Raw genomic sequence first — 115,343 nt, 5'->3', positions numbered from 1 at the left:
CATCCGTGGGTGGTTTCACATTCTTATTTTATGCTCAGGAAAACGATGTTGGTGGGTTGGTTGGTGGGGGCGCTTTTTCTGCCTATGGGTGGTTTCGCGGCGGGGGATGTGACCTTCGCATCCGGGGTGAACATCCACTTTACGGATGCGAAGCCGGGCGAGCTGGAGATGCTGAAGGCCGCCGGGTTCCGCCACATCCGCATGGACCTGACGTGGCAGTCCACGGAGCGCGAGCGGGGCGTCCATGACTTCTCCGCATACGACCGGCTGACGGCGGCACTGGAGAAGCACGGGCTGAAGGCCTACTACATCCTCGACTACTCGAACACGCTCTATGAGAAAGAACGCTCCGTACGCACGCCGGAGGGGCGGGCCGCTTTCACGAAATGGGCGCTCGCCGCGGTGTCCCATTTCAAGGGCAGGGGCGTCTGCTGGGAAATTTGGAACGAGCCGAACGGCGGGTTCTGGAAGCCTACGGCGAACGTGCATGAGTATGTGGAAATGGCCCTCGATACCTCGAAGGCCATCAAGGCGGCGTTTCCCGGCGAGTATCTCAGCGGACCCGCGACGGCGGGGATGGACTTCGCTTTCCTGGAGGAATGCTTCAAGGCGGGCCTGCTGGAGTGGTGGGACGGAGTGACCGTCCATCCATACCGCCATGGCGGGCCGGAGACGGTCGAGATCGAATACCACGAGGCCCGCAGGCTGATCGGCAGATACGCTCCGCAGGGGAAGAAGATCGACCTGATCTCCGGCGAGTGGGGTTACTCCTCGGTCTGGTCCGGGCATGACGCGGACACGCAGGGGATGATGCTGCCGCGGCAGTGGCTCATCAATGCGGCCAATGGCATACCCGTCTCCATCTGGTATGACTGGCATGATGACGGCGCGGATCCGAAGGAGCCGGAGCATCACTTCGGCACGGTGCGGCACACGTATCACAAGGACCGTGATCCGGTCTATGACCCGAAGCCATCCTACCACGCCGCGCGGACCTTCAACCGCGTGCTTTCCGGGCACCGCTTCGTGAAGCGCATGACGCTGGGGGATTCCGATCTCCACGCGCTGCTGTTCGGGAAGGAAGGGGAGACGGTCGTCGCCGCGTGGTCATCCCGCCCCGGCTCCCGGAAGGTGGCCCTGCCCGCGGATGATGGGACCTTCAGGGTGGTGGATCACCTCGGGGCACCGGGGCCGGACGTGGTTGCGGCGGATGGGCGGCTGGAGTTCCAGATCAGTGACAAGCCGGTGTATTTCATTCTTCCCGGAAAGAACCCGAAGCTGGAAGCGACCCCGGAGGCGCTGCGGGTGAAGCTTTCCGTCGTCCCCAGCTCGGGGAAGGAGATCATCCTGAAGATCGAGAATCTGTCAGGACGTGAGCTGGACTCCGTGGTCGCGCTGAAGGGCCTGAAGGGTGTTTCGGTTAAGGAGATCTCGCGGGCGGTGAAGGTTCCCGCCGACCAGGCGGCGGTCGATGTGAGCTTCCCGCTGACGGAGGCACCGCAGGAGATCTATGAAATGGGTGCCTCCCTGACCGTGGGGGATGCCGTGGTCTCCAATGTCCAGCCGCTCGCCTTCCATCCCGTGGACGAGTCACCGCTGGACGGCGCGAAGGCGGGAGGCGAAGGGGATGAAAAGGTCGAGGGTGTCTTCACGCTCAAGGAAGAAGCCGCGCCCGAACCCTCCCCCGGCGGTGCGGGCAGGGTCATGCGGCTGGACTACCGCTTTGGCGACGGGTGGAAATACGCCACCGTCTATCCCGGAGCGAAAGGCCCCCTTCTGAAAAGCCGCGATGGCTCCGACCGTGGCCGCGCCCGGTTCGGCATGTGGATTTACGGCAACGGCAGTGGACTGCATCCCCGCCTGCGCATCCAGGACGCGCTGGACCGGGTGTGGCAGCCGTCGGGCAAGCCGGTGACATGGAAGGGCTGGAACTACGTCCAGTTCCAGCTCGACGAGGGAACCGCCCACTGGGGAGGCAAGGACGACAAGAGTTTCCGCGGACCGAAGTTCCCGCTGCGCTACCAGACCGTGTTCCTTTTCGACAACGGCCCCCGCCTCGCCACGGAAGGGACGGTGTGGTTCACCATGCCCGTGCTGATCCTCGAATGATGCGCTCACGCTCCGGCACGGCGCACGTGCCGCCGCAGGAGAAGCTGGTGTCACCGGGCGGGTTGTAAGCGATGCTGAAATACGAGCCATGCGTCACCGCCTGCTCCAGCGTGATCGGGCGCGCATGGAGGAGATTGTCCTCCGCGCTGTGATTTCAAGGCCCGAGAGGGGGGCGGCATCTGGAAAACCTAAGTCATAGGTTTTCAAAAATGGTGCGCGATACTGGGTTCGAACCAGTGACCCCTACCGTGTCAAGGTAGTGCTCTACCACTGAGCTAACCGCGCTTCCTTTGTGTCGCCCGTCGGGCGGGCGCGAAGCTAGGATGGTGGCGACTCTCCGTGCAACCCTTTTTTTGTGTTTGTTGGCGGTCGGGGAACGGGAGGCCTGAAATGAAAAAGAAAAGGGCGGGAAGTCCGGAGACTTCCCGCCTTTCATGAAACATCTGGAACTACGCGAACAGCAGTTTCGCTGGTTGGTTGGGGCGAGCTGTTTGCGGGGTCAAAGGATCAGGCTTTCTTTGCAGCCGCCTTCTTCGCCGGTGCCTTTTTAGCGGGGGCCGCTTTTTTGGCTGGGGCTTTCTTTGCGGCGGCTTTTTTGGCCGGTGCCTTCTTGGCTACCTTTTTGGCGGCGGCTTTTTTGGCCGGAGCTTTCTTGGCGGGAGCCGCTTTCTTGGCGACGGTCTTCTTCGCTGCCTTCTTCACGGTTTTCTTGGCGCTTTTCGCTGCCACCTTTTTCGCCGCTTTCTTGGCTACCTTTTTGGCAGGAGCCTTTTTGGCGGGTGCTTTCTTAGCCGGTGCTTTTTTGGCAGGAGCCTTTTTGGCGGCGGCTTTTTTGGCCGGAGCTTTCTTGGCAACTTTCTTTACGGCTTTCTTCGCGGTTTTGGCCGCGGCCTTCTTCGCTGTTTTTTTTGCAGCCATGGCTTTGTGTCTTTGGAGTTCGCGTTCGATGTTGGTTTTCTCTTCCGGAGTTAACTGACCGGCGGAGAGGATAGCGAGGATCGCCTCATCGAGCCGTCCTCCAAAAGCGTTGAGGAAGTCATGGGTCGCGCTCCTGACGATGACTTCCTGGTTGTAGGTCGCGTCATAGACATGGGCGCGGCCTTCGGTGGTGATGCGCTTTACGAGCTTCTTGCGCTCGAGGCTCTGCATCACGGAGAGCACGGTGGTGTAGGCGCGTTCCTTTCCATCGGGAAGGGCGGCATGCACCGAGGAGACGGTCGAGGGTCCATCGTGCCAGATGACGGAGAGCGCCTGGAGTTCGAGGTTGGATGGATGGGATGGCCTGGCCATTGGATTCACCTCAAGTGGTTTCAACGATGAAACTAGTAGTTTGGTTAAACGTCAAGTTGAAACACGTGGAAAATAAAGATTTGTGAAATATTTTTGATCGTGCCGCGGAAGCCGTTTTTTACTATATATCTAGTATTAATCATTGGCGTCGTTCCCGCGTGTGGAATCCAGCTTCGGAGGGCTGATGGATGGGTTGATCCGGGCGAGCCCGGCCCATAACTCCGCCTCACCCGCGGAGCCGAATGATATGATGCCGCCGTCCTCCGAGACGAGCACGAAGGTGGGCAGCTTCTGGATGCCCATGCGCGGGCTGAGCGGATCACGCACGTCATCGATAAGCCATGCGCCGGCGGGTTCCGCGCCGATCATCGAGCGTGTGTCCGTGAGGGCGGATGGGGAATGGTCCATGACCATGGTGGCGACGGCGACTCCCTTCGGTGTGACTTCATCCACGATCCTGGCGAAGTCGGGGAGCAGGGCTTCGCACTCCGCGCTGAGAGGTGACCAGAACTGGAGGAGGAGCGCCTTCTTGTCTCCGATGGTTTTTGAAAGCGTCACCGGATCTCCGGTGGCGACGGGGAGGAAGGTTTCCGAGAAGTCCACCTTCATCCCTGCCAACCTATCCTCGAGCCGGATGCGTTCGATGTGCGGCGCGAAGGCGTTGCCTTGCTTCGGGCTGAGCCAGAAGGCTTCGGTGATGTGGGTTTTGAAGGCGGCCTTGTCCTTCTTCTCCAGGGCGTCGAGCGCGCTGACATACTCGATCACCGCCAGCCATTCGTCGCGGGTGGCGAAGATCTCGGAGTCCCCGAGCCTGAACGTGTCCTTCCGTTCGAGGAACCGCGGGAGCAATGCGGCGATCCGCGCATTCTCGTTGCGGTCCACGTGGAAGACGAAGCGCGCCTCCAGCACGGCCTGGTCCGTTACTCCGTGCTTCTTCGCTTCGGTGATGGCCGCTTCCAGTGCTTCCGGCGAGGAGCGTTCGCCCAGCAGGCGTTCGATGGCGGCTTCCTTCGGTGACGCTTCCGGTGTCCCCGGACCGGCTTGCTTCGGCTCGGCGGCCGCCGCAAGCGCGGTGAGGATCAAAAGCAGGGAGGAAGGAGGAAAGCGCATGGAGGAAAGGTTGCCGGAGCGGTGCGGCTCCGCTGGAACCCGCGGATCAGTTGGCGGGGATTTTGAGTGTCTTGCCCAGCACGACGATGTCGCTGGTCATGCCATTGGCGGCCTTGATGGAGGCGATGGAGACTTTGTATTTCCTCGCGATGCCGCCGAGCGTGTCGCCTTTGACGACGGTGTGCGTGGCAGCCACGCCTCCGCCGGTGGATGGAACGTGTGCCGGTGCGGATGGAGTGGAAGGCGCCGCCGGGATGTTAGGGGTGTAGGCGGAGCCAGCGTCCTCATACGCGGCGGGCGTGTCGTAGGTCTGGTTGGACGGTGCGGGAGCATCGTATCCGGCATCAGCGGGAGCGTAGCTGGTGTCGTACTCGTCGTTCTTCGTCGCGCAGGAAGAGAGTGCGATGGCAATGGCCGATGGAATGATCAGCTTGATCGGGTTCATTGGTATGTGTTGTTAGCGGATGGATTGAATTTTGGAAAGAACGGAAGATGAAAATCTCACGTGATTCGCATCGCATGATGAAACGATGCGGAGCGTGGGGTTCATTCAAAATGATTCACGCGCGGAAGCGGAAGAAAGAAGACGCCACATCGTTGGTGTGCGACTCGAGAGCGTTGATGTGCTCTCCGCGCAGCGAAGCGATGAACGAAGCGGTGTGCGAGACGAAGGCAGGCTCGTTGCGCTTTCCGCGATGCGGCTCCGGAGCGAGGTAAGGCGCGTCCGTCTCCAGCATGAAAGTCCCCGCCGCGCATGAGAGGATGGTCTCCCTCACTTCACGCGCGCTTTTGAACGTGGCGACGCCACCGAAGGAAATGATGCCTCCGAGATCGAACACCCGGCGCGCGTTGGCGGCGGTGCTGATGAAGCAGTGGAAGACCGCGCGGACATCCTTGTGATACTCCGCGTAGATGGACAGCGCGTCATCGAGCGATGACTGGCCTTCCTTGTCACGGGTGTGGATGACGATGTTGAGGCCGGCTTCCGCGGCGAGACGGAAATGCTGGTGGAGGAACGTCCTTTGCCGTGAGCGGAAGCTTTCCTTATCCCAGCCATCCGGCGCGGGGTGGTAGTAGTCCAGCCCCGTCTCACCGATGGCGCACACGCGGGGATCCGCCACGTATGCGGCGAGTTTTTCCATCGCATCGTCAGGCGCGTTGTGGACATCACACGGATGGATGCCGATGCAGGCGTGCACGGATGGATGCCGTGCGATGGAAAGGTTCGGCTCCACATCCTCCAGGCACGTCGCCAGGGTGACCAGCCGGTTCACACCCGCGTCATGCGCGTGCTGGATGAGGGACGGAGCTTCCTCCGGAGAGAAGCGGTGGGAGGCGAGGTGGCAGTGGGAATCCGTCAGCATGAATCAGTGTTGGAGCGCGGAGAGGAGTTGGGAGATCTTGTCGAAGTCCTTCACACCGGGGGCGATCTCCGCGCCGGATGCGACATCGAGCGCGGCGGGGCGCACCGTGGAGGCGGCGAGCGCGGCATTTCCGGGGATGATGCCTCCGGCGAGAATGATGGGGAGCGTGGGATGGTCTTTCTTGAATGCGTTGGCGACGTTCCAGTCGAACGCCTCCCCCGTGCCGCCATAGACGCCGGGTGCATGGGCATCCAGCAGGATGGCGGATGCGCCGAACCCGGCGGCGAGGGACAGGTCGGAAAGGGTCTTCACACCGATGGCCTTGATGAAGGGGATGCCCGCCGTCACGTAGGGCGCGGCATCGGACGGCCGTTCATCGCCATGAAGCTGCACGACATCGATCAGCCCTTCGTTGAAAAGACGGATGGGCAGTTCCGGATCCTGGTTCACGAACACACCCACGCGCAGGATTTTTCCGGCGAGTTCCTTGAGGAAGGATGCGTCCTCCGGACGGAGGTGGCGTTTCGACTGCGGCCAGAAGTTCGCGCCCAGCGCGGGCACATCGTGGTCCACCAACCGCTGTGCGTCGCCGGGGGTGGTCACACCGCAGATCTTCAGCGAAACATGATCGGTATCCAGGAAGCGTTCGAGCGTCACGCGGGGAAGCTAGCGTGGAATCCGTCTTTGTGAATGGGGAAGTTTCGGTGGACGGGTGTGCGCCGGAAAGGGTAGGGAATGGGGTGTGTCCATGAGGTTCATTCTGATATTCCTGGGGTTGGCAGGCATCGTCCATGCGGAGCCGTTTGATGTGTTGGTGTATGGCGGGACCCCGGCCGGCATCGCGGCTGGGGTGACGGCGGCGAGGGAGGGGGCGTCCGTGGTGGTGATCGAGCCGACACCATGGATCGGTGGGATGGTGACCGGCGGGCTGGCGCGGAGTGACATCGGGAAGAAGGAAACCATCGGCGGATTTCCGAAGGAGTTTTTCACGAAGGCGGCGGAAGGGCTGGAGGAAAAGTGGATGTGGTATGCGGAGCCGAAGGCGAACCTGCGTGCGTTCGAGGCGCTGCTGTCGGAGGCGAAGGTGCGGGTGGTGAAAGGACAGACGCTGAAATCCGTGAGGAAGGAGGCGGGGAAAATCATGGCGATCACCACCGCGGACGGGACGGAGTATCCAGCGCTCCAGTTCATCGACGCTTCCTATGAAGGTGACCTCATGGCGATGTCCGGCGTGGGTTACCGGGTGGGGCGTGAGAGCAGGGCGGAGTATGACGAGCCGCTGGCGGGATTCCACCCGATGCCGGTGAGGCCGCGTCCGAACGAGATCATGGCCAGCGGAAAGATCGGCCCCAGCTACATCCACGGAACACCGGCGAAGATTTCCGCGCTGGACGCGAATGGTGAGCCGATCCACGGGGTGAGGAAGATCAGCGCGGAACGGGGCAGCGCGGACGGTCTCACCCAGGCCTACAACTTCCGGGTGGTGGTGACGCAGCGGGGGGACATCAAGATTCCTTTCCCCAAGCCCGCGAACTACCAGCCGGAGCGGTATGAACTGCTGCTGCGGCTGATCCATGCTTTCCCGAAGGTGGCGTTCAACCGCCTGTTCCATCTGGGTGAGATCGCGAACGGGAAATATGATCTCAATGCACAGGGGCTGTTCTCGACCGACTACCCCGGAGGGAATACCGGCTATCCGGATGGAGACTGGACGGAAAGGAGCAGGATCCGGCAGGACCACATCGACCACATCCAGGGGATGCTGTGGTTTCTGGGGAATGACGGGCGCGTGCCGGAGGAACTGAGGGAGGAAACGAACGGATGGGGGCTGTGCCGGGATGAGTTCACGGACCACGGGAACTGGCCGTACGCATTATATATAAGGGAAGGCCGCCGGATGAAGGGTGCCTATGTGATGGTGCAGGCGGATTGCCAGCGTGCGGTGCGGAAGCCGGACAGCGTGGGCATGGGTTCGTTTGTGATCGACTGCCACATCGTGCAGCGCATCGTGGCGGATGATGGCACTGTGGCGGATGAGGGATCATTCCCGGATGCTCCCTCCCAGCCCTACCAGATTCCTTACCGCAGCCTGACTCCGAAGGAGGAGGAGTGCGTGAACCTGCTGGTGCCTGTCTGTTTCTCCGCCTCCCACATCGCGTATTGTTCGATGAGGATGGAGCCGGTGTATATGGCGATGGGGCAGGCCTCCGGGCTGGCGGCGGTGCGGGCCGCGCAGGGAAAGGTGCCGGTGCAGAAGATCGATGTGGCCGCGCTCCGCGACAAGCTGAAGGAGCAGGGCGCGGTGCTGGAGCTGGACATCCCCGGAGCGGTCATGGCGGAGGAGCTGCCGGGCGTGGTGATGGATGATGCGGAGGCGGAGTTCGTGGGCGACTGGACGCACAGCGGCTACGGCGCGCCGGTGAATCTGAGCAGCAGCCATGACGGCGGGCTGGGGAAAGGGGAAAAGAGCGCGACCTTCCGCCTGACGGTGCCAAAGGCCGGCAACCATGAGTTGAGATTCTACTACAGCGCCGCCTCCAACCGTGCGTCGAACGCGAAGGTCACCATCCTGCGCGGCGACCGCAGCTCCACCATGGAGGTGGACCAGCGGAAGCTGGCGGCCTTTGCCTCGCTGGGAACGTCGAAGTTCGCCGCGGGGGAGGAAGTGGTGGTGAAGGTCAGCAACGCGGATGCGGACGGCATCGTCTCTGTGGATGCGGTGCAGTTGCTGCCGGTGAAGTGAGGGTTGGCCTCTGTCTGCCCGGGTGTTGGCAGGGATCGCATTGCGGCATAGCTACTATGTCCGCTTCGCTCCCATTCCATGCGGTCCGGATGCGTGGACGGCATCGGATCCGGTGATGCGGATAGGATGATGTCTGTTAGGGGCCGGAGCAGCTTGGAGATAGCGGGCTACCCCCGCCGGACGCCATGGAATGGCATCCCTGCCATCATCACCGGATGAAAGCCGCGGAGGTGCGGGCCGCTCACATCTTCACGATTTCCACGCGGCGGTTCTTTGACCGGCCCTTGTCATCCGTGTTCGGGGCGAGCGGGGCGGCCATGCCGACACCCACGGGGATCACGCGGTCCGCAGGGATCTTGTATTCTCCGGTGAGGGCGGCGGTCACGGCGGTGGCGCGCTTCAGGGACAGCGTCTGGTTGTAGTTGAGGTCACCCTGGTTGTCCGTGTGGCCGACGATGAGGTAGGTGCCTTTCCCGGCGCTGATGGCTTTTGCCATCTCGGCGAGGGACTCGGCGGACTCCGGCTTGATGTCCGACTTGTCCGTATCAAAGAACACGCCGTAGATGGCGATCCGGCCCTCGGTGTCGATGGAGCTGGTGATCTCCTCAGCCTTCACCGCGGTCATGCGGGTGTCCATGGCCTTCGTTTCCAGGATGTCCACGCGCGCGACGACGTTGCCTTTCTCCAGCTTGTGTCCCTCCACCAGCTTGTCGAAACCGGTGCCCACGTCATCCAGGCGGAAGGCATAGATGGAAACATAGATGTCGTTGCCGCCCTTGCCCTTTCCCTTGAGGACGGCGTAGCGCTGCTCGTCCTTGTTGAACTCATGGAGATACTGGAGCTGGTCGGTCTTTTTCGCGATGGGGAAGGTCCGCTCCACGAAGCGGCCGTAGCCGTCATCCAGCTTGTCATTCTCCGCGGTGAAGAGTGTTTCGTAGCCAGCGGGTTTCAGCTCCGCTTCGTATTGGCGCACGGCTTCCAGGGTGGTGGAGTCCGCGGGGAGCTTGTAGTAGAGGGTGGTGAGCTGGCCTTCCGCCTTGTCGCTCTTGGTTTTCTTGAATTCCTGGGTGCCGTAGTCGAACTCCACGCGCTCAAGCTGGATGGTGAGTTCATCGAACTTCGACGCCTTGTGCCAGATGATCTCGGAGCCGGTGATGCGTTTGAAGTCCGGATGGTCCTTGGACCCCGCGGCGTCCTTCGCGGATAGGAGCGGAGCGGTGAGGCTGATGAGTGCGGCGGCTAACAGAGATCGTTTCATGGCATGTCGTAGATAAGGTAGGTGCGGACAAAATTCAAGATCCTCCGCAGGTTTGGTGTTGGCAGTTCGTGCGAACAGCGGTGAGGTGGTGGGGTGGACACCATCCGGATCCGGGGAGCGAGGCAGCACAATCTGAGGAACATCGACATTGATCTTCCGAAGGGGAAACTCGTGGTCATCACCGGACCCAGCGGCTGCGGGAAATCCTCGCTCGCCTTCCACACCCTCTATGCGGAGGGACAGCGGAGGTATGTGGAATCCTTGTCCGTTTATGCGCGGCAGTTCCTCGACCAACTGGAGAAGCCGGACGTCGATTCGATCGAGGGTCTCAGTCCGGCGATCGCCATCGAGCAACGTGGCGGCGGGCTGAACCCGCGCTCCACCGTGGCGACGGCGACGGAGATCTATGACTACCTGCGCGTGCTGTGGGCGGCCGCGGGCGTGCCGCATGATCCGCTGACCGGTGTCCGGCTGCAGAAGATGGGGCCGACGGACATCGTGGCGCGGCTGGCCGGACTGCCGGAAGGCACGAAGGTGATCCTGCTGGCACCGCTGCCGAAGGAGGAACTGGGCGAGCCGGTGCGTCTGCTGGGGGATCTGCAGCGGCAGGGTTTCATCCGCGTGAGGGTGGATGGGGAGGTGCTGGAGATGGAGGAAGCGGCGAAGAACTGGCCGGAGCTGCCCTCCGCCGTGGAGATCGTGGTGGACCGCTTCGTGATCCGTGCGGGTGTGGAGTCGCGGTTGGCGGACTCCGTGGAGACCGCGCTGCGTCTTTGCGGGAGCGAGGCGCGGGCAACCGTCCAGGCATCGGACGCGGATGCGTGGAGCGACCTTTCCTTCCAGACCTCCTACCGGAATCCGGAGACGGGCTTCACCGTGGGCGAGCTGTCGCCGAAGCACTTTTCATTCAACTCGCACTTGGGCGCGTGTGACGCCTGCGAGGGGCTGGGCACGGAGATGTTCTGTGATCCGGCATTGCTGCTGGGTGAAAAGGAACTTCCGCTGCTGAAGGGCGGGATGAAGGGATGGTGGAAGGAGAAATCCCAGCGTGACGGACAGTTCAAGCGGGAGACGACCGCGTTGCTCGCCCAGTATGATCTACAGGAGAGTTCGACATTTTCCAGCCTGCCGGAGGAGGTGAGGCGCGTGCTGCTGGACGGCGGGCAGCTCGTCACCGGATGGAAGCTCGGCAAGGAGAAGAAACCGCAGACGAAGCGATTCGAAGGGCTGACCGTCGAGGCGATGCGGAAATACCGCGAGGCTTCCAGCGAGGCGGTGCGCCGGAGGCTGGCGCGGGTGATGGCGCACCGGCCCTGCCGGGTGTGCGGAGGCAGGAGGTTGAAGCGTGAGTGGCTCGCGGTGCGGATCGGGGGGGCGGATGACCGCTGGCTGGGCATCCAGGATTTCTGCGCGCTGGATGTGGCCGGGGCGGTGGAGTGGCTGGAGGGATTCCAGCCGGATCCGTCGAAGGCGGAGGTATGCAGGCGGCTGGCGGATGATGTGCGCTCGCGCCTTTCCTTCCTGTCGGAGGTGGGGCTGGACTATCTCACGCTGGACCGCACCAGCGGCACGCTTTCCGGCGGGGAGGCGCAGCGCATCCGGCTGGCGACCCAGCTCGGCGCGGGCTTGTCGGGAGTCTTGTATGTGCTGGATGAGCCGAGCATCGGCCTGCATGCGGCGGACACCGCGCGGTTGGTCGGCGCGCTCACCCGCCTGCGGGATCTGGGGAACACGGTCATCGTCGTGGAGCATGATGAGGAGATCATCCGCGCCGCGGACTGGGTCATCGACATGGGGCCGGGCGCGGGTGCGGGCGGCGGGCTGGTGCTGGCGGAGGGACTGCCGGATGGCATCGCATCGCCCACCGGTGAGTGGCTGCGCGGGAAAAAGATCTCCGTTCCGCCCGCACCATCCTCGCTCGGTCTGGGGGAGTTGGTCATCCGCGGCGCGCGGGAGCACAACCTGCGGAACATCGATGTGAAGATCCCGCTCGGCAGGCTGGTGTGCCTCACCGGTCCAAGCGGCAGCGGAAAGTCCACCCTCGCGGATGACATCCTCCGGCGGGTGTTGATGCGGCATTTCAACGGCTCCGGTGAGATGCCCGGAGCGCACGATCGCATCGACGGGCTGGACCAGATCGAGAAGTGCGTGGTGGCTGACCAGTCACCCATCGGCCGCAGTCCGCGCTCGAACCCGGCGACGTTCACCGGCGCGTTCGATCTGGTGCGGGATTTGTTCACGAAGCTGGCGCTGTCAAAACAACGCGGCTACGGCCCGGGACGTTTCAGCTTCAACGCCGCGGGTGGCAGGTGTGAGCGCTGCATGGGCAACGGACGCCTCAAGATCGAGATGCATTTCCTGCCGGATGCCTGGGTCGTCTGCCCCGGGTGCTTCGGAAAGCGCTTCAACCGCGAGACGCTGGAGATCACCTACAAGGGCAAGTCCATCGCGGATGTGCTGGAGCTGGCGGTGAGCGATGCGCGCGTGTTCTTCCGGCCCATCCCGAAGCTGCACAAGATTCTGGAGATCCTGGAGGAACTCGGCCTCGGCTACCTGAAGCTTGGCCAGCCCGCGAACACCCTCTCCGGCGGGGAGGCGCAGCGGCTGAAGCTGGCCGTGGAACTGGCGAAGCCCCAGGCACCCCACACGCTCTATCTCTTCGATGAACCGACGACCGGCCTGCACTTCGGCGATGTCGAGAAACTGCTGGCCGCCTTCATACGGTTGCGGGATGCCGGGCACAGCGTGCTGGTGGTGGAGCACCAGCTCGACGTCATCGCCGCGGCGGACTGGGTCATCGAGCTGGGACCCGGCGGCGGCAAGCACGGCGGCAGCCTTGTCAGCGAGGGACCGCCGGAAAAGATCCGCAAGGACAAGGCATCTCCGACCGGGAAAGCCCTCGCCCGGATGTCACGATGACGGGCGTAGCGAAGGTCGTGAGACCTTCGGCTGGATGCGCGTCTTCCCTCTTCCGTAGCGGAATGGCTGCGCCATTACTACGATGACCATTTCCCGAACGGGTCCGGCATCCGCGTCCAATGATCCGGCCCCGCGGCGAATTCCTGATCCGAAAGCAACGCGCCATCGAGCAGGCCTTCGAGGCGTTCCCGGTCGAGACCCTGCCCGATGAGGACGATCTCCTGCCGCCGGTCCCCCCACGGCTCCCTCCACGACCGCCGGAGCGTCTCCCGGGAGCCGGGATCCGACGGCCGTTGCTTCTCAGGCACCGCCGCCCAGAACAGTCCCGCATGCTGGTTGCGGGCGAGCGCTCCGGCCTGCGACCAGAACCCGGCGTGATCCGGCCGGGAAGCCAGCCAGAAAAGTCCCTTCGAGCGGATCACACCGGGCCATTCATGGTTGATCAGGTCATGGAAACGCGCGGGGTGGAACGGACGGCGGCGTTCATAGACGAAGTTGCCGATGCCATACTCCTCCGTCTCCGGCGTGTGGTGCACCAGCGAATCCAGCCAACCGGGGAATGTCTCCGCTTCCGCCTGCGAATAAAGGCCGGTGCCGAGGATCTGGTCCGGGGGGATTTCCCCATGGGAAGTCTGGATCACCTTCGCCCGCGGGTTCAGCGCACGGACCATCCCCTCCACGGTGGAGAGTTCCCCGGTGGTCACGCAATCGGTCTTGTTGATGACAATGAGGTTCGCGAACTCGATCTGATCCGCCAGCAGATCCACCAGCGTGCGCTGGTCCTCCCCGCCGATGGCCTGGCCACGATCCTCCAGACGTTCGCCCGAGCCGTAGTCCCGGAGAAAGTTCGGCGCATCCACCACGGTGACCATGCAGTCGATCTCCGCCACATCGGAAAGCGAGCGGCCCGCTTCATCCGTGAAGGTGAATGTCTCCGCCACGGGCATCGGTTCGGAGACGCCGGTGGATTCGATGAGCAGGGCATCGAAGCGCCCTTCGCGCGCGAGCCGCGAAACCTCCAGCATGAGATCCTCGCGGAGCGTGCAGCAGATGCACCCGTTCGACATTTCCACGAGCTTTTCCTCGGAGCGGGACAGTGCCGCATCCCCCCGCCGCACGGATTCCGCGTCCACATTCACTTCGCTCATGTCATTGACGATCACGGCGACTTTCCTCCCGGCACGGTTGTGGAGGATGTGGTTGAGGACGGTGGTTTTTCCAGCTCCGAGGAATCCGGAGAGGATGGTCACGGGAAGTTTCGGCATGGTCTTCATGGGATCGGTGAAAGCTGTTTCGGGCGGGGCGGGGAACCGGCAAGGGCGAGCGTCCACCACCGGAGGGCGGCTGAAGGGGGGAGCCACGGTTTCCCTTTGGGCAGCCGCCTGATGGTTCTCCATATGCCGTCCCGCCATCCGGGCGGGAATTGCGAGGCGATCCATTCCTCGTAGCGGACCAGCCAGCGCAACAGCGGCTGGAATGCTTCCCAGCGCTGTGACGGGCAAGCGGAGGGAGCGTCATGCCGGCCGGGGACCGGAGGATGGCTGGAGGTCCACAGGGTGATGAGCTTCCGGTCACGGCAGAAGATGCAGCCACATTGACCGGAAGGGGAGGTCCAGGAAGCGACGGTCCCATGAAGCTCGACCAAGCCATCCTCCCACTCCGCGGAATAGCAACTGGTCCCCTGGAGGCCGGGGGATGGACGGCGGACCAGCCCGAAGCGGACCAGCGCGTTGCCATCCGGGTGGCGGACGTCATGCCCCCAGAAGATCATCTGCTGGGCCAGGCCGCGGGCAGCATCGGCCAGGTGGATGCGGGATTGTGATTCGGACATGGGGTGCCGGAATCTCTAATAACGCAAATAAAATGCAATAGTAAAAATGAGACGGAAATTGCGAGGGCATCAACGGTTTGCCGGGGCGGGCGGATTTCCACCGCCACGCCTTCGGAGTGTCACCCTGGCTGGAATGGCGCGATGGGCTGTTCCCCCCTTACCTGGCGGGGGAAGAAAGAATCCTCCGCTCGATGTCCGCGATGACTTTCTCCGACTGGATCATCATCGGGTGGGCGGGGATGTTGAAGGCGACGTTCTCCGCCCTCTCCCAGATGGAGTTTTCCGCAGGCAGGATGATCACATCCAGAGGCGTGCGGTAGGAAATGACGGGCATCTTCCCGAGGCGGTGTTCCGTGCGGGCGAGATCCGCGAGAAACTCGCTGCCGGCGCGCATCTGCACGGCTCCCTCGCTGGGGAAGGCCCATGCGGCGGCGGTGCCGTGGTGGGGGGACGAGATGGTGATGAAGGTGGCGCAGCGTGAGGCGCCACCGAGCTGCTGGAGGTAGTGCCGGGAAACCATCCCTCCCATGCTGAAGCCGATGAGGATGATCTTCTCATCCTTTCCGAAGGCTTCATCGATGTCCTTCTTCAGATGCTCCGCCAGGAAATCAAGGCCGCCGATGCCATCGTGGTGGATGAGCTTCGGGGCGATGCAGCGGATGCCGTGGCTCTCCAGCCGTGCCTTCATTTTCTTGAAACGCCTCCCATCCTCGAAAATGCCGTGGACGAGGACCGCGTGGGTGGCCACGGGTTTTACCAAGCCCGCCTCCCCTGCATGGACGGAGGACATGGAGAAGACGGCGAGGATCAGGGAAAGGAAGCGTTTCATGGGGGATTCAGCCGGGTGGCCACTGGAGCGGACGTCCGCCGAGAAGGTGGACATGGAGATGGGGGACCGTTTCACCACCGTGCGGGCCGTTGTTGATGGCGACGCGGAAGCCGGTGTCCACGATGCCCTCGCTGCGGGCGATGTTTCCGGCGGTGAGGAGGAGGTGGCCCAGCGTGGCGGCGTCCTCCGCCGTCGCGGCCGCGATCCGCGGGATGGGCTTGCGCGGGACGATGAGGATGTGGACCGGAGCCTGCGGGGAAATGTCCCGGAAGGCGACGCAGAGGTCGTCCTCGTGGACGATGTCAGCGGGGATCTCCTTGTCGCAGATTTTCTGGAACAACGTCTTATCAGCCATGCGGTGGAAGATTCTCACGAACCTGCTGGAGCGGCAAGAGGGAAGAAGCCACCCGGGAACCCGCGGGGATAAGTGACATATCTGTTTCTGTGTTTCGTTTCCGAAGTTGGCACGACAGGTGCTATTCCATGTTTGTCGCAAGACACAGGCGGTCCGACTGAGATGCTCAAGGGTTAATGGGTTTTTCCTTCGAGATGATCAGTCGGGCCGCTTTTCTTTTGGTCGCCATGACTGAGTAGCGAATTTCGTGAGAAATTCGGTGGGGTGGACCCACCACTCGCAAACCGGATCCGATCCCCGATGGGCTTCCCCCAGCCGGAAGTCTCACGACTTCCGCCCACCACATCGGCCCTGACGATCACATCCCTGCCGTTTTTGAACCTCACTTTGCCGGTTGCCGAACCTCCTCGACGATGCCACGCTTGCGCTGTGAAACATCGGATCGCGACCATCTTCGCTCTGCTCTGCCTGCCGCTCGTGGCACAGAACGAACCGCCCGCACCCGCACCTGCGGAAAACGCCGCCGCCGGCGGGGTTCCGGCGGATCTGCTGGATGATCCGCACGTGCTGGAGGAACTGGCGGTGAACGAATTCACCGCGCCATCCATTGCGAAACTTTTCGATACCCTCCAGTTCCTGATGCCGCTGCCCGTGGTGGAGACGGAGCGGAAATATCCACCCTCCACCCCGAGGGAACGGGCCGACCTGGCGATGGAGCTGGGATTCCTCATCGCGGATGGTTTCCTGGTCGTGCAGGCCGGCCAGATGGAGAAGGTGGAGGCGCTGGCCGCCGACCTCACCCGCTATGGCAAGGCGCTCGGCGTGGGCGACCGCGTGAACAGCCACGCGGCCAGCTTGCTGGAAAGCTCGAAGAAGCAGGAAGTGGAGCAGCTCAAGAAGGAGCTGGCCTCCACCCAGCGGGATGTCGTGCGGGAACTCATCACCCTGCGTGATGCGGACCTGGCCCATCTCATCTCCCTGGGAGGTTGGATCCGCGCGCTGGAGGTTTCCACCGTCGCCGTGGACAAGCAGTTTTCCCCGGAACGCGCGCGGAAGGTCATGCGTGAGGACATCGCGGACTACTACACGGAGTCCGTCGCCGGTCTGGAACCACGCATTTCGGAGCGGCCCAACTATACCCAGATGCGGGACATCCTTTCCGGCCTGCGCCATGCCATGGTCATCGAGGATGGCAAGGAACCGGCGAAGGAACAGATCTCGGAGATCCGGAAACAGGCGGCGAAGCTGGCGGAACTGGCACTGCAACGGCAGAAATGAGCAGCATGCCCGACATCCAGAGGGCGGCGGTGCTGGGGCTGGGGATCATCGGCTCCCGCGCCTTGGCCAGGCTCCGCGAAGCGGGTTGGCGGGTGAAGGCGTGGAACCGCACGCCGAAAGGCCTGCCGGATGAGGCGGCCACCCCGGAGGAAGCGATCGACGGCGCGCAGGTGATCTCCATCTACCTGAAGGACCGCGCCGCCGTGCGCGGTGTGATGGAGCGCATTTCCCCTTGCCTCAAGGAAGGACAGATCGTGCTGAACCACGCGACGGTGGATCTGGAGACCACCGGATGGCTGGCGGAGCGCTGCGCGGAACGCGGTGCCCGGTTTCTCGATACCCCGTTCACCGGGAGCAAGAATGCGTCAGCAGGCGGCCAGCTCGTCTACTACACCGGCGGGGACCCCGCGCTGGTGGCGGAGGTGGAGCCGTACCTCATGGTCACGGCGAAGTCCCTGCTGCCCTGCGGTGGCATCGGCTCCGCCACCGTGGTGAAGCTGGCGACGAACCTCATCTCCGCCTGCACGGTGCAGGCGCTCGCGGAGGCACTGGCCATCTCCGTGAAACATGGCGTCTTCGCGGAGGACTTCCAGCGGGCCGTGGCGCTCAACGCGCATGCCTCCGGTCTCAGCGCCATGAAGCTGCCGGGCATGGCGACGGGGGATTTCGACACCCACTTCTCCATGGCGAACATGTGGAAGGACAGCAGCTATGCCGTGACGCTGGCGGAGCAGGCCGGGCTGAACGCCCCCGCCATCCGCGCCGTCTCCGGCCGCATGAGGGAGCTTTGTGACGACGGCCTCGCGGATCTGGATTTCTCCGCGCTGGCGAAACCTTATCTTCATCCTGATCCATGAGCCGCTCTTTCCGTGTTGATCTGGGCTATCCCGCCATCCTTGAGTTCCGCGGGCCGGATGCCGTGCGCTTCCTCAACGGCCAGATGACCCAGGATGTGAAGCTGGCGACGCCGGATGTGGCGCTGCCCTCTTGCATCACCGACGCGAAGGGCAGGCTCCAGCACCGCGTCCATATCACGGCGATGAAGGAGGGGGTCATCTGGATCACCGCCCCCGTCGGCACCGCCGAGGAACTGGAGGCCCGCCTGACGAAATACCTCATCGCGGATGATGTGGAGGTCACGGACAACTCGGGGGAATACCAACTCTACCACCTTGTCGGGGCTCCGGCCCCGTCCGCCGGTCACTCGCTCGCCCGCAGGGCGAACCGCTACGGTGTGGAGGGCATCGACCTATGGGTGCCGGTGGACTATCCCATCGAATTCCCGGCCACGCTTCAGGCGATCTCCGCCGATGAACTGGAAACTTTCCGGGTCGCGAATGGTGTGCCCGCCTGGGGCAGTGAACTGGTGGAGGGCATGCTGCCACCGGAAGCCGCCCTCGAAGCCACGGATATTTCCTATCACAAGGGTTGCTACATCGGTCAGGAGGTCATCTCCCGCGTGAAAACCGCCGGAAAGGTGAACCGCAACCTCGTCCGGCTGGCAACCGCCGGGAACGTCCCCGTCGAGCCGGGTGACATCCTGGTTTCGGAGGAAGGCGACGAATGCGGCGCCATCACCAGCGTCGCTCCCATCGCCGATGACGGTCCGCGCAACCTGCTGGGCTATCTCAAGCGCACCGCGGACCGTGACGGGCTGCAAGTGAGGTCGCACGGCGATCTCCATCCCGTCAGCCTGCGGTGATGGATCATGCCCCGTCCGGGGCGGAAAGACAAAGCCCGCCGGGAGCCATGCTCCGGCGGGCTTTCTTCGTTCCGTGGGAGGACCAAAGGGTCCGGCGTGTGCTTATGGCTGGGCGTTCACGTAGAGTTCCGAACCTTTGGCCAGAACGGTGTTCTGCAACAGGTCGAGTCCGTTGAGTTCATTCAACCGGTCGATCTGCGTGCCGTGTTTGGCGGCGAATTCCCCGTAGGTCATCTCACCGTCGATGATGACGGATTTGATGGAGCCTTTCGCTGGTTCCTGACTGACAGGGGCTGGGCTGTCAGGAACTGCAGCGGGAGAGGGGGCAGCCGGGGTGGCGGGGTGGTTGGCCACCGGCATGATGTCAGGCGCCGGCTTGCTGGCGGCGGGTTTCTCCGCCGGGAGCTGGGACGCCTTTGCGACCGGAGCGGCGGCGGGTTTCCCCTGCAGGCGGACGAGCTGGCCTGCCCGCATGGCGGATGGCTTGATGTCCGGGTTCGCGGCGATGAGGGACTCCGCGGAGACCTTGTGCTTGCGGGCGATGCTGTAGAAGGTGTCACCGTCGCGGACCACGTAGGTGTCCCCTCGGTTGGCGGGAGCGGGAGCGGGAGCGGGAGCCGCGGCGGTCGCGCCGGTGTTGGCCGCGTGGGAGCCGGGGAGCTTGAGTTTCTGGCCGATCCTCAGCTTGGAAGGATCCTTGATCCCGTTGAGCCGGGCGAGCGCCTCCGGGGTCGTCCCCGCCTTGCGGCTGATTTTGACCAGCGTGTCACCGGCTTTCACGGTGTGCACGGCGGAGCCTGCAGCGGCCGGGGTGGTGGCGTTTTTCGCGGGAGCCGCGTTGGTGACGGCAGGGTTGACGTTCCCGGCCTTATGGGCACGGAGCTTGATGTTCTCCTCCTCCATGTGACGGAGTTTCGTGTTCTCCTCCTCAAGCTGGCGGATCTGGCGGTCCTGCTCGGTTACCAAGGCGCGGAGCTTCTCCAGTTCCGTGTTGGAAAACCCGAGGGGGGAGGCGGCGAGCATCGTGAAAGTGGTGAGCCACAGCGTGGTTTTCATGATTGGATGTTTTTCAAATTTGAACCCGGTCCGCAAGATTAATTTAATGAAAGTTAACTAAATTTTCAAAATTGACTGATGCGGATAAAAAAAGGCAACCCGGTGAAGGGTTGCCTTTATGGACGGGATGATCCCGGAATTTATTCGGGAAATCAGTTCGCGCGGCCTTGGTAGCTGTTGTCTTCGGTCTTCACGTTGATGCGCTCGCCGACGTTGATGAAGAGGGGTACCTGGACGACCAGGCCGGTTTCCATGGTGGCTGGCTTGTACACGTTGTTGGCGGAGTCGCCCTTCACGCCTTCGGAGGACTCGGCGACGGTCATGACCATGGAAAGCGGTAGTTCGACCGAAACCACGGAGCCGTCAGCGATGAGGAGGGTGTAGGACTGGCCTTCGATGAGGTAGTCCTTCACGCCTTCGATGAGGTCTTCGAAAACGATGGCGTCTTCGTAGGTGTTGGGGTCGAGGAAGTGGTAGCCGCTGCTGTCCTTGTAGGAATATTCGTGCGGGGTGCGCTCCAGGACGACGCCCTCGAGGGAGTCGTTCGAGGTCATGCGGAGGTTGAACACCTTTTTGGTGGCCACGCTGCGGATGGACATCTGCACGTAGGAAGCCATGCGCGGAGGCGTCTTCAGCTCGGTCTCGGTGACGAGGCAGACCTCGTTGTTGTGGCGGACGGCGTGTCCTTTGCGGAGGTTGATGGCGGGTACGCTTGGCATGGTTTCGGGCTGGAGGGATTAGGCGGGGAGGCCCGCCAGCGCAAGCCGAATGTGGCGGCGGCTTCCAACCGCCATGCGGCTTTCCAGTCTTTTTCCGGACCTCCGGGTATCGGTTTGGCGGTTGGAAACCGCCGCCACCTGTCAGCCCTGTGCCTTCACCCAGGCCGCGAGTTTCGCGGGCTCGTCGCCCTCCGCCCAGACATGGCGGAGGAAGTCCGCCGGGTGGATGCCACCGTGTTTCTGGAGGAAGTTGCGGTCACCGCCACAGGAGAACATCAGGTCAGGGTCCAGTTCGCCGCGGAGTTTTGCCTGCGCTTTCGCCAGGATGCGGGGGAAATAGGTCATGCCCTCCAGTTCGTCGCCGAAGCCGGGAACATTGTCGCGGGTGAGCACCTGGTCGCTGGAGCCGCCATTCTGGACGGTCAGGAAATAATCACGGCGGGCCGCGGCGATGAGGAGCGCGTCGGAAGCGCTCGGCTCACCTTCCTCGCAGAAGTCCTCCACGAAGTCGAAGAACTCCCGGGGCTTGTAGCCGAAGGAGGAGAGGAAAGCGAGGTCCTCCGGGGAGTAGTAGGTTCCGAAGTCGGTGTTGCCGCCGCGGTAGGTGGCCACACTGCGGTCGAAGAGGGCGAGAAATTGGTCGTTCCAGGTCATGGTGGAAGAAAGCATGGATTGATGGAGTGGAAACGGAAAGTTCAACCCTCCGCCTGGCGGCCCCGTTCGCAGGGGCTGATGGCGTCGATCTGTTCCAGCGCCGCATCATCGGGCGGCGTGGATTGCAGCGCATCGAGGCAGTCATCGAGCTGGGCGACGGTCCGTGCACCGATGATGGAGGAGGTGACCGCCTTGTTCCGCAGCGTCCACTGGATGGCCAGGTGGTGGAGCGGCGTGCCCTGTGCGGCGGCGAGGTCGCCCAACGCGCGGATTTTTTCCTGCTGGGCCTCCACCTGGGAACTCTGGAGAAAGCCCTCCGCCCGGGCGGCGCGGGAGCCTTCCGGGATGCCGTCGTAATACTTCGGCGTCAGCATGCCCTGGGCGAGCGGGCTGAAGACCACACAGCCGATCCCCTCCTCCAGCAGCCAGTCGAGGATGCCCTCGGATTCCGGCCAGCGGTTGAGGATGGAATACGGCGGCTGATAGACCAAGGTGCGGATGCCCATCTTCTTGAGGATCTTCACGGCCTTCTTCAGCTTCTTGAGCGGGTATTTCGAGATGCCGGCGTAGAGCGCCTTGCCGGAATGCACGGCGGTGGCCAGCGCGGACATCGTTTCCTCCAGCGGGGTGTCCGGGTCCGGACGGTGGGAGTAGAAGATGTCCACGTAGTTCAGCCGCAGGCGCTTGAGCGACTGGTCGAGCGAGGACAGCAGATGCTTGCGTGAACCCCACTCGCCGTAGGGGCCGTGCCACATGTGGTGGCCCGCCTTGGTGGAGATGATGAGTTCATCCCGGTGGGCGATGAAATCCTCCACCAGGATGCGGCCGACGTTTTCTTCCGCGGAGCCGGCGGGCGGGCCGTAGTTGTTGGCCAGATCGAAATGGGTGACGCCCCGGTCGAAGGCGCGGCGCATCATGCGGCGGGCTTCCTCGAAATCATCCACGTGGCCGAAGTTGTGCCAGAAACCGAGCGAAATGGCCGGCAGCAACAGACCGGACTTTCCGCAACGGTTGTAGGGCATGCGGCCATCGTAGCGATTCGGGTCGAACATGGCGCGGAGTCTGGATGGGGACGGAGGGCGTGCCAAGAAATAGATGGTGCCGGGTAGGGTGAGCAATCCTGGGCCTAAACGGCATTGCCGACTGGCGTGGAAGCTGGATCTGTCCCCGCGATGCCTCAGCCATGGGTTCCCATTGCAGCCGGGTAAGGAGGGAGGACACTCTTGTCCTCCGGCGGCATTGGCGAATGAAGTGAAAAGCGGAATGGTCCTGAAATTCCCTTTCCTATGCGTTCCGGTTGCAGCCGGAGGACAAGAGTGTCCTCCCTCCTTACGGTTGCGGCGTTACGCCCTCCGCATCGCGGCCAGGCGGGTGAGCAGCGGTGGATGGGAGTAGTCCAGCCAGACCCGGAGCGGGGCGGGGGTGGGATGGGAAAGATGGTCGGCGGAGAGTTTCTTCAGCGCTTCTTCCAGGGGGTGGTGGTCGCCGGTGACTTTTTTCGCATACGCGTCCGCCTCGAACTCATGCTTCCGTGACCATGCGTTGGCGAAGACGGAGAGGAGCTTCGAGACGGGCTCCAGCAGGATGCCGAACAGGACCAAACCCACATGCGGCGAGATCCGCTCAACCCCGAACGCGTCGAAAAGAAGGCGGGAGAATTTCCCCGTCGGATCCGTGGCGAGGCCCAGCAGGAAAAAAATGACCGCCATCTGGAGGATGCCGACCACCAGCCGCTGCTTGATATGTCCGCAGCGGAAATGGCCGATCTCATGGGCGAGCACGGAAAGCAGTTCCGGCTCGGAATGTTTCTCCATCAAAGTATCGAACAGTGCGATCTTCTTCCGCTTGCCCAGTCCGGTGAAAAAGGCGTTCGCCTTGGTGGAGCGCTTGGAACCGTCCATCACGAAGACGCCGTCCAGTGGGAACCCGCACTTGTCGCCGAGGGCTTCGATGGCCTGCTTCGTTTCACCCTCCGGCATGGGGGTGAACTTGTTGAACAGCGGCATGATGAGGGACGGGGCCAGGTAGGTGAGCAGGAGCTGGAAAGCCGTGACGATGGCCCAGGCCCACAGCCAGGCGTGCGGCACGTTGCCGAAGATCCACAACACCGCCGCGCCGATGGGCAGGCCCAGCACCACGGCGAGCAGCAGCCCTTTCAGCCGGTCCATGAGGAACACGGCGGGGGTGGAACGGTTGAAGCCGAATTTCTGCTCGATCACGAAGGTGCCGTAGATCTGGAAGGGCAGGGAGGCCAGCGACTGGCCGAGCATGAGCAGGGACAGGAAAATGAGTCCGGTGACCACCTCGTTGCCGCCCATGGAGCGGGCCACTTCGTCCAGCCAGTTGAAGCCTCCTGCCAGCCAGAAGACGAGCAGCACGACCAGCGAGGCCATGGATTCGACCAGATGGAAGCGGGAGTTCGCAATCAGGTATGCGCGGGCATTTTCCAGCTTGCCGGAGTCCATCACCCCTTCCAGATCGGCGGGAACCTTTGATGGGAATGATTTCAGGTTCAGGATGGTCGCCGCGAATTCCAACTTCCAGAGGGCGAAGAGGGCGATCATGATCGTGATCGTGAGAAAATTCCAGTCGGTCATTGGCGCGATGATGCACGCGCTGCCGGGTGCCGCAAGGGTGGGAGTGCCGCCAGCGGTGCTTTGGCGCGGGAGGGACGCGGTGATCCCGGTCCCATTTCCTGCACCGGAGGATGGTGAAAAACACCACGGAACCGCCCGGAAATGGGGAGATCCCCGGCTGGGATTGGGCATTGCGGCCCCGCGCGAATTGTTCCATGCTTCCTCACCCGACCATGTTGAAATTCCGCTCATTCCACGGACTGCTGGCCGCCGCCATCACCAGCGGGCCGCTGCTTCCGGCACAGGATCTCGCTTCGAAGGAACTGGCGGGCATCGCACCTCCGGGCGGCAAATCCGCGAGCGAGGGTTCCATCCAGTCGCGGAAGGATGCCAGGACCATCACGCTCAAGATCCCCGCTCCGCGTGGCCAGATCGTGGACCGGGAGGGAAATCCCTTCGCCCAGAACGAGGTGGCCTACCAGGTCGCGCTGCAGTACAAGCAGTTCGAGGTGGCGGACCAGGATTTCGTCGTGAACTGGGGCCGCCAGCGTCTGGACGCCCTCCATGGGCTGGTCAAGAATACCATCACGAAGACCGACGCGGAGCTGTATGACCACTACCGCCACCGCCGCTGGCTGCCGTTGCTGGTTTCCGGCCAGATGAGCGCGAAGGAAGCGAAGGCGCTGGAGCCGAAGCTGACGGCGGGTCTGACGCTGCAGGCGGTGTACCGCCGCCACTATCCCGGCGGGGATTCCGCGGCGCACATCGTCGGCTACACCGGCAGTGTGGGCAAACTGCCGACGGGGCCGATCAATTTCAACGAGCCCCTGTGGGAGGAAAGCGAAGGCCGTGACGGGCTGGAGAAACTTTTCGAAAAGGAACTGACGGGTGAGCCCGCGATGAAGAAGCTGCTCTTTGACGAGAGCGGGGCGAAGCTGCAGGAAGAACAGATCGGGCGGCCGAAGCCGGGCGGCACGGTGGTCACCACGCTGAACCTGAAGTGGCAGAGGCTTGCCGAAGAAGTGCTGCGGAAAGGCTGCCGGCGCGGCGCGCTGGTGGTGCTGGACGTGGTGACGGGGGAGGTGCTGGTGATGGCGTCCCGCCCTTCGTTCGATCTCAACACGTTCATCCCGGGCATCAGCAAAACGGACTACGAGGCGCTGGAGAATGATCCGTCCGCGCCGCTCTATGGCCGTGCGTTCAAGTCCCTCTACCCGCCCGCCTCCACCTTCAAGCCGCTGGTGGCCCTCGCCGCACTCGACAACGGCGTGGTGACGGAGAACTCGACCATCTATTGCCCCGCCTCGATCACCTTCGGCAACCACACGATGTGGAACCACAACCGCAAGGCGGAAGGCTCCATCAACGTGAAACGTGCCATCGCCCGCTCCACCAACCCGTGGTTCTATCAGGTGGGTGTGGATGTGGGACCCACCGCTTTCCTGGACATCGCCAGACGGCTGGGCATGGGATCGAAAACCGGCCTTCCCCTCATCGGTGAGGCGGAGGGAATCGTGCCGAACGACCAATACATGATGCGGGTCCACAAGCGCAGGATCCTGGACGGTGACACGGCGAACATGTCGATCGGCCAGGGAGACCTGCTGGCGTCCCCGCTGCAGGTCGCGCAGGCGATGGCAGGCATCGCCAACGGCGGCGTGCTGCCGAAGCTCCAGTTGGTCAGCCAGGTGCAGGACACCCGGGGCAAAGTGGTGCGCGCCACCCTGCCGGAGCGGCGCAACTGGTTGGGGACGAAACCGGAGGCGGTTGAGATCGTCCGCGAAGGCATGCGGGATGTGGTGAACTCCGGCTACGGCACCGGCCGCAGCGCGGGCCTCAGCTACACCACGCTCTGCGGGAAGACCGGCACCGCCCAGTGGGGTCCGCCTTCCAAGAACCAGCGGCTCGCCTGGTTCGCGGGATTTCTCCCGTTCGACAATCCACGGTATGCGTTCGCGGTCCTCTACGAAGGCCGTCCTAACGAAGTGGTGTCCGGTGGCAGGATGGCCGCCCCGATGGTGAGGAACTTTTTTGAACCCATCAAAGATGACATCAAGGACATCATCGCTCCGCCGAAGAAGGCGCTCCTTGTCATCGAGGAGTCGGACGAAGCCATGGACACCCCGGGGAATACCGAGGGCCAGGAAACTCCGCTGATCAACCCGGACGGCACGCTGGTGGAGGAACCGCGGCGCGCCGTGATCGTGGAGGAAGAGATGGAGGAAGCCCCGGAAGACATGCCCATCCGCGCCCTCCCCGTGGGAGAGGATGAGGAAGTGGATGACGCTGGTGTGATCGAGTGAGCGGCTGGGGCGGTGAACATACCCGCCTCACCTCCGCCTAGCCCGGGCAGATCTCCTTCGCGCGCAGGGCAGCGGCGACGCGGGTCTCGACATTGATCTTCCTGAAAATCTGTTCGAGGTGCTTCGCAACGGTACGGGAGCTGATGCCGAGGATCGTGCCGATTTCATCATTGCTTTTGCCTTCGCTCACCCAGAGCAGGACTTCGGCCTCGCGGCTGCTGAGGCCGAGGGTCTGCAGCCTCCGGGTTTTCCCGTGCGGATCGCTTTCCTGGAAGAGGATGATGAAACGGTCATCTCCCAGGGTGGCGGAGCGGATGGAAAGCCGGGCACCACCGAGTTCCACCTGCATGGGTTCCGCAGGCAGGGGACCAGGGGCCACCTGCCGTCCCCACCAAGTCTTCAGCGACTGGGGCAGCATCGCTTTCCAGGATGAATCCTGTGGGAAAAACCGCCGGAGCAGGTCGCTTGCGGGGGCGTTGATGTGGAGGATGTTCCCGTGCCGGTCCACCAGCGCGACCCCTTGGGAAGATTGCTCGATCGCGCGGGCGGAGAGCAGGGCCAGCGCCTGTGCCTCCGTGAAGGCGACGGCGTTTTCAAAGGCGGCGGTGAGGTGAGGCCGCAGGTAGGCGGCGATCTCGCGGTCATCTTCGGTGAAGGAGCGCTCACCCCGGTTCAACGCGATGAATATCAACTCCTGACGGGAGGTGTGCAGGCAGAAGATGAGGCTGTCCCGGACACCGATGGTCTCCAGCGCGGTGGCGAATGGCGTGATGCGCCACTCCGCCTCACTGGTGAAGTCGGAGACGAAATGCGGGCTGCCGTCGCCGTTGTCATACACGTTGCGATAGACCGGATGGCTGCCGATGTGCGGTGCCATCTGCGGCATGATCGCCTCCATGCGTGGCTGCCAGCCGGTCGGGTGGTAGGCGGCCACCAGCGCCCCGGTGCGGTGGCTGACCTGGTTGTAGGTGCAGAACAGGCAGGGGATCAGGCGGCGGACGGCCTCCAGCATCACGGCGGGCAGGGCGGCGGCGTCGCGCAGCCGGTAGAGTTCCGGGAGTTCCGCGTGAATGGCCCTGTAGTCCTCTGGTTTCAACCGGCGGGATCTTCTCTGGTCCGGGGAAAAAGGAAAGCCCTGAAATAGGTTCCGCTTACCTCCCCGGCAGGCGGTTCCGGGCGGGGGTGGACAAGTCATGTGGGGCGGTTATACCATCATCCGGTCCCGTTCTTTCGGCTGGACGCCGCCGCCTGATCCCTTCAGACAGGTGACCCCTCCAGCGGTTTGCCGCGTGCGGGAATCCCAATTATACAATCAATATGGACATCCAAATCGCCACCCTCTGCGACTTCGCTGCGGATTATAACGGCAAGCTCGTGATCTCGGGAACTTTCGACACCCTCGCGGCCCGTGCCGTGCCGGTCGTGCATCCTTCCTGCGCGCTCGCGCTCCGCTTCTGCTTCACTCCCGAAGATGCGGGCCGCCACAAGCTTTCGATCAACATCATCAATGAGGATGGTGATTCCCTCGACCCGAACAACATGCCGATCGAGCCCGAGTTCGAGGTCCAGCTCCCGAAGAATGTCCCCTTCCTGACCCGCAACATCGTCATGAACCTCCAGGGCCTCCGTTTCCCGGAAGCCGGCATCTACTCCATCGACATCGGCTGCGACGGCGAAGTGCTCGTCCGCCTGCCTCTCCGCGTCCTCCTTGTGAACCAAGGCGCGAACGGCGAAGCCCAGCTTGCCTGATCGTCCGGACAATTCATTGGGTGCCATGTCTGACCATTATTCATGCGCCCTGATCACCGGGGCCTCCGCGGGCCTCGGTGAGGAGTTCGCCTTCCAGCTTGCGCCCCGGGTCCACAAGATGGTCCTGGTGGCGCGGCGGGAGGAGCGGCTCGCCACCATCGCGGATCGTTTGCGGGAGAGTTTCCCTCATGTCGCCGTCGCGGTTTTTTCGGCGGACCTGACGCTGCCATCCCACCGGGAGCAGCTTGTCGATCTGCTGGAACAGCGCGGTTTCATCCCGGACCTGCTGGTCAACAACGCGGGGATGGGGGACTACGGTGAATTCTCAAATGCGGACTGGGGGAAGCTCGATGCGATGCTGCAGCTCAACATCACCGCGCTGACCCACCTGACCCACGCCCTGCTGCCGCAGATGATGAAGCGGGGCTATGGTGCGGTGGTGAACGTCAGTTCGCTGGCCAGCCTGCTGCCCATCCCGGACTTCGCCGTCTATGCCGCGACCAAGGCGTATGTCACCAGCTTTTCCGAAGCCCTCAGGATCGAGGTGCGGGATCACGGGATTTCCGTGCTGGCGGTCTGCCCGGGGCCGGTTCACACCGAGTTCGGTGAGGTCGCCCGCCAGAGTGGCGGAAGTGCGGACATGCCTGGCAGGGAATGGTTCTACGTGGACAAGGAACAGGTGGTCGCGGAGTCGATCGCCGCACTGGATGCGGACAAGGCCAGGGTCTATCCCGGCTGGCAGGTGGCCGCTGCCGCCGTGTTGATTTCCGCTGTTCCTCTGGTCCTGCTCCGGTTGATCCTGGGAACGCGGCCCCGCAGGTCCTGAACGCCGGGTTGAAATTCCGCGGAACCGGAAATTCGGCGGAATTTTCCCCGAATCGGGAAAATGTCGTGATCCCGACCCCTGATCGTGCCAGCTTCGGCCCGTGGAGGCAGCGATGAAAGACGCCAGGGAGTCGATGGACGAGGATCCGCCAAGGGTGGAATCCGCGACCATCGAGGATCTGCCGGCCCTTGTGGAGCTGGTGATGGAGTTGTTTTCAAAGTCGAAGGATTTCGCTCCCGACCATGATGTCCAGGAGAGGGGCCTGCAGTTGATCCTGGAACAACCGAGCCGCGGACGCATCTTCGTCCTGCGGAACAACCACCGCATTTTCGGCATGGTGAACCTGCTGTTCACCATCTCCACCGCACGGGGCGGCTTCGTCATCCTGATGGAGGACGTCATCGTCCATCCGGACCACCGCGGCCAGGGCTACGGCAGGATGCTCCTCCAGCACGTGGTGGAATTCGCCAAGCAGAAGAATTTCAAGCGTATCACGCTGCTGACGGACAAGATCAGCGAGGAGTCCCAGGAGTTCTTCGCGAAGAACGGCTTCGAGTATTCCAACATGATCCCCATGCGGCGGATCATCGACTGATCCGCCATGCCTCCGGGACCGACAGCGGAAGGCGACGCCTTTGCCCTCACCATGCTCGTGATGCTGTTGTCCGCGTTCGCGGTGATCGCTCTGATCCTTTTCACCATCTTCCGGAATGCCGCGAGGAGGAGCCGCGAGGCCGACGAGATCACCGTGGACTCCGCGAAGGAAGAGGGCGGGGGAGAAAGTTGACGGCCGGTGGACCCCGTGCGTCCAACGGATGACCTGCGGCTGGAGATGCGGAAGCGTCCGGCGGGCCGGCCTGTGATGTACCAGCGTTGGTCGGACCTGCTGTTCCTCCACTGGAAGATCGACCCTTCGGAGATCCGGCGGCGTCTGCCGGACGGACTGCATGTCGATACCTATGGCGGGGAGGCATGGATCGGTGTGGTGCCGTTTTTCATGGAGCGCATCCGTCCCGTGGGGCTTCCCGCCGTGCCCTGGCTGTCGTGGTTCCTGGAGCTGAACGTGCGCACCTACGTGCATGATGAGCACGGGCGGCCGGGCGTGTGGTTTTTCTCCCTCGACTGCAACCAACCGCTCGCGGTCGAATTCGCGCGCAAATTCTTCCATCTGCCCTACCAGCACGCGGCGATGCGTGCGGAGAGGGTGGGTGGCGGCGTGCACTACCGGTCAAGGCGCAGGAGAACCACGGGGAAATGCGCGGAGTTCAACTACGCGTCCGGTGGGGACGTCCGTCCTGCGGAGCCGGGCACGCTGGAGTGGTTCCTGGTGGAGCGGTATCTGCTTTTTTCAACGAGCCGTGCCGGACGGATTTTCACCGGGCAGGTGAACCATTCTCCCTACCGGATCGCCCCCGCAAGCTGCCTGGAATGGTCCACGGAGCCGCTGCGCCTGAATGGCTTCGCGGATCCCGGACGCCCGCCGGATTCCATGCTCATCGCGGAAGCGGTGGATGTGGCGGTGTTCCCGCTGCGCGGCGTGGCATAGCGGGCCTCTCAAAAAGGCGACTTCCCGCTTCCGGTGATCCTCACCTCGTCCGCTTGCAGTAGAGGCTGTAAGCCATCGGACGTGCGCAGCAGCAGCTCGCCCTGCGGTGAGATGCCTTCAACCGTTCCGGACAGGGGGCCGGACGCGGCGGTGAGGGATACTTCCTGGCCGGTCAGCACACAGCGGAGGCGGATGGAGTTGATGGCTTCCGGAAATTCCGTGCCGATCTGGTGGCGGCGGAGCGAAAGGCGGCGGATGATGGCGGCAAGGACCTCCGCACGGGACACCTCGCCACCTGCCTCCAGCGCCAGCGAGGTGGCGATCGCGGAAACCTCATCGGGAAACGTGAGGGTGTTCACGTTCAGACCGATGCCCACGACCACAAAGTCCCTGCCTGCTTCCACCAGGATGCCCGCTATTTTCTTTCCCCCGGCCCAGACATCGTTCGGCCACTTGATGCCGACAAGCGGGATGGATTCCTCCAGTGCTTCCGCCACGGCAAGGCCGGTCACCAGCGCGAGCCGCGGCCACAGCGCCTTCGGTGCGTCCGGGCGGAGCAGCACGGAAAACGCCAGCGACTCCCCGGGAGGGGAAAACCATGCGGCACCCCGCCTGCCACGGCCCTGGGTCTGGCGGTCGGTGATGACGACCAGGCCCTCCGGCATGCCCTGTTCCGCAAGGCGGCGGACTTCATCGTTCGTGGAGTCAACGGTCTGCTTGATCAACAGACGGAAAGGCTCCGGTAGATCCGGCGCGATGGCGGAGAACTCGTCCACGTCAGACGGGTGTGAAATCGAGGCCGATGTCGAGCGACGGTGCGGAGTGGGTGATGGCTCCGACAGAGATGAAATCGACGCCCGTTTCCGCGATCTCCCGCAGGGTGGTCAGGGTGACGCCACCGCTTGCTTCCAGGAACGGCTTGTGGCTTTCACCACGTGCCTCCACGGCCTCGCGCAGTTGGGCCAGGGTCATGTTGTCCAGCAGGATGTGGTCCACGCCGTCCATGGAAAGGAAAGTGCGGACCTGCTCCAGGCTGTCCGCCTCCAGTTCCACCTCAACGCCGGGCCGTTCCTTGCGGAGTTTGTAAATGGCGGCCTGGATGACAGCAGGCCCGCCTTCCGCGACGAGGTGGTTGTCCTTCACCATCGCGCGGTCATAAAGGCCGATCCGGTGGTTGGTGCCGCCGCCGTCCGCGACGGCCTTCTTCTCCAGCAGGCGGAAGCCGGGAGTGGTCTTCCGCGTGTCCAGGATGCGGGCATTCGTGCCGCGGACCTCTTCGACATAGCGGGCGGTCATGGTGGCGACACCGCTGAGCCGCTGGAGGAAATTGAGCGCGGTCCTTTCCGCGGTGAGGATGGAGCGGGCGGAGCCTTCCACGCGGATGAGCAGGGCACCGGCGGCGACCTTGCTCCCGTCGTTGATGAGGATCTCCACCTGGAGGGATGGATCCACCGTGGCGAAGACGCGGGCCGCGGTTTCCACCCCGGAGACCACGCCGTCCTTTCTCACGGCGACGAAGGCGCGCGCTTTCCGGTCTTCAGGGATGAAATAGAGGGAGGTGACATCACCCGCGCCGATATCCTCGGCCAGGGCGAGATCAATGAGTGTCTGGGACATGCTGGCGTGGATGCTAGACTGCACCCCGCCGCCGTCCAAGGTGAATGTCCGGAAAAGCTTGGAGCGGGCACTCTTCCGGATTTGGTGGCAGGGACCGCATTCCATGCGGTCAGGCGGGGGAAAGCCGCCGCCATCCCCTGATTCCATCCTGCCACATCGGGCCACCTTATCACCTGCGGAGGGTGCCACCATGCGATCCGGCATGGCGGGTTTCGTCCGCCGCCCCCAGCCGGACCGCATGGAATGCGGTCCCTGCCAGTCCTTACCAGGAAAGCCGGGGCAGGTTGCCGGAAAGGGATTTCCCCCCCACGCTGTCTGTCCGTCCGCCATGGATGATCACGTAGGTGGCGGACCTGCCGTCCGGTGCGGTGAAGACGGTGGCGTTGGAGGTGATTTCGGGGTCCTCGTTGCCGGTCGTCTGGTAGCCGATTTTCCGGCCCAGCAGCGTGAGGGTGCCATGCGGGCCGTAGGCGAACTTCCGCGGGGGGCGGGGCGTGCCGACGATGGTGAAGTAGCGGTCGCCGGGGAGTCGGTGGGTGGCGGCGTAGCTGCCGTCTTTCATGACGATGTACTCCGGTTTCCCATGTTTCGCCTCCAGGTCGGGGGCGTGCAGGATGGGGACGGAAATGCGGGCGGGATCTTTCGATGCGTAGGTGTTCCAGTCCACCAGATCCCCGGCGAGGACACCGGCCACCATGTCCACCCCAGGGACGCCGGGGGAGGTGCGGACCGGAGCGCACGAATACAGGGCGAGCAGGGCGGCGGATGGCAGGAGCGTGCTTTTCATCATCGGTTGGAACGCTTGGGTATCGTGTTTCTTTGCGGAAATCATCACTCACCCACCACGGCGACGGCGATCTCACGGCGGTGGGGCGCGCGGCGGTGCTCAAAGAGAAAGATGCCCTGCCAGGTGCCGAGAACCATCCTGCCATCCATGATGGGGATGACCTCGCTGGTGCGGGTGAGCGCCATCCGGATGTGGCTGGGCATGTCATCCGGTCCCTCCGCGGTGTGGATGAACCAGGGGGTGTTCTCCGGCACCAGATGGTCGAAGAATTTCTCCAGATCCCTGCGGGCGCTGGGGTCGGCGTTCTCCATGATGACCAGACTGGCGCTGGTATGCCTGACGAAGACGGTGACCGTGCCGTTCCGGATGCCGGAAGCCGCGACGATGTCCTCCACCTGCGCGGTGATCTCCACGGTGCCTTTGCCACGCGTGGTGAGGGTGAACCGATCGGTGTGGGCGGCCATGGTTTCAGAAATTTTCGAGCACCCACTTTCCGACGGCGGTCCCGGACTCCATGGCGGCATGGGCCTCACGGAGGGCCTCCGGGGTGATGCGGCCGAAGATCCTGTTGGCGAGGTCCGGAAATCGGCCCGCGTCCGCGAGCGCGGCGATGGTGGCGAGGATTTCGCCCTGCCGTTTCATGTCAGGAGTCTGGAACTTCGGGCGGGAGAACATGTATTCCCATACGATGCGCGGACTCTTGAGGCGGAAAGGATTTCCGATCTGGATCGGGTGCTGGTTTTCCACGATGAGGCCGAGCGCGCCGAGCGGGGCCAGGAGATCGGCGGTGATCTGCCAGTAGCCGTCCGTGTCGAAAAGATTCGCGATGAAGGGATACTCCGTCACACCGGCTTCCTCCGCCTGCGGGCGGAGCGGCTCACGGTGGTTGAGGATGTGGTCGGCACCCAGTTTCAGGCACCACTCATGCGTCTCCGGGCGGGAGGCGGTCGCATGGGCGATGAGGCCCGCACGCTTGGCGAGGGGGATCATCGCGGAACCGACTCCACCCGCTCCGTTGATGATCAGCAGCGCTTTGCCCGCGTCCTTCCCATCCGGGTCGACGCCCATCCGCTCGAACAACAGTTCCCATGCCGTGATGGAGACGAGCGGCAGGGCGGCGGCCTGGGCGAAGCTGAAGGTCGCGGGCTTCTTCGCGGCGATGCGTTGGTCAACGAGCTGATACTCCGCATTTGACCCCGGGCGGGTGACATCCCCCGCGTAGAACACTTCGTCGCCCGGGGAAAAGTCCGTCACCAGCGGCCCCACCGCCTCCACCGTTCCGGCGGCATCCCAGCCGAGGATCTTCGGCGCATCGAGAGGTCCGTCGCCGATGAGTTTGCGCACCTTGGTGTCCACCGGGTTCACGCCCACGGCGGAGATTTTCACCAACAGGTCGAGTGGTCCCGGCATGGGCTTCGCGGTCTCGAACTCGACCAGGGAAAGGGGATCGGATGCGGGCAGGTACTGGCGTGCGCCGATGGCTCTCATGCGCGGATCTTCAAGCCGGAGTCCTCCTATGGCAACAAAGGTTTCAGCCCCACCCACTGGCTGCCCCACGTGATGATCCAAGGGAGCGAACCGATGCTGACGATGGTGGTGGCGATGATGACCTGGACGGCGACCGCAGGCCTGCCGTTGTAGAGGCGCGCCAGCAGGACCGTGCTGAGGGCGGCGGGCATGGCGGCCTGGACCACCAGCACCTGGCGCAGCTCCGGCGGGATGGGCAGGAACTTCGCCGCCGCGAGGATGAGCAGTGGGGAGAGGATGATCCTCACCACCACGGAAGCGGTGATCATTTTCACCGAAGGCCGCTCGCTGGCGATGAGGTCCGCCATGGAAGCTCCCGTGATGAGGATGGCCAGCGGGAAGCTGCCGATGCCCAGCATCGCCATCGCCTCCCGTGCAGGGCCGGTGATCTTCGTATCCAGGCCCAGCGCCACCAGCAGCAGGCCGGTGGCCACGGCGACCACGGGGCCATTGAGCAGCTTCTTCAGCGTGAAGCCGCGGTCGCCGCTCATGATCATCACACAGACCGTCCAGATGGCGATCTCCACGCCGATGTTGTGGATGAACATCACGGCCAGCGCGCCGCCACCCCACAGGATCTGCACGACCGGGATGGCGGTGAAGCCGAAGTTCTGGATGCCGGACGCGATGGCGAAGGTCCGCAGGCCCGTGCCGCGCTGGAGTCCGAAAAGGCGGGCCACACACCAGCCCAGACCCACGCCCAGCAGCGGGATGGTGAAACCCAGGCCCATGCCCCAGGCGATGGTCGGGCCGCTGCGCAGCACCTCATGGCCGAGGATCTTGTCGAGGATGAAGCAGGGATAGAGCACGTTGTAGATCACGCGCATCACGCCGTCGTCATGCTCCGCCTTCAGGATGCCGCCCTTGCGCAGTAGCGCTCCCGTGAAGATGAGGAGATACACCGGCAGCACGGAGATGATGACGGCACCGGGAGAGATCACGCGCGAAGTGTCGGGGAGCCGGGATTCCGCACAAGTCCAGATTCAGAAGAAAAATCAACGTCGTAATTGTCTGATGGCCGGTAACTTGTGATGTGGTGGGTGAATTTCTTTGAATACCCCGGCGATGGATCGGGTCTTACCGGGTGACAAGAAACCATCCTATGAAAACGAATCCGACTCCAAAACAAGGCTTCCTTCACAGGCTCACCAGGCTTCCCAAGATTTTGGTCTTCGCTGGTCTGGCCGCCGTGTTGGCGCTGCCCATGGCTGAAGCACGCCCCGGCGATGGCCGCAGGGGTGGCCACCACCACCATCACGGCCATGGCTACCATGGTGGCCATCACCACCACCGCCATCACTATGACCGCGGCTATCACCGTCCGGTTCCCCGCTACGTCCACCGTCCGGTCCATCGTGGTTGGTCCCGTCCGGGTTGGTACGGCAGCTATCCACCGGCCGGCTATGTGGACTACCGCTACATCAGCCACCTGCCGCGCGGCTACCGCACGGTCTATCGCGGCGGACACCGCTACTACTATGCCAACGGCGGCTACTGGTATCCTGCCACCTACAGGGGCAACGGCGTGTATATCAGCGTGAGATTCTGACAGGAGACAAGGGACATTGGCTGGCGAAGCCCGGGGGAGAGATCCTCCGGGCTTTTCCTCATTCAGGGTCCTTCCATCGGAGCGGTGGACTGCCGCTGCATGGCAGGGACCGCATTCCATGCGGTCAGGCGGTGGAGAGCGCTCCGAATCCTCCGGCTCCATCCTGCCGCAACATCCCACCAACGACCTACGGGAGGTGTAGTGGTCGTCCGGGCATCAGGGGAGTTTTCCGCCGCCCCCCGCCGGACGCCATGGAATGGCGTCCCTGCCATACGGTGGAATCAGTCGGACGGCGGACGCCGCATGGACTTCTTCTGCGAGAGGATCCGCTTGTCCGCGACGGAGCGTTGTTTGGAACGTCTGGAACGCTGGCGTTTCTGACGGCGCATCTTTTCGATGGCCTGGGTCTTCGCCACGGCCTTGCCATCGCGGATCATCTCCAGTTGTTCGCACAGCTCGCGGCGGGCGAGGAAGCGGTTCATTTCGCGGGAGCGGTCGATCTGGCACTTGATGGCCACGCCGGTCGGCAGGTGTTTCAGGAAAACACAGTTGGAGGTCTTGTTGATTTTCTGCCCGCCCGCGCCGGAGCCGCGGACGAATTTTTCAAGGAGGTTGTCCTCCGTGATGCCGAGCGCGGCCATCCGCTGTTCCAGGGCGGTTTGCTTTTCAGGGGAGACGGGTGACTGCACGGAGGCAGGATGGCACGGGGGATGGAAAAAGGAAACGCCGGCGTGGTGCCGGCGTTTCCAGGATTTGGGGGATGGACTTTTCCGATGGGGATCACCAGCGCCACTCGAGGCCGCCGAAGACGCTGCGGCCATCTCCGGGGAGGAAGACGCGGGCGGGTTGCGGCACGACGGTGAGGGCGTTGTCAACGACGTCATGGGTGGCGGCGTAGCGCTCGTCGGTGAGGTTCCGGGCCTCGATGAACCAGGAAAGCCCTTGCTCCTGGCGGCGGCCGAACTTGAAGCCCACCAACGCGTAGGGATCCGCGGACAGCGTGTTGCGGTGATCCACGTAGGACTTCACCGGCACCCACTCGAACGTCGGTCCGGCATACCAACCCTGGTCGTTCTGCCAGAGGAGCTCGCCGCGGATGAGGTGCGGCGGCAGTCCGGCGATCTTGTTGCCGGAGTAGTCGTAGGCCGCGGTGGTGTGCCGGTCGAACTCGAACCGGCCGTAGGTCCATGCGGTGCGGAAGACGAGGCGGTGCGCGGGATCGTCATTCCAGTCGTTGCCGAGCAGGTCGATCTCGGTGCCGATCTCCAGGCCGGAGTGGGTGGTGCGGTCCGCGTTCGTCGTGGTGCTCAGCCCGGTCGACGGATCGATGACGGTCAGGAGTTCGTCCTCGATTTCCGCGTGGTAGGCGGTGGCGTCCCAGCGGAAGAAGCCCCATGAGCCGCGGGTGCCCAGCTCGAAGCTGGTGGCGGTCTGCGCGTCGCGGGCGGTGTTCGCGGTGTAGGTCTCGCTGAAGGATGGCGGCTCATAGCTGCCGCTCACGTTGGCATAGACCTGGTAGTTCTCCGCGTCATAGCGGAGGCCGATCTTCGGGGCGAATTCGTTGTATTCGTAGGTGTAGTCGGGCGGTCCGGCGAACTGGCGCTCGATCTCGCGGCGGTTGTGGGCCGCGCTGGCACCCAGGATGGCGGTGAAACCGTTGCCGATGGTGAACTGGTTCTCCACGAACGCTTCGAGGTTGGTCGCGATCTGGTCGCTGTCGGAAAGCAGGGTGCCGCGCGTGCCGTTGAGGTTCTGGAACTGCGCGGCATGCGTCACCCCGCGGGTGAGGAAGACCCCGGCGCGGACCTGGTTTTCATGGGAGAACAGGTCGGACGTGTTGGTGAAGGTCACGCCGAGCAGCGCGTCATTGGAGCGCTGGTCGATCACCTGGAAGATCGGATGGTTGAGGTCCTTGTAGGTCCATGATGCGGTGAGGTCCCATTGGTTGTCGCCGTTGGTGAAGGTGGTCTTGCTGGCGATGCGGTAGAGTTCGAAGTCGCGGTGGTAGTCGCCGGTCGCGTTGGTGGGGTTCGCGTCGCGCGGGTCGTCCTTGAGCTGGGCCTTGCTGAGGCTGCCGGGGATCTGCGAATCCGTCAGGACGCCGGTGATGTAGAGGCGGGACTCGATGCCATCGGAAATGTTCCAGCCGATGTTGCTGAACAGCCGCTGGTTGTTCTGCTCCGCATGGTCGCGGAAGCCGTCCTGCGACTGCCAGGTGAAGGAGGAGTAGGCATCGGTCGCATCGTTGGAGAAGCCTCCGGCGAGTGTGCCGCGGAAGTAGTTCCATGATCCGGCCTCGAGGCGTGCGAACCCGCCGGGGTCCGTGCGTCCATTACGGGACACATAGTCGATGGCTCCGCCGAGGGTGGAGCCGCCGTAGGCGAGGGCGTTGCCCCCGCGCCAGACGTTGATGTAGCGCGAGGCGGACGGTTCCAGCGACTGCATGTCAAAGCCGCCGTCGGCCAGGTTGACCGGGACGCCGTCCTGGAGGACGCGGATGCCGCGGCCATGGAAGGTCCGCTGGAGGCCGGAGCCACGGATGGAAAGCCGGGCTTCATCCGAGCCGAAGCGCGGTTGGGCGAAAACACCGGGGGAAAGGGCGAAGGTATCCGCCAGCGTGCTGGCCCGGCCGGTGAGATAGCGCTCGGAATCGACGACCTCGGTTCCGCCCGCGGTCTTGGAGAGCTCCACCTTGCTTTCGGCCACGGTGGGGACGGTCTTGGAGGCTCTCTCCCGGGCCGCCTCGACGGTCAGGGTTTCGAGTTCGGTTTGGGCGATGGCCGCCGTGGTGCTGGCGGTGAGCAGATAGGAAATGAGTTTCACGGAGATGATTTTGGGAAAGATGGGAGGGGATTCCTCCCGCCGGAGGCACGTGTTTGGGCGTGATCCGGCGGAAGGTCCGGCCTTTGTCCTTGCGCGACCGGTTTTGAAACGGCGTGCAGACCGGAAAGGTTTGGCGGCGCGCCCAACAGGCATGCCGGTATCTAGGGATCAGTCAGCGGACGGAAATGTCCGCCTCACGCGGCCAGACACGGCGGCGGAACGGGCGGAGACGCCCGGAGGGAATCGGCGGGAACAGCCACGCCGGGGAATGCAACGGGGGGAAGATCGGTCACCGGCGGAGGTGCCAGCGCCATGTCTTTCGACGGCAGCATATCCTGGACGATCTTGCCGGAGGAAACGCTGGGCAGGGGAGCGACAGGATCCTTTTTCTCCGGCTCGGACTTTTTCGCCTCCGCGATCTTGCAGCAGAGGTCGCACGGCTTTTCACCGCTGAAGGTGTCTTTCGCGGCCTGCATGAGACCATCCTGCTGGGAGTAGCTCACAAGCATACCGATCCATGCATAACATTGCATGATCGAATAAGGTCCGCCCGCCAGATGGAGGCAGCCGAGCAGGACAAGCAGGAATTGGAAAGGCTTCTTCAGTGGATTTACCGATTTAGGAAGCGCAAGGACGGGAGGTTTCTACGGACGGGGTGAGAGGTCGGCAAGGGGAAAATCACCCGTTTCCAGCCGGGATTGACGGAAACAGGAAGGTGCGGGACACTCGGCTCCATGAGCGAGCCTTTTCCCGACGACACGATGGCCGGCCGGCCTTGTCTGGAGACACCCGGCGGCCACAAGAAGGTGCTGCTGCATTCCTGCTGCGCACCCTGCTCCGGTGAGGTGATGGAGGCGATGACCGCCTCCGGGATCGACTACACGATTTATTTCTACAATCCGAACATCCATCCGCGCACGGAGTATGAGCTGCGGAAGGCGGAGAACATCCGCTTCGCCGAGACGCACGGGATTCCCTTTGTCGATTGCGACTATGACACGGACAACTGGTTCGCGCGGGCGAAGGGCATGGAGATGGATCCGGAGCGCGGCGCGCGCTGCTCGATGTGTTTCGACATGCGGTTCGAACGGACGGCGCTGTATGCCTATGAGAATGGCTTTCCGCTGATCACGAGCTGCCTGGGCATCTCCCGCTGGAAGAGCATGGAACAGATCAATGAGTCCGGTGAGCGGTCCGCGGCGAAGTACCCCGGGATCACCTACTGGAAGCACAACTGGCGGAAAGGCGGCGGTTCCGCGCGGATGATCGAGATTTCCAAACGCGAGCATTTCTACCAGCAGGAATACTGCGGCTGCATCTACTCCCTGCGGGATACCAACGCCTGGCATGTCTCCAAGGGGCGGCCGAAGATCGTCCGTGGGGTGAAGTTCTACGGAGAAAAGGACTCCGCCGTGGTGGAGGCCGCGTTGAATGAGGTGAATGGGGAAGCTTGAAAGGCAGGGACCGCATTCCATGCGGTCCGGTGGCGGAAGGTCCCCTTCATCCTCCGATGCCGGATCATCTGGATGTGTTGGAACAAGAGCGGCCCCGTGGGATCATGGATTATCCACCCAACCGGGCGCCATGGAATCGCATCCCTGCCGCCAAGAAAGAAAGCCCGCGTCCGGATGGTAACGGAGCATGATGAAAAAACTCCTGCTTCTGTTATGGGCCCTGCCGCTGATGGTTTTCGCACAGACGAAGGTCTGTCTGGTTTCCGCGTCCGCGGAGTATGCCTCGCATGATTCGCTGGCAAAGCTGCAGGAGGATCTGGAGAAGAGCGGGATGATCTGCTTCCGCGCCTTCGGCGAGGACAAGGGGAATGGTGTTCCGGGGCTGGAGAAACTGGCGGAGTCCGACGTGCTGGTGCTTTTCACCCGCCGCATCGTTCTTCCCGCCGACCAGATGGAACTGGTGCGCAAGCATGTGGATGCGGGCAAGCCGGTCGTCGGCATCCGCACGGCCAGCCATGGCATCCAGAACTGGGTGCCGGATGTGAAGGCCTTTGACAAAGAGGTGCTGGGCGGCAGCTATGACGGCCACTACAAGGAGAACGAGGCTGCGGAACTTTCCAGGAACGCCGGGCAGGAAGGCCATCCCGTTTTCAAGGGCGTGCAGCCGTTCGGAACGGATGGAAAACTCTACAAGAACGAGAAGCTCGCGGACGATGTGACGGTGCTGCTGACGGCGAAGAACGCATCCGGTCAGAGCCAGCCGGTGGCGTGGACGCGCAAGCATGCGGGCGGGAAGGTGTTTTACACCTCCCTGGGCGTGCAGTCGGATTTCACGAAGCCGGAGTTCCGGCAATTCCTCGCCAATGCGGTGGCGTGGGCAGCGGAGAAGTGAGAAACGGAGGCATCTTCTCCCATCGGCGGAGCCGATGGGAAAGGAGGCGCTTTCTCCGAAAGGGCCGGGGTGGACGGCGCATTACCGGTTCGGCGGATCGAATGAGTGATGCGGTGAGCCATCATCTAGCAGACCAGCTCCGGTTCCTGGTAGGCTTCCCTCCAGCCGAACCTCTCACGAGGTTCGATACCCCCTTGCAGTCCAGATAGGTGTAACGGGTGTCACCCCAGACCTTCCGGAGAAAGGTCATTCCGTACCGCGCCGCGCGCGGAGCACTGGGTCGGGGATGTTCTCCACACACCCATCGGCGGAGCCGATGGGAAAGGAGGCGCTTTCTCCGAAAGGGCCGGGGTGGACGGCGCATTATCGGTTCGGCGGATCGGATGAGTGATGCGGTGGGCCATCATCTAGCAGACCAGCTCCGGTTCCTGGTAGGCTTCCCTCCAGCCGAACCTCTCACGAGGTTCGCTACCCCGTTGCAGGCCGTATCGGCGGGACGGGCGTCCCCCACAAAAAAAACGCCGGTCGGGTGACCGGCGTTCTTCTCAAAAGATGATGTGAAGGAGGCTCAATGCGCCTTCGGGTCTCCGCCGGAGGCGTCACCGAGGTGCTGCTTGTCTTCCGGCAGGAACTTCTTGAAGCGGGTCTTGTCGATCGCCTTCATGTAGGCTTCTTCCGGTGAGATCATGCCTTCGCGGAGTTTCGTCCAGATGGATTCGTCCATGAACTGCATGCCGTCCGCCTTGCCGCCGGTGATGACGTCATAGAGCTTCTGGGTGGCGCCTTCACGGATGATCGCGCTGACGGCGGGTGTGGCGAACATGATCTCGTGCACGGCGGTCCGGCCCGGCTTGTCCACCCGCTTGCAGAGAAGCTGGGCGACGACGCCGCGGAGGGACGACGCGAGCATGGTCCTCACCTGTGACTGCTGGTCGGCGGGGAACACGTCGATGATCCGGTCAACCGTCTTGCGGGCGTTGTTGGTGTGGAGGGTTCCGAACACCAGCAGGCCGGTTTCCGCGGCGGTGAGCGCCAGCGAGATGGTTTCAAGGTCCCGCATCTCACCGACCAGAACGATGTCCGCATCCTCCCGCAGGGCGGCGCGCAGGCCGTCCGAGAATGAGGGTGTCTGGATGGGAACCTCACGCTGGGTGATGATGGACTTCTTGTTCGAGTGCACGAACTCGATCGGCTCCTCGATGGTGATGATGTGCCGGTTGAAGTTCGAGTTGATGTAGTCGAGCAGCGCGGCGAGCGTGGTGGACTTTCCGGAGCCGGTCGGTCCGGTGACCAGCACCAGGCCGGAGCGCATGTGGCCGAATTCCTTCACCACTTCCGGCACACCGAGGGATTCCAGTGCGGCGATTTCCGTCGGGATGAGGCGGAACACCGCGCCGAGGCCGTTCTGCTGCTTCAGGTAGTTGCAGCGGAAGCGGGAGTCCTCATCCATCTCGTACGCGAAGTCGAGGTCGCCCGTGGCGAGGTAACGTTCGAAGGCCTTCGGATCACAGATCTCCGCCAGCAGGTCGCGGAAGGAGTCACCTTCCAGCGGGGGCTGGTCCGGGATCGCGGTCACCGCGCCGTGCACGCGGATCTTCGGCGGCTGTCCTTCGGAAAGGTGGAGGTCCGAACCTTTGGATTCGATGAGGTATTGGAAATAGGCGTCGATCTGAGCCATGATGGTGGGTTTTGGAAAATTCGGTGGAAAGGAAGGAGGGCTTCAGGATTTGAAGAAGGAATGCATCTGGGCCTTGTCCTCGGAGCGGAAGAGCGCCTCCTCACGGGAGATGACGCCTGCGGTGACCAGCCGGCGGAGGGACTCGTCCATGGTGACCATGCCGACGTGCTTGCCGGTCTGCATGATGCCGGGAAGCATGAAGGTCTTGCCCTCGCGGATGCAGTTCGCGACCGCGGGGGTGTTCACCAGAAGCTCCACGGCCAGGGTCCGGCCGTTTCCGTCCACACGCGGGACGAGCTGCTGGGAAAGGATGCCGCGGAGGGATTCCGACACCATGATGCGGATCTGGTCCCGTTGGTCCGTGGGGAACACGTCCAGCACCCGGTCCAGGGTCCGCGGCGCGTTGCCGGTGTGGAGCGTTCCGAGCACAAGGTGACCGGTTTCCGCGGCGGTGAGGGCGAGCTGGATGGTCTCCAGGTCGCGCATTTCACCGACCATGATGACGTCCGGATCTTCCCGGAGCGCGCCACGGAGAGCTTTGGCGAAGGAGTCCGTATGGGTGTGGACCTCCCGCTGGTTCACCTGGCAGCCTTTCGACTCGAAGACGTACTCGATGGGGTCTTCCAGGGTGAGGATGTGGTCCTCGCGGTCGCGGTTGATGAAATCGACCAGCGCGGCGAGGGTGGTGGACTTTCCGGAACCCACGGCTCCGGTCACCAGGACGATGCCGTTCTGGTAGCGGGTGAGGGGGACCACGCTCTCCAGCGGCAGGCCGATCTCCTCGATCGAGCGGATGCTGGTGTCGATGATCCGGAAGGTCATGTCGTAGCCCAGGCGCTGCTTGACCACGGAGGCGCGGAAGCGGCCCTGGGCATTCGCATAGGCGAAGTCGATGTCCCCATGGCTCTGCAGTCGGTCCCATTTCTCATCCGTGAGGAAGGAGCGGGCGAGGCGCTCGGTATCGGTTGCGGTCAGCGGCGGGTGGTCCGACCAGATCGGCGACAGGTGCCCGAAACGCCGCCATGCGGGCGGGTAGGCGGTCGGCAGATGGAGATCGGAGCACTGGTATTCGCGCCCTAACTGGAGGTATTGGTCAACGTGGTCGAGAACCTGATGGTCGGACATGGGGTGGGGTTTTATTTATAAAAAGGAGTAACACGCCGCTGAGGGCGAGAAGGAATTTCATCTCCGGCGAATTTTGCCGCGATGTAGTTCTTCAACTGGCCCGTGAGCCAGACTTTCAGGAAGGGGCGCAGCGCGGCGATGGCGAGGGTGAACAGGACCCCTAACAGGGTTTTCTTCTTCGCCGGGGCCTTTTCCCGCTTCGCCTTCCGCCGGAAAAGCAGGCTGGTGGCCAGCCCCGCGGCCATGGAGCCGCCGAGCCAGCCGGTGGGGTGGCTGCGCAGGGAGTCCTTCAGCCGGGCGGGGACGTCGAGCTTGTGTTTGAACGCGCGGATCTCCGAGCCGAGCACGCCGCGGGCGGCGTCACTGGTCCGGATCAATCGTTGGATTTGTTCGGGGATTGGAAGTTCGCTAGCCATTCGCGGTCTTTCTTGAATTCGGCACGGGTGACCTCGAACGTGGCGGGTCCCGGCTTTTTGGCGATGAGGATCAGGATCAGGGCGATGAGCAGATGGATGCCACCTGTGGAAAGGGTCACCCAATACCAAGGCCAGCCCGCGGAGGCGGAAATGGCGCCGATCCCCCCGGCCACGAGGATGATCCAGGCGAGGAGGACAAGGATGGCCGCCGTGGCGAACAGGATGCCGCGTTTCACCCCGGATCCGGCGGCTTGCTGGAATTCAAGCTGGATGAGGGCGATGCGGGAGCCGACCAGATCCATCAGGGCCGTGCGCCAGTTGGGCGGCACGGATGGGCCGCCGGACGGGACCGCCGGGGAAGGTGGATTCGTGCCAGAAGGATGATTCATATCAGAAAACCCGCTGCCGCACCCCGTTGGAGGACGACAGCGGGTGGAAATGAGGGACAGACCTCAGCGGCGGAGGATGAGGCCGATGAGGAAACCGACACCAAGGGCACCCAGCACCGATTTGGTGGGGTTCTGGCGGATGTAGTCCTCGGCGGTGACGTGGAGTTCCTTCGCCTTCACGCGGGTGTCTTCCCATTGCTCGGTGGCGGTTTCGCGGAACTGGTGGGCGCGCTCGGAGGCCGCGTGTTTGAGGGCTTCCGCTTTTTCAGCCGCGGTTGCCTTGAACTGGGATGCCTTTTCTCCCGCGACTTCCCGGAACTGGTGGGCGGATTCAACCGCCTTTTCCTTGAGGGCGCTCGCCTGTGCGGAGGCGGTGCTGGCCAGCTCACGGACCTTTTCACCGGCGGCGGCACGGAGATCGTTGGCGGCCTGCGCGACCGATGGGGAACCTTGGGTGAAGCCTGCTTCCGGATCCAGGTTGTTGGTGGTGGCGAATGAGTCGGACATTTGGGTGGTTAGATTGAGTTACCGATGACTTGGTTGAAGCGTCAACTACCGCAAGATTGGCATCGCAATGAGTGGGGTGCAAGGAGTGACTTCGGGAAATCAGATGGAATCTCCGGGAATGCGGGCGGGAGGAAGCGATTGCTTTCCCCCGAAGGGTGGTCACTGAGAAAGGGTTCGCTATCCGGACGGGAGTTGGCATATACGATTTTCCATGCGACTGGATCCCACTCGGTATCTGATCATCGGATGGTCATTCATCTGCTGGCTGGCGGCGGATGTCAGGGCTGCGGAACATCCGGCGGTCGGGGCTCTCCGTCAGACGGCGGAGAAAACCATGGCTGAGCTGGAGACGGGCGAGATTTTCAAAGAGGCGGAGCTTGCGAAGAAATACCTGGCCGCGCTGGACGGGCTTGAGAAGAAGCTGGCGGCGGAGGGGGATCTGGAAGCGATCGTCGGTCTGCGGGAGGAGAAGAAGGCGGTTGCGGAGAACGGCACGACGTCGGGACATTCCGGTGCCGCTCTGGTCGGGATGCGTGGGAAATACCTCCAGTTGCGGGAGGATCTCCGGAGGGAGACCGACGGGGAGCGGGCGAAGCTGGTGGCAGGCGTGAAACAGTCGGTCACGGCGAAGCAGAGCGAGCTGGTGAAAGCCGGTGATGTGGAGGCGGCCCTGGAAGTCCGCCGTGACGGGGAACGTCTGCTGGGGGAGCTTTCCAAGGGCATGGCCGGATCCGGGTCCCCTGGTCCTGTCAACCAGCCGGAGATCCGGACGGCGGAGGATCTCAAATCGTTCCTTGCCGGATCGGTTTGGAAAGTGACCGGTGGCAGCGGTTCCATCCGCAGCAGGATCGAGTTCGGCACGGATGGAAATGCAACCGCCGATGACGGGCGGAAACTGGGCGGATGGTCGTGCGATGACGCGCGGACTTTCCGCATATCCGCCGCCGGCAATACCGGGGTCTTCGGTCCGGGTTGGGATTCATTCGAACTTTCATTCGCGGACGGTGGCAAGGCATCGGCAACCAGGGTGGCGAACCCCCATCATGGCAGGACCGTCCGGTTGAGGTTGGCGGATGACGTGAAGACGGGCCTTTCCTTCAGCAAGGGCAGGCCCGCCCGGACCAGTCCGGATGCGGACACGGTCCGCATGGTCTGCGGGCTGTCGGATCCGGATCACGTTTCCTTCGAGTATCCGCCGGGCAAAGGTTCCTATCTCCGGCACATCAAGTATGTGCTGAACTGCCATGAGCGGCCGGACCAGATGACGCCGCTGTTCCGCCAGGACGCCACTTTCAAAGTGATCCCCCTCGACGACGGAGCCGTGAGGCTGGAAGCGGTCAATTTCCCGGGATTCTTCCTGGCCGTGGATGCGGGCGGGGGGCAGGTGGTTCTCAAAAAGGCCCCTGATCTTCCGGCTTCCCGTTTCCGGTTGGAACCGGGCGGTTGAAACGCGTGGCGCGCTTATCTGACCCGGAGGGCTTTTGGGGCAGGTTCTCCCACGGGGCGCGCCTTCGGCGGATTGAGCAAGGTTTCCTCCTGGTCCTTCGGCGGGGAGGTGAACAGTTCGCTCTTCCAGTCCGCGTCCCTCATCGGCCCTGTCCCATGGAACTGGAACAAACCGTAGAACGGCCGCAGCGGCAGGGTGATGAGTCCCAGGAAGCCGCGGGCGTTCATCCGCACGGTCATGTCGATGTTGCGGGTGGCCAGGTCGATGCTGCCGTCCCCGGTGAACACCAGCGAGGAGGTGCTGGTCCGGAAATCATTGCTGCTCAGGACACCCCTGCGGATCTGGAAGTTGAGGAAGGCATCCTTCGCACGTTCATGGCCCGCCCTGCGGTCACCCAGCGCGGCGGCGACCAGCTTTGACAACGGGCCGAAGACCGGCACGGAGAAGAGTTCCGCCTTCTCCAGTCCAAGTAATCCGGTCCCGTTGAGGGTCTCGATCTTCCCGTCGTTGCAGGTGAACTCGATCCGCCCGGTGGTGGTCCCGCCGCCCTCCATCTGGAAGCCGTAGGTGGATGCCACCTCGGGCAGGCCGACCTTGGTCCAGCTCACTTCCCCGCCCAGTTTGCCCTTGTGGAACTCGAACCTGGAGGCGACCGGCCCCCCGAACGCCCGGAAGGTCAGATCCTTCACGGTGACCTGGTCCCCCCGGATCAGCACTTCGCCACTGGGTTGGAACAGGCTGATGGATTGCCCGAGCAATTTGTAATCCGCGGCCTTCTCCGAGCTGAAGCCGACGGTGAGGTTGGTGCGGCCCTGCGGCGTCACATCGACGATGCCGGAACCTTTCAGCGTCGGCGGTGAGTGGAAACGGTAGTCCTCCAGGTCGTCCGCGAGTTTCGGGGCGAACAGCCGGACGAGGGGGGCTGCCCACATGGTGCCCTCCACGCCCTCGATCTCCACGTGCCGGGGCTCCGGATCATAGCGCACGCGCCCGACTTTCGTGGTGCCGCGGCTGGGGCCGCCGTAGGCATTCCGCAGGCCATAGCTGTCGTAGTTGAAGACCACCGTGCCATCATGGAAGTCCAGCGCGTGATGGCTCAGGTCGAACGAGCATTTCGCCATCGCGACCGGGACGCCCTTGAAGGTCACGTTATCAGCCTGCCCCCGGCCGGTGTAGGCCCAGGATTTTTTCTCCCGGGTGTCGAATCCGCCTTCCAGCTCGATGTCGATCTTCGCCCCCGGCAGTTTCCCGAAATCATTGATGACGATCTCCAGCGGCTGTCCGGTGAAAAACGGCAGATAGACCTCGCTGGGCAGGGTGGACTTGAGCGCCATCTGCACGATGGGTCCCTGGATGAGCGCCTTTCCGCTGGCGGCCCCATCCTTCCGGGTGAGTACGGTGTCCAGCAGGTAGAGGTTCCCGTCATTCCAGGAAAAGGCGGTTCCCACCGTGTCAAAGGCCACGCCCTTCATCATCACGGAGTCGCACAGCGCGTTGCCGGTCACCCGGACGTCCGGAGGTGCATCCTGCCGCAGCTTGAAACTCCCCACCGCTTCCAGTTTCTGGCTGCCGCCAAACGTGATCTGCGGGATGGCGGGGAGGTCGGCCCAGGATTTCAGAAGTCCGGGAATTTCGAGTCCGGACGTCATCTCGAACCGTCCTTCGCCGGAATGGATGTCGTAGTCCACGCGGGCCTCCAGTTCGCCGCGGTCATCCACCGCGTGGAGGGAGGTCAGGGTGAGCAGGTTTCCGATCAGGGTGGCCCGCGCGTTGATCTGCTCCAGCACGTGGCCGTTTTTCTCCATTTCTCTGGCCTGCAGGCTGATGCGGGCGTTGAGGGTCGATTTGTCCGACAGGTCCCCCTCCGCGAAGATCCTCAGCACGGGAGGCCGGTTCTCATCGAAGGTCCACTTCTCCAGTTCCCTGATGAAGCGGGCGGCCACTTCGCGCCGCTTGGCCTCGTTCGGGTCTTCCTTGTGTTCGCCTTCCTTCTGCTGGTAGCCCAGCATCCGCGCGCCGAAGACCACGTCGATGCCGGCGATCTTTCCCCGGACATCCCGCGCTTCCAGCAGCCTGCCTCCGGGCATGAGCACCGTGCCGTTGAGGTCCGTGATCTCCAACCGGGTCGAGTCCGGATTCCTCGGGTCCAGCGGCATGCTGAGCCTCGCGTCGCTCAGCTCGACTTTCGTCAGGCGGAATTTCTTCCGGATGAGTTCGGCCTTGTTGAAATCCAGGACGATCCGTTCGAGCTGGGAGACTTCCAGCCGTTTCTCCTTGTCGGAGAAGACCCGCACACCGCTGGCGATGATGCCCTTGAACGGGATGTAGGAAAGTGAATCGATGGTGAGGAAGGTGCCCTGCTTCCCGCATTCCTCCTCGACGGCTGACCGCCAGTTCTCCGGCAGGCCGGTCCGGTTCGCCCACCAGACGATGGCGCCGATGGCTACCAACGACAAGGCGGCGGCGATGAAAAGCGCCGTGCGCAGGTTACGGATGAAATGCCAGCGCCACATTTTGCCGGAAGCCACAGTCTAGCGGATGATGCCGCATTCGCGAAAAGAAAAGTAAGGCCGTCTGCCGGGGGAGGGCTTGCCGATGATGACGTGGTCGAGGAAGGCGATCTGCATCAGGTCCGCGGCCTCCGCGACCCGCCGGGTGATGACCTCATCCGCGCGGCTGGGGGAAGGATCTCCGGAGGGATGGTTGTGGATGAGGATGAAGCCGTATCCCGCTCGGGTGATGACCGGGCGGAGGATCTCCCGCGGATGGGCGCTGGACTCGTTCACCCCGCCCATGGAGATGACCGTGGTACTGATGTGGCGGTTCCGCGTGTCCAGCACCGCCACCACCACCTGCTCATGCGCCAGGTGGGCGAGCTGGGGCGCGAAGAAACGGTGGATGGTCGCCGGGTCGTCCAGTGTTTCATGGTCGATCTGCTCCCGGGCGACGCGGGCACCCAGCTCGAACGCCGCCGCCAGTTTCGATGCCTTGGCGATACCCAGCCCCTTTTCCTTTGCCAGTTCCGTGACCGGCAGGGCGCCCAGAGCACCCATCGAGCCGTATTTCCGCAGCAGGTCCCTGCCGATGGTGATGGCGCTGCGCCCCTTTGTGCCGGTGGAGATGAAAAGGGCCATCAGCTCCGCATTGTCCAGGGCGGAGGGACCCAGCCGGGAAAGCTTTTCGCGCGGGCGTTCTCCGGTGGGCAGATCCTGGATGCGGTCGGTCATCGCGGAAATTAGAGCCGTTTCCCGGGATATTGAGAAGGATCAATCCTTTGGTGGAAAAGGCAGGGTTGCTGGTGCTCTGGTGATTTGAACATCACTCATAAGTGGGAGGGGGGAGGTTTCGTGTTCCACCCCGGTGGATGTGCCTGATAGGGCTTGAAGCCATAAAAAGGAAGAAAATCCCATGAAACCAAAATTTCCCTCCCCAGCCGGCACTTGTCTCGCGTTCCTGATGTTCACCGTGGCTCCTCTGGCGGCCCAGAGCACCCTCTACTGGACGGCCGGGACCAGCGATAGCTGGGGAGCCGCGGGGAATTGGTCAACGAGCGCCGATGGCAGCACGGCGGGCTCCATACCGGTGGCGGCGGATCATGTGGTTTTCAACGCGACGTCGCTCATCAGTGGACAGACCATCCTCATGAACGCCGGCCGGACGGTGAACTCGTTCCGTTTCACGTCCCCGGGTCCGGTGTCGATCCAGGGAGGTGGATCATCCAGGACCATGACATTCGGTCCCGGAGGTATTCTCATCGATGCCGGAGCAGGGGCGGTGACGTTCGGTTCATCGACCACGGGGTTCGGGGTTTCCATGCGGTTCTCGGTGGACCAAACGTGGATCAACAACTCGTCGAATCCGTTCACGGTGACGAACAGCATCCAGAGCACCGCGACATCGGGCGTTCAGATCCTGGAGGTTGGAGGCTCCGGAGACACCACTTTGATTGCCTCCATAGGGCAGGCCGTCGGTGGCCAGGTGGCATTCACCAAAACAGGAGAGGGAACGCTCAAGGTGAACAGCGGCAACACCTATACTGGGGTGACAACCATTTCAGGCGGGATTTTCGAGGTGTCGAACGTTGCGGATGGTGGTTCGAACAGCAGCATCGGTGCGGCGGGGGTGGAATCCGGGAACCTCATCATCAACGGTGGGACGTTCAAATGGACCGGTGCGGCGAATGATGCCACCAACCGGGGATTTACGATCGGTGCGGCGGGTGCGACGATCGATAATGCGAACACGGGAGCATTGCTGAGATTCGGCGGCGTGGTGACAGGTTCCGGAAGTCTGGCCAAATCCGGAGCGGGGACCCTGGCGCTGTCCGGTGCCAGCGACTATACCGGGAAGACCTTCATCAACGGTGGGGTCATCAGCGCACGGACGGCGCAGGCGCTGGGATCCTCCACAGATGCGACGGATGGCACCGAAGTGGCGGGCGGCGCCGCGCTGCATCTCGATCCCGGATCGTCAGCCGGAGGCTCATTGGCGGACACCACTTGGACCGAGACGCTCGCCATGGACGGCGGTACTCTTAGGAACGTGAGCCGGAACAACCGCTGGGAGGGGACGGTGGCGCTCACCGGAACCAACACGCTTGCCGCCGCAGCCAACACCACGCTCACCGTAACGGGGGTGGTCAGCGGGAATGGCGGCTTCACCAAGACCGAAGCTGGAACCGTTTATCTCACGGCCACGAACACTTACCAAGGGGTGACCACCCTGGAGGCGGGCGTCCTGCGGGTCGCCACGCTGAGCAACGGCGGAGCGAATGGAGGATTGGGAGCGGCCGGCAGTGATGCCGGGAACATCGTTTTCAACGGCGGCACGCTGTGGACCTCCAGCACCGGTGACAACGGAGTGGACCGGGGCTTCACCCTCGGTGCCAATGGAGGGACGATCCGCAAGGACGGAGGCATCCTCCGCACGGGCGGGGTGGTGACCGGCTCGGGCGAACTAAGAAAAATCGGCAGCGGCACGCTCGCCCTCTCGAATGCCGGGAACAACTACACGGGCCGGACCGTGGTGACCGCAGGCATCCTGGAAGCCCGCCGGGCGGAGGCACTGGGGGCGTATGGCTCCGCGGACAACGGCACCCTCGTCCAGTCCGGTGGCACCCTGAGGCTCGATCCCGGCGGGAGCAGTGGGTCCCTTGCGGACACCACCTGGTATGAAACCGCCGTCCTCAATGGGGGGCGGCTGGACAACAACCGGCGCGACAACACCTGGGCCGGTGGGGTGATCCTCCAGGCGGACTCCGTCATTTCCGCGGAAACCGCCGGAAGCCTGACCATCTCCGGCGCGATCAGCGAGGAAGGCGGTAGCTTCGGTTTTTCAAAGGAAAGTGCGGGAACCGTCGTTTCCACCGGCACCAACACCTTCACGGGCGTGACCTCCGTCACCGCGGGAGTGCTCGAAGCCCGGACAACGGGCGGCTTTGATGCCTCCAGCGGGCTGTCGGTTTCCACGGGGACCTTCCGTCTGGGGGCGAACCAGGTGTTCAATGACGCGGCCACCGTCACGTTCGGGGCTGGAGGCATCCTCCAGACCAACGGCTTCAGTGAAATCCTCGGTGTGGTGGCGGTGAACGGAGCGGGAACGCTGGATCTCTCCGGAAGCGGCGGCGTCATCCGTTTCGGGGAGTCTTCCGGCGAAGCCTGGTCCGACCTTCTGACCATCTCCGGTTGGGACGGCTTCGTCATCGGCGGCGGAGCGGAGCAGGTGATCTTCGGTTCAGATGAAAACGGCCTCACTTCCGGGCAGCTCGCGGCCATCCGTTTCGCGGATCCCCTCGGTCTGGCACCCGGCCTCTATGACGCGGCCATCCTTTCCAACGGTGAGATCGTCCCCGGCTCCCTGATTCCGGAGCCTTCGGCCATGTTGCTGTTGGCGGCGGCTCCGGTGGTGGCGGCCTTCCGCAGACGGAGGATCTGAAAGAGGATCCCGGGGGGAATGATCGGATCAGGGAATTGGCGGACTGTTGGTCCGCCACGCAATTTCCTTGAATGCAGCCGATGGTGGGATCAAAGATTGGGCAAAGGTGACGGAAAACCCACATCCGTCATTTCACCTCCCCTTTTGACCGGTCATCTTGATCGTGGAATTCCCTGAGCCAGACTCTTTATGAAAACCCGCCGTTTTTCTTTGTTCGTGCAGCGTCGTCACCCTGTCGCCGCAGGTGTGGGGCTTGCGTTTGTCCTGGGAGGACATCTTTTCGCTCAAACGCTATACTGGGATACCAATGGCACCACCGCCGGATCGGCGAACCTGACCTCGGGAAACAACATCTGGGGCACCAACAATCTCTGGAGCACCAGTTCCGCCGGGACGGCTGCCACCGGAGCCTACGTCCAGAACAGCGACGTGGTCATCTCCGCTGGCACCAATGCGACGGGAAACAACACCGTCCGGGTCACCGGAACGCAGGCGGCGAACAGCATCACCTTCGAGGAAGGGGTCGTCACCATGTCCGCGGTGACAGGTAGTTCTGTGGCGCTGTCAATCGGGGCCGGGGGAATCACGATGGCGAATGGTCTCAACGGGACGGTGACCATCGGCGGGAGCCTTGGGACGATCACGTTGTCCGCAAGCCAGACATGGACGAACAACACGACCAGCACTGCCAGGGCGCTCACCCTGGGGAACGGAACGGCGGCGAGCCGTCTGACGGGATCAGCCACGACCGGAAACAAAACCACCCTCACCTTCGCCGGAGGCAGTACTGGAACCACCACGCTGAACAGCATCATCGAAGACGGCGGCAATGGCGGGACCCTTGAGATCGTCAAGGGCGGCAGCGGCACCCTCGTCCTCTCCTATGCGAATACCTTCAGCGGCGGACTGACACTGAATGCCGGCACCCTGCTGCTGAACTCCGCGACAGCCGTTGGCTCCAGCGTGCTCACTTTGAAAGGCGGCACGGTGGGGACCAGTGCCTCCGGCGGGATGACCCTCAGCAATCCGGTCCAGGTGTGGGACGGAAATTTCAGCGTCGGTGGATCCACGGATCTGAACATGGGGACAGGGGCTGTCACCTTGACGGCCAACCGGAGTGTCGCCATCGCCGGCACCAACGCCTCGACGGTGACGGTGGGCGGCGACATCGGCGGGGCATTCCGCCTGACGACCACGAATGCCTCCGGATCCGGGATCACCTCGATCCTCAATCTCGATGGCAACAACACCTACTCCGGAGGAACCACCGTCAATGGGGGCGTCCTGCGGTTCGCGGACGCGGCGGCGATTCCGGCGACCGGCACCATCACCATGGGGCAGAACGGCGCGCTTTCCGTCAGCGGAGTCCATTCCACCCTGGCGGGTTGGATCGGGGAAGCCAAACTCGCCACAACTTCGGTGGGGGCGCTGGCTTTGACGGCGGATTCCAACGAAGCGTTCAACCCCACCGGCTTCAACGGCCTCTCGCTGGGCGCGGAAGTGGGCAAGACGGTGGTCTATACGGGGACGATCACCGCCTCCACGGGCGGTTATTTCGTGGGTGGTGGCGGGGGAAACATCGAATTTTCCAATCAAAACACGTTCACCGGAGCCTCCGCGCTGACGGTCGGGAACGGAGGCTCCGGAACCACCATTCTCAGCAACTCGAACGATTACGCCGGGTCGACAACGGTGCGGGCCGGGGTGGCTTTGGTTCTGCGGAACGGTGGTGCCCTGGGTGGCACCGCCGCTGGAACCAACGTCAGCGGTGGTGGGTCCGTCCAGTTGGACAACGTGTCCGTGCTGGGGGAAGCGCTCACCCTGAATGGAACGGGTGCCACCGCGAGCGCCGCCAATATCACGGATGGCCTCAGATCCCTCTCCGGAAGCAACGTCTGGTCCGGTGACGTCAATGTGGTCACCGGAGCCAGCCAGAACGTCAGGATGGGCGTGGTGGGCGGGGAACTGCTGGTCAGCGGAAAGGTGGCTCTTTCCGGAAACGCGGGGGCCTCGCTGGTCCTCACCGGGGCTGCTGGAACGGGCACCATCTCCGGGGTGATCTCCGGAACCGCGCTCGACACCCCCATCATCAAGAACGGTAACGGAACATGGGTGCTCAGCGGTGAGAACACGTTCACCGGTGCCATCCGGATGGACGCAGGGGTGCTTTCCGTGGACACCATCGGCAGCGCCGCGGTGGCCGGGAATCTCGGCAAGTCCGATGGAACGCTTGGTTTCGGGGAGAACACCACGACGGGTACGCTCCGCTACACCGGGACGGGTGAAACTTCCGCGCGCCCGATTTCACTGCGGGCATCCACCACGGGCGGAGGCGTCATCGAGCAGGCGGGCAGCGGGGAACTGGAATTCAGCGGGACGGTCGGCAACGTGAACACAACGATGAAGACCCTCACGCTCACCGGCTCCACCAGTGGGTCAGGGAAGCTGAGCGGCGCGATCACCGGCACCATCGGCATCGTGAAAGCGGGAACGGGAAGCTGGGAGATTTCGAACTCCAGCACGGTGACGCCCAACACCTTCACCGGTGCCATCACCGTCAACGACGGCAAGCTGATCGGGAGCGGGGGACTCAATTCCACCACCGCAGTCAACCTGAACGGCGGAACTTTCGTGCTCGGTGCGGACAATGTGGTGAACAGCGCCGCGGGCGTCACGATGGCAGGCGGTGCCCTGGAGATGGCGGGCTTCAGCAATTCATTCGGCGCGCTGGCCCTTTCGGTGGGCGCGTCCCTGCTGAATCTGTCCGGTGGTGAGAGCGTGGTCACCTTCGGCCCCTCCATCGCCCTGGCGTGGACGGGTTCACTTTCCATCCTCGGCTGGTCGAGTGCGGGCGGAACGGAGCGGGTGGACTTCACCGGTGGCCTGACCACGGACCAGTTGGCGGCCATCACCTTTGACAATCCGGACGGTTTCGCCCCGGGCACGTACACTTCGAAACTGGTCGGCATCGAGGTGGTTCCGGATGCTTTGATTCCGGAACCATCCGCCGCCATCCTGGCGGCGGCGGGTTCGGTGGTGGTGGCTTTCCGCAGGCGGAGGATCTGATCCATCTCCGGCTGACGTTGGAGCCTCCTTATTCCGGCACCGCTGAGGCTTTCGGCGGGGTATCTGCGTTGCCGGTGGGTGGCTCGGGTGCGGGTTCGTCCTTCACCGTGAGGTTGGCGTTGAGGAGGACCTGCTGGCCGAGGTTTCCGGCATTGGTGTTCCCCGAGTAGCTGGCGGCGGTCAGGCCGATGTCGAGGATGAGGCCAGGACCGGTGTTCCTGGTCGCCTCATTTCCTGAGAATGCGACTCCGGCGGCGGGGGCGCGGATGGCGTATCCTCCCAGCAGGTTGTTGCGGGCGGTGTTGCCGGTGGCCCTGCCGGACCCCGCGCTGCTGAGGACGACGCCGAACTCCCGGTTGCCGGAGAACTGGTTTTTTTCGAGGGTGACGGAGCCTCCGCCATTGTCCGCATGCACGCCGTTGGCGCTGTTGTCATCACAACGGTTGCCGGCGAGGATGATGGCCGCGCCGTCCCATGACTCGATGCCGTGGCCGAAGTTCCGCAGGGACTCCGACTCCCGGACTTCCAGAAGGGTGCCGGGGCCGGAGGCGGCCACGCCGTTCCAGCCGTTGTCAGCGAAGCGGCAGCGGTTGGCGATGGCATGCCCGCCCTCGATGACGGCCAGTCCATGGCCGCTGGCGTCCTGGAACCGGCAGTCCACGAAATCCACCACCACGCCACGGACGAGCGCGGCGGAGTAGCGTTCCTCACCGGGATCGAACGATTCGTGCCGGAAGGAGAAGCCGGTCACGCGGGCACCCTTCGCACCTGCGGCGAGGGTGATGGGGCTGCCCTTCTGCGCCGCGCACTGGACGATGGTGGTGTCCGGTCCGGCTCCCTGGAGATCGATGGCGGCAGTGACGACCAGCGGACCTTCCCAGGTGCCGGCGGCGATGATGACACGGTCCCTGTCCCGCGCCTTGGCAAGGGCCTCCGCCGGGGTGGCGAAATCTCCGGGGACGCGGATGGTGCGGGCGTAGGAGGAGAGCTTTTCCAACTGCGCCTTGATCTCCGGGTCCTCCGGTGAAAGGAGGCTGGCCTCGCGGAGCAGGTCGAGGATGGCCTGGTCGAACTGGCCCTTGTCGCGTGCGCGTGCCTGACCGAGGAGCTCCCTGGCTTTCCGGATGTCCGCGGCGGCCTTGTCCCGGGCGGCGGTCGCGTCCGCGAGCAGGGCCTCCGCATCGTCATCACCCGGGCGGGAGGCCAGGATCTTGCTGGCGGCGGCGATGGCGTCGTCCCATTTGCGCTGTTGCAGCATGTCGCGTGCGGAGGCGAGGGTGAGACGGTCCGCTTCAAGTGCCTTTCCCTCGGTGATCTGCTTGAGGAGGTTCGTCGCTTCCTTTTCGTTGGGGAAACGATCCAGCACCTGTTGGGCGGAGGCGGCGGCCTCGTCCCACCGCTTCGCCTCCAGCGAGGCTTTCGCCTGGCCGGTCAGGAAACCGATGAACTGGCTGTCCTCTTCCGCGATGCCCGCGGCGATCTTCGCGCGCCCTTCGGTGAGGAGGGAGGATTGGGGATTCAGCTTCTCGATCTGGTCGAAGATCCGGGCGGCCTCCGGCCACCGCCGGTTCTCGATCATGGCGTAGCCTGTTTTCCCCAGCTCGATGACTTCCTCCAGTTTCTGCAGGCGCAGATCTTCCTCCCGCTTCAGGTAGAACATCATCCCGGCGATGCACAGCAGGATGACGGTGAGCAGCCACGCCACCTTTGCGGCGCGGTTGGATTTCCGGGCGGGAACATCGTCTTCGGCGTCCTCGTCCGACTTGCCGGTGACATCCGGCAGCGGGGGGGCCGAAGGTGGGAGGGATTCCGTCCGCTCGAAGATGAAGGCGGGCTTTTCAGAAACTGGTGTGTCGGTGACCTGGGTGGCCGGGGCCGGGTTCTCCTCCGGGACGGAGGGTGCTGCAGCGGCAGGTGAGACCTCAGGTGGTGCTCCCTGTGCTGGCGGAGGCGCGGACTCCACATCCACCGTGGTGGGTTGTTCCGGAGGAGGAAGTGAAGCCGTTTCGGCAACGGCGGGCATGGGTGCCGGCGCGGGTGGGATTTCCTCCGGTGGGGCGGGTTGTGCTGATTCCTCGGTGGCAGCCGGAACGGTCTCCTCAGGCGCGGATGGAACAATTTCGGCGGAAGGAGCTTCCGCCGGGGTGCTCACTTGGGTTTGATCGGAGGAACGGGGAAGAAGTCCGACGGCTTCCAGATGCTCGCGCACGGCGGCCAGAGCCTGGTCGAAATCCATCAGTCCTTTCTGATAGCGCTCCGCCAGGGTGTCGTTGGGGGCGGTGCGGACCATCTCCGCGATGCGCTCGCGGGCTTCCTTGAATTCATTCAGGAAAGGACGCGGATCATCGTCCGGTCCCAGGCCCAGGGTTTTGCGCGCATCGGAAAGTGTCATGGGGGTGTGAACAGAGGCTGTTTAGCAGCGTGCGGAGGCGAGGGGAAGGGAGGATTCCGGGATCAGCCGACGAAACGCTGGACCACCGGCATCCGGCGGCCGATGCCGAACGCCTTCGAGGTGACGCGCAGGCCGGGTGCCGCCTGCTGGCGTTTCCACTCGTTCAGGTCCACCCGGCGCTGGATCCAGCGGACCATGTTTTCCTCGTAACCCGCTGAGATGATTTCATCCGTGGAAAGATGCCTCTCCACGTAGAGTTCCAGGATGGCATCCAGGATGTCGTAGGGGGGCAGGGTGTCCTGGTCCTTCTGGTCCGGGCGCAGTTCCGCGCTCGGCGGCTTGTCGATGGTGTTCCACGGGATGATCTCCTTTTCGCGGTTGATCCAGCGGCACAGCTCATAGACGCGGGTTTTCGGCAGGTCGGAGATGGCGGCCAACCCTCCGCACATGTCCCCGTAGATGGTGCAGTAGCCCACGGCCAGCTCGCTCTTGTTGCCGGTGGTGAGGAGGAGGTGGCCGTCCTTGTTGGACAGCGCCATGAGCAGCAACCCGCGGATGCGGGCCTGGATGTTTTCCTCCGTGACGTCCTCCGGCTTGCCGGAGAAGAGGGGTTTCAGCGTGGCCTTGATGGTGTGGTAGATGTCGCTGATGGGGACCCTGTCGCAGCGGATGCCCAGATTCTCCGCCAGCGCCACGGAGTCATCCACGCTGCCACCGGAGGAGTAGGGGCTGGGCATGGTGAGGCCGTGGACATTTTCCGCTCCCAGCGCGTCCGCCGCCAGCACGGCGGTGAGGGCGGAGTCGATGCCGCCGCTGAGGCCCAGGCAGGCACTCGTGAAGCCGCACTTCGTCGCATAGTCGCGCAGGCCCAGGACCAGAGCGTGGTAGAGCTGGGCCGCGTCCGGTTCATCCGTGACGGCAGAAGCCGCAGGGGGGGCGAACGGATCGATCACCAGCGTCTGCTCCACAAAGCCGGACATCTGCGCGGCGGTCGTCCCATCCGCACGGACGACCAGTGAATGACCGTCGAAAATGAGCTGGTCCTGGCCGCCGGTGGCGTTGCAATAGACGACCGGCACCTTTGCCTGCCGGGCGACGGCACCGAGCATCTCCCGGCGTTGCGCGGGCTTCCCCACATGGAAAGGGGAGGCGCTGAGATTGAGCAGGAGATCGATGCCCTTCGCGGCCAGTTCCTCGGCGGGATCCCGTTCGTAGAGCGGGCGCTGGAGGTAGTCCTCCGTCCAGATGTCCTCGCAGATGGTGATGCCGATGCGGCGGCCCTTCCAGAGGACAGGCTCGCAGGATTCCCCGGGTTCGAAGTAGCGGCGCTCGTCGAACACGTCGTAGGTGGGGAGGAGGGTTTTCCAGATCCGGTGGCGGATTTCCCCTCCCTCCAGCCAGGCGGCGGCATTCCGGAACGGCTTGCCCGGGCGGCCGGAGGTATTGTGGTCCAGATAGCCCACGAGCAACGGCACATCGCGGATACCCTCCGCGAGATGATCCAGAGCCTGCAGGCACTTCGGAACGAACTGCGACTTGAAGACCAGGTCACGCGGCGGATAACCGGAAAGCGCCATCTCCGGGGTGATGACGAGATCCGCCCCTGCTTCCAGGCATTCGCGGTAGGCGGCCAGGATGCGTTTGATGTTTCCGGGGAAGTCCCCGATGACGGCGTTGGTTTGCGCGAGGCCGATCTTCATGGATTGCAAGGGAAAGGAAGCACCCCCACAGGCCGGGGGAAACTCAAAACCACCGACATTCTCAGGAACAGAATCCTTGAACGGCGGGGATTTTCCTATAAGTGGGGTTTTCCATGAAAATCACATCCTTGGGCATGATCGGTTCCATCCTGTGGCTGGCGGGAGGGTCCTCCGCCGTGGCGGAAAAGCCCCTGGCTCCTTTGGCTGCTCCGCAACAGCAGCAGGAGGGAAAGGCCTTCGTGAGTCTGACGGAGGAACAGCGGAAGGAATTCTCCGCCCATGTCAACGAGGCCTCCAGACTGCTGCGGATGAAGCGGATCCCGGCGAGCCTGGACGAGCTGTCAAAGGCCGAGGAGATCTTCGCCGGTGCCCCTGAAACGCACAACCTGCGGGGTTCCTGCCATGTCGAGGCCCGGGATTTCGGCAGGGCGATGGAAGCTTTCCATAAGGCCGACGCCCTGGCTCCGGGAAACATGAACATTTCCTTCAACATCGCGGAGGTCCACTTCGTGGAGCACCGGTGGGAGGAGGCGATGAAGGCATTCGGCGCGCTGCAGCCGAAGCTGGCGGGCGGCGACGGAACCTTCGCGGCCCTGGTCGATCTGAAGCTGCTGGTCTGCCATTGCAAGCTGGGGGCGCTGGGGGATGCCACGGCCCTGGCGGCCAAGCGTGCCGATGACGCCGCCACCCCGTTCCAGTGGTATGCGAAGGCGGTCATCGAGTTCGAGAACCGGAACCGGGCGGCTGCCGCGGGATTCCTGGAGGATGTGAAGATGGTCCACCCCGGACAGAGTGTGAACGCCCCGTTCATGGACACCCTCATCGAGTCCAGATACGTGAAAAACTGAGGATTTTCGGGGTGAACGACAGCTTGCCGACTCCGTCCGGGCGGTTTAGCCTGCATTCAGGAATTGCCCCTTTTATGAAATTTTCTGCCTTCTTATCCCTCGTTCTCGCCCTGGCTCTGGCACCCCTGATGGCGCAGGACGCGCCCACACCGGCCGCCGACCCGAAAAAGGAAAGTGAAGCGCCGAAACAGGAACTGAGCGCGAACCAGAGGGCATTCCTCAACCTGCCGGAGGAACAGCGGAAGGAATTCGCCAAGCATCTGGGTGAGGCGTCCCGCCTGTTTCAGGCGAAGCGGGTGTTCGAGTCGCTGGACGAGCTGTTCAAGGCGGAGAAAATCTTCAAGGACGCTCCGGAGATCTACAACCTCCGTGGTTCCTGCTACGTCGAGTTCCGGGACTTCGACAAGGCGATGGAGGACTTCCGCAGGGCGAGCCAGCTTTCACCAAACAACCCCAGCATCGAGTTCAACATCGCGGAAGTCCTGTTTGTGACCAAAAAATGGCAGGAGGCGCACGATGCTTTCGAGAAGCTGATGGTTCTCCTTCCGCCGAACGATGTCGCGTTGGGCCGCTTGGTCGAGTTCAAGCTGCTTCTGTGCAAGGAGAAGCTGGGAAAGAAGAACGAAGTGATCGTCCTGGCGGGCAAGTATGACTACCTGGATGAGTCTCCGTTCCACTATTTCGCGCAGGCGGCGCTGGCCTATGAGGCCAACGATCTCCTGAAGGCGGAGGAGTGGCTGGCGATGAGCGGCCGCATTTTCCAGGATCCCAACGTGCTGGCACCCTGGCAGGATACCCTGGTGGAGTTCGGCTACATCAAGAGCTTCTACGGGGATGACGCGGCAACGCCCCCCGGAAACTGATTTTTCTGGTAAGAACGGCGGGGGGAGGGTCGTTTAGGTCCACTCATGAATCCGTCAAATCCAACCGACCGACGCTCTTTCCTCAAAACCGGTGGCCTCGTCACGGCCGCCGCCGCGATGCCCGCCATCCTCCGTGCGCAGGATGCCGCGAAAGCAGCCGGTGACATCAAGGTGGCCCTCGTCGGCTGCGGTGGCCGTGGAACCGGCGCCGCCGCCCAGTCCCTCAACTGCCCAGGCACCCGCCTCGTCGCGGTGGCGGATGCGTTTCCGGACAATGCCCAGCGTGCGCTGGACAGCCTGAAGAAGCAGTTCGGCGAGAAGGTGGATGTGCCGCAGGAGCGCGTCTTCTCCGGCTTCGACGCCTACAAGGCCGCGATCGACGCCTGTGACCTGGTGATCCTCACCACGCCTCCCGGCTTCCGTCCGACCCATTTCGAATATGCCGTGGAGAAGGGCAAGCACGTCTTCCTGGAGAAGCCCGTCGCTGTTGACGGCCCGGGTGTCCGCAAGGTTCTGGAAGCCGCGAAGAAGGCGGATGAAAAGGGCCTCAAGATCGTCGGTGGCCTCCAGCGCCACTATCAGAACAGCTACCTGGAGACGCTGGCGAAGGTGAAGGAAGGCATCATCGGTGACATCGTTTCCGCCCAGGTCTACTGGAGCGGCGGCGGCGTCTGGACCCGCGCCCGCAAGGAAGGCATGAGCGAGATGGAATACCAGATGCGGAACTGGTACTACTTCAACTGGATCTGCGGCGACCACATCGTCGAGCAGCACATCCACAACATCGACGTCGTCAACTGGTTCAAGGGTGGCGCACACCCGGTGAAGGCCAACGGCATCGGCGGACGCACCAAGCGCGTCGGCAAGGATTGGGGCGAAATCTACGACCACCACTACGTTGAGTTCACCTATGCGGACGGCACGGTGATGAACAGCCAGTGCAAGCACTGGGACGGCACCTGGTCCCGCGTGAGCGAGTCCATCATGGGCTCCCAGGGCACCGCCCAGCCCGGCCAGATCAAGGACCGTTCCGGCAAGGTCATCTGGCGCTTCAAGGGACCGGACAACAACCCTTACCAGACCGAGCACGACGTGCTGGTGAAGCACATCCAGGAGAACAAGCCGATCAACGACGCTTACTTCACCGCGGAGTCCACGCTCAGCGCGATCCTCGGCCGGATGGCCACCTACTCCGGTCAGGAAGTGACCTGGGAGCAGGCGCTCAACTCCACCCTCGACACCATGCCGAAGAACCTCGCATGGGACGCGGATCCTGGCCCGAAGGCCGGTGCGGACGGCCTCTACCCGGCCCCCATCCCCGGCGTGACCAAGGTGCTCTGATCTTTCAGGGAGATCTGTCTGTCAGCGGCGGTCATCGGAAGGTGGCCGCCGCTTTTCTTTGGGATGATCTGGTGGGAAAGCGTGGCTGCGGCGTCCCGCGGCAGACGCGTTCGCCAGCCGGTGCTCCCGGCTGCCTATCTTTCCTCCGGTGTCTGCTTCACCACCCTTATCCTTCCAAAGGCTTTCATTGGATTTTCAGCCGGAGATAGGTTCGTTACGGAGACCCGTTCCCATTCGTCATTCACCGGGACGACATCAGGCACGGATGCGGTGGCGGACGTCCAGCAACCGGGGTCCACTCCATCCATGGTTGCGGAAAACTCCGCCACGTAGGTGAGTCCGCTGTTTTTCCGCCGCAGGTAGGTCATCCGCAGGTCGGCGGAAGATCCCGATGGGATGGAGCCGCAGTGGGGGAGACCGGCAATGCCGTCCGATGGGGGAATGCGCCGCATATCCGGGCGGCTGCCGTCCAGGTTGAAGGCGTATTTCAGGAGATTCGGGACGCCGTCCCCATGGGGAGTGGCATCGGGAGCGGCATCCACACCTATGAGTGCGTGGGAAGTCGCCCAGTCGTCATACCCGCCGATGGGCCGTGCAAGACGGAAAAACGTGGCACCATCCGTGGCGATGATGGCATCGATCCGTCCCTGGGCCAGCGGGGGGATCACATCCTGACCCTGCGAGGCATCCCCCCAGGTGATGACCGTGCCGTCGGCCTTCAGCGCCACCGTGTGATTCCCATAGGCTGACACGGAAATGATCCCGGACGCTGCGGCTGCCGGGACCGTGCTCTGCCCGGCGGTATCACTACCCCAGGCGATCACGCTTCCGTCCTGCTTCAGGGCCACGCTGTGGCGCAGGCCGGTGGAGACCGCGGTCACACCGGAGGTTGCGCCAACCGGAACGGTCGCCTGCCCGTCCTGATTGTCCCCCCACGCGACCACCGAGCCATCCTGCTTCAATGCCAGCACATGCAGGGCATTCATGGAGATGGCCGTCACTCCGGATCGCGCCGCGACGGGGACGTCCGTCAGCCCCGCGCCGTCGTAACCCCATACGATGACTCCTCCATCTTCCTTCAGAACCGCGGAGTTCAAGGATGAAGCGGCGATGGCCTTGACGCCGGCCTGCGCCGCCACCGGAACCGATGTCTGGCCGAAAACATTCACGCCCCATGCCAGCACGGTGCCATCCGACTTCAATGCCAGCACGTGGACACCGCCAGCCACCGCCGTTCTCACACCGGAGGTTGCTCCCACCGGTACGACCGCCATCGCGCCCACCCCTTTCACATAAACCCTTCCGCCCATCACCATTGCGGATGCCCCATTGTTCGCGGAAATGGATGTCACCTCCGGCCGCAGGGCCGCCGGGATGGCGCTTGAGTCACCATCGGCACCCCAACCGACCAGTGATCCGTCCTCTTTCAGCGCAAAGACGGTTGATCCCCGGGCGTTGACGGAGGTCACCCCGGACTGCGCCGCAACCGGGATTTCAAGTGCCATCGAACTGCTGGTTCCCCAAGTGAAGACCCTTCCGTCTCTCTTAACCACCGCACTGTGGTGACTGCCTGCGGAAATGGCGATGACGTCCGACTGTGCCTCCAATGGCACCGTTGCCAGTCCCCAGGGGCCATTGTAGCCCCACGCGATCACGCTCCCGTCCTGTTTCAGTGCCAGCGAATGAATACCCCCGGCGGAGACATCGGTGACGCCGGACTGTGCTTCCGGCGGGACCGTTGCCTGGCCGTTATCGTTCCTGCCCCACGCCACCACGCTGCCATCCTGCTTCAGGGCCAGCACGTGGTTGCCTCCGCCCGAGATGGCGGTGACTCCGGACTGTGCCGCAGGAGGCACCACCGTCGTGGCGTAGTGATCGGTCATCCCCCAGGCGATGACCGCGCCGTTTTTCAGCACCATGGATTGGTTGAAGACCGTTTCCACCGCAGTCACTCCCGTGAGTGCCTCCGGGGGCACGGTGGTCTGGCCGAAATCATTGTCACCCCATGCGATGACTTCCCCCGTCCGGGTGAGCGCCAGCGAGTGGCCGACCCCCGCCGAGATTTCCTTGATACCTGACCGGGCTGCCACAGGGACTGCCAGCAACGGTCGGTCACCGACGCCCCACGCCACCACCCCGCCGTCCCTTTTCAGGGCGAGAGTATGCCGGTAGCCTGCATCCACCATGGCATAGTCCGTGAAAGGGATCACCAATTCCGGCTCCTGTGCCGCTGCCAGACGGCCGGAATACAACCATCCGCCGGCGGGTATCTGCAACGCATCAGCCGCACCACCGGCGATCATCAGCCAGCAAAGGCAGGAAACCACCGGCCGCTTTCCGTTTTTCATCATCCCGCCATTCCCCGTGTCATTTCCCGCACAAATCATTGTCGTGGAAAGATTGGCGGGTGATGTGGCCCGCGTCAAACACGCTACCTCCCTTTCGCCGCCTGCTTGAGTTCCTCGATGAAAGCGAGGACGGACGGGCGGCATGGTTGGTCGGCCAGGACCCCGGCGGCGACCACGATCTTCCCGGGTTCCTTCTCGATGGGGATGCCGGTCAACGCGTCGCGGCGGCCTTTGCCGATGGCGATGTTGTCCGCCAGCAGGGCCACACCGAGACCTGCCTCCAGCGCGGAGAGCAGGCTGGTGATGCCGTCGAATTCCCCGGCCACCTTTGCCTGGAGCTTGTGCTCGCGGAAGAAGCCGGTGATGCGCTCCCAATACTCCGGATAGTGTTCCCGGTCATAGAGCAGGAGCTTTTCCCCTGACAGATCGGCGGGGGATACTTTCTTTTTGTCCGCCAGCGGATGGTTGGTCTTCATCACCAGCCGCCAGCCATAGGTGCGCAGCGTTTCCCAGCGGATGTCCTGCTGGGTGCCGGGAGGGGCGAGGATGAGGTCGAGCTTGCCGGATGCCAGTCCTGCCCGCATCTCCGAGGAGGAGCAATCGCTCAGGCTGATGCGCACGCGGGGGTGGATCTGGGTGAAACGCTCGATGGCGATGCCTAGGAAATCCCCCGCAAGCGACGGCGCGTAGCCGATCCTCAGTGGCTCGCCGATGCCGGCCAGCTTCACTTTCTCGATCATCGCATCCGCGGCGCGGACGAACTTTTTCCCTTCGGCCATGAGGGCGTCACCGGCGGGGGTGAGGCTCACGGAGTGGGCGCCGCGTTCGAGGAGCTGCACGCCCAGGTCGTCCTCCAGGCCCTTGATCTGGCGGCTGAGGGCGGGCTGGGTGATCCTCAGGGCGCGGGCGGCGGCGGTGATGCTGCCTTCCTCGCAGATGGTCAGGAAATTCCTCAGTTGCCGCAGTTCCATGCGTGTTTCTAGCAGGCGGGGGAGGGGATGCCATCCACATTTCCCGCCCATGCCAAGGAGGCATGCTCAGGCTGCTGAGGTGGCATTATGCGGGGCGGAGGATTCCGGTATGATGGGGGCATGACAAGCAACCCCGCACTGACAGTCCGCCGCGCGACGGAGCGCGGCCACGGCAACCACGGCTGGCTCGACAGTTGGCATTCCTTTTCCTTCGGTGACTACTATGATCCGGCGCATATGGGCTTCCGCTCGCTCCGCGTGATCAATGACGACAAGGTGGCTCCGAAGGCCGGGTTCCCCACGCACCCCCACCGGGACATGGAGATCTTTTCCTACGTGCTGGAGGGGGCGCTGGCCCATGAGGACTCCATGGGCAACAAGAGGGTGCTGCACCCGGGTGAGATCCAGCTCATGCGGGCCGGATCCGGTGTGCGCCACTCCGAGTTCAACCCATCCGCCTCCGGCCGCACCCACCTGCTGCAGGTCTGGATCACGCCCGCCACACGGGGGCTGGATCCTGCCTACACGGAGTGGAAGCCCGCCGGAGATGCCGTGCAGGCAAAGACGCTGGTCATCTCCCCGGACGGCCGGGACGGCTCCGCCACCATCGCCCAGGATGCCTTTGTCCATTTGCTGAAACTGGATGGCACCGCATCCGCCTCCCACCTGCTGGAAGAAGGGCGCGGCCTCTGGCTGCACGTCGCCAAAGGCGATGTGGAAGTAAATGGAATAAAATTGGAAGCAGGAGACGCCGTATCGCTCGAACAAGCGGGCGAAGTCAAAATCACGGCCATCGGCGGATCCGCCGAGGCACTCCTGTTCGATCTCGCATAAGCTCCCAAGAAACAGAAACACAGATACCTCACACCATGAAACCAACATCCATCATCATCGCCCTCGCGGTCCCCGTCCTTTTCACGGCCTGCGAAAACCCCGCCGACAAGACCGAGTCCGCAGCCGTCAAGGAGGCCGTGGAAGGCACCGTGGCCACCGCGGACGGTGGCACGAAGTATGTCTTCACGGAGAACTCCACCGTGAATTTCGTGGGATCGAAAGTCACCGGCAGCCACAGCGGCGGCTTCAAGACCGTCGCCGGCCACTTCAGTGTGAAGGATGGCGCGCTTTCCGGCAACGACCACAAGGTGACCATCGACATGAACTCCGCCTGGTCCGATGACGAGAAGCTCACCGGCCACCTGAAGAGCCCGGATTTCTTCGACGTGGAGAAATTCCCGGAGTCCACCTTCGTGGCGACCTCCCTGGAGAAAAAGTCGGATACTGCCTATGAGGTTTCCGGAAACTTCACGCTCCACGGCGTTACGAAGAACATCACGTTCCCCGCGACCGTCACCCAGAGCGGGGATCTGGTGAAGATCGACGCGAAATTCGACATCAACCGCCAGGACTTCGGCGTGGTCTATCCGGGCAAGGCGGAGGACCTCATCCGCAACGAAGTCGTCATCGAGCTGAAGCTCGAAGTGAAGGCGGGCGCATGATCTGATCGTGCCAATTTCGTCATGGCGGCGTCAGTCTTCTTGCTGACGCCGCCATTTTTTGTGACATACTACCGGAAATCATGAGCAAGCCACGCATCCTCGTCTTTGGCGGCAGCCTCCGCCTGGAATCCTACAATCAGAAACTCGCGGCACTGGCTGCGGAAGCCGCCCATGAGGCGGGGGCGGAGGTGACCCTCGTCTCGCTCAGGGATTACCGTCTGCCCCTGTTCGACGAGGACCACGAGGAAGCGGAAGGCAAGCCGGAGGCGGCGAAGAGGCTGAAGGAACTGTTCGTGCGCAGCGACGGTTTCATCATCGCCTCGCCGGAATACAACAGCGGCATCACCGCGGCGCTGAAGAACACCATCGACTGGGTGTCCAGGGCGGACTCGGATGAGGAGCCTCCGCTGCTGGCGTTCAAGGGGAAAGCCGCGGCCATCATCGCCGCATCCCCCGGAGGATATGGCGGCGCGCGCAGCCTGGCGCAGCTCCGCATCCTGCTGGGGAACATCCGTGTCGATGTGATCGACGGGGAGGTCACCATCCCGAAGGCGTATGAGGCGTTCACCGCGGATGACCGGCTGATCGACGGCGCGCAGATGGCGGCGGTGGAACAGCTCGTCGGCAGGCTGGTGGACAAGCTCCGGAAAGCGGAGTCCTGAAAAGGCCGGAACTTCCATCCGTTTGCGGTGTTTCCGTCACACCTGGACGCCCCGGGAAATACGGGGTTGTGATCCCCTTTTCCAACCAACGCATTCCGATGAGATTCCTCATGCTTTCCGTCACGCTGCTGGGTGTGGCGTCCGCCATGGCCGCGCCCCCGAACATCGTCCTCATCTACGCGGATGACCTCGGTTACGGTGATATCTCGGTGAATGGCGCGACGGCGGTGGCGACGCCGAACATCGACCGCATCGCGAAGGAGGGCATCAACTTCAGGTCCGGCTACAGCACTTCCGCGACCTGCACGCCATCGCGGTTCTCCATGCTGACGGGCAAATACGCCTTCCGTCAGGAAGGGACCGGCATCCTGCCGGGGGATGCCGGCCTGATCATTGATCCGGATAAGCCGACCCTGCCCTCCATCATGCGGCAGGCGGGCTATCGCACGGGTGTGGTCGGGAAGTGGCACCTCGGGCTGGGGCCGGCGGGCGGTCCGGACTGGAACGGTGAGATCAAGCCGGGACCGAAAGAGGTCGGATTCGGCTTTTCCCACATCATGGCGGCAACGGGTGACCGCGTGCCGTGTGTCTATGTGGAGGACGGCCGGGTGGTGAACCTGGATCCGGCGGATCCGATCAAAGTGTCCTACCAATCGGCGTTTCCGGGGTTGCCCACCGGCATCAGCCATCGTTCGGAACTGCGGATGGACTGGAACCACGGGCATAACAACGCGGTCATCAACGGCATCGGTCGCATCGGTTTCATGAGCGGCGGAACGGCGGCGTTATGGAAGGATGAGGAAATGGCGGACGCGTTCACGGCGCAGGCGGTGCGCTTCATCAAGGAGTCGGAGGGCAAGCCGTTCTTCCTGTTCCACGCGCTGCATGACATCCACGTGCCGCGCGTGCCGCATCCGCGGTTCGTCGGAAAGACCAGCATGGGTCCCCGCGGAGATGCCATCATCCAGGCGGACTGGCAGGTGGGCGAGGTGCTGCGGACGCTCGATGAACTGGGCATCGCGGAGAACACCCTGGTGATCTTCACCAGCGACAACGGTCCCGTGCTGAACGACGGCTATGTGGATGAGTCCTTCGTGAAAGTCGGCGACCACAAGCCTGCCGGACCTTTCAAAGGGGGCAAGTATTCGATCCATGAGGGAGGCACGCGGGTTCCGTTCCTGGTGAGATGGCCCGCGGAGATCAAGGGCGGCGGGACGAGCGATGCGGTGGTCAGCCAGATCGACTTTCCGAAGACCTTCGCCAAGCTGGGTGGAACGACCGTTCCGGAAGGCGCATTTCCGGACAGCGAGGAAATCTCAGCGGCGTTGACCGGCGGCTCTCCCGATGGCCGTGCATTCGTCGTGCAGCAGGGAGGTGGCGGACAGCTTGCCCTGAGGGAGGGGGACTGGAAGCTGGTCCTGCCGAAAAAGGGCAAGCCCCAGCTTTTCAATCTGGCCGATGATCTGGCGGAGAGCCGGAATGTGGCCGCGGAGCATCCGGACAAGGTGAAGGAACTGTCCGCCCGGCTGGAGGAGATCCGCGGGTGAGTTCAGTTCTCCTCCAGGATCACCCGGATGTCATCGCTTGAGACCCCCGCGTTGAAGACGATGGTGACGGTGCGCCGGTCTTCCGAGAGTGTCACTTTCTCCGGGTATCCCGCCGGCTGGTCCAGGTCGATTCCCCGGAACTGGCGTGCTTTCTCGCTGGTGTCCGTCCATGCGCCGGTGGCGAAGATGCCATCGGTGGCATCCAGGTATTTGCCCTGGCAGCAGATGGCCAGCACCGGACGGTCAAAGGTGACCGCACCGTCGAACCGCCTGAAGCCCATGTCATAGACGGGGTTGAAGCGGACGAGGAAGCTGCGCAGGCGCTTTTCCGGATCCTCCTGCAGCACATGGAGCTGGCTGGCGTTGGTGGAGGAAAACGTGCCGGGTTCCGTGATTTCCGCCTGGAACGCCTGGTCGAAGATGACGTTCCGCTTTTCCGGGATGACGAGGACGGTGTCATTGCTCTCCAGCTTTGAGAGCTGTTCCGCGGTCCCCGGAGGTGCCGGTTTGACCGAGCCGTGGGTGGCGATGATGCCGGAGGCCAGCGGCCAGGTCCGTGCGAAGGGAGTGGCCTCGAATTCCAGATCCTCGATGCCGGCGGACCTGGCGGTGCGCACCGCCTGGCCTTCTTCCAGCCGGCGTGTTTCCTTGCCCTGGCTGACCTCGATGAGGCCGTCCAGAACGAGGAACTCCGATGCGCCGTTGCGGTCGGTGGAGACACCGAAGGAAGTGCCCAGATCCGTGACCATGCCGGTGGCGGTGGCCACCTGGAAGCCATGGGCGCTCTCCGGGCACCACGCGTTGAGCTTTCCGGAGTGGAGCCGTATCTTCATGGCGGACTCGATCCGGAAATCCGCCGGGGCTTCGACCGCGACGACGGCTCCGTTGCTGAAGTTGAGGCGGAACAGACCCTCCCGCGGGGCATGGCGGTAGCCGGGGCTGATGTCATGCCGGGCGATGACGCGTCCCTGGTCATCCAGCTCGATCATGGAGGCCACGACCGCGGGTGTGGCGGAGTGCTGGTAGGCGAGGAAGCCGCCTGTGGCCGCCAGGGTGATGACGGCGGCGACCGCCAGCCGGCGTGTCCACGTGCGGCGGGAAATCCTGCGCGTGAGGCCATTGACGAAATCATCCGCCTGCTCCGCGCCCACGGACATGGCATGGCCGGCGGCGCTGCGGACGAAGGTTTCATCCTGGCGCTCCGTCTTCAGCCGGGCGAGCGAGTCGGAGATTTCCAGATGCAGGCGCAGCTCCGCGCGCAACGCGGCATCCCCGCGCAGCGCGTCCATCAGGGCGGCGCGGGATGGTTCGTCCGCCTGCCCGTCGAGCAGCTCTCCCAGCAGTTCCTGTGGATCGTCCGGAGTTGGCATGTCAGTGGGCGTCGTAGATGGCTTTCGAGCGGAGGCAGTCCGCGAGGAGCTGCCGTGAGTGGAAAAGAACCTTCCGCACCGTCGCGGACTGCATGTTCAGATCATCGCCGATCTGGCTGGAGTTCCGGTCGTCGAAGTAGCGGGCGCGGATGATCTCGCGGGAACGGGTGGAAAGACCCTCGATGCACTCGATGAGCGCGCGGTTGCGGATGGCGTGTTCCTCGGCGGCGCCCGGGCCGCGGCCTTCCGTCTCCGTATCCAGCAGGAGGGTGGTCAGGTTTTCGTCGATGAGGCGCTGGCGGCGGCTGGTTTTCGTCAGCTCGTTCATCACCAGGTTGCGGGCGATGGTGCGGAGCCAGGCACCCGCGTTCTCCGCCTTGTCCAGATCATCCCATTTCCGGTAGGCGAGGAGGAAGGCTTCCTGGGCGAGGTCATCCACCCACGCGGACTGCACGCCGAGGGAGCGGATGAAATAGCGGAGGCCGGAGTGGTGGGCCTGGACGACTTCCGTGTATTCGTTGATCTCTGGCATGGGTTCCGGGATGGTGCGAAATCGTGGAGGCGGAGAGCGGGAGCCCTGCTTTCCACCAAGGGTCAATTTCCCGGATGAGGGAAGTGTGAAAATTTTTTCCGCGGCGTCCGGAAAATGGAAACGGCGGCGACCAGGGGGGAGTGGTCTGCCGCCGTGATTCCTTCGGGGGGATTGGCTGGGGGGATGTGCGGCTGCCGTTCCGGATCGGGGGGAGTTCCTCGCGGCAACGAAAGGAAGATGACACAAAACCGGCCCACACTCCATACCGTGATGGCGTATCCGCAGGTGCGTGGGGCGGGAGGCAGGCTTTGCTTGCAGGCATGGTGCTTTTCAGGATGCTGGGAATGTCATGCTGCGGCGGACGGATTCCCTACTCCCGAACCATCGATGAATAAGCACTGGATGATCCTGCTCTCGGTCGCCCTGGGCAGCGGCCTGGCGGTTGCCGCGCCCGGCGACACCAAAGTCGCGAAATGGAAGGACGACCGCACCGCGGCTTTCCTGCTGATGTTCGACGACGGCTGGCCGAGCCACTGGCAGGTGGCCATCCCGGAGATGGCGAAGCGGGGGCTGATCGGGACTTTCTACATCAACCCGGAGAAGGGTGAGTACAAGAAGTTCGAGGAGAAATGGACCAAGGAGATCCCCGGGACGGGCATGGTCTATGGCAACCACACGATGACCCACCAGGGCGTGAGGGACGCGGAGCATGCGGAGTACGAGGTGGGTGCCTGTGCGGAATACATCCGCAAGGTCACCGCGAAGGAAAAGCCGGAGCTGCTTTCCTACGGCCAGCCGGGGGTGGGGCCGGGGAAATGGAACATCACCAAGGAGCAGCTTGATGAATTGCTGGAGAAACACCACCTCATCGACCGTCCGCCTTTCAGGGACCATGGCGCGGTCTATCACCTCCAGACGACGGAGCAGATGATGGCCCTGGCGGACAAGGCGGTCGGGGAGAAGGGCATGGAATACCTCGTCCTCCACGGCGTGGAGCGGAAGGAGCCGGACTGGGGCTACCAGGATTTCTGGGCGCTGAAGCAGGATGTCTTTTTCCCGCTGCTCGACCGGTTGAAGGAAAAGTCGGACAAGGGCGAACTCTGGATCACCGATCACGTCACCCAGCACAAGTACGAGGTGCAGCGGGAGGCGGCCGCTGTGAAGGTCGTGCGCGCGGCGGCGGAGGAGATCGAGCTGGAGGTGACATGTTCCGCGGACCCGAAATGGTATGACGGAGTGCTGACCTTCATCACCGAGGTGCCGGGCGACTGGAAGAAGGTCGCCGTTTCCCAGGGCGATGCGCGTGCGACCGTGGATGTGAAGGACGGCGTGGTGAAGTTCGACGCGCTCCCCGGGGCGGTCGTGCTGACCGCACAGTGATCCGTGGGAGGATATTTTCCTGATTTCCCCCTAACGCGGACGCTTCCCGCGGCTATACAACCATGACGAATGACGCCGGACGAACCCATCCGCATGCTGAGCCAGCTACAGCCGGCCCTGTATGCCTATATCCTGAGCCTCCACCCGAACCGGGTGGATGCGGAGGACATCCTGCAGGAAACGAACGTCACGGTCTGGAAGAAGCTGGGTGAATACGAGCCGGGGACGAATTTCCGCGCCTGGGCGTTCAAGATAGCCTACTACCAGACGCTCGCGGAGCGGAAACGGCTTTCCCGGAGGCCGTCGTTTTTCGAGTTGGACGAGCAGTTGCTGAACCTGCTGTCGGAAGAGGCGGAGGTCCGCCTGGCACAGTATGATGAGAAGGCGAACGCGCTGAAGCACTGCCTGGTCGAGTTGCGTCCGGAAGACACCCGGCTGCTGAAGCGCCACTATGCCGACGGCTCCCCGATCAAGTCGATCGCGGAGGAGCTGGGCCGCAGCGCGGTCGCCCTGCGTGGTTCCCTGCTGAGGATCCGCCGGGCACTGAAAGCCTGCATCGAGAAACGCCTGCCCACTTCCCCCACCTGACAGCGATGCGAGACGATCCGACATCACCCGAACCCCCGACGGAGGAACTGCTGCACGCGCTCATGGCCGGGGAGCTGCGGGAGGAACAGCGCGCCGTGCTGCTGGAGCGGTTGCGGAGTGATCCGGCGGCGCGGGAGGCGTATGGCTCGGTGATCGAGATGGAGGCGATGCTCCATCATGAATTTCCCCGGATGGCGGAGTTCCGTGAACCCGCGCCGCTGGTGCGCAGGCCGTCGGGGAGGGTGGCGCCGGTGGTCATCAGGAAAAGGAAGGACTCCCGGATGATGGCGGGATGGGGCATGGCGGCAGCGCTGCTGCTTTCCTTGGCGGCATGGTGGGGCCTGCGCCCGGCACCGGCTCCGGTGCTGGTGGAAGGCTATGGCGAATGGTCATGGCTGGATGCGGCGGGCAGGAAGCATCCGCTGGAGGTGGGGCAGGCCCTGGGGAGGAACGGGGCGCTGGTGACGGAGGGGACCGGCTCCTTCGCGAAGCTGCGGTTCGTGGACAAGAGCACCGTGGTGCTGTCGGGGGAGGGCGAGCTGAAGGTGCCAGTGGAAAAGTCGAAGCGCCTGGTCCTCCGGAGCGGGAACCTGGAGGTGGAGATGACCCCGCAACCTGCGGGCAGGCCGGCCTATGTGGAGACAGCCACCGCACGGGTGGAGGTGGTGGGGACGCGCTTCTCCGTGGATGCGACATCTTCCAGTACTACGGTCGCCGTAACTTCCGGAAAGGTGAGGTTCAAACGGCTGGCGGACGGTGACACCGTGGACATCCCGCAGGAGAGGATGGCGACCGCCACGCTGGATGCCCGCAGCGGGCTGGAGGCGCGGTCGTTTTCCTCCGCCCCGGTGTCATGGAGGGCGGTTCCGCCGCAGGGGGGGTACTTCGGGGCGCAGCCCTTCCGCGCGGGAGGGTCTTCCGCGCAACCGGTCATCCATCATGGGGTGGTGTTCCGCAGCGACGGGGACCGCGTTTTCGATGGCATCGTGGAGCTCCGGACCCAAAGCAGGCTGCGGGTGAAGTTCCGCGTGGCGGACCCTGGTGCGCACATCCGGATCTTCCTGCACTGCCGGGATGGGAAGGGCGGCTTCGCCGGCAACCGCGAGGTCAAGTTCCGGGCCTCCTCACTGCCGGAAGATGTCATAGGCTGGAGGATCTACGAGGGGGACATCGGCGGGATGGAGATCATCGCCCCGGCGAAAGGTGCCGGGATCTCAGGCTCCCGCCTGGCGAACCTTTCCATCTCGGTTCTTGAAGCCGATGACCTGCTCCAGGTTTCCGAAGTGGAGATCCAGGACTGAGAGCCGCCTTCCATCATCCAAACGACCATCCATCCATGAAACCCACCATCATTCCCCGGGCCGCGCTCTCCGCAGCGGCGGCATTCACTTTCTCCGGCGCTCCTGCAACGGCGGCCAGCATCTGGACGGAGGGGGAGTCCGCTTCCCCCGCCAGCGTGCAACGGCATCCGTGGTGGTATGACAAGGTGAAGAAGGATCTGCTGAGCGGTGGCGAATGGCTGAGCAACTACGGACCGAAGGAAGGCACCGGTGAATACGACATCGAGGTGCCGGAGGACGGGGCCTACACGTTCTGGATCCGTGCGAACCCGCTCCAGGCGAAGCTCGGCTACTCCATCGGTGACGGGCCGTGGGTGGCGGTGGATTTCACGGAGAAGCGCGGCCAGCAGAACATCGCGGAGGACAACAAGCCGGACATGCGCTTCATCGCCTGGGTGAATGCGGGCGTGCTGGACCTGAAGAAGGGCACGGTGAAAATGAAATTCCGCATGGCCAGCGCCAATAACAACCACGGCGGGCTGGATTGCTTCGTGCTGACGACGGATGCGTTCGTGCCGCAGGGCATCGTAAGGCCGGATGCGGTCGCCGCGGCGGGACCCGCCGATTGGTTTCCACTGATGCCGGATGTGGACGGGTTCAAGGCGGGGTCCGTCATCGACATGTCATCTCTCAACCATGTCCCTGCGGGGAAATTCGGCCCGGTGGTGGCGGACGGGAGCCGGCTCCGTTTCGCGGATGGGAAGGAACCGGTGAAGCTGTGGGGGGCGGGTGCGAACTTCAGCGCGAAGGACTCCAGGGAACAGTCGCTGCAGAGGATCAAGTACCTGCGGAAACATGGCATCAACTATGTGCGGCAGCACCCGTTGTTCGACACGGTGGCGACGGATGGGAAGATCGATCCGGCGAAACTGGCGGAGTATGACTGGTGGTTCGCGGAACTGAAGAAAGCGGGCATCTATTCCTGCTGGAGCGTGTTCTATCATTTTCCTGTTTCCGCTGCCGACGGTTATCCGGAGGAACTTTTCAAGGAGCTGTCACCACTGGGGAAAGACGGCCTGCGCGATACCTACGGACTCATCCAGATGTCACCGGAGCTGTGGGACCTCCGGCTGAAGGTGCTGACCGCGCTGCTGGAACATAAGAACCCGCACACAGGCCTGCGCTACGCGGATGATCCGGCGCTGGCGACGGTGGAGTTCCAGAATGAGGACTGCATCTTTTTCTGGAATCCGCTGGGTGAACTTTCCAATCCGGGGACGAAGAAGTGGCCGCTGCACGCGAAGCTGCTGCGCCAGCGGTTCGCCACATGGGTGAAGGACCGTTACAAGGACGACGCCGGGGTGAAGGCGGTGTGGGGCAAATTCAGCGAGTCCCTGGACTCCGGGGAGCTCACGCTGATGGGGCCGTATGACATGGACGCGCAGGGCATCCGCGGCAGGTTCGCGGGCCAGACAAAGCGGGCGGGGGACCAGATCCGCTTCATGACGGAGATGCAGCGCGGGCTTTACGAAAAGACGGAGAAAGCGGTCCGTGCCACCGGCTTCAAGGCGCAGACGGTGACCACGAACTGGCTGGGAGGATCCTCACTGGTCGATCAGGCGAACATCCATGCTGACACCATCGGTTCGATGATCGACCGCCACAACTACGCGGGTGGCGGTGCGGGTGGCCACGGCATCCATGAGGGCGGTGTGTATGCGGATTCCCATCTGGGCAAGCCGGGCAAGTATCTGTTCTCCATCGGCTTCAAGCAGGTGGCGGACAAGCCGTTTTCCCTGAGCGAATGGACGATGTGCCCGCCGAACCAGTGGAAGCTGGAGGCTGCGCCGATCATGGCATTCTATGGCATGGGCCTGCAGGGGTGGGATGCCTCGCTGCATTTCACGCAGAGCGGCCCGCGGCTGGGCGACGGCTGGCCGGGGATGAGCAGCTACACCACGGACACGCCGCACTACATGGGGCAGTTTCCCGCGCTCGCCTTTGCGGTGCGGAAGGGACATTTCAAGGAAGCTCCGGTTGTGGCGGCGCGAACCGCGACGACGGAGCAGCTTTTCTCCGGCACACCGGCGTGGGCGCAGAACTACTATGACGGCAAGACGCAGGTGAACTCACCCGGCGCGGTGGCGGATGAGATGTTCGCCGTGGGACGGGTGACGGTCGGTTTCGACGGAGGCGAACCGAAACAGGCGGACGCCAAAGGCCTGTGGGATGAGAGCACGAAGACCATCACCAGCGCGACGGGCGAACTGGTCTGGGACTACGGCAGGGAAACGATCCTGGTGAAATCCCCGAAGACCCAGGGCGTGATTGGAAAGGCGGCGGGCCGTGCGGTCGATCTGCCGGGTGTCTCCGTGAAAATCTCGACGGAGTTCGTCAGCCTCCTGTTCACGCCGCTGGACGACCAACCGCTGGAGGCGAGCAAGCATGTGCTCATCACCGCGCTGGCGCGGGACAAGCAGAGCGGCGCGAAATACAGCGAGGATGGCACCAAGCTGGAAGTCGTGGGCACCGCGCCGTTGCTGCTGGAGCCGGTGCAGGCGTCCATCCGCCTGAAGGGGGCGAAGCCATCACAGGTAAGCGCCCTCGACTACCAGGGCGTTCCGAAAAAAGAAGCGATCACCCCGCAGGCGGACGGCACCTTCACCATCGATGGCACCAGCGCGGCTTATTACTATGAGGTGAAGCGTTGATCTCCCGTAACGGGATGGCCGCGCCATCACGGCGGGGCGGAGCGGTGCCATCTTCCGATCCCAATCCGCCATGGATGGCTGGTTAGGCAGGGACCGCATTCCATGCGGTCAGGTGGGGAGATCCACTACTACCTTCCGCCTTCCATATTCAACTGATTCCCCAAATCCAGGAGATGGAGAGTCACCTGCGAAGATGGAGTCGGAGGATGATGGATCATCTTCCCAACCGGACCGCATGGAATGCGGTCCCTGCCACTCTCAATTCCGATGAAACGGATCACCTCTCACTGTTCCGTCACATATACAGGAAGCGGACCGATGGGCAGGACGAGAACCCCTCCCTCGGCGGCGACGGTGGATTTCCCGCCCAGCATGTCAGTGACGGTCGCCTGTGACGAAGGGAAAGGAATGCGGGCGGTGGTCGGTCCTTTGATGTTCCATGCCATGATCACGGGCTTCCCATCCGCGGAGGATGACGGCGCGAAGCGGTAGGCATAGGTGTCTTCCTCCCCTTCGTGGATGGCATCGAGGAATTTCGGCTCGGGAAGGATCGAGATCATCGCCTTCACCGCGTGGGCGGACGGACGCCAGGTGCCGTTCCGGTTGAAGAGGCCGCCGTTATACTGGTCGGAGTCGTGGATGAACATGACATGCACGCGTTCGACGCCCAGGCGCATGGCGAGGGCATAGTTGCGGACGATGCTGGCTGCCTGGAGGTTCGAGGTCACCGATCCCGGGCGCTTGCCGGGAAAGCGGCCGCCTTCTTCCTGCGGGATCTCCCAGCCCATCTCCGTGTACCAGATGGTCGAATCACCCCGCTGGTGTTGGGTGAGGGTCTTGCGGATGGTCGAGAGGTTGGTGCTGATGCTGTAGTCGCCCCATTTCTGGATGGAGAACCCTTCCGGTGGCGCGGGATCCACGTAGGGGTGGGTGGCCAGGATGTCGTAGGCTTTGGCGACACCGGCATCCACCGCGTGGACGTTCTTGATGAAGCGCAGGTCACCCGCGGAAACGCCTCCGGTGCTGAAGCCCACGATCTTCACCTGGTCCGAAACGAGTTTCGCGGCCCGGTGGGCCGCGATCAGGAGCTTGGCGTAGATGTTTTCCCGGAACGCCTCGAGTTCCTTGTTGGGCCGCCCGTCCGGCGGGACCAGGTATTGGAAGTTCGGCTCGTTGCAGATCTCCCAATGGATGATCGGGCGGTTGGGGACATCCGGGTGCTCCTTGAAGAAGGCCCCGTCCGGGCCATAGCGGCGGATCATCGAGGTGAACGCCTCCACATAGCGGGCGACGAACTCATCTTCCTTCCCCGCATCCGTGGCGTGGTCGAATCTCGGCGCGCCGAAGGTGTAGAGCACTTCCACCCCATCCTCGGCCAGAGCGGTCATCGCCTCATCCGTCAGCGGTCCGCCGAGGCGGATGGACTTCCAGCCCACTTCCTTCAGCGCGGCGCGGCGCGCCTTGTATTCGTTCCACCAACTATAAAGACCGTAGATGTTCGCGTTTGGCCGGGCCTTCGCGGCGATCTCCTCCATGGGAGGAAGTTCGCGCGGCTTCGTCCTCCACAGCGGGGACTCCGCGTCCGGCTGTGGCAGGCCGATGGCGGGTGGAACCGCGGAGGTTTCTTTCTTCACCGCTCCTCCCGGTGAGAAGAAGCGCAGGATGGTGTCCGCATAGACGCCGTGGCCGTGGTTGCCGGGGTGGTTGATCCAGTTGTGGAGCTGGCTGAACGGAGGGATGCCCTGGTCCGCCTGGTGCATCCAGTCCGCATACACATCCGCGCAGGCGACCTTCTCCTCTTTGGCGAGCGCGAGCATGGCGTCCCGGTAGTCCACGATGCGTGTGGCGATGCCGGACTTCAGGAAAGGCCCCGGCTGCATGGGCGTAACGAGCATTACCTCCGTGCCGGTGGCACGCGCTTTCCCGATCACGCCCCGGAGGCCTTCCTTGTATTCCTCCACGGAGACGCGGGGCTTGCCGCCGATGGTGGAGTTCGCGTCATTGAGGCCAAAGGCGATCAGCAGGAGATCCGGCTTCTGCGGCGCGACCTTTTCATCGAAGAACTGGGGCGCGACCTTCGAGGTGGTGCCGCCCTGCACCGCCTGGATCGGCTCGATTTTCGCGGAGGGGAAAACTTTCCGCAGTCCGGTGACGACGCGGCTGGCGTAGGTGAGGTTTTTTTCCGTCCAGAGGTTGAGCGTCCATGCGGTGGCCTCCGCGCCGAGCGTCACGCTGTCGCCCATGAAGGCGATCCTGAAGGGTTCCCCGCCTTTGAGCTTCGCGGTGGATTTCGCGATCCCTTCCGGATTGACCGGAGCGGCGGGGGTGAAGGCGCGGATGGGGAAGATGTCCTCCTTTGAAATGACATGCTTCCCGTCCGTCTGCCATGGCGCGACGTAGATGCCGGCGATGGCGGTGGCCCCGGCATCCGGCTCCGGAAGGACGGGGCAGACGAGGTAGGATTTCCCGGCCTTGATGGTGACCTTCCCATCCTTGAGCTGGAGGAGATCCAGCCGCTGGGTGGCGATGCCGTAGGATGCCTTCAGCTTGCCGGAGCCGGGCTTGCCGAGCTTGTCGCCGATGTTCGTGACCTGCGGCCAGGTGGGGTGGAGCTTGAAGTCCTCACCCTCCTTGAAGGTCTTTGATCCATCCTCGGACTGGAGGGTGAGGCTGCCCGGCACCAACTGGCGGTAGAGGCCGCCGAGGATCTGGGTGTTGCCATGGTCGGAGCGGGCGGGGCTGAGGTTCAGTGGTCCCGGCGTGCCCTTGTCCGCGGGCCACATGTCGAAGCTCTCGAAGCGGGGGAGGTAGTTCACCGGGATGTCGCCGGTTTTCTCCAGCTTGCGGACTTCCGGCGCAGTGATGGCCAGGGTGCCGGCGGGCAGTTTCACCGTCGCGCCATCGGCGGATTTCCAGTCACCGGCGGTGACTGAAATTTTGTCCGATGGCGGGGAAGTGGGATCGACAGACTGCGCGTGCAGGGTGGACACGGCTCCGAAAGCGGAGAGAAGAACAGGGAACAGACGGGCGTTGGGTTTCATGCGGCTGTTCCAGCCAAGCAGATCCCGCGGAGAATGGGGAGCGGAAGTTTCAGGGGGCGCAAGGTGCTCACATGGGAAAAATCCAACCGCAGATGAACAAGGATTAACGCAGATGAATATCAGGATAGCTCCCAAATCCTGAATCCGAACCGACAACTTCGGTTTCACAAGTCTGAGCCGTGAGATGAAAACAGAAATTTCCGTGAATCTGCGACATCCCGTTCATCTGCGGTTGGAATACGCATGGATGAAGGAACTCCTCTCCCTGAGATCAAGACCTTGGGGAGTGGTGATGTCGGGGAGACGGCGACCGGTGATCGCCGCCACAAAAAACCGCCTGCCGCACGGAGGCGGCAGACGGTTTTGGAAAGAGGTGGATGCCGGATGAATCCGGCGCTCCGTCACTTGATCACGCCGGCGTCAACGGCCTTCTTGTAGGCACCTTCCGGATCCTTCGCCCACTTCTCCTGCTCCTTCGCGTTGAAGACGAAGTATTTCTTGCCGTTGTATTCAACGGTCGGGCTTTCAGGGGTGACGATGGTCTTGAAGCTGATGGCGCTGTACTTCTGCTCCTGGAGCTTGATGTCCTCCAGTCCGAGTTCCTTTTCTTTGCCCTTCAGTTGGGGGAGGACGCCTTCCTCGATGCCGGCTTTCACCCAGTAGGCTTTGCCTGCGTCGCTTGCGGCATCCCATGCCTTCTCGCACTTGCCGCAGCACATGAGGATCTTGTTGCCTTTGAACTCGACGACCTTCTCGGCCTCGACGTCCTCGTCGGTCATCATCGGGCACTTGGTGTTGGCCTCGGCGGCGAGGGCGTGGCCGGAAAGGGAGGCGGCTGCGAGGGCGAAGGCGCCGAGCAGCGACTTGAAGCTCAGGGTGGAAATGGTCTTGGACATGAGGGGGAAATTAGCGGGATTTCCCCGGACCACAAGGGATTTCCCGGTGCCGGAAAATGACTCTTTCGTGGGGGGAGGGAGGTGCACCGGGAGCCGGAAAATGGGACTGGAAACCGCTGCCAGGCGGAAAATGGAGCTTTAACCCGCGGAGTGTGCGCTGGCGCATCGTGTCATGCTTGACAATCAACCCGGAAGCGGGCGCATTTCCAACATGCCTGCCAAGAAATCAACTTCCACTGAATCCAAGTTCAACAAGACCCAGATCCTCGAGCACATCTCCGCCAGCACCGGCGTTGCCAAGAAAGAGGTCTCCGCGGTTCTCGACAGCCTCGCCGAAGTGATCCAGCTCCACGTGAACAAAAAGTCCGTCGGCGAGTTCGTCCTTCCGGGCCTTCTCAAGATCAGCACGGTCAAGAAACCGGCGGTGAAGGCCCGCAAGGGGATCAGCCCGTTCACGAAGGAAGAAGTCACCTTCAAGGCCCGCCCGGCATCCGTCGCCGTGAAGGTCCGCCCGCTGAAGAAGCTCAAGGAGATGGTTCTCTGAGCCTGACCTTCGGATAAATCATCCTGAACCCCCATCCTTTCACGGGATGGGGGTTTTTCATTTTGATGAGGGCGCTTTCCTTCTCCGGTTCTCCGGATGCCGCGCTTCCGGATCATGGATGGGATCTTTTCACCAAGCGGAACGGTGGGAGGTCCGTGGGTTTTCCCTGACGGAATGGCGCAGCCATTCCGCTACCCCGGCAGCTGATCCAGCGGATTCCTCCAGATCATCCTGGGAGCGGAGTCGCCGGGGGCCACCTGGGTGCGGGCGAATTTCAGGATGCGGTCGTGGGCGCTGGCGGTGGTTTTCGATCATCTGCCGAGCCTTTCCCGCCACCCGTCTGGATCCGGGATCACTTGAGCTTCGGTGCTCCGGGGACGCCTTCGGTCATGAGCCGCTTCAACTGTGCGAGGTGATCGGTATAGACGTCCTTGGGCAGGCACTGGTGTTCCTTCATGATGGCATTGGCCATGCCGACGACCTCGCCCATCATGCCGGTGGTCCTCATGACGCGCACGGTGCCCAGGGCGACGTGGGTGACGCTGATGTTCCGCCCCGCCATCATGAGGTTGGGCACATTGCGTGAATAGAAACAGCGGTAGGGGATGGGATAGGGATCGATCTTGACGTGGCTGGCCTTCGACTGGAAGGCATCGCAGGCGCAGAGCGGTTGCTTCGGGTAGTGCAGGTCGATGGTCCAGGTGGTGGTCACGGAGGCATCGGGGTAGGGGATGCCCCCGACGACGTCCTGCTGTCTGAGGACGAACTCCCCCATCAGGCGCCGGGATTCGCGCTTGCCGCCGATGTAGGCGACCCAGTTGAGCTTCCGGTTGGCGAACTTCTTCCGGCGTGCGGGATCAGAGCTGTTTTTGAGCACGCTCCAGTTTCCGAAGACCACGCGCAGCGCGTAGTCACGGACTTCCTCCATCTGCGTCGCGTTGTTGAGGTGTGACCCCGTTTCCCAGTCCCAGTCGCCGCGGACGGTTTCAACGCAGGTTTCCTCGGTGAAACCGATGCCCCAGGTGACTTCCGGGAAAGCGGACGCATCTTCCTCCACCCGGGTGTTCCACTGGACGGAGGTGCCCATCACGAGATCGTCCTCCACCGATGGGGCCAGCTCCTCCTCGGTGTGGGTCTTCGACTCGCGGCCGATCCGGTAGTCCGCCTTGGCGAGGTAGCCGAGGTTTCCGTCGCCGGTGCAGTCGGCGAAGATCCGCCCGGAAATTTTCATCTTCTGTCCGCTGCGGGTGTCCTGCGCCAGCACGGAGGCGATCCTGCCGTCCTTCATCTCCACTCCGTTGGCCCTGGTGTTGAGCAGCAGGGTGATGTTCTTCTCCGCGAGGACGTATTTGAGCTTCTTGTCGTCCTGGTAGTTCGAGGCGTCCCCGGCGTTGTGCTCCTTCTTCTCGGGATGTTTTTTGATGATGGCCAGGATCTCCTTGCTATACTCCAGTTCCGGCTGCCGGTTGGCTTCCCATAGGTTCCAGTGCCCCACCGGCCCCAGTTGCTCGACCAAGTTCCCGAGCTCCGGGTAGGGCTTCTTGCGGATCAGTCCGGAAAGGCCGACGCGGACCTCGGAGCTGTTGTTCCCTCCCAGGATGGGGCGGTCCTGGATCAAGGCCACATTGCAGCCATAGCGGGCTGCGCTGACGGCGGCGCAGATGCCCGCCATGCCTCCGCCGACGACAACCAGATCGTAGCCGCCCTTTTCCACCACCACCTGCTGTTGGGGCAGGAGGCGGTCGCGCAGGGTCTGGATCTCCGCGAGCGACCCGCCGGGCACGAAGCCGGGGGCATCGCTCAGAAGGATGGCGTCGCAGCGTCCGTTGAAACCGGTCAAGTCACGCAGGGCGAGCTGGTGCTCCCCGGCGGCCAGCTCGACGGTGCCGCCGTCCTGCCAATGCCATTCGGCGCCTTTCTCGCCGAAGAGGATTTCGAGCGGGCGTCCGTCCATGACCACGTTGAAAATACCGGGCGAGCCGCTGGCTTTCATCGGCCCCTTGAACTCGTCGCCCTTCCATTTCCCCACCCAGTCGCGGGTGCGGACCCATACCCGATGTTTCCCTCCCTTGCGGATCTGGAAGGTGGTCCGGGCGTCCGTGACCGCCTCCCCCAGTCCATGGGCCATGAGATAGGGTGAGCCCATCTGGTCCATCGACTGTTGGTCCACGACCCAGCCCCCGAGGTCGGAGAAGCTCTCGGCATCAATCAACAGCTCGTCGGCCCGTGCGCCCGCCGGGGAGGCCACGAGCGCGGCGAGGGTGAAAGACTTCCAGAACGTGGCCACGGTAGCGAACGGTGATTTGGCTTTCATTGGGTTACCATGAAAACCAGGACCACGTTGCACTCCTTTCACCGTTCATCCACATGACGGGGAAGCGAAAGACTTCGCCGGGAAAGTGTCATCGCATTCCGACAATACGCTTCACCTTCCAAGCGGAATAGGTTCCGGAAATGCGGACTCCGGCCTTCACGGGCCCCCTCACCGTCACTCCGGCACCACCATCCGGATGCGGAAGAACCTCGCCGGATCCTCCGGGGTCACGGGGTAGGAGAATATTTTCGAGAGCGGCAAGGAGCTGGTTTTCGGAGAAGTTGTGTCGCTCACTTTTCTCCATGTTTTCAGGTCACTGCTTTCCTCCAGCACGGATTCCACATGAGGCAGGGTATATTCCGCCGAGACGTAAAAGTGAAGCTGTCCGGGCGGGGTTCCTGTGCCGGCGATGTCATCCGCGGAAAGCCATGTCCACAGCCCCCAAGTCCATGAGTAGCGATCCCGCGGGTTCAATCCATAGGCGTACTCCATGAAGTTCGTCAGGCCGTCCCCGTCCGCATCATCATTCGGACCGGAGTTTTCCCCGGTCAGGCCGTGGGTGTCCTTCCAGTTCCGGAAATGATCCGCCGGAGAGGTGGTCTGGAGATCCCTGATGCCAACGTCGTAGTCGAAGTCGTGCCAGACGGGGACCGCGGTAATCACTTGCGTGACGGGATCATACAGCTTTGCCACCAGACGCCATGATATTTCATGGGGACCAGCTGGCAGCAGGATCTCGGACAGGTTGCCGGAGAACACGATCGGGAATTCCCTGAGCAACTCCCCGTCCATCTTCACTTCCAGCCCATATTCCATGATGTTGCCCGCCCAGTCAGGCACGGTGGGGACCTGCCCGGAGATCAGGGGCTGTCTCTGGCTGATCCAGGGCCGGAAGGAAAGGATGAGCGGACCTTCCACATCCAGCTTCAGCGCGCCGTCGCTGGAGTTGGTCGCCAGCGACTCGGCCGGTCCGCTCGGGCCGTACCAGTATCCGACGGACCATCCCGCACCAGCTTCCACCGGCAGTGCGGGAATGCCCGCCAGGGTCACGATCTCACCGGGAGTCCTTGTGGGGACTGTTTCGATTTCGAGCGCGTCCACCAACGCCAATGGGGGGTCAAAGTAGAAGTTGCCGAGGGAGAGATGGTGCCAGGAGATGACATGGGTTCCGGGCGGGACGTCCAGTTCCACCGCGGTCCACTCCGCACCGGCGGGGGCAAGCGGCGCTTCCCGTCCGTCGATCCCGGCGATCAGCTTTGTCCTGGCATCGCATCTCCAGCGGAAGCGCACCTTGGCGGGACCATCGACCACGGTGGACATGCCGGAGCGGTCATCCGGGGGAGCCAGGGAAACGGCGGCATCTTCCGGGAAATCCTGCCTGTCGTCCCCGAGGAAAGAGAATCCGCGCCAGCTTGCGGGTTCCATCGCCCGTGGCAGGTCCAGCGCTTCCTCCAGCGTGGTCTCGCCGAGCGGCTGCGAGCGGAAGCGATCCACCAGCACGACGTCGTTTCCGTCGATGGCGTCGTTCCAGAAAACGGCGGACCGGGGGGCGATGAACCTGGACCGGCGGAGCGGTGGCTCGCCCGGGCCTCCGTTGATGTCACTGGACGCCTGCATCCAGTCTGGGCCCGGATTGAGGAGATAGAGCACGCTTTCCCTGCCGGGGGACCACTTGTCCTCCTGGTCATGGGCATCGGCGGCGGGCACATGGGTTCCCGAATCCACGCCCGTGGAGAACCACAGCGCGTCCTGATGATCCAGTCCCTCCATCAGCGGTGAGACGCCGGGCGTGAAGGTCATCCCGCTGATGATCCAAATGGGCAGCTTCACCGCATCCGGATCATCCCCTGTGATCTCCGTCTCCAGCGAAAACCTGACCCGATGCGTGCCGGTCGGAATGTCCATGGAGGAGGACATCCACGTATCCTGATAATCGTAGACGAGCACGCCCACGTCCAGGCCGTCCACCTTTCTGCTCCAGGTGGTCAGTGTGCCCTCGCCCGTCGTGCGGTTCTCCCGCCAGGACAGCCTGCCAGGTCCGGTGACCTCCCGTTCGATCCAGCGATCCTCGCCGGATTTCGTCAGCAGGATGATGCCATCCGCTCCATTTTCCCCCAACGAGGGAAACACGGCGAGCGCCTCCGGCACGCTGGAGGACCAACCCTCGCCGGGGGCGATGGCCCCCCGTGGCACCCAGCTCACGTTGTCCACCGCCAGGGCCTTGGGGGTGGATCCGCCCCCCCAGTAGGCGGAAAACTCGATCCGAATCGTGTGCGTTCCGTCGCCCATCACCAGCATGGGCTCCACCTTGCGCCAGGGTTCCTGGATCACCTTTCCATCGACCAGCACCCGTATGCCGATCCCGCTGTTCCAGGGATCCATCCCACCGGTCGCGGTCGAAGAAAGGACGGAGAAATCCAGCAGCCCGGCTCCCTCGACGGTCGTCTCCAGCCAGGTGGTCTGCCCGTCCGGGAGGCGCACGTTCGCCGCGGTGTCACCCACGGCTCCCGGCGTGTCCCGGCCGGTCACGGGGTGCTCCGCCGGGGTGCTCCAGGTGAGATCCCCCGCATCCAGCGATGCCGCCAGGGGCTTCTCCGGCCATGGCTTCCATGAAAAGGCCCCCAGCTCCAGCCATCCACCATAGTCCCAGTAGGTGGAGATCTCCCACTCCAGCGTCACAGGCCCATCCTGGTTGATGAAGGTGGTGACTTTCCGCCGGAGCTGGACGGAGTCGGGCGCCGTCGCGATGGTCTGTCCGTTCACCCGGAAGGTGCCGGTCGGCGTGCCGGCCGCGAGCTTTTCCCACTCGAATGAAAACTCCCCCGGCGCAGTCAGGGTGATCTGCATCTTCCGCGGCGTCGTGCTGAGGGCGGCAGGGGACACCAGCACCGGCTTTGACGCTCCGGTCTTCAAGGTGCCCACCCATGGTTGGTCCGCCGGGCTGAACGTCGGGGAAACTCCTTCGATCCCTAGGACGTCCATCGCCGGCATCACCGGGTCCGCCTGGAACTCCAGTGCGCTGAGCGCCATGCGCGAGGTGTCTTCCAACACGCCCCTGGCCTCCATGGTGAGGTGGTGGTCTCCCGGTGGCAGCCACAGGGAGTGGTTCTTCCATCCATGGCCGTCACTGCCGGACCGGACCACGGACACCCTGTGACTGGAGGAAAAGGAAAGCTGGGCACCGATGCCCGCATTCGATGATGCCGTGGAAACGGGGAAATGGCTCCTGAACCGGACGGTGCCCGGACCGGTGAAGGGAATGCGCAGCCGTGGCTTCTCCCCATAGTAGTCCCACTTCGATGCAGGGACCAGGGCCTCCGCCGGGTCCCCGCCCAGCCCCGTCACGCCATTCCATGTTCCGTTACGTCCGGAGATGACGGCCGCGCCGACGCTTTCCCCGATCACCCCGCCCTCCGGCAGTGGCACCACGCGGATGGCCGATACCCTGGCGCTCACATCCCCGAAGTAAGGGGCGCTCCGTTCCGCCAGGTAGCGGATGGTGTGCGTCCCGGCCGGGACTTCGATGAGCGCGGTCGCCGCCTTGTTCGTCAGGTGCGACAGGCTGGAATCCCAGCAGGCTTTCCCATCCACCAGCACCTTTAGCGGACCTGTGGAATTCGAATAACCATGGTAGTTGAAGGAAACCTCCGCCGGCCCCGTCACCTCGTGCTCGATCCAGCCTTCATCCGCGGCTCCGGTGAGGGAGAGGTAGGCCTCATAGTTCCCGGAAGTGGACTGTGGCACGATGGTCCACGGTGCGTCACCACCCACGCTGAAGCCGCCCTCCGGCAGTCCCAGCGCGTCCGCCAGCGATGTGACGTGCGGGACGATCTCGATGTAGTCCACCCGTGCCTCCGACATCGCGCCCAGAGTGTAGGTGCCCGGTGGCAGCAGGTAGCAGCGTGTGGTCCACTCGCCGTCCGGCAGCGTCTCGGAGGAAAGCACATCCGACTGGAGCGCCAGCGCCCAGGGATTCGAAAGGGCACCTCCACCGAAGAACCTCCCTCCACCCGTCTCCCGGATCTTCACCAGGGACCTCTCCGCCAACACGAAGTCCACCCCGCTGCGATAGCCCACCACCACTCCGGAGCCGCCGCGCGTGCCCTCCATCTCCGCGCCAAAGGGGCGGCTGGTGTTGTTGGGAGTTTCGGTGAACGTCAGATGCGGGGCATCCAGCGCCGTCGCGAAATCCACCTCCGCCACCCGCTTCACGTCACGGACGGCCACATCCGCGGGCACCCGCCGTGTGTCCACCGCTCCGGAGGCCTCCCATTCGATGCTGTGGGGACCAGCCCCCCTCACGGGGACGAACCCGGTGGACCAACTGTCCTTGTAGGGAAGATTCACCCACGTGCCCGCGTCCGTGCGCACGCGGGCTTCCTTTCCCCTGGCCAGATAGCGGAAGCGCACCACCCCGGCACCCTCCGTGTCACCCCTGAGGATTTTCGGCACGCTGGCACCGGTATTTGGCACCGCATGCAGCAGCCCGGACCATGCGGCGTTGCCACTCCCGTCAGGCCAGCCGGACAGTCCCTGCCAGCCCGCGCCACCCAGCACCACACTGCCGTCCGCCTCCCCCGCAGCCAGGGGCAGCACCATACCCGGTTGCCAGCGCCCCCTGCCGAATGTGGTCTCCGCATAGGAGCTGGAATCGCCCGCGGTCATCATCCACGTCACCTCGTGCGTGCCCGCCGGAACATACACCCTGTCCGTGTGGTCACGGTCCGGGGCGATGCCGCCGTCCACGACGCCATCGATCATCACCGTGGTCGGGAAATTCAACGACGCCGCCCGGTCCAGCTCCAGGATGCCCGGCCCCTGTACGTGGCCGCTGAGGTAGTAGGAGTAGCCTTCCCCGGACGTGCGTCTCACGATCATCCGGTAGCCGGCTGGTCTCAGGTTGTAGCTGTCATAGGTCCTGCTCCATGCGTTTCCGGTTGGATTGACCACGGACCATGTCACCCCCGGGACGTTGCCCATCGCATCCTGCAGGTCCGCGTTGGAAATGGCTCCCTGCACAGCCTGGCATCCCGCCAGACCGGCCAGCAACCCCATCACAAGTTTCATGCCGCATTCCATATCTGACCTCGCCCCACAACCGGAGGCGGAGAATCAATCGTAATGCGGGAAACTCCACAAGCCCGCCTTCCGGCTTTCTGGATGCAATGGTGCGGAAATGACATGGCTTTCTCTCCGTGGGTGATGTGATGTTCACGCCGCGACCACGCTCACGGCAGAGCCAGAGGCAACGCTTTTTATATTGATCGCATGCAACGGTTTTGTCATGCGTTTATGCATGCAATTCTGGACTGCCCTCCTCCCCGTCCTGTTGGGTTCCATGGCTGTTTCCCGAGCCGCCACCATCCAGGCAACGCTGAACTCCCAGGATTCGATCGTGGGTGAGCGCGAGGGGGGGACAGCCGCGGCCGTGGGTTATTATGCCGATTCAGCCAACGGCCAGGCGGGAGTCGGTGGAGGCGCTGGAAATCGGGAAAACCGGAATCTGATCATCGGATTTATCCTGCCTGTGCTTTCCGAGCCGATCGTGAGCGCGACATTCTCCATTTTGATCGCAAATTCATCTTCATCCGGCGGATCCGTGGCGGTCGATCTTTATGGCCTGTCCACCATCAATCCCGACGGCACGGGTACCACCCTCTTCGCGGAGATTGGGGCCGATGGTTCCCAGATCTTCCTGATGGACGCCTTCGCGAGTCCTGGGGATACGGGAACCAAAACCGCGACGGTGACCGACTTCATCCAGAGCCTCTACACGGGGAATACCCCCAACCAGACCGAGGTGTTTTTCCGGATCAACCCGGACCGTGGCCTCAGCACGAGCCAAGGCCCGCGCAGGGTCACTTTCACCACTTCCAGTGCCCAGCTCGAGATCGTCACCGTCCCTGAACCATCGCTCGGCTTGCTTTCCGTGGCAGGGTTTGGCTTGTTGCTGGTCAAACGCTCCCGGCGGAAGATCTGAGGTGGTGTGTCAGGGCAGGAGAAGACCGGGCTGCCATTCGACGACAAATGCCCCGGCCGGCCGTCACGAAAACAACTTCCGGTCCAGCGCCCTGCATTGGATCGCTTCCAGCACATCCTGCGCGCGGATGTTTTCCGAGCCACCGAGGTCCGCGAACGTGCGGGCGACCTTGAGGATGCGGTCGTGGGTGCGAGCGGCGACGACGCGCTCGCGGATGACGGAGGATTTCTCGCCGCCGGGATCCTGTGAGTAGAGTTCCTTGGAATCGACGGGCGGCACTTCGACATGAAGGTCGATGCGGTCGGGCAGGGGGACCGGAGATGCGCTGGCGGTGGTTCTCGATCTGGCGCGGGGAGCAGCGGCACTCCCTCCTGATGCCGCCGTAGTAGCCGTACGGATTTTGGGAGATCACGAAGAAAGGGCGGATCAGGCAGCCCCTCAGGCTCGAACCAGCAGCAAACCCGAACGGGTGCGCGGTGGCAACGGGCCGGAGTTCGTGGCAACGGAAATGAGCGGCGGGATCAGAGGAGTGATTTGACGGGGGGATGGTTCGTAGAGGGGGAAACGGCTCCATGTAAGCCCCGAGAAAACTGTTTGACGGATAAAAATACAGAATATACAGACATCGGCATGTGGAGAAAGATTTGTCCGAGAGTCGTGACGCCGATGGCTTCCATCCTTCTGGCGATGGCCTGTGAAGCGGGTGAGAAGCCGGGGGGATTGAAGATCTATTACCTGCGCCATGCGCAGTCCGGGCACAACGTGCTCAAGGATTGGGAGGAGATCCCGAAGGAAAAGCGGCCGGCGTATGTGGGGAACTCGGATACTTTTTCCGACCTGGGGTGGGCGCAGGCGGGCTTGGTGCCGGATAAGTTGAAGGGCTTCCATTTCGACTACATTGCGGTCAGTCCGAAATGGCGCACGAGGAACACGATCCTGCCTTACTTGAAAAAAGAAGCCAGGAAGGGCGAGATCTGGCCGGAACTCAGCGAGGTGAGCCCGGAACTCGACAAAGGATCCTTCAAGGTGGAGTTCAAAGGCGAGCTGTTCCGGGGGAAGGAACTGGAACTGCCGGAAGATGAAAAAGGATTCTTCGTGGTGGGGCCGGAGGACAAGCTGACCTACAAGCGTCCGAAGGATGAGGAGGAAAGGAAGGTGGAGGCGCTTGAACTGGCGAAGCGGACCATCGGGCGGATCAGGAAGCAGTTCGGAGGAACCTCCAAGGCTGTCCTGCTGGTGGGGCATGAGAACTCGGGCACGAATTTCCTCCGGGCGCTCACGGGCGATTTCAAGCGGGACATCGAGATCGACAACACCGGTCTCTGGCTGGCGGAGGAGCAGCCGGACGGAACCTTCCGGATCACTCTCGAAAACGGAAAGCCGGTGGAGAAGTGAAGCTCGCAGGAAATCGATCAATCATGAAGCCGTATATGGAACCGGGTATGACCGGGACAATGGGAGGGGAAGTTGTGAAGGACTTCCGGAGTTTTCTCGGCAATGAAACCAAGGATCTGAGGATCGGGCCAGGGGTCATCGGAGAAGTGGCGGAGGTGTTCCGGCGGAATTTCCCCGGAAAAGCGGCGATTTTGATCGCGGACCCAAAGACACTGATCTTTGCAAGGGAAGCGGAACGGCGGCTGGAGGAAGGAGGCTGCGGATGTGCGGCGCTGCATCTGCTGGAGGATCCGGAACTTTACGCGGAGCATCGTTTCGTGGAGGAAATCCACGGGTTCCTGGCAGGATGTGACGGGGTGCCGGTGGCGGTGGGGTCCGGCACGATCAATGATCTGGTGAAACTGGCTTCCCACCGGCTGGGGCGACCTTACCTCTGCATTGCCACCGCGGCATCGATGGATGGCTACACCGCCTTTGGTGCATCCATCACCTTCGAGGGATCGAAGCAGACCTTCTCCTGCCCCGCGCCAGCGGCGGTGATGGCGGATATCGGGATCATGGCCACCGCGCCGGCGGAGATGGGTGCATCCGGCTACGCGGATCTTTTGAGCAAGGTAACGGCCGGTGCGGACTGGATCCTCGCGGACGCACTGGAGGAGGAAGCGATCGACCACAGGGCTTGGGATATTGTCCAGGGAGGTCTGCGGGATGCGCTGGGCGATCCGGAAGGAGTAAGAGGGGCGGATCTGAAGGCTCTGGAGGCTCTCACGGAGGGATTGATGCTCGGAGGCTTCGCCATGCAGTGGCACCGCAGCAGCCGGCCCGCATCCGGTGCGGAGCACCAGTTCAGCCACCTGTGGGACATGCAGCACCATACCCACAACGGCAAGGCTCCCAGCCATGGTTTCAAGGTCGGCGTTGCGACGCTGGCGGTGACCGCGCTTTACGAAGCTCTGCTCGATCTGCCGCTGGAAGAGATCGACGCGGATGCGGCGGCGGAAGCATGGCCGGAGACAGAGGTTTTGGCGGAGAGGATCCGGGAGCTTTTTCCGGATGAGGAGCTGCAGGAGATCGCGGTGAAGGAAGGCTTGCTCAAGCATGTCCCGCGGGAAACCGTGAGGGCGCAGGTCGGACTACTGCGGAAGCAGTGGCCGGAACTCAGGGAAAAGCTGCGCGGCCAGCTCATTCCTTTCGCGGAGATCAGGCACATGCTTGAGGAAGCCGGGGCGCCGACAGAGCCGGAGGAGATCGGCATCTCCCGGAGCAGGCTGCGGCGGAGCTTCGATCTGGCGTATTTCATCCGCAGGCGTTTCACCGTGCTGGATCTGGCGCGGAGGGCGGGCTTGCTGGAGCCTTGCCTGGAGCGTCTGTTCGGTCCGGAGGGCATCTGGCCGGAGAACGGCGGGAGGCAAAATCAAAATCCCTGATACAGTGATGACGGAACGACTGAAACCGGAACACCGCCGCTGGATCATCCTCGTGATGATCTTCTTCGCCATCGTGCTCAACTACTTCGACCGGCAGATCGTTTCCATCCTGAAGCCGGTGCTGAAGTCGGAGTTCGGGATGGGGGATCCGGATTACGCGCTGCTGGTGAACGTCTTCACCGTCTGCTACGCGGTGATGTATCCCGCGGCCGGGTGGTTGGTGGACCGCTTCGGTGCGGGGGTGATGTTGTTCACCGGGTTGCTCACCTGGTCGGCGGCGTGCCTTGGCGCGGGGCTCACGCGTTCCTTCGGCTCGTTCCTTGTGTTCCGCGGAATGCTGGGGCTGGCGGAACCGACGGCGTTCCCCGCGCAGCTGCGCGTGGTGACCACGTGGTTCCCCAGCACGCTGCGCGGCACGGTGAACAGCCTGTGCGTGGCGGGCGGCACTGCGGGAGCCATCATGGCGCCGCCGGTGGTCGCATGGATCACACTGCGCTACAACTGGCACATGGCTTTCATCATCCCCGCCGTGCTGGGGCTGGTCCTTGCGGTCGGCTGGAAGCTGCTCTACCGGAATCCTCCGCCGGAGATCGAGCGGGAGGCGGCACTCGGCACTCCCTCGGAGGGAGGGAAATTCACTTGGCCCCAGCTCTGGAAGACGCGCAGCCTGTGGGCCATCCTCGCGTGCCGGTTTGTCAGTGATCCGGTGTGGTATTTCTGCCTGTTCTGGCTGCCGGGTTACCTTCAGGAGGAGTCCGGACTCACCCTCGCGCAGATCGGCATGGTCGGCTGGATCCCGTTCCTGGCCGCCGACATCGGCGGGGTGGGCACCGCCGCATGGTCCGACAGGATGGTGAAGCGCGGCAGGGGCACCCTGGAGGCCCGCAAGATCATGTTGGTGACGGTGGCCGCACTTGCGCCGGTGTGTGCGCTCACTCCACGTTTTTCCGGGGCGCTGACCACGTTGGTCATCTTCAGCGTGGTGGGAGCGGTCTGCCTGAGCTGGTTGTTTTCCATGAGTGTGGTCATCGCGGAGGCCTTCCCAAGGGAAAACGCTGCCAGCGTCCTGGGGATCGCGGGCGGCTTCGGCGCGGCGGGTGCGATGCTGTTCAACCACCAGGTGGGCCAGATGATCGCCGGTGTGGGTGCGCCCACCCTGTTCCTGGTCATGGCGTGTCTCCACCCCATCGCCGCCCTCATCCTGTGGGCCGGCGTGAGGCGCGAACGCCCGGCTCCTTCCACCACCATTCTTTCCAACCCCGCCACCCCATGAATCTGAAAACGATTTTGAAAATGATTGCCCTCGGAGGGCTGATTTCCTTTTCCACGGCCCAGGCGGAGGAAACGCCGGAGATTTCCGTGCGCGTCATGTCCTGCAACATCCGGGTGGACTTCCTGCCGGAGGATGCCGCTTCCGGAAATGATTGGAAAAGCCGCCGGGATCTTTGCCTGGAGGTCATCCGTTCGCGGAAGCCGGACATCGTCTGTGCCCAGGAAGTGCTGCGCGGCCAGTACGGGGATCTCCTGGCCGGGTTGCCGGGGTTCACCGGATTTGGTTTCGAGGGACCGGAAATGGACGGCAAGGATGAGGGCTACCACGGCATCGGCAAGAATCCGATCCTCTTCCGGCAGGATCGCTTCGAACTGGTGGCGTCCGGCACTTACTGGCTTTCCCCGACACCGCATATCCCCGGCTCCATCGCGGAAGGCGGCTACCGGGCGCGCCATGCGAACTGGGTGCGGCTGAAGGACAAAGGCACGGGGCGGCAGTTCCGCGTGTTGAACGTCCACCTCGACAGCGGCCCCGGCATGGCTCCCGTGCGTGAAAAGCAGATCGCCATGGTGATGGAGGAGGCTGCGGTCTATCCGGCGGAGTTTTCGCAGATCCTCGCGGGTGACCTCAACTCCCGGGCCGCGGCCAGGGTCCATGAGATCATCCGTGCCGCAGGCTGGACGGACGCCCGCTTGCAGGCGCCGGGTCCGCCCGCGGAGGAAAGTTCCGCCCATGCCTTCGGTACTTCGGACAAAGGGAGCACCCCGATCGATTACATCTACACCCGCAACGCGAAGAAGGTGGCCTCCTGGGAAATCGTGAAGGATTCAAAGGAGGGCCGCTATCCCAGCGACCACTATTTCCTCTCCGCCGAACTGAAACTCTGAACCCCATCCCTTTCATCACATGTCACAGAACCCAACCCTGATCGAAGAGCCCGCCCGGTACCTGCCGGTGCGTGCGGAATATGATGTCCTCATCGCCGGTGGCGGTCCATCCGGCCTGATCGCCGCGCTCGCGGCGGCGGAGGACGGATTGCGCGTAGGACTCCTGGAAAGCCGCAGTTTTCTCGGAGGAAACATGACCATCGGCCTGCCGGTGCTCGGCTTCCTCGGCCAGAAGGGGAACCAGATCATCGAAGGACTGCCGCAGAAATTCATCGACCGTCTCAAGGAGCGGAATGGTGCGAGCGAGCACCGGCCCTGCCCGCTGCACATGGGCATCACCCTGGTCGAACCGGAGGCGGTGAAGACGGTGGCGCTGGAGATGCTCACGGAAGCGGGCGTGGATGTGGTGTTCTACACCTCCGTCGCTGGAGTGGTGAAGGAGGGGGACCGCATCAAGGGCCTGATCACCGAGAGCAAGAGCGGCCGCGAGGTGTGCTTGGGAAAGGTCGTCATCGACTGCACGGGGGACGCGGATGTGGCCTGCCGGGCCGGTGTTCCCTGCGAAAAGGGGAACGGTGCCGGAGGCATGCAGCCGCCCACCCTCATGTTCTGCCTGGCGGGCGTGGATACGGACGAGCTGCGCATGAGCATCGCGGGGCAATCCCGCACCTATCTCACGGACTTCATCCCGGCGGAATACTTCGGCCAGAACCACCAGTTCATTGTCGTGGGACTGCGCGAGCTGATCGCGAAAGCACGGGAGGAAAGGAACCTGAACATCCCGAACGAACGCACCATCATCATCACCGGCCTCCGTGAGGGAGAAGCATGGCTGAACATGACACGCGTGGCAGGTGTGGACGGGACGGACGCCCGCAGCCTCTCCATGGGCGAGATCGAGGCACGGCGGCAGATCGATGACATCTTCACCTATCTGAAAAGCTACGTCCCCGGTTTCTCGAAATCCTACTTCACGAAGACGGCCCCATTCCTCGGCATCCGGGAAACGCGGCGCATCGTCGGCAAGTATGTGATGACGCAGGAGGACGTGCTCGGCTGCCGTCATTTCGAGGACGCCATCGCTGTGGCCAGTTATCCCATCGACATCCACCGTCCCGGAGACGAGGGCTGCACTCTCATCTGGTGTGGTGATTGCTATGACATCCCATACCGTTCGCTGGTGCCGGAGGGTGTGGAGAACCTACTGGTGGCTGGCCGCTGCATTTCCACCACGCATGAGGCGATGGGGGCGATCCGCGTGATGGCGACATGCATGGCCATGGGTGAGGCCGCGGGCCGCGCCGCCAAGCGGGCGGTGCGTGATGGAGTTGCGCCATCGGAGATCGATGTCGCCGCCCTCCAGGCGGAGTTGCGTGAAAAGGGAGCCTACCTGCGCGCCTATCAGGAAACTCTTGTGGAGGCGGTTCAATGAACTTCACCCTTGGGCTCGACTTCGGAACCAACTCCGTCCGCGCGGTGGTGGTGGACGTTTCCGATGGCCGGGAGATCGGCACGGGAGTGTGCGGCTATGCCAGTGGGGTGCAGGGCATCCTTCTGGACGGAAAGGATCCCCATCTGGCGCGGCAGAGTCCGATGGACCATCTGGAAGGTCTGAAAGAGGCGATCCGAGGGGCGCTGCTGCAGGCGGGGGAGTATCCGGATTTCAAGGCGGAGAATATAGGTGGCATCGGTGTGGCGGCCACCGGTTCCAGTCCGCTGCCGGTGGATGCCCGGAATGTTCCGCTGGCTTTCCATGATGGATGGAAGGATCACCTGGATGCCCAGTGTTGGTTGTGGAAAGACCACACCGCGCGGGTGGAAGCGGAGGAGATCACGCGCCTGGCGCTGGAGGTGCGGCCGGAGTATGTCCGTGCGTGCGGCGGAGTCTATCTGTCCGAGTGGTTCTGGGCGAAGATCTGGCACTGCCTCCATGTGTCGCCGGAGATCTTCCACGCGGCATTCAGTTGGGTGGAGTTGGCGGACTGGATCCCCTCCGTGCTCGCGGGCGTGGAGGATCCATTGCGGATCCAGCGTGGCGTCTGCTCGGCCGGACACAAGGCGCTCTATTCGGACCAGTGGGGTGGGCTGCCGGACGGCGCGTTCCTGCGTGCGCTGGACCCGGCCTTGGAAGCCCTGCGGGACAGGCTCTATCAGAAAGCGCACGACGCGAGCCGCCCAGCGGGTTCATTGTGTGCGGAGTGGGCGGAGACGCTCGGCCTGCGGGAAGGCATTTCCATCGCCATCGGAAAGTCCGACGTGCATTACGGGGCGATCGGCTGTGGGGTGAAGCCGGGGCGGTTGGTGAAGGTGATCGGCACCTCGTCCTGCGACTGCTGTGTGCTGCCGGTGGGTGGAGGGTTTCCGGACATCCCGGGCATCTGCGGGGTGGTGGAAGGGGCCATCCTTCCCGGTTTCTACGGGCTGGAGGCGGGGCAGTCCGCCGTGGGCGACATCTTCAAATGGTGGATCGAGAAAGTCTGCGGTGGGGATGACGTGCTCTACCGCCGGATCTCGGAGGAAGCCGCGGCATTGGAACCCGGGGAGTCAGGCGTGGTCGCGCTGGACTGGAACAACGGCAACCGCAACCTCCTCGCGGACCCCATGCTCGGCGGGCTGTTGGTCGGGCAGACGCTGCACACCACGCGGGGCGAGATCTACCGCGCGCTCATGGAGGCCACGGCCTTCGGGGCGAGGATGATCATCAACCGCCTGCGCGAACACGGTGTGGTGGTGGAGGAACTGGTGTGTGCGGGAGGCATCGCGGAAAAGAACGCCGTGGCGATGAGCATCCTCTCCGATGTGCTGGGTGTGGAAATCCATGTGCCGGAGACGCGGCAGGCCTGTGCGCTCGGTGCTGCCATCTCCGCCGCGTCCGCCGCCGGTTTCCACAAGGACCTCTCTGCCGCCCGGGATGCCATGGGCTCCCGCAGTGTGCCGGCGTTCCGTCCGGACCCGCGGCGGATGCTGGCGTATGACCGGCTCTTCACGCTCTATCGCACCCTGCATGACGCGTTTTCCGGAACCGGCCGGGAGACGGATGTCTCGCGGGTGATGAAGGATCTCATCGCTTTGCGGAATACGGGGTGAACCCTCCCGTTTCCTTCAATCTTCCTGCAGCAGGGCCTCCGCCACCGTCTCGTCGATGGCCAGGGATTTGATGAGTCCGCCGCGGATGGCGGCGCGCAGGGCGTCCGCGCGTTCGACGCCGGAGATGATGCAGATCACGTTCGGGATCTTCCGCAGCTGGTCGATCTCGATGCTGACGACGCGGTCTTTCCACACCGTCGCGCATTCCTTTCCGTTCTTGTCGAAGAAGCGTCCGCAGATTTCCCCGACCGCGCCGGCTTTCCGCAGGTCCTGCAGATCCTTCCGGGTGAAGACACCGCGCTCGATGAACACGGAGTCCTCCATGCTGCCGATGCCGACGAGCGCCAGGTCCACTTCATCGAAGCGCTTGCGCATGCCCTTGATCTGGTCCAGCCGCAGGAAGGCATCCCGGTCCGCCTTGTCCATGATGAAGGCGGGCGAACTCAGGGCGTAGAAGGGGGAGTGGAAATGTGAGGCCAGCAGCCGCCCGAGTTCCTGCGCGTCGATGGGCGTGATGTTGGAGTCCACGTTCCCCATGGCCTGCAGCACGCCTTTCAGGTTCCGCACGGCGGGGGGGAGCTGGGTGATGAGTTCGTGCAGCGTCCGCCCTCCGGAAAGCGCCATGGTGCAGCCGTCCGAGATGAAGGAAGAGACGAAGTGGACGGAGAAACGCCCCACCGCCATACGCAGGTTCTGTGCGGGCATGGTCCGGGAGATTTTCACCACCGCCGCTGCCGCCAGTCCGTATTTCCGCTTCAGCCGGTTCTCCAGTTCGGTGTTCCTCGGTTCATACTCATCCACGAAGATCCGCACGATCCCTTGCTTCTGTGCCACGGCGAGCAGCCGGGAGACATGCGCCTGGGATACGTTCACATACTTGGCCACCTCTGTCTGGGAGAGGCCGTCCATGTAGTAAAGTTTGGCGGCCAGACGCAGTTGGTGATCGGAGTAATTTGACATCGAAGCGACGGCTCCGATCCAACAGCAGGGGAGATTCACCAGCAAGGCCAAAGGGCAGGCGGGGGGAGATCGTTCCGTCCCATTCCGGGAAAGAATTTGACAGTGGATTATTATCCGGAATAAAAATACCATCAATGAAAGGCATGGGGCATTTCCCGACGCGGACCCCAAGCGGTTCGCCAACCCATGCTTTCCTCTGATCGATCCGCCATGTCCGTTTCCCGCCATCATACTTCCCGTCGTGATTTCCTCCGTGCCTCGGTGCTTGCCGGTGCCGTCTTCGGCGCGGACAGATCCCTGTCCGCCACGGCAACCCGCAAGGCCGCCGCCAACCTGGGTTCCGCCCGCAACGTGATCCTCATGGTCAGCGACGGCATGAACCACGGCACCCTTTCCCTCTCCCGGCAGTACCAGACCCTCATCCTCCGGAAAGAGGCCCATTGGAACCGCCTGTACCGGGAGCAGCCTGTGGTGCGGTGCCTCTCGGAAACCTTTTCCGCCAACAGTTGTGTGACAGACTCCGCCGCCGCCGCCAGTGCCTGGGGTGGAGGCAGGCGTGTCCCCAACGGCGTCCTCAACATCCTCGCCGATGGCACCGGGGTTCCTCCCCTGCATGGGAAACTGCGGAAGGCCGGCCGCAGGACCGGTCTCGTCACCACGGCAACCATCACCCATGCCACTCCCGCCGGATTTGCGGCCAATGTGGACAGCCGTGCGGATGAAGCCCTCATCGCCCGGCAGTATCTCGACCGTCGTGTGGATGTGCTGCTCGGTGGAGGACAGAAATTCTTTGGCGATGAACTGCGCCAGGAATACACCGCCGCCGGCTATGACGTGTTCGACAACCGCCAGGCCCTGAAGCGCGCCAGGCATGACGCCCTGAAGCCCATGCTCGGCATCTTTTCGGAAGGCCATCATCCCTTCAGCATCGACCGCGACCATGTCCCCGCCATCGCCGGGCAGGTGCCCACGCTTGCCGAGATGGCCCAAGCCGCGCTCGACCGCCTCCGGCATGCCCCGGACGGCTTCTTCCTCTTGGTCGAGGGCGCCCGCATCGATCACGCCGGCCACGCGAACGACGCCGCCGCCTCCATCCACGACCAGGCCGCCTTTGACGACGCCATCGGAGCCGTGCTCGCCTTCATCGGGGAGAATCCCGACACCCTGCTCATCATCACCACGGACCACGGCTGCGGCGGCATCCAGATGAACGGAGTCAGCGCCAAGGCCGACCAGGGATTCGCTCCCGGCGTCTACAATGCCAGCAACGCCTGCTTCGACCGGATGCGCGGATTCACCCGCTCCTTCGAGTGGATGAAGCAGAACGGCCTGGGCGCCCTCAGCGGGCCGAAACTCGCTGCCGCCATCAGACAGTTCACCGGCATCGAGCTCGACGCCGACCAACTCAAGCTCGCCCAAGGGCTCAAGCCGGGCGTCGGCAGGGCCTTCCAGGCCCACACCGGCATTGGCTGGACCAGTGGCAGCCATACCGGGGAACTCGTCGAACTCTGTGCCTACGGTCCCGGCAGCCGGGATTTCCCCGCGTTCATCCGCAACTTCGAGGTCCACGATCTCATTCTCAAAGCCCTCGGTATCGCGGTGTGACGAAGGTGTAACCGTGTTCCGGAAAAAAAGAGATTGACGGGGAATTTTTATGCAGAATAAACAGACATGATGAAATTGAAGCTGATATTCCGCGGTGGTGCCCGCGCCTGGGTGGCGGGTGTGTTGTTGTCATTCACCGGGCAGGGCGGGGCCGCCACGCTCCATGACGTCTATGTCACGGCCTATTCCACCGCGGACGGTGGACGGACTTCGGAAATCATCCGCTACTCCTGGGATTCCTCCGCTTCCTCCGCCATCAGGCAGGCCAGCGATGTCATTCCCACCGGCTACAGGCTCAGCAATGCGTCCAACCGCTCCCAGACCACCCTGTCGGGCGACGGGAACTCCCTCTCCCTGGTGATGTTCCACACGAACACGGCGGTGACCACGAACTACTTCACCAGCTTCAACCTGGGCACGCGTTCCTTTGATACCACCACGGCGGTCACCAACTCCAACTATAACCAGATCTGGTCGCCTGATGGGCAGAGGTTCTACGCGGTGGGAACCACGGGCACGAACGCCTCGCCGGGCTACGCGGAGTATGGAGCATCCTCCGTCACTCCGCTCCGCACGAACCAACTGACCATGAACAGCGTGGGTTTCCACAACAACCGGATTTATGCCAGCCGGACCGCTGCCACCGGCATCCTGCAGTTCCAGAACGCCGGTCTCAGCACCGCATCGGGAACCTGGACCACTCTGTCTGGAAACGGATGGGATACCTCCACCAATTACGGTCAATTCGCCTTCCTGGGCGAGCAACACCTGTTCGTCACGGACGCCACCAATGAGATGATCCGGGTCTTTTACAATGAGTCCGCCGGAACCCCGACCGCGGGCTGGAATCTGCTGACCATGATCTCCACCACCAGTGCCGGAACATCGGCGCTTTCCCTCATCGACCAAGGGGACGGTGGGGCACGGCTGTTCTTCTCCGGCACGGACAAATTCGGAACCGTCACGTGGAACGGCACTGGATTTGAAGGGCTCGCCATCCTCGGCACCGCGCCGGACGGATATACCTTCCAGGGTATGGTCGCGGTGCCGGAACCGGGTGGACTCCTGCTCTGCGGCGTGGGTGGCGCTCTGTTGGTGTCCCTGCGGCGCAGGAAAACCGTGGAACTCCGGGAGGGAATGGTGGCGTGAGTGGGGGAATGACCACTCAAGGAGCCGCGGGCGGGATGACGGCGGTGGAAGGGGCGGATGCCATGGTCCGCCTGCGGGGGATCACCCATGTCGCGCTGGATATGGACGGGACCATCTACTGTGGTTCCAGTATTTTTCCTTTCACGGAGGATTTCCTGCTGCGGATGGAGCGGCTGGGGATCGGCTGTTCGTTCCTCACGAACAACTCCTCGAAAAGCCGTGCGGACTATGTGGCCAAGCTGGCTGGCATGGGGCTGGAAGTGCTGCCGGACCAGATCCACTCGTCCACGGACGCGACCCTCGCCCACCTCCGCGCCCATTATGGGGAAGGCCGGAAGCTGTTCGTCATCGGCACGGAGAGCATGAAGGGAGAGGTCAGGCAGGCCGGTTTTCCCGTTGTCTCCGGAGATGAGGAACCGGAGGCCGTGCTGGTGGCCTTCGACACGGATCCTTCCTACGCCGATCTTTGCAAGGCCGCATGGTGGATCAGCCGCGGGCTTCCCTATCTGGCGACCCATCCGGACATGGTGTGCCCCACCGACCAGCCCACGGTCATGATAGACTGCGGCGCGATCTGCGAAATGCTCCGCGCCGCCACCGGCAGAAGCCCGGATGTGGTTCCAGGAAAGCCTTCCGCGGGGATGCTCACCGCCCTCTGCGTGCGGAATGGCATCTCCGCCTCCCAGTTGGCGATGGTGGGGGACCGTCTTTACACCGACATCGAAATGGCCCGCCGCACCGGGGCGCTGGGCGTGCTGGTCCTCACCGGCGAGGCGACCCTGGAAGACGTGCGGAAAGAGGAACACCGGCCCGACCTCGTGCTGGAGAACATCGCGGTCCTCGGGGAATGGCTGGAGAAAGCGAGATGATCAGACACATGAAAATCGACATCATCGGGAAATTCGCGGCGCTTGCCGTTCTCGTCCTGCCGGGCATCCCCGCCTCCGCGCAACAGCAGGAAGCTCCGCAACCGGCATATGCCGCGGAAACCCCGGCAACGCCGGCCGGAGCGCCGCCCGGCACATGGACGCTCGCGGTCTTGCCTGACACGCAATATTACACCCAGCGTTATCCGGATGTGTATTTCCGGCAGACGGACTGGATCGTCAGGAATAGGGATGCGCACCGCATCCTCTTCGTCGCCCATGAGGGGGATGTGACGCAGGACAACGTGCCGCAGGAGTGGGAGGTCGCGCGGAAGGCGATGAAACCCCTCCACGACGCGAAGATCCCATATTCACTGCTGACCGGAAACCATGACATCGGTGAAAAGATCCGCAGCGATTCACGCTTCACCAGGCTGAACGAATTTTTCAGCGTGGCGGACTACTCCAACAGCGCGGAATACGGGCTTTTCGAACCCGGAAAGCTGGAGAACAGCTGGCACCGGTTCGATGCGCCGACCGGGAAGTATCTGCTGCTCTCCCTGGAGTTCTGGCCCCGCGACGAGGTGCTGGAATGGGCGAACGAAGTCGCGCGGAAGGATGCAGGGCGGAAGATCATCCTCGTGACCCATGCCAACGTCAACCGGAACGGCCAGCTCGATGACTCCGTGACCCTGTGGAAGGCGGGCAGGCATGAGGAGCTTCTTCTCAAGGCCTCCAGGGATTCGGGGAGGCCTCCCGCCGCGGACGCCAAGGAGGATCTCGACAAGCTCATCTCGGTGAACTCCGCTTTCCGTCTCCTGAAAGCCACCCGCTCGGTGAACGACGGGCAGGGCATCTGGGACAAGTTCACCTCCCTCCATCCCAACGTCATCATGGTCCTGAACGGCCACATCGGTGGGACCGGTGTCGGCCATCTGCCGATGAAGGGGGCCGGCGGGCAAACGGTGCATCAGATCGCCGCGAACTACCAGAAGAAGGGGAAGCTGTCCCCCCGGTATTCCGGCTATCTGCGGCTCATGCAGTTCCACCCGGACGGCAGGACGGTCCGCGTCAGGACCTATTCGCCCTGGTATGATCATTGGCTCTCCGGGCCGGACCAGGATTTCACCCTCGAACTCTGACAGAATCATGAGAATCAGAAAAATCAAAGCCATCGCCGCCATGTGCGTGCTGCTGTCCGCGCCCGCAGGTGCTGCCGGGGACGGGAAATTCATCATCCAGAGCCATCGCGGCGCGGGCGAACTCTCCACGGACAACACCATGGAGGCGTTCGAACTCGGCTGGGAGATGGGCACCTATCCGGAGGCGGATGTGAGGGAAACGAAGGACGGGGTGCTGGTCGCCTTCCATGACAAGGATTTCAAGCGTGTGGTGAAGGACGCCGGGCCTGAACTGGAAGGCAAGGGGGTGAAGGATCTCACGTACGAGGAGCTTTCCAGGCTGGATGTGGGATCATGGAAGGGGAAGGAGCACGAGGGCCAGCGCGTTCCGAAACTGAAGGACGTCTTCGCCCGCATGCAGGGGAATCCGGAGCGGCACCTCTACCTGGACATCAAGGAAGTGGATCTCGCCAAGCTGGCGGCGGAGGTGACAGGCATGGGCATCGGCGGGCAGGTCGTGCTCGCCTCCACCCGCTACCAGATCATCCGGGACTGGAAGAAGCTTGTCCCGGACTCGGACACGCTCGTCTGGATCGGCGGAACGGAGGAGGCCCAGAAGAAGCGGATCGGGGAGCTGAGGGACGCGGGTTTCGAGGGGGTCACCCAGATCCAGCTCCATGTCCGCCTGCCGGGCGACGCGAAGGATTTGAAAGATGGGGAGCCGTTCTCCCCGTCACGCGCGTTCCTGAAGGCGGCGGGGGAGGAATTCGCGGGACGCGGAATCGTCTTCCAGTCTCTGCCATGGAAGGCGAATACCCCGGAAATCTATCACCAGCTCATGGATCTGGGAGTCGTCTCGTTCGCGTCCGATCACCCGGATGTCACGCTGAAGGCGGTGCGGAACCACGTTCCGAAAGCGGCGGCAACTCCCAACTGATCCAGAATGGAGCGCAAGACATCCACCGGGCCGGGTGCGACCGGTTGGCTATGGCGGATTTTCCAACCGTCTCCGGCGATTCCTCCCGCATATCACGGTGAGGAGGAGATTGCCGGAGGCTACCGGCAGTGGCGGCGCAGGATCCTCGTGTCCACCATGATCGGCTACGCGATCTATTACTTCGTCCGCAAGAACCTGAGTTTCGCCATGCCGGCGATGCAGGAAGAACTGGGTATCTCGAAAACGGATCTCGGCATCTTCCTTACGTTGCACGGACTGGTCTATGGCTTGTCCCGCTTCGCCAACGGGATGCTGGCGGACCGCTCGAACGCCCGCGCGATGATGGCGGTGGGGTTGCTGCTGTCCGCGCTGATGAATGTCGGTTTCGGTCTCGGTTCCTCGGTGATGACGCTGGGGGTTTTCTGGGTTCTCAACGGCTGGGTGCAGGGTATGGGGTTTCCACCGTGTGCCCGGCTCATGACACATTGGTTCCCGCCTGCCGTGCTCGCTTCCCGGATGTCTGTGTGGAATACCTCCCATTCGGTCGGCGCGGGGCTCACCGCGGTGCTGTGCGGCTATCTTGCTTCGCTCGGCTGGCGTTGGTGTTTCCTCGTTCCGGCGGTCATCGCTTTGTTCGGCGCCATCTATCTGTGGATGGTTCTGAGGGACACCCCGCCATCAGTGGGGCTGCCAGAGGTGGCGGGTACCGAGAGCGCGGAAAATGCTCCTCATTCCAAGGAATCAAAGGGGGTGTTGAGGAAGAAGGTGTTTGGAAATCCGTTCATCTGGATTTTCGCCCTGGCGAATTTCTTCGTATATATCGTGCGCTACGGCATCCTGGACTGGGGGCCGACGATGCTGAAAGAGGCGAAGGGATATGATATCTCCCACGCTGCGGGAATCGTGGCGGCGTTCGAGATATCAGGTGTGGCGGGTATGCTGCTCGCCGGGTGGCTGACCGACCGGGTCTTCGGCGGCCGGGGGGGCAGGGTCTGTCTTTTCTGTATGGTATTGGCCGGTGTTTCGCTCTGGTTGTTCTGGAACCTTCCCTCCGGTTCGACCGTTCCCGCCACCATCTGCCTGTGCGCGGGAGGCTTCTTCATTTATGGGCCGCAGGCGCTCATCGGCATTGCCGTGGCGAATCTTGCGACAAAGCGCGCTGCGGCCACGGCCGCGGGCTTCACTGGTATCTTCGGCTATGCCAGCACCGTGATTTCGGGCTGGGGCATGGGGCATGTGGTGGAAACGGCGGGGTGGAACGGGGGCATTATGTTGATCCTGGGCGCGAGCGCCATCGGAACCGTGCTTTTCATGCTGACATGGTTCGCCGGTGCGCATGGCTACGAGGACAGGAAGAAGGGCTGACCCGGACAGGGAGTTGACGGAAATATCATATGAACAGGGATTGTATCTTGGGAGAGGTGATGGACACACGGCGGTTTGATTTCTGTGTGGTGGGTGGCGGAGCGACAGGATTGGGGGTGGCGCTGGACGCCGCTTCCCGTGGTCATTCGGTCGTATTGGTCGAGCAGGCGGATTTCGCGAAGGGGACTTCATCCCGCTCGACCAAGCTGGTTCATGGCGGGGTGAGGTATCTCAAACAGGGGAATCTCGCGCTGGTGCGGGATGCGCTTCGGGAACGGGGGCGGATGAGGAGCAACGCGCCGGGGTTGGTCCGTGATCTGAATTTCGTGATCCCGATCTACCGGAGATCCGACCAGGTGCTCTACGGAGCGGGGATGAAGTTCTATGATCTCCTGTCCGGTCGCCTGAGTTTCGGTAAAAGCCTCCTCCTCAACCGTGAGGAAACCCTGCGGAGAATACCGACGGTGAGGAAGGCGGGATTGATGGGCGGCGTCCTATATCACGACGGCCAGTTCGATGACTCGAGATTGGCGGTCGCGCTGGCCCGCACAGCGGCGTCCCGCGGGGCGAAAGTCCTGAACTATGTCCGGTGTGTGGAGTTCATCAGGGAGGAAGGGAAGGTGAGGGGCATCCTCGCGCTTGATACGGAGACGGGCCGGAGTTTCCCGATCCATGCCAAGTGCGTGATCAATGCCACGGGGGTCTTTGTTGATGAATTGAGGGCGAAAGAGGAGGCGGGGGCTTCCCCCATGGTTTCCGTCAGCCAGGGGATTCACTTCGTCCTGCCCAAGCGGTTTCTTCCTGGAAGAGATGCGATCATGATCCCGAAAACCGATGATGGCAGGGTTCTCTTCGCGCTGCCTTGGCATGACCGCGTGGTTCTGGGAACGACCGATACCCCGGTTCAGGCGGCTTCCCTGGAGCCAAGGGCACTTGGAGAGGAGGTGTCCTTCCTGATGGCTCACGCTGAAAAGTATCTCACGGAAGCACCGAAACCCTCCGATGTGTTGAGCGTCTTCGCCGGTCTGCGACCGTTGGTGAAAGCCGGAGGAACCGCCACCACGGCATCACTTTCCCGGGATCATACCATCGTGGTCTCCGGTGGGGGCCTCCTGACGGTGACCGGTGGCAAGTGGACGACCTACCGGAAGATGGCGGAAGATGTCGTGGATCGCGGGGAGGCGGTCGGAGGCCTCGCCGGGAAGCAGTGCAATACGGCGGACCTCGTACTTCTCGATGGCAGCCACGGGGGGATGCCGGCCGCGCCGGAACAAGCCGTGGACGACCAGCACCTGAGCTTGTCCGGAGAGCGGATCAGAAGGTTTGTGCATGAGGAAATGGCGCGGACGGTGGAAGACGTGCTTGCCAGGCGGAGCAGGTGGCTGCTGCTGGATGCCGTGGGGAGCATGGCCGGGGCTGAAAGGGTTGCCCGCCTGATGGCGGAGGAGCTTGGCAAGGGGGCGCAATGGATCACGGACCAGATCGCGGACTACCGGAGGGTCGCGGCAGGATATTGTGGTTCCACTTATTTCGGTAGCTGTGTGGAACACCAGCCAGGTGGGATATCGGTCCCTGGAAATCCGCAAAAGAACGAGCGCATGGATTGAGGGGAGATGACGGAAACAATGGATTTTGACGCCAAGGCGCTGACTTCCGGATTTAATCTCAAGGGCTGCTTTTCTTTTCGCTGTCTGTGTGGCGGGACCCCGGAGGTCCCGCCTGTTTTCTCCCGTAGCGTCACTTCGTCGTTTTCAGGACGGTTTGCGCGGCTTTCTCGATCACGGCCGCGACCTCCTTCGGCTTGCTGATGAAGGGAACGTGGCTGGCTTCGATTTCAACGGTTTCCGCGCCGATCTTGTTCGCGGTTTTGCGCAGCAGCTTGGGGGCGATGGCGTTGTCCTGGGTGGCGACGATGAACCAGCTCGGTTTGACGCGCCAGGCGGCTTGGGTGACTTTCGTGCCGAAGATCGCCATGTTGATGGGCACCTGAGAGTCTCGCAGGAAGGCGGCGTCCGCATTCGTGGTGTCGTTGGCGAAGCCCTGTTTGAATTTTTCCAGATTCACGAAGCCGAAGCCATCCGGCCCGGGTTCGATGACGAACTCCGGCGGCGGCGGGATCTCCGCGAACTGATCTCCGGTCGATTCCCCGGCATCGGGAGCAAGCGCGGAGATATAGACCAAACCCGCGACTTTTTCATCGACCCCGGCTTCGGTGATCACGGTTCCCCCGTAGGAATGGCCGACAAGGATGGCGGGGCCGTTCTGCCGGGCGAGAATGCGCTTTGTGGCGGCGACATCGTCCGCCAATGAAGTCAGCGGGTTTTGCACGATGGTGACGTAATAGCCTTTGGCGGTGAGTTCGTCATAGACGCCGCGCCAACCGGAGCCATCGGCGAAGGCACCGTGCACGAGAACGACGTTTTTAACCCGCGCGGCGGGTTCGGCGGGTGGAGCTTGGGCACCGGCATGGATGATGGAGGCCGCGCCGAGCACGGAACTGATGATGATGCTTTTTGCGTTCATATTTTTGTTTGTGATTTGTTGTTGATAAGGAGAGGGATCAGCCGAGGTGTTTGCGGAGGAACTCCGCGGCCTGATGGAGGCTGTCGCGCACGGCGGGGATTTCGCTGAGGGCGTTCAGCAAGCCGAAGTCGTGGACCATGCTCTCGTAACGCACGAGCGTGACGTCCACTCCCGCCGCATCGAGGTTGTTGGCATAAGCCAGGCCTTCGTCGCGCAGGACATCGGCTCCGGCGACCTGCACCAGCGCGGGAGGCTGGCCGCGAAGCTGGCTGGCGGTGGCTTGCAGCGGGGAGGCGTAAATTTCCTGCCGCTGGGCAGGATCGGTGGTGTAGGCGTCCCAGAACCACTGCATCATGCCACGCGAAAGAAAGTAGCCGCTGGCGAACTCGTGGTAGGAACCGGTGTCAAAGCTGGCATCCGTCACAGGCCAGAAGAGAACCTGGGCACGGAACTCCGGCCCGCCTTCGTGCGCGGCCAGCAGGGAAACGGCGGCGCTCATGTTGCCGCCGGCGCTATTGCCCGCGATGGCCAGGCGGCTGGCATCGACGCCGATTTCCGGGCCGTGCGCGGCCACCCATTTCGCAGCGGCGTGGATCTCGTGGATCGCTGTCGGATACCGCACTTCGGGCGAAGGGGTGTAATTTACGAAGATGGCGGTGTAACCCGTGTCCGCCACCAGATCGCGCACGAAGCGCTCATGGGTCGGGAAGTCGCCGAGAATCCAGCCGCCGCCGTGAATGAAGAGGAAGGCGGGGCGGAGTTCAGTCGGATAGGCGCCGGATGGCCGGACGATGTGCAGGCTGACTTCAAGCCCATCCTGCGAAATGGTTTTCTGCTCCACTTCAGCGGAGGGCAAGGCCGCGCCTGCCTGGGCGCCTGCAAGGACCTGGCGTGCTTCCGCCGGAGCCAGGGTTTCCAGCGGCGGGCCGCCAGCGGAGTTGAGGATGTGGAGGAAATCGCGGACGCGACGTTCGACTCGGGAATCGGTGGATGGATCGATGGCGTTCATGACCGTGAGTCCTGTTTCGTTATGGTTCTTACGATTAAATCGTGTGCGATATAATTAATCGTATTTTTTGACTCGTCAACACTTTACGATTAAATTGTGTGCGATTTAATTTTGATCCGCTGCCGACAGCATCCTATGAAGCCACGCAAAACATTGAGTAAGAACGAAAAAGAAAATGACGGATCCTTGGCGGCCAACCTCGGGGATTTCCTGTGTTTCGCCATTTACTCGACCAATCTCGCCTTCAATCGAGTCTACAAACCGCTTTTTTCCGAACTGGGAATCACCTATTCGCAATACGCGGCCTTGGTTGCCCTCAAGGAAGAAGAGGGCCAGACCGTCGGCCGGTTGGGGGAAAAGCTTTTTCTCGAATCAAGCACCCTTACTCCCATGCTGAAGAGGATGGAATCGGCAGGCTACGTCACCCGCCGTCGGGATTCCAGCGATGAACGACAGGTCCGTCTCTCTTTGACCGAAAAGGGCCAAGCTCTTTTTGAGAAAGCCTTCTGTGGCCGCAACCGTGTGATCGAAGCCACGGGATTGACCTATGAGGCCTTCACCCGATTGCAGAAAGATTTGATCACGTTGCGCGATAATTTGCTCAAGACATCGGACGCAAAAAATGGTTAGATATTGTTGGCCAAACCGATTGCCGACGTCGTCCCTGAAAATCGGACGGTTGGGAACCCGGGGATTTCCGGTGAGTGCCTCAGACCGTGCAACCATGCTCCTCTGCATGGGAGTCGGGCTTTCCGATCCAATGACGAACTCCGGTTTTCCACGGACCGGATTTTCGCGGTGATATCACCACCAGAATTTCTCGCCTCCCGGAAAAAGCGAAGATTGTGATGCGGGTCGAACCGCCTATAATGGCTTTGATGTCCAAAATCATGTTGTTCACCCGGCGATTTCTCATGCTCTCCTTTTTCGCCGGCTGGCTGAGCTCCTGTGGTAACCAGGATACCCAAAAACCTGGGGTGCCGTTCGATCCCATCCTCCCCTTTGAGCCAGTGAAGACGGCGGACAACACGTCTCATCCCGGATACGATCTATACGCAAGCAAATGCTTTCGATGTCACCAGCAAGCGCACCCGGCTACTCTGTCGGTCGGAAAGTGGAAGAATACGGTCCCTGTCATGGCGAAACATGCGGGTATTTCCCAAGCCGATGGCAAGAAGATCTTGGATTACATTCTCCAAATGAAGTCCCAGGGCGTTCACTAGAATGGTGATCCGGGGCCACGCTTCATGGGAGCGGATGAAGGAGGGCCTGACGGGACTAGGCGATACGACCGACCAGGGTGGGACGCTGGTCTTTGGCTTTGGTAATGCGGCTGATGCTGTTCAGGAAGCTGATGGTGATCTTGCGGGTGTCTTCTTCGAACCGGCAGGTGATCTGATCGGAATGCGGGGTTTCGATGTAGCGCCAGAGCATCTGCCAGGTGGAGTCATCGATCCAGGCGGCTGATCCTGCGATCTGATAGGGGTGGGCGACGCTTTGGCCTCCGCCGGAGAAAACCGGGCACCCGCCATCTTGCGATGGCTGCCGCCTTTACGAAAACAACTTCCTGTCCAGCGCGCGGTATTGGATGGCCTCCAGCACATCCTGCGGGCGGATGCTTTCGGAGCCGCCTAGGTCCGCCAGGGTGCGGGCGACCTTCAGGATGCGGTCGTGGGCGCGGGCGGAGAAGTTCATCTGCTCCATGGCGTGCTCCAGATAGCCGTTGCTCTCCGCGTCCAGCTTGCAGTGCTGGCGGACGAGGCGCGGGGTCATCGCGGCGTTGCTGGTGATGCTGGCTTTGCCAAAGCGCCCGAGCTGGATGTTGCGAGCGGCGACGACGCGCTCACGGATGACGGAGGATTTCTCGCCGCCGGGGGCCTGTGAGGACAGTTCCTTGAAATCGACGAGCGGCACCTCGACATGGAGGTCGATGCGGTCGAGCAAGGGGCCGGAAATACGCTGGCGGTAGTTCTCGATCTGCCGCGGGGAGCAGCGGCACTCGCGCTTGATGTCGCCGTAGTAGCCGCACGGGCAGGGGTTGAGCGCGGCGACGAGGAGGAAGCGGGCGGGGAAGAGGAAGGAACCGGCGGCGCGGGAGATGGAGACGGTGCCGTCTTCCAGCGGTTGGCGGAGGACTTCCAGCGTCTGGCGGCGGAACTCCGGAAGCTCGTCGAGAAAGAGGATGCCATGGTGGGCGAGGGACACCTCGCCGGGGCCGGGATTGGTGCCGCCGCCGAGCAGGCCGGCATCGGAGATGGTGTGGTGCGGGGCGCGGAACGGCCGGGTGGTGAGGAAGGCGCGCTTTGGATCGAGCAGGCCGGTGATGGAGTGGATCTTGGTTGTTTCGATGGCTTCGTCCTCCGTCATGTCCGGCATGATGGTGGGGACGCGTTTGGCGAGCATCGACTTGCCCGTTCCCGGCGGGCCTACCATCAGAAGATTGTGGTTGCCGGCGGCGGCCACCTCCAGCGCGCGCTTGACGTGGTGCTGGCCTTTCACCTCGTCGAAGTCGATGTCGTAGTGGCGGTGGGATTCGAAGAAAGCGCGGCGGTCCAGCTTGAACGGAGGGATGATGTGATCGCTCTGGAGGAAGTCCCATGCCTGCCGCAGGTTGCGGATGGGGATGACGTCGATGCCATCGACGATGGCGGCCTCCGCGGCGTTCGCGTCCGGGACCAGCAGGCGTTTCCTGCCGCGGCGCTTCGCTTCCAGGGCGATGGAAAGGACGCCCTTCACCGGGCGCACGGTGCCGTCCAGCCCCAGCTCCCCGACGACGCAGCAGTCCTCCGCATTGAACGGCTGCAGGACATTTGCGGCAGCCATGGCGAGGGCGATGGGCAGGTCAAAGGAAGGGCCTTCCTTTTTCACATCCGCAGGGGCCAGGTTCACGGTGTTCACCCCGTCCGTATAGGACAGCGCGGATGCGGAAATGGCGGAGGTCACGCGCTGGGAGGACTCCTTCACGGAGGTGTCCGGGAGGCCGACGATGGTGATCAGCGGCTTGTCAGCGCCGCGGGCGTTGACCTCCACCTCCACTTCCTGCGCATCGACTCCGCGCAGGGCGGCTGAGAAAAGACGGGTGATCATGTGAACAATGGAACCCTGCGGAACGGAATGGAGGATGGCAAGCCGCAAGACGCCATCCTCCCCGGAGCCTTGCCCCACCTGACTGCCCGTCAGCGGGTGATGCGCGTGTGCTGGTCCACCACCAGCTTGTTGAGATCGAATCCCTGCTCCGCGGCGATGGCTTTCATGCGGTCGAACCGGGCCTGCGGGATGGTGGGGGAGCGGGAGAGGAACCAGAGGAACTGGCGGTCCGGTGTGCCGACAATGGCGTTTTGGTAGTCCGGGGTGACGTCGATGATCCAGTAGTTCCCGTCCTCCGGCACGGGGGCCAGGCGGGCGAAGAAGTTGCCGGGAAAGCGGACGCGCAGCCGGTTGTTGGACGCGTCCACCGGTTCCGCCACGCCGGTGATGGAGCGCTGGCTGCCGTCCGCGCGGAAGCAAGTGTTCAGCACGCCGATGGTGCCGTCCTTGTTCTGGGAATAGTCAGCCGTGGCGGAGACGCAGCCTTTCTGGAACCATTGCGGGAAGTGGGCGACCTCGTACCATTTGCCCAGGTAGCGGTCGGCGGAGACCTTCGGCTCGGTCTTCAGCGGCGGATGCGCGGCGGCGGGGCTGTTGGCGCCGCAGGAGGTGAGGAGGGCGGTTGCGGACAGGACAGTCAGCAGGATGAGGGTACGGGACATGCCTTACCCATGGCATGGAATCGCGGATCTGACAGAGGAAATCTTGCCCTTTGCCTGCGGAGTATCCGATCTTTCCGGAAGACATGAAACGGAGCTTCCGCACGCTGACGGGCCGCATCCCCATCCTTCTGGTGTCAGTCCTTGCGACGACAGCGTGCGGCCTGCGTGCGGCCACCTACGAGGTGGGGCCCGGCATGCCATTGGGGGAGCCGGGGGAAGTTCCCTGGGAATCACTGCTGGCAGGGGATGTCGTCCGCATCCACGCGCGGAAAGAACCGTATCGTGCCAAATGGGTGCTGTGTGTCCGTGGTGAGGCGGAACGGCCCATCCGCGTGCTGGGGGTGCCGGACCAGCAGGGGGCGCTGCCGGTGATCGAGGGGGACGGGGCGGTCACCCGGACGGAGCTTGATTTCTGGGCGGAGGACCGCGCGGTGATCAAGATCGGCGGGGCCAACCGGCCCGCGGATCTGGAGCCGGCTCATCTGGTGCTGGAGAACCTGCACATCCGCGGTGCGCGTCCACCGCACGCTTTCACCGGTCGCAAAGGGCGGCGGGAGTATCCGCGGAATGCCGCCTCCATCTACATTGAAAAGGGAGAGCACATCACCATCCGCGGCTGCACCCTGGAGGACAGCGGCAACGGGCTGATGACCGCCTACCAGACACGGGACATCCTGGTGGAGTCCTGTCATATCTTCGGCAACGGCATCGAGGGCAGCATCGCGGAGCACAATTCCTACACCGCCACCCACGGGATCATCTACCAGTACAACCGCTTCGGGCCTCTCCGGGACGGGTGTGGCGGCAACAATCTCAAGGACCGGTCCGCCGGTCTGGTCGTGCGCCATAACTGGCTGGAGGGCGGGAACCGCCAGCTCGACCTGGTGGACGGGTCCGACCATGAAAGCATCCGGGCGGATCCACGTTACCGCACCACCCATGTGCATGGCAACGTCCTCATCGAGCGGGAGGGGGACGGCAACAACCAGATCGTCCACTACGGCGGGGATAGTGGTAACGAGGGCTGGTACCGCGGCGGTGTGCTCCGCTTCCACCACAACACCGTCATTTCCGGGCGGAAGGGGATCACCACCCTGTTCCGGCTGTCCTCCGCCGGGGAGTCCGTGGAGTGTTTCCGGAATGTGGTCCATGTGCAGGAGCCCGGCGCGAAGCTCCAGCTTCTGGGGTCCCCGGGAAATCTGGCGCTGCGCCATTGCTGGTTGTCCGCGCGCTGTGATGTCAGCCCCGGCATCACGGCGGATGGACTTCCGGGATCGGAGGGAGTCCGGTTCGGGGGAGATCCCGGGTTCATGGATCCAGACCGCCAGGATTTCCGGCCACGCGCCGGCTCGCCGCTCGCCGCGTTTCCCCGGGGTGATGGTGCCGGGCGCGCGGGGGAGGTGGCCCATGAATACGTGCCGCACCAACAGCACCGGGAGCGGGCGGGGGCATCGCGGGCGGTTCCGGGTGCATTCGCTCCGGTCGGCCAGCCGTGAAGGGCGGTGGTGGAGAGGCCGGTTTTTTACCGGATCATGGTAGGGCGGATCGGCCGGAGCTGAAAGGCGGACTGGCCGGCCGGGTGGTCATCTCTTCCCGCTCCGCGGTCCTCATCGACAGCAAATGATGCCGGTCCGGAGACCAGCACTCCCAGTGCATGCACGTCGCCGCAAGGCTCCTACATTAGGGAGAGAAATAGAACCACGGATGGACACGGATGGACACAGATGAAGAAAGGGATGGTGAGACTTCTCCCAAAAT

At 63.2% G+C, this 115,343-nt stretch carries 95 protein-coding genes and 1 tRNA gene; 46 read left to right on the top strand and 50 right to left on the bottom strand.

What is annotated here, in order from left to right:
• Window positions 1-84 precede the first annotated feature (84 nt).
• On the top strand, window positions 85-2,109 hold the full coding sequence (locus tag KF712_11155) for a cellulase family glycosylhydrolase (GenBank protein ID MBX3741541.1): 2,025 nt from the start codon (window positions 85-87) through the stop codon (window positions 2,107-2,109).
• Between the two features lie 210 nt (window positions 2,110-2,319).
• On the opposite strand, the gene KF712_11150 is transcribed toward KF712_11155, so the two are convergent.
• The 6 genes from KF712_11150 to KF712_11125 all read right to left on the bottom strand — a co-directional run bounded on the left by KF712_11150 (window position 2,320) and on the right by KF712_11125 (window position 6,530).
• Window positions 2,320-2,394, bottom strand: a tRNA-Val gene (locus tag KF712_11150).
• 222 nt (window positions 2,395-2,616) lie between these two features.
• The gene (locus KF712_11145; protein ID MBX3741540.1) at window positions 2,617-3,399 is read right to left on the bottom strand and encodes a BlaI/MecI/CopY family transcriptional regulator; all 783 of its coding nucleotides are present in this window, start codon (window positions 3,397-3,399) and stop codon (window positions 2,617-2,619) included.
• Between the two features lie 135 nt (window positions 3,400-3,534).
• Window positions 3,535-4,509, bottom strand: a complete 975-nt coding sequence (locus tag KF712_11140) for a hypothetical protein (GenBank protein MBX3741539.1) — start codon at window positions 4,507-4,509, stop codon at window positions 3,535-3,537.
• 46 nt (window positions 4,510-4,555) lie between these two features.
• Window positions 4,556-4,954, bottom strand: coding sequence for a LysM peptidoglycan-binding domain-containing protein (locus KF712_11135; protein ID MBX3741538.1), 399 nt, complete (start codon window positions 4,952-4,954; stop codon window positions 4,556-4,558).
• A gap of 115 nt (window positions 4,955-5,069) precedes the next feature.
• Window positions 5,070-5,873 (bottom strand): TatD family hydrolase, encoded by an 804-nt coding sequence (locus KF712_11130; protein ID MBX3741537.1) that lies wholly within the window; start codon window positions 5,871-5,873, stop codon window positions 5,070-5,072.
• Window positions 5,874-5,876: 3 nt separating this feature from the next.
• On the bottom strand, window positions 5,877-6,530 hold the full coding sequence (locus KF712_11125; protein ID MBX3741536.1) for a phosphoribosylanthranilate isomerase: 654 nt from the start codon (window positions 6,528-6,530) through the stop codon (window positions 5,877-5,879).
• A 91-nt stretch (window positions 6,531-6,621) separates the two neighbouring features.
• Here KF712_11125 and KF712_11120 point away from each other — a divergent pair, with 91 nt between their 5' ends.
• Window positions 6,622-8,616 (top strand): FAD-dependent oxidoreductase, encoded by a 1,995-nt coding sequence (locus KF712_11120; GenBank protein MBX3741535.1) that lies wholly within the window; start codon window positions 6,622-6,624, stop codon window positions 8,614-8,616.
• 241 nt (window positions 8,617-8,857) lie between these two features.
• Here KF712_11120 and KF712_11115 read toward each other — a convergent pair whose 3' ends face one another.
• Window positions 8,858-9,874 (bottom strand): OmpA family protein, encoded by a 1,017-nt coding sequence (locus tag KF712_11115; protein ID MBX3741534.1) that lies wholly within the window; start codon window positions 9,872-9,874, stop codon window positions 8,858-8,860.
• A 93-nt stretch (window positions 9,875-9,967) separates the two neighbouring features.
• Here KF712_11115 and uvrA point away from each other — a divergent pair, with 93 nt between their 5' ends.
• Complete coding sequence (gene uvrA, locus KF712_11110; protein ID MBX3741533.1) at window positions 9,968-12,793, top strand: excinuclease ABC subunit UvrA; 2,826 nt, start codon at window positions 9,968-9,970, stop codon at window positions 12,791-12,793.
• Between the two features lie 77 nt (window positions 12,794-12,870).
• On the opposite strand, the gene zigA is transcribed toward uvrA, so the two are convergent.
• The 4 genes from zigA to KF712_11090 all read right to left on the bottom strand — a co-directional run bounded on the left by zigA (window position 12,871) and on the right by KF712_11090 (window position 15,808).
• Entirely contained in the window at window positions 12,871-14,058 is a 1,188-nt protein-coding gene (zigA, locus tag KF712_11105) for a zinc metallochaperone GTPase ZigA (GenBank protein MBX3741532.1), read from the bottom strand.
• A gap of 5 nt (window positions 14,059-14,063) precedes the next feature.
• On the bottom strand, window positions 14,064-14,624 hold the full coding sequence (locus tag KF712_11100; GenBank protein MBX3741531.1) for a hypothetical protein: 561 nt from the start codon (window positions 14,622-14,624) through the stop codon (window positions 14,064-14,066).
• Between the two features lie 157 nt (window positions 14,625-14,781).
• Window positions 14,782-15,453, bottom strand: coding sequence for an alpha/beta fold hydrolase (locus KF712_11095; GenBank protein ID MBX3741530.1), 672 nt, complete (start codon window positions 15,451-15,453; stop codon window positions 14,782-14,784).
• A 7-nt stretch (window positions 15,454-15,460) separates the two neighbouring features.
• Window positions 15,461-15,808: a histidine triad nucleotide-binding protein gene (locus KF712_11090; protein MBX3741529.1), complete on the bottom strand. Its 348-nt coding sequence runs from the start codon at window positions 15,806-15,808 to the stop codon at window positions 15,461-15,463.
• 429 nt (window positions 15,809-16,237) lie between these two features.
• Between KF712_11090 and KF712_11085 the strand changes: the two genes are divergently transcribed.
• Genes KF712_11085 through KF712_11075 form a run of 3 tightly spaced genes read left to right on the top strand, consistent with a single transcriptional unit; the run spans window position 16,238 to window position 18,788 of the window.
• Window positions 16,238-17,086, top strand: coding sequence for a hypothetical protein (locus KF712_11085; GenBank protein MBX3741528.1), 849 nt, complete (start codon window positions 16,238-16,240; stop codon window positions 17,084-17,086).
• A gap of 5 nt (window positions 17,087-17,091) precedes the next feature.
• Window positions 17,092-17,943 (top strand): NAD(P)-dependent oxidoreductase, encoded by an 852-nt coding sequence (locus tag KF712_11080; protein ID MBX3741527.1) that lies wholly within the window; start codon window positions 17,092-17,094, stop codon window positions 17,941-17,943.
• Window positions 17,940-18,788 (top strand): folate-binding protein YgfZ, encoded by an 849-nt coding sequence (locus tag KF712_11075; protein MBX3741526.1) that lies wholly within the window; start codon window positions 17,940-17,942, stop codon window positions 18,786-18,788. Before KF712_11080 ends, KF712_11075 begins: the two co-directional genes overlap by 4 nt.
• A 102-nt stretch (window positions 18,789-18,890) precedes the next feature.
• Here the strand turns inward: KF712_11075 and KF712_11070 are convergent, their stop codons facing one another.
• The 5 genes from KF712_11070 to KF712_11050 form a co-directional block, all read right to left on the bottom strand.
• Complete coding sequence (locus KF712_11070) at window positions 18,891-19,844, bottom strand: LysM peptidoglycan-binding domain-containing protein (protein ID MBX3741525.1); 954 nt, start codon at window positions 19,842-19,844, stop codon at window positions 18,891-18,893.
• 152 nt (window positions 19,845-19,996) lie between these two features.
• Window positions 19,997-20,563 (bottom strand): elongation factor P, encoded by a 567-nt coding sequence (locus KF712_11065; GenBank protein MBX3741524.1) that lies wholly within the window; start codon window positions 20,561-20,563, stop codon window positions 19,997-19,999.
• Window positions 20,564-20,704: 141 nt separating this feature from the next.
• A complete protein-coding gene (locus KF712_11060; protein ID MBX3741523.1) occupies window positions 20,705-21,217 on the bottom strand; it encodes a hypothetical protein in 513 nt (170 codons plus the stop codon).
• 41 nt (window positions 21,218-21,258) lie between these two features.
• A complete protein-coding gene (locus tag KF712_11055) occupies window positions 21,259-22,239 on the bottom strand; it encodes an aldo/keto reductase (protein MBX3741522.1) in 981 nt (326 codons plus the stop codon).
• Window positions 22,240-22,560: 321 nt separating this feature from the next.
• On the bottom strand, window positions 22,561-23,814 hold the full coding sequence (locus tag KF712_11050) for a M48 family metallopeptidase (GenBank protein MBX3741521.1): 1,254 nt from the start codon (window positions 23,812-23,814) through the stop codon (window positions 22,561-22,563).
• A gap of 212 nt (window positions 23,815-24,026) precedes the next feature.
• Here KF712_11050 and mrdA point away from each other — a divergent pair, with 212 nt between their 5' ends.
• Complete coding sequence (gene mrdA, locus KF712_11045; GenBank protein MBX3741520.1) at window positions 24,027-26,096, top strand: penicillin-binding protein 2; 2,070 nt, start codon at window positions 24,027-24,029, stop codon at window positions 26,094-26,096.
• 37 nt (window positions 26,097-26,133) lie between these two features.
• On the opposite strand, the gene KF712_11040 is transcribed toward mrdA, so the two are convergent.
• The gene (locus KF712_11040; protein ID MBX3741519.1) at window positions 26,134-26,514 is read right to left on the bottom strand and encodes a hypothetical protein; all 381 of its coding nucleotides are present in this window, start codon (window positions 26,512-26,514) and stop codon (window positions 26,134-26,136) included.
• 899 nt (window positions 26,515-27,413) lie between these two features.
• Between KF712_11040 and KF712_11035 the strand changes: the two genes are divergently transcribed.
• From KF712_11035 to KF712_11015, 5 genes are all read left to right on the top strand, one after another.
• Window positions 27,414-27,845: a hypothetical protein gene (locus KF712_11035; protein ID MBX3741518.1), complete on the top strand. Its 432-nt coding sequence runs from the start codon at window positions 27,414-27,416 to the stop codon at window positions 27,843-27,845.
• 49 nt (window positions 27,846-27,894) lie between these two features.
• Entirely contained in the window at window positions 27,895-28,671 is a 777-nt protein-coding gene (locus KF712_11030) for an SDR family oxidoreductase (protein MBX3741517.1), read from the top strand.
• A gap of 133 nt (window positions 28,672-28,804) precedes the next feature.
• Window positions 28,805-29,266 (top strand): GNAT family N-acetyltransferase, encoded by a 462-nt coding sequence (locus KF712_11025; GenBank protein MBX3741516.1) that lies wholly within the window; start codon window positions 28,805-28,807, stop codon window positions 29,264-29,266.
• Window positions 29,267-29,272: 6 nt separating this feature from the next.
• A complete protein-coding gene (locus KF712_11020; protein ID MBX3741515.1) occupies window positions 29,273-29,458 on the top strand; it encodes a hypothetical protein in 186 nt (61 codons plus the stop codon).
• Window positions 29,459-29,473: 15 nt separating this feature from the next.
• Window positions 29,474-30,217 (top strand): DUF2071 domain-containing protein, encoded by a 744-nt coding sequence (locus KF712_11015; protein MBX3741514.1) that lies wholly within the window; start codon window positions 29,474-29,476, stop codon window positions 30,215-30,217.
• A gap of 8 nt (window positions 30,218-30,225) precedes the next feature.
• Here KF712_11015 and KF712_11010 read toward each other — a convergent pair whose 3' ends face one another.
• The 6 genes from KF712_11010 to KF712_10985 all read right to left on the bottom strand — a co-directional run bounded on the left by KF712_11010 (window position 30,226) and on the right by KF712_10985 (window position 35,089).
• Complete coding sequence (locus tag KF712_11010; protein MBX3741513.1) at window positions 30,226-30,993, bottom strand: biotin--[acetyl-CoA-carboxylase] ligase; 768 nt, start codon at window positions 30,991-30,993, stop codon at window positions 30,226-30,228.
• Between the two features lies 1 nt (window position 30,994).
• Complete coding sequence (gene nadC / locus KF712_11005) at window positions 30,995-31,834, bottom strand: carboxylating nicotinate-nucleotide diphosphorylase (protein MBX3741512.1); 840 nt, start codon at window positions 31,832-31,834, stop codon at window positions 30,995-30,997.
• Between the two features lie 262 nt (window positions 31,835-32,096).
• Window positions 32,097-32,624, bottom strand: a complete 528-nt coding sequence (locus tag KF712_11000; GenBank protein MBX3741511.1) for a hypothetical protein — start codon at window positions 32,622-32,624, stop codon at window positions 32,097-32,099.
• 41 nt (window positions 32,625-32,665) lie between these two features.
• Window positions 32,666-33,085 carry a secondary thiamine-phosphate synthase enzyme YjbQ gene (locus KF712_10995; protein MBX3741510.1) on the bottom strand — a complete coding sequence of 140 codons (420 nt, stop codon included), beginning with the start codon at window positions 33,083-33,085 and terminating at the stop codon, window positions 32,666-32,668.
• Window positions 33,086-33,089: 4 nt separating this feature from the next.
• Window positions 33,090-34,109, bottom strand: coding sequence for a zinc-binding alcohol dehydrogenase family protein (locus KF712_10990; GenBank protein MBX3741509.1), 1,020 nt, complete (start codon window positions 34,107-34,109; stop codon window positions 33,090-33,092).
• 26 nt (window positions 34,110-34,135) lie between these two features.
• Window positions 34,136-35,089: an AEC family transporter gene (locus KF712_10985; protein MBX3741508.1), complete on the bottom strand. Its 954-nt coding sequence runs from the start codon at window positions 35,087-35,089 to the stop codon at window positions 34,136-34,138.
• A 263-nt stretch (window positions 35,090-35,352) separates the two neighbouring features.
• Between KF712_10985 and KF712_10980 the strand changes: the two genes are divergently transcribed.
• On the top strand, window positions 35,353-35,697 hold the full coding sequence (locus tag KF712_10980) for a hypothetical protein (GenBank protein MBX3741507.1): 345 nt from the start codon (window positions 35,353-35,355) through the stop codon (window positions 35,695-35,697).
• A gap of 281 nt (window positions 35,698-35,978) precedes the next feature.
• On the opposite strand, the gene KF712_10975 is transcribed toward KF712_10980, so the two are convergent.
• The 3 genes from KF712_10975 to KF712_10965 form a co-directional block, all read right to left on the bottom strand.
• A complete protein-coding gene (locus KF712_10975; protein ID MBX3741506.1) occupies window positions 35,979-36,338 on the bottom strand; it encodes a peptide chain release factor-like protein in 360 nt (119 codons plus the stop codon).
• Between the two features lie 139 nt (window positions 36,339-36,477).
• Window positions 36,478-38,520, bottom strand: a complete 2,043-nt coding sequence (locus KF712_10970; protein MBX3741505.1) for a TonB-dependent receptor — start codon at window positions 38,518-38,520, stop codon at window positions 36,478-36,480.
• 194 nt (window positions 38,521-38,714) lie between these two features.
• Window positions 38,715-39,053: a hypothetical protein gene (locus KF712_10965; protein ID MBX3741504.1), complete on the bottom strand. Its 339-nt coding sequence runs from the start codon at window positions 39,051-39,053 to the stop codon at window positions 38,715-38,717.
• Window positions 39,054-39,281: 228 nt separating this feature from the next.
• On the opposite strand from KF712_10965, the gene KF712_10960 reads away from it, so the two are divergent.
• A complete protein-coding gene (locus tag KF712_10960) occupies window positions 39,282-39,974 on the top strand; it encodes an epoxyqueuosine reductase QueH (protein ID MBX3741503.1) in 693 nt (230 codons plus the stop codon).
• Window positions 39,975-40,161: 187 nt separating this feature from the next.
• Complete coding sequence (locus KF712_10955; GenBank protein MBX3741502.1) at window positions 40,162-40,866, top strand: ThuA domain-containing protein; 705 nt, start codon at window positions 40,162-40,164, stop codon at window positions 40,864-40,866.
• Window positions 40,867-41,434: 568 nt separating this feature from the next.
• Here the strand turns inward: KF712_10955 and KF712_10950 are convergent.
• The 5 genes from KF712_10950 to KF712_10930 all read right to left on the bottom strand — a co-directional run bounded on the left by KF712_10950 (window position 41,435) and on the right by KF712_10930 (window position 44,981).
• Window positions 41,435-42,544 (bottom strand): type IV pilus twitching motility protein PilT, encoded by a 1,110-nt coding sequence (locus tag KF712_10950; protein ID MBX3741501.1) that lies wholly within the window; start codon window positions 42,542-42,544, stop codon window positions 41,435-41,437.
• 42 nt (window positions 42,545-42,586) lie between these two features.
• Window positions 42,587-43,669, bottom strand: coding sequence for a type IV pilus twitching motility protein PilT (locus tag KF712_10945; GenBank protein ID MBX3741500.1), 1,083 nt, complete (start codon window positions 43,667-43,669; stop codon window positions 42,587-42,589).
• Between the two features lie 11 nt (window positions 43,670-43,680).
• A complete protein-coding gene (locus KF712_10940) occupies window positions 43,681-44,046 on the bottom strand; it encodes a hypothetical protein (protein ID MBX3741499.1) in 366 nt (121 codons plus the stop codon).
• Window positions 44,043-44,474 (bottom strand): phage holin family protein, encoded by a 432-nt coding sequence (locus KF712_10935; GenBank protein ID MBX3741498.1) that lies wholly within the window; start codon window positions 44,472-44,474, stop codon window positions 44,043-44,045. Before KF712_10935 ends, KF712_10940 begins: the two co-directional genes overlap by 4 nt.
• Window positions 44,475-44,537: 63 nt before the next feature.
• Window positions 44,538-44,981, bottom strand: coding sequence for a DUF883 family protein (locus tag KF712_10930; protein ID MBX3741497.1), 444 nt, complete (start codon window positions 44,979-44,981; stop codon window positions 44,538-44,540).
• A 211-nt stretch (window positions 44,982-45,192) separates the two neighbouring features.
• On the opposite strand from KF712_10930, the gene KF712_10925 reads away from it, so the two are divergent.
• On the top strand, window positions 45,193-46,428 hold the full coding sequence (locus tag KF712_10925; GenBank protein ID MBX3741496.1) for an AbfB domain-containing protein: 1,236 nt from the start codon (window positions 45,193-45,195) through the stop codon (window positions 46,426-46,428).
• Window positions 46,429-46,442: 14 nt separating this feature from the next.
• Here the strand turns inward: KF712_10925 and KF712_10920 are convergent, their stop codons facing one another.
• On the bottom strand, window positions 46,443-48,941 hold the full coding sequence (locus KF712_10920) for a hypothetical protein (GenBank protein MBX3741495.1): 2,499 nt from the start codon (window positions 48,939-48,941) through the stop codon (window positions 46,443-46,445).
• 18 nt (window positions 48,942-48,959) lie between these two features.
• Complete coding sequence (gene radC, locus KF712_10915) at window positions 48,960-49,655, bottom strand: DNA repair protein RadC (protein MBX3741494.1); 696 nt, start codon at window positions 49,653-49,655, stop codon at window positions 48,960-48,962.
• 181 nt (window positions 49,656-49,836) lie between these two features.
• Here radC and KF712_10910 point away from each other — a divergent pair, with 181 nt between their 5' ends.
• Window positions 49,837-52,362: an autotransporter-associated beta strand repeat-containing protein gene (locus tag KF712_10910; protein MBX3741493.1), complete on the top strand. Its 2,526-nt coding sequence runs from the start codon at window positions 49,837-49,839 to the stop codon at window positions 52,360-52,362.
• 189 nt (window positions 52,363-52,551) lie between these two features.
• Entirely contained in the window at window positions 52,552-55,428 is a 2,877-nt protein-coding gene (locus KF712_10905; protein MBX3741492.1) for an autotransporter-associated beta strand repeat-containing protein, read from the top strand.
• Window positions 55,429-55,456: 28 nt separating this feature from the next.
• Here KF712_10905 and KF712_10900 read toward each other — a convergent pair whose 3' ends face one another.
• Both KF712_10900 and KF712_10895 read right to left on the bottom strand, forming a co-directional pair.
• On the bottom strand, window positions 55,457-57,820 hold the full coding sequence (locus KF712_10900) for a right-handed parallel beta-helix repeat-containing protein (protein ID MBX3741491.1): 2,364 nt from the start codon (window positions 57,818-57,820) through the stop codon (window positions 55,457-55,459).
• 62 nt (window positions 57,821-57,882) lie between these two features.
• Window positions 57,883-59,520, bottom strand: a complete 1,638-nt coding sequence (locus tag KF712_10895) for an NAD+ synthase (GenBank protein ID MBX3741490.1) — start codon at window positions 59,518-59,520, stop codon at window positions 57,883-57,885.
• 113 nt (window positions 59,521-59,633) lie between these two features.
• On the opposite strand from KF712_10895, the gene KF712_10890 reads away from it, so the two are divergent.
• From KF712_10890 to KF712_10880, 3 genes are all read left to right on the top strand, one after another.
• Window positions 59,634-60,368: a hypothetical protein gene (locus KF712_10890; GenBank protein MBX3741489.1), complete on the top strand. Its 735-nt coding sequence runs from the start codon at window positions 59,634-59,636 to the stop codon at window positions 60,366-60,368.
• A 74-nt stretch (window positions 60,369-60,442) separates the two neighbouring features.
• Complete coding sequence (locus KF712_10885) at window positions 60,443-61,231, top strand: tetratricopeptide repeat protein (GenBank protein ID MBX3741488.1); 789 nt, start codon at window positions 60,443-60,445, stop codon at window positions 61,229-61,231.
• Window positions 61,232-61,276: 45 nt separating this feature from the next.
• Window positions 61,277-62,572, top strand: a complete 1,296-nt coding sequence (locus KF712_10880) for a Gfo/Idh/MocA family oxidoreductase (GenBank protein ID MBX3741487.1) — start codon at window positions 61,277-61,279, stop codon at window positions 62,570-62,572.
• Window positions 62,573-62,706: 134 nt separating this feature from the next.
• Here KF712_10880 and KF712_10875 read toward each other — a convergent pair whose 3' ends face one another.
• Together KF712_10875 and KF712_10870 are read right to left on the bottom strand one after the other, a co-directional pair.
• The gene (locus tag KF712_10875; protein MBX3741486.1) at window positions 62,707-64,923 is read right to left on the bottom strand and encodes a hypothetical protein; all 2,217 of its coding nucleotides are present in this window, start codon (window positions 64,921-64,923) and stop codon (window positions 62,707-62,709) included.
• Window positions 64,924-65,003: 80 nt separating this feature from the next.
• Window positions 65,004-65,891, bottom strand: coding sequence for a LysR family transcriptional regulator (locus tag KF712_10870; protein ID MBX3741485.1), 888 nt, complete (start codon window positions 65,889-65,891; stop codon window positions 65,004-65,006).
• 120 nt (window positions 65,892-66,011) lie between these two features.
• Here KF712_10870 and KF712_10865 point away from each other — a divergent pair, with 120 nt between their 5' ends.
• From KF712_10865 to KF712_10850, 4 genes are all read left to right on the top strand, one after another.
• A complete protein-coding gene (locus tag KF712_10865; GenBank protein ID MBX3741484.1) occupies window positions 66,012-66,725 on the top strand; it encodes a pirin family protein in 714 nt (237 codons plus the stop codon).
• A gap of 35 nt (window positions 66,726-66,760) precedes the next feature.
• Complete coding sequence (locus KF712_10860; protein ID MBX3741483.1) at window positions 66,761-67,387, top strand: YceI family protein; 627 nt, start codon at window positions 66,761-66,763, stop codon at window positions 67,385-67,387.
• A gap of 80 nt (window positions 67,388-67,467) precedes the next feature.
• Complete coding sequence (locus KF712_10855; protein MBX3741482.1) at window positions 67,468-68,049, top strand: NAD(P)H-dependent oxidoreductase; 582 nt, start codon at window positions 67,468-67,470, stop codon at window positions 68,047-68,049.
• A gap of 92 nt (window positions 68,050-68,141) precedes the next feature.
• Complete coding sequence (locus tag KF712_10850) at window positions 68,142-69,596, top strand: arylsulfatase (GenBank protein MBX3741481.1); 1,455 nt, start codon at window positions 68,142-68,144, stop codon at window positions 69,594-69,596.
• A gap of 2 nt (window positions 69,597-69,598) precedes the next feature.
• Here KF712_10850 and KF712_10845 read toward each other — a convergent pair whose 3' ends face one another.
• Both KF712_10845 and KF712_10840 read right to left on the bottom strand, forming a co-directional pair.
• Entirely contained in the window at window positions 69,599-70,966 is a 1,368-nt protein-coding gene (locus tag KF712_10845) for a hypothetical protein (protein MBX3741480.1), read from the bottom strand.
• 1 nt (window position 70,967) lies between these two features.
• The gene (locus KF712_10840; GenBank protein MBX3741479.1) at window positions 70,968-71,498 is read right to left on the bottom strand and encodes a sigma-70 family RNA polymerase sigma factor; all 531 of its coding nucleotides are present in this window, start codon (window positions 71,496-71,498) and stop codon (window positions 70,968-70,970) included.
• Window positions 71,499-71,885: 387 nt separating this feature from the next.
• Here KF712_10840 and KF712_10835 point away from each other — a divergent pair, with 387 nt between their 5' ends.
• The 4 genes from KF712_10835 (at window position 71,886) to KF712_10820 (ending at window position 77,457) form a co-directional block, all read left to right on the top strand.
• The gene (locus tag KF712_10835) at window positions 71,886-72,878 is read left to right on the top strand and encodes a polysaccharide deacetylase family protein (protein ID MBX3741478.1); all 993 of its coding nucleotides are present in this window, start codon (window positions 71,886-71,888) and stop codon (window positions 72,876-72,878) included.
• Between the two features lie 69 nt (window positions 72,879-72,947).
• Complete coding sequence (locus KF712_10830) at window positions 72,948-73,466, top strand: sigma-70 family RNA polymerase sigma factor (protein MBX3741477.1); 519 nt, start codon at window positions 72,948-72,950, stop codon at window positions 73,464-73,466.
• Between the two features lie 5 nt (window positions 73,467-73,471).
• The gene (locus KF712_10825; GenBank protein ID MBX3741476.1) at window positions 73,472-74,767 is read left to right on the top strand and encodes a FecR domain-containing protein; all 1,296 of its coding nucleotides are present in this window, start codon (window positions 73,472-73,474) and stop codon (window positions 74,765-74,767) included.
• 35 nt (window positions 74,768-74,802) lie between these two features.
• Window positions 74,803-77,457, top strand: coding sequence for a hypothetical protein (locus KF712_10820; protein MBX3741475.1), 2,655 nt, complete (start codon window positions 74,803-74,805; stop codon window positions 77,455-77,457).
• Window positions 77,458-77,741: 284 nt separating this feature from the next.
• Here KF712_10820 and KF712_10815 read toward each other — a convergent pair whose 3' ends face one another.
• Window positions 77,742-80,498, bottom strand: coding sequence for a hypothetical protein (locus KF712_10815; GenBank protein MBX3741474.1), 2,757 nt, complete (start codon window positions 80,496-80,498; stop codon window positions 77,742-77,744).
• Between the two features lie 401 nt (window positions 80,499-80,899).
• Entirely contained in the window at window positions 80,900-81,394 is a 495-nt protein-coding gene (locus KF712_10810; protein MBX3741473.1) for a hypothetical protein, read from the bottom strand.
• 211 nt (window positions 81,395-81,605) lie between these two features.
• Between KF712_10810 and KF712_10805 the strand changes: the two genes are divergently transcribed.
• Complete coding sequence (locus tag KF712_10805; protein MBX3741472.1) at window positions 81,606-81,938, top strand: HU family DNA-binding protein; 333 nt, start codon at window positions 81,606-81,608, stop codon at window positions 81,936-81,938.
• A gap of 352 nt (window positions 81,939-82,290) precedes the next feature.
• Here KF712_10805 and KF712_10800 read toward each other — a convergent pair whose 3' ends face one another.
• Together KF712_10800 and KF712_10795 are read right to left on the bottom strand one after the other, a co-directional pair.
• Window positions 82,291-84,252, bottom strand: a complete 1,962-nt coding sequence (locus KF712_10800; protein MBX3741471.1) for an FAD-dependent oxidoreductase — start codon at window positions 84,250-84,252, stop codon at window positions 82,291-82,293.
• Window positions 84,253-84,426: 174 nt separating this feature from the next.
• Window positions 84,427-89,319 carry a hypothetical protein gene (locus tag KF712_10795; GenBank protein ID MBX3741470.1) on the bottom strand — a complete coding sequence of 1,631 codons (4,893 nt, stop codon included), beginning with the start codon at window positions 89,317-89,319 and terminating at the stop codon, window positions 84,427-84,429.
• Between the two features lie 271 nt (window positions 89,320-89,590).
• Here KF712_10795 and KF712_10790 point away from each other — a divergent pair, with 271 nt between their 5' ends.
• On the top strand, window positions 89,591-90,232 hold the full coding sequence (locus tag KF712_10790; GenBank protein ID MBX3741469.1) for a hypothetical protein: 642 nt from the start codon (window positions 89,591-89,593) through the stop codon (window positions 90,230-90,232).
• 63 nt (window positions 90,233-90,295) lie between these two features.
• Here KF712_10790 and KF712_10785 read toward each other — a convergent pair whose 3' ends face one another.
• Window positions 90,296-90,511: a hypothetical protein gene (locus KF712_10785; protein MBX3741468.1), complete on the bottom strand. Its 216-nt coding sequence runs from the start codon at window positions 90,509-90,511 to the stop codon at window positions 90,296-90,298.
• A gap of 387 nt (window positions 90,512-90,898) precedes the next feature.
• Here KF712_10785 and KF712_10780 point away from each other — a divergent pair, with 387 nt between their 5' ends.
• From KF712_10780 to KF712_10755, 6 genes are read left to right on the top strand one after another with little or no spacing between them, the layout of a single operon-like run.
• The gene (locus tag KF712_10780; GenBank protein MBX3741467.1) at window positions 90,899-91,627 is read left to right on the top strand and encodes a histidine phosphatase family protein; all 729 of its coding nucleotides are present in this window, start codon (window positions 90,899-90,901) and stop codon (window positions 91,625-91,627) included.
• A 59-nt stretch (window positions 91,628-91,686) separates the two neighbouring features.
• The gene (locus KF712_10775; GenBank protein MBX3741466.1) at window positions 91,687-93,054 is read left to right on the top strand and encodes a sn-glycerol-1-phosphate dehydrogenase; all 1,368 of its coding nucleotides are present in this window, start codon (window positions 91,687-91,689) and stop codon (window positions 93,052-93,054) included.
• Between the two features lie 7 nt (window positions 93,055-93,061).
• Complete coding sequence (locus KF712_10770) at window positions 93,062-94,327, top strand: MFS transporter (GenBank protein ID MBX3741465.1); 1,266 nt, start codon at window positions 93,062-93,064, stop codon at window positions 94,325-94,327.
• Window positions 94,324-95,214: an endonuclease/exonuclease/phosphatase family protein gene (locus tag KF712_10765; GenBank protein MBX3741464.1), complete on the top strand. Its 891-nt coding sequence runs from the start codon at window positions 94,324-94,326 to the stop codon at window positions 95,212-95,214. The genes KF712_10770 and KF712_10765 overlap by 4 nt, the downstream gene beginning before the upstream one ends.
• A gap of 19 nt (window positions 95,215-95,233) precedes the next feature.
• Window positions 95,234-96,646 (top strand): FAD-dependent oxidoreductase, encoded by a 1,413-nt coding sequence (locus tag KF712_10760; protein MBX3741463.1) that lies wholly within the window; start codon window positions 95,234-95,236, stop codon window positions 96,644-96,646.
• Window positions 96,643-98,301: a ribulokinase gene (locus tag KF712_10755; GenBank protein MBX3741462.1), complete on the top strand. Its 1,659-nt coding sequence runs from the start codon at window positions 96,643-96,645 to the stop codon at window positions 98,299-98,301. The genes KF712_10760 and KF712_10755 overlap by 4 nt, the downstream gene beginning before the upstream one ends.
• 15 nt (window positions 98,302-98,316) lie before the next feature.
• Here KF712_10755 and KF712_10750 read toward each other — a convergent pair whose 3' ends face one another.
• Window positions 98,317-99,261 carry a hypothetical protein gene (locus KF712_10750; protein MBX3741461.1) on the bottom strand — a complete coding sequence of 315 codons (945 nt, stop codon included), beginning with the start codon at window positions 99,259-99,261 and terminating at the stop codon, window positions 98,317-98,319.
• Window positions 99,262-99,471: 210 nt separating this feature from the next.
• On the opposite strand from KF712_10750, the gene KF712_10745 reads away from it, so the two are divergent.
• The 7 genes from KF712_10745 to KF712_10715 all read left to right on the top strand — a co-directional run bounded on the left by KF712_10745 (window position 99,472) and on the right by KF712_10715 (window position 107,911).
• Entirely contained in the window at window positions 99,472-100,866 is a 1,395-nt protein-coding gene (locus tag KF712_10745; GenBank protein MBX3741460.1) for an alkaline phosphatase, read from the top strand.
• Between the two features lie 75 nt (window positions 100,867-100,941).
• Window positions 100,942-102,015, top strand: coding sequence for a PEP-CTERM sorting domain-containing protein (locus tag KF712_10740; GenBank protein MBX3741459.1), 1,074 nt, complete (start codon window positions 100,942-100,944; stop codon window positions 102,013-102,015).
• Window positions 102,016-102,077: 62 nt separating this feature from the next.
• Entirely contained in the window at window positions 102,078-102,884 is an 807-nt protein-coding gene (locus KF712_10735) for an HAD-IIA family hydrolase (protein MBX3741458.1), read from the top strand.
• Window positions 102,885-102,892: 8 nt separating this feature from the next.
• A complete protein-coding gene (locus KF712_10730) occupies window positions 102,893-104,023 on the top strand; it encodes a metallophosphoesterase (protein MBX3741457.1) in 1,131 nt (376 codons plus the stop codon).
• A gap of 7 nt (window positions 104,024-104,030) precedes the next feature.
• On the top strand, window positions 104,031-104,939 hold the full coding sequence (locus KF712_10725; protein ID MBX3741456.1) for a hypothetical protein: 909 nt from the start codon (window positions 104,031-104,033) through the stop codon (window positions 104,937-104,939).
• Between the two features lie 6 nt (window positions 104,940-104,945).
• Window positions 104,946-106,304 carry an MFS transporter gene (locus KF712_10720; GenBank protein MBX3741455.1) on the top strand — a complete coding sequence of 453 codons (1,359 nt, stop codon included), beginning with the start codon at window positions 104,946-104,948 and terminating at the stop codon, window positions 106,302-106,304.
• Window positions 106,305-106,333: 29 nt separating this feature from the next.
• On the top strand, window positions 106,334-107,911 hold the full coding sequence (locus KF712_10715; GenBank protein MBX3741454.1) for a glycerol-3-phosphate dehydrogenase/oxidase: 1,578 nt from the start codon (window positions 106,334-106,336) through the stop codon (window positions 107,909-107,911).
• A gap of 130 nt (window positions 107,912-108,041) precedes the next feature.
• Here KF712_10715 and KF712_10710 read toward each other — a convergent pair whose 3' ends face one another.
• Both KF712_10710 and KF712_10705 read right to left on the bottom strand, forming a co-directional pair.
• A complete protein-coding gene (locus KF712_10710) occupies window positions 108,042-108,827 on the bottom strand; it encodes an alpha/beta hydrolase (GenBank protein MBX3741453.1) in 786 nt (261 codons plus the stop codon).
• A 37-nt stretch (window positions 108,828-108,864) separates the two neighbouring features.
• Complete coding sequence (locus KF712_10705; GenBank protein ID MBX3741452.1) at window positions 108,865-109,836, bottom strand: alpha/beta hydrolase; 972 nt, start codon at window positions 109,834-109,836, stop codon at window positions 108,865-108,867.
• A gap of 135 nt (window positions 109,837-109,971) precedes the next feature.
• Between KF712_10705 and KF712_10700 the strand changes: the two genes are divergently transcribed.
• Window positions 109,972-110,466 (top strand): MarR family transcriptional regulator, encoded by a 495-nt coding sequence (locus tag KF712_10700; protein ID MBX3741451.1) that lies wholly within the window; start codon window positions 109,972-109,974, stop codon window positions 110,464-110,466.
• Window positions 110,467-111,114: 648 nt separating this feature from the next.
• Here KF712_10700 and KF712_10695 read toward each other — a convergent pair.
• The 3 genes from KF712_10695 to KF712_10685 all read right to left on the bottom strand — a co-directional run bounded on the left by KF712_10695 (window position 111,115) and on the right by KF712_10685 (window position 113,585).
• On the bottom strand, window positions 111,115-111,270 hold the full coding sequence (locus KF712_10695) for a hypothetical protein (GenBank protein ID MBX3741450.1): 156 nt from the start codon (window positions 111,268-111,270) through the stop codon (window positions 111,115-111,117).
• A gap of 117 nt (window positions 111,271-111,387) precedes the next feature.
• Entirely contained in the window at window positions 111,388-112,923 is a 1,536-nt protein-coding gene (locus tag KF712_10690; protein MBX3741449.1) for a YifB family Mg chelatase-like AAA ATPase, read from the bottom strand.
• Between the two features lie 89 nt (window positions 112,924-113,012).
• Window positions 113,013-113,585, bottom strand: a complete 573-nt coding sequence (locus tag KF712_10685) for a lipocalin family protein (protein ID MBX3741448.1) — start codon at window positions 113,583-113,585, stop codon at window positions 113,013-113,015.
• 83 nt (window positions 113,586-113,668) lie between these two features.
• On the opposite strand from KF712_10685, the gene KF712_10680 reads away from it, so the two are divergent.
• Window positions 113,669-115,081, top strand: coding sequence for a right-handed parallel beta-helix repeat-containing protein (locus KF712_10680; GenBank protein ID MBX3741447.1), 1,413 nt, complete (start codon window positions 113,669-113,671; stop codon window positions 115,079-115,081).
• Window positions 115,082-115,343 lie beyond the last annotated feature (262 nt).

Source organism: Akkermansiaceae bacterium (assembly GCA_019634595.1).
In the GTDB taxonomy this organism is placed as follows: domain Bacteria; phylum Verrucomicrobiota; class Verrucomicrobiia; order Verrucomicrobiales; family Akkermansiaceae; genus Luteolibacter.
The sequence above is the reverse complement of the archived record's forward strand: the minus strand, read 5'-3'. Positions and strand labels throughout refer to the sequence as shown.

Bases quoted from the DNA above. Each gene is read 5' to 3' on its own strand.
- KF712_11100 (MBX3741531.1), bottom strand. From the start codon at position 14,624: ATGTCCGAATCACAATCCCGCATCCACCTGGCCGATGCTGCCCGCGGC.
- KF712_10680 (MBX3741447.1), top strand. From the start codon at position 113,669: ATGAAACGGAGCTTCCGCACGCTGACGGGCCGCATCCCCATCCTTCTG.
- KF712_10705 (MBX3741452.1), bottom strand. From the start codon at position 109,836: ATGAACGCCATCGATCCATCCACCGATTCCCGAGTCGAACGTCGCGTC.
- KF712_11035 (MBX3741518.1), top strand. From the start codon at position 27,414: ATGGACATCCAAATCGCCACCCTCTGCGACTTCGCTGCGGATTATAAC.
- KF712_10890 (MBX3741489.1), top strand. From the start codon at position 59,634: ATGAAAATCACATCCTTGGGCATGATCGGTTCCATCCTGTGGCTGGCG.
- KF712_10810 (MBX3741473.1), bottom strand. From the start codon at position 81,394: ATGTCCAAGACCATTTCCACCCTGAGCTTCAAGTCGCTGCTCGGCGCC.
- KF712_10920 (MBX3741495.1), bottom strand. From the start codon at position 48,941: ATGTGGCGCTGGCATTTCATCCGTAACCTGCGCACGGCGCTTTTCATC.
- KF712_10770 (MBX3741465.1), top strand. From the start codon at position 93,062: ATGACGGAACGACTGAAACCGGAACACCGCCGCTGGATCATCCTCGTG.
- KF712_10710 (MBX3741453.1), bottom strand. From the start codon at position 108,827: ATGAACGCAAAAAGCATCATCATCAGTTCCGTGCTCGGCGCGGCCTCC.
- KF712_10935 (MBX3741498.1), bottom strand. From the start codon at position 44,474: ATGAATCATCCTTCTGGCACGAATCCACCTTCCCCGGCGGTCCCGTCC.
- KF712_10950 (MBX3741501.1), bottom strand. From the start codon at position 42,544: ATGGCTCAGATCGACGCCTATTTCCAATACCTCATCGAATCCAAAGGT.
- KF712_10725 (MBX3741456.1), top strand. From the start codon at position 104,031: ATGAGAATCAGAAAAATCAAAGCCATCGCCGCCATGTGCGTGCTGCTG.
- KF712_10790 (MBX3741469.1), top strand. From the start codon at position 89,591: ATGGCTGTTTCCCGAGCCGCCACCATCCAGGCAACGCTGAACTCCCAG.
- KF712_10735 (MBX3741458.1), top strand. From the start codon at position 102,078: ATGGTCCGCCTGCGGGGGATCACCCATGTCGCGCTGGATATGGACGGG.
- KF712_11075 (MBX3741526.1), top strand. From the start codon at position 17,940: ATGAGCCGCTCTTTCCGTGTTGATCTGGGCTATCCCGCCATCCTTGAG.
- nadC (MBX3741512.1), bottom strand. From the start codon at position 31,834: ATGTCCCAGACACTCATTGATCTCGCCCTGGCCGAGGATATCGGCGCG.
- KF712_11080 (MBX3741527.1), top strand. From the start codon at position 17,092: ATGCCCGACATCCAGAGGGCGGCGGTGCTGGGGCTGGGGATCATCGGC.
- KF712_10930 (MBX3741497.1), bottom strand. From the start codon at position 44,981: ATGTCCGACTCATTCGCCACCACCAACAACCTGGATCCGGAAGCAGGC.
- KF712_11055 (MBX3741522.1), bottom strand. From the start codon at position 22,239: ATGCCCTACAACCGTTGCGGAAAGTCCGGTCTGTTGCTGCCGGCCATT.
- KF712_10820 (MBX3741475.1), top strand. From the start codon at position 74,803: ATGAAACCCACCATCATTCCCCGGGCCGCGCTCTCCGCAGCGGCGGCA.
- KF712_10765 (MBX3741464.1), top strand. From the start codon at position 94,324: ATGAATCTGAAAACGATTTTGAAAATGATTGCCCTCGGAGGGCTGATT.
- KF712_10855 (MBX3741482.1), top strand. From the start codon at position 67,468: ATGAGCAAGCCACGCATCCTCGTCTTTGGCGGCAGCCTCCGCCTGGAA.
- KF712_11120 (MBX3741535.1), top strand. From the start codon at position 6,622: ATGAGGTTCATTCTGATATTCCTGGGGTTGGCAGGCATCGTCCATGCG.
- KF712_10860 (MBX3741483.1), top strand. From the start codon at position 66,761: ATGAAACCAACATCCATCATCATCGCCCTCGCGGTCCCCGTCCTTTTC.
- KF712_10825 (MBX3741476.1), top strand. From the start codon at position 73,472: ATGCGAGACGATCCGACATCACCCGAACCCCCGACGGAGGAACTGCTG.
- KF712_10840 (MBX3741479.1), bottom strand. From the start codon at position 71,498: ATGCCAGAGATCAACGAATACACGGAAGTCGTCCAGGCCCACCACTCC.
- KF712_10750 (MBX3741461.1), bottom strand. From the start codon at position 99,261: ATGTCAAATTACTCCGATCACCAACTGCGTCTGGCCGCCAAACTTTAC.
- KF712_11000 (MBX3741511.1), bottom strand. From the start codon at position 32,624: ATGATGAAAAGCACGCTCCTGCCATCCGCCGCCCTGCTCGCCCTGTAT.
- KF712_11070 (MBX3741525.1), bottom strand. From the start codon at position 19,844: ATGAAAACCACGCTGTGGCTCACCACTTTCACGATGCTCGCCGCCTCC.
- KF712_10720 (MBX3741455.1), top strand. From the start codon at position 104,946: ATGGAGCGCAAGACATCCACCGGGCCGGGTGCGACCGGTTGGCTATGG.
- KF712_11145 (MBX3741540.1), bottom strand. From the start codon at position 3,399: ATGGCCAGGCCATCCCATCCATCCAACCTCGAACTCCAGGCGCTCTCC.
- KF712_11095 (MBX3741530.1), bottom strand. From the start codon at position 15,453: ATGAAACGCTTCCTTTCCCTGATCCTCGCCGTCTTCTCCATGTCCTCC.
- KF712_10805 (MBX3741472.1), top strand. From the start codon at position 81,606: ATGCCTGCCAAGAAATCAACTTCCACTGAATCCAAGTTCAACAAGACC.
- KF712_11050 (MBX3741521.1), bottom strand. From the start codon at position 23,814: ATGACCGACTGGAATTTTCTCACGATCACGATCATGATCGCCCTCTTC.
- KF712_10795 (MBX3741470.1), bottom strand. From the start codon at position 89,319: ATGAAACTTGTGATGGGGTTGCTGGCCGGTCTGGCGGGATGCCAGGCT.
- KF712_10730 (MBX3741457.1), top strand. From the start codon at position 102,893: ATGAAAATCGACATCATCGGGAAATTCGCGGCGCTTGCCGTTCTCGTC.
- KF712_11065 (MBX3741524.1), bottom strand. From the start codon at position 20,563: ATGCCAAGCGTACCCGCCATCAACCTCCGCAAAGGACACGCCGTCCGC.
- KF712_11025 (MBX3741516.1), top strand. From the start codon at position 28,805: ATGGACGAGGATCCGCCAAGGGTGGAATCCGCGACCATCGAGGATCTG.
- KF712_11140 (MBX3741539.1), bottom strand. From the start codon at position 4,509: ATGCGCTTTCCTCCTTCCTCCCTGCTTTTGATCCTCACCGCGCTTGCG.
- KF712_10815 (MBX3741474.1), bottom strand. From the start codon at position 80,498: ATGAAACCCAACGCCCGTCTGTTCCCTGTTCTTCTCTCCGCTTTCGGA.
- KF712_11115 (MBX3741534.1), bottom strand. From the start codon at position 9,874: ATGAAACGATCTCTGTTAGCCGCCGCACTCATCAGCCTCACCGCTCCG.
- KF712_10990 (MBX3741509.1), bottom strand. From the start codon at position 34,109: ATGAGAGCCATCGGCGCACGCCAGTACCTGCCCGCATCCGATCCCCTT.
- KF712_10945 (MBX3741500.1), bottom strand. From the start codon at position 43,669: ATGTCCGACCATCAGGTTCTCGACCACGTTGACCAATACCTCCAGTTA.
- KF712_11060 (MBX3741523.1), bottom strand. From the start codon at position 21,217: ATGACCTGGAACGACCAATTTCTCGCCCTCTTCGACCGCAGTGTGGCC.
- KF712_10965 (MBX3741504.1), bottom strand. From the start codon at position 39,053: ATGCAATGTTATGCATGGATCGGTATGCTTGTGAGCTACTCCCAGCAG.
- KF712_10905 (MBX3741492.1), top strand. From the start codon at position 52,552: ATGAAAACCCGCCGTTTTTCTTTGTTCGTGCAGCGTCGTCACCCTGTC.
- KF712_10745 (MBX3741460.1), top strand. From the start codon at position 99,472: ATGTCCGTTTCCCGCCATCATACTTCCCGTCGTGATTTCCTCCGTGCC.
- KF712_10895 (MBX3741490.1), bottom strand. From the start codon at position 59,520: ATGAAGATCGGCCTCGCGCAAACCAACGCCGTCATCGGGGACTTCCCC.
- KF712_10955 (MBX3741502.1), top strand. From the start codon at position 40,162: ATGATGAAAAAACTCCTGCTTCTGTTATGGGCCCTGCCGCTGATGGTT.
- KF712_10900 (MBX3741491.1), bottom strand. From the start codon at position 57,820: ATGACACTTTCCGATGCGCGCAAAACCCTGGGCCTGGGACCGGACGAT.
- KF712_10835 (MBX3741478.1), top strand. From the start codon at position 71,886: ATGAATAAGCACTGGATGATCCTGCTCTCGGTCGCCCTGGGCAGCGGC.
- KF712_10960 (MBX3741503.1), top strand. From the start codon at position 39,282: ATGGCCGGCCGGCCTTGTCTGGAGACACCCGGCGGCCACAAGAAGGTG.
- KF712_10685 (MBX3741448.1), bottom strand. From the start codon at position 113,585: ATGTCCCGTACCCTCATCCTGCTGACTGTCCTGTCCGCAACCGCCCTC.
- KF712_10870 (MBX3741485.1), bottom strand. From the start codon at position 65,891: ATGGAACTGCGGCAACTGAGGAATTTCCTGACCATCTGCGAGGAAGGC.
- KF712_10980 (MBX3741507.1), top strand. From the start codon at position 35,353: ATGGCTGAAGCACGCCCCGGCGATGGCCGCAGGGGTGGCCACCACCAC.
- KF712_10865 (MBX3741484.1), top strand. From the start codon at position 66,012: ATGACAAGCAACCCCGCACTGACAGTCCGCCGCGCGACGGAGCGCGGC.
- KF712_10880 (MBX3741487.1), top strand. From the start codon at position 61,277: ATGAATCCGTCAAATCCAACCGACCGACGCTCTTTCCTCAAAACCGGT.
- KF712_10845 (MBX3741480.1), bottom strand. From the start codon at position 70,966: ATGCCAACTCCGGACGATCCACAGGAACTGCTGGGAGAGCTGCTCGAC.
- zigA (MBX3741532.1), bottom strand. From the start codon at position 14,058: ATGCCGAAACTTCCCGTGACCATCCTCTCCGGATTCCTCGGAGCTGGA.
- KF712_10780 (MBX3741467.1), top strand. From the start codon at position 90,899: ATGGCTTCCATCCTTCTGGCGATGGCCTGTGAAGCGGGTGAGAAGCCG.
- KF712_10910 (MBX3741493.1), top strand. From the start codon at position 49,837: ATGAAACCAAAATTTCCCTCCCCAGCCGGCACTTGTCTCGCGTTCCTG.
- mrdA (MBX3741520.1), top strand. From the start codon at position 24,027: ATGTTGAAATTCCGCTCATTCCACGGACTGCTGGCCGCCGCCATCACC.
- KF712_11155 (MBX3741541.1), top strand. From the start codon at position 85: ATGGGTGGTTTCGCGGCGGGGGATGTGACCTTCGCATCCGGGGTGAAC.
- KF712_10800 (MBX3741471.1), bottom strand. From the start codon at position 84,252: ATGAAAGCCAAATCACCGTTCGCTACCGTGGCCACGTTCTGGAAGTCT.
- KF712_11020 (MBX3741515.1), top strand. From the start codon at position 29,273: ATGCCTCCGGGACCGACAGCGGAAGGCGACGCCTTTGCCCTCACCATG.
- KF712_10885 (MBX3741488.1), top strand. From the start codon at position 60,443: ATGAAATTTTCTGCCTTCTTATCCCTCGTTCTCGCCCTGGCTCTGGCA.
- KF712_11135 (MBX3741538.1), bottom strand. From the start codon at position 4,954: ATGAACCCGATCAAGCTGATCATTCCATCGGCCATTGCCATCGCACTC.
- KF712_11090 (MBX3741529.1), bottom strand. From the start codon at position 15,808: ATGGCTGATAAGACGTTGTTCCAGAAAATCTGCGACAAGGAGATCCCC.
- KF712_10760 (MBX3741463.1), top strand. From the start codon at position 95,234: ATGTCACAGAACCCAACCCTGATCGAAGAGCCCGCCCGGTACCTGCCG.
- KF712_10775 (MBX3741466.1), top strand. From the start codon at position 91,687: ATGGGAGGGGAAGTTGTGAAGGACTTCCGGAGTTTTCTCGGCAATGAA.
- radC (MBX3741494.1), bottom strand. From the start codon at position 49,655: ATGACCGACCGCATCCAGGATCTGCCCACCGGAGAACGCCCGCGCGAA.
- KF712_10755 (MBX3741462.1), top strand. From the start codon at position 96,643: ATGAACTTCACCCTTGGGCTCGACTTCGGAACCAACTCCGTCCGCGCG.
- KF712_10700 (MBX3741451.1), top strand. From the start codon at position 109,972: ATGAAGCCACGCAAAACATTGAGTAAGAACGAAAAAGAAAATGACGGA.
- KF712_10875 (MBX3741486.1), bottom strand. From the start codon at position 64,923: ATGATGAAAAACGGAAAGCGGCCGGTGGTTTCCTGCCTTTGCTGGCTG.
- KF712_10715 (MBX3741454.1), top strand. From the start codon at position 106,334: ATGAACAGGGATTGTATCTTGGGAGAGGTGATGGACACACGGCGGTTT.
- KF712_10830 (MBX3741477.1), top strand. From the start codon at position 72,948: ATGACGCCGGACGAACCCATCCGCATGCTGAGCCAGCTACAGCCGGCC.
- KF712_11130 (MBX3741537.1), bottom strand. From the start codon at position 5,873: ATGCTGACGGATTCCCACTGCCACCTCGCCTCCCACCGCTTCTCTCCG.
- KF712_11040 (MBX3741519.1), bottom strand. From the start codon at position 26,514: ATGCTGCCCCAGTCGCTGAAGACTTGGTGGGGACGGCAGGTGGCCCCT.
- KF712_10925 (MBX3741496.1), top strand. From the start codon at position 45,193: ATGCGACTGGATCCCACTCGGTATCTGATCATCGGATGGTCATTCATC.
- KF712_10690 (MBX3741449.1), bottom strand. From the start codon at position 112,923: ATGATCACCCGTCTTTTCTCAGCCGCCCTGCGCGGAGTCGATGCGCAG.
- KF712_10695 (MBX3741450.1), bottom strand. From the start codon at position 111,270: ATGCTCTGGCGCTACATCGAAACCCCGCATTCCGATCAGATCACCTGC.
- KF712_10975 (MBX3741506.1), bottom strand. From the start codon at position 36,338: ATGGCCGCGCTCGGCATCACGGAGGACAACCTCCTTGAAAAATTCGTC.
- KF712_10995 (MBX3741510.1), bottom strand. From the start codon at position 33,085: ATGGCCGCCCACACCGATCGGTTCACCCTCACCACGCGTGGCAAAGGC.